The organism is Stutzerimonas decontaminans (genome assembly GCF_000661915.1).
GTDB lineage: Bacteria > Pseudomonadota > Gammaproteobacteria > Pseudomonadales > Pseudomonadaceae > Stutzerimonas > Stutzerimonas decontaminans.
Genome location: NZ_CP007509.1, coordinates 1,471,646 through 1,584,126, shown reverse-complemented (window position 1 = coordinate 1,584,126; position 112,481 = coordinate 1,471,646). Strand labels below are relative to the sequence as shown.

General features: G+C 61.9%; 107 protein-coding genes, 4 tRNA genes and 1 pseudogene (2 of these 112 running past the window's edge). 48 read left to right on the top strand and 64 right to left on the bottom strand.

The genetic code is table 11. The features are described 5' to 3' along the window. The 3 genes from blaOXA to UIB01_RS07405 all read left to right on the top strand — a co-directional run. Nucleotides 1-570, top strand: partial view of a class D beta-lactamase gene (blaOXA, locus tag UIB01_RS07415; protein ID WP_038658339.1) — the 3' portion only. It extends 213 nt beyond the left edge of the window; the window shows 570 of its 783 coding nt (coding positions 214-783); its start codon lies beyond the left edge, outside the window; the stop codon is at nt 568-570. Nucleotides 571-637: 67 nt separating this feature from the next. Further along, on the top strand, nt 638-1,348 hold the full coding sequence (locus UIB01_RS07410) for a class I SAM-dependent methyltransferase (protein WP_038658336.1): 711 nt from the start codon (nt 638-640) through the stop codon (nt 1,346-1,348). A 34-nt stretch (nt 1,349-1,382) separates the two neighbouring features. Next, complete coding sequence (locus UIB01_RS07405) at nt 1,383-1,757, top strand: hypothetical protein (RefSeq protein ID WP_180983556.1); 375 nt, start codon at nt 1,383-1,385, stop codon at nt 1,755-1,757. A gap of 17 nt (nt 1,758-1,774) precedes the next feature. Here the strand turns inward: UIB01_RS07405 and katG are convergent, their stop codons facing one another. After that, a complete protein-coding gene (gene katG / locus UIB01_RS07400; protein ID WP_038658330.1) occupies nt 1,775-4,006 on the bottom strand; it encodes a catalase/peroxidase HPI in 2,232 nt (743 codons plus the stop codon). Nucleotides 4,007-4,453: 447 nt separating this feature from the next. Between katG and plsB the strand changes: the two genes are divergently transcribed. Further along, nucleotides 4,454-6,955, top strand: a complete 2,502-nt coding sequence (gene plsB, locus UIB01_RS07395; protein WP_038658327.1) for a glycerol-3-phosphate 1-O-acyltransferase PlsB — start codon at nt 4,454-4,456, stop codon at nt 6,953-6,955. On the opposite strand, the gene UIB01_RS07390 is transcribed toward plsB, so the two are convergent. After that, entirely contained in the window at nt 6,913-7,377 is a 465-nt protein-coding gene (locus UIB01_RS07390) for an N-acetyltransferase (protein ID WP_038658324.1), read from the bottom strand. The genes plsB and UIB01_RS07390 overlap by 43 nt on opposite strands. A gap of 149 nt (nt 7,378-7,526) precedes the next feature. Here UIB01_RS07390 and UIB01_RS07385 point away from each other — a divergent pair, with 149 nt between their 5' ends. Continuing rightward, nucleotides 7,527-8,198 carry a DUF4197 domain-containing protein gene (locus UIB01_RS07385; RefSeq protein ID WP_038658320.1) on the top strand — a complete coding sequence of 224 codons (672 nt, stop codon included), beginning with the start codon at nt 7,527-7,529 and terminating at the stop codon, nt 8,196-8,198. Between the two features lie 98 nt (nt 8,199-8,296). Here the strand turns inward: UIB01_RS07385 and dsbG are convergent, their stop codons facing one another. Genes dsbG through dsbD form a run of 3 tightly spaced genes read right to left on the bottom strand, consistent with a single transcriptional unit; the run spans nt 8,297 to nt 11,618 of the window. Next, complete coding sequence (dsbG, locus tag UIB01_RS07380; RefSeq protein WP_038658317.1) at nt 8,297-9,064, bottom strand: thiol:disulfide interchange protein DsbG; 768 nt, start codon at nt 9,062-9,064, stop codon at nt 8,297-8,299. Next, the gene (locus UIB01_RS07375; protein WP_038658314.1) at nt 9,061-9,876 is read right to left on the bottom strand and encodes a TlpA family protein disulfide reductase; all 816 of its coding nucleotides are present in this window, start codon (nt 9,874-9,876) and stop codon (nt 9,061-9,063) included. The genes dsbG and UIB01_RS07375 overlap by 4 nt, the downstream gene beginning before the upstream one ends. After that, entirely contained in the window at nt 9,876-11,618 is a 1,743-nt protein-coding gene (dsbD, locus tag UIB01_RS07370) for a protein-disulfide reductase DsbD (protein WP_038658311.1), read from the bottom strand. The genes UIB01_RS07375 and dsbD overlap by 1 nt, the downstream gene beginning before the upstream one ends. 138 nt (nt 11,619-11,756) lie before the next feature. Between dsbD and UIB01_RS07365 the strand changes: the two genes are divergently transcribed. Together UIB01_RS07365 and UIB01_RS07360 are read left to right on the top strand one after the other, a co-directional pair. After that, nucleotides 11,757-12,434, top strand: a complete 678-nt coding sequence (locus UIB01_RS07365) for a response regulator (protein WP_038658309.1) — start codon at nt 11,757-11,759, stop codon at nt 12,432-12,434. Beyond that, the gene (locus UIB01_RS07360) at nt 12,431-13,753 is read left to right on the top strand and encodes a sensor histidine kinase (protein ID WP_038658307.1); all 1,323 of its coding nucleotides are present in this window, start codon (nt 12,431-12,433) and stop codon (nt 13,751-13,753) included. Before UIB01_RS07365 ends, UIB01_RS07360 begins: the two co-directional genes overlap by 4 nt. An 8-nt stretch (nt 13,754-13,761) precedes the next feature. Here the strand turns inward: UIB01_RS07360 and UIB01_RS07355 are convergent, their stop codons facing one another. Next, nucleotides 13,762-15,126: a heavy metal sensor histidine kinase gene (locus tag UIB01_RS07355; RefSeq protein ID WP_038658305.1), complete on the bottom strand. Its 1,365-nt coding sequence runs from the start codon at nt 15,124-15,126 to the stop codon at nt 13,762-13,764. After that, entirely contained in the window at nt 15,123-15,806 is a 684-nt protein-coding gene (locus tag UIB01_RS07350; protein ID WP_038658303.1) for a heavy metal response regulator transcription factor, read from the bottom strand. The genes UIB01_RS07355 and UIB01_RS07350 overlap by 4 nt, the downstream gene beginning before the upstream one ends. Before the next feature lie 213 nt (nt 15,807-16,019). Here UIB01_RS07350 and UIB01_RS07345 point away from each other — a divergent pair, with 213 nt between their 5' ends. From UIB01_RS07345 to UIB01_RS07325, 5 genes are all read left to right on the top strand, one after another. After that, nucleotides 16,020-16,277 carry a heavy-metal-associated domain-containing protein gene (locus UIB01_RS07345; RefSeq protein WP_038658298.1) on the top strand — a complete coding sequence of 86 codons (258 nt, stop codon included), beginning with the start codon at nt 16,020-16,022 and terminating at the stop codon, nt 16,275-16,277. 20 nt (nt 16,278-16,297) lie between these two features. Continuing rightward, entirely contained in the window at nt 16,298-16,744 is a 447-nt protein-coding gene (locus UIB01_RS07340) for a DUF411 domain-containing protein (protein ID WP_038665496.1), read from the top strand. A 209-nt stretch (nt 16,745-16,953) separates the two neighbouring features. Continuing rightward, nucleotides 16,954-18,753, top strand: coding sequence for a copper resistance system multicopper oxidase (locus tag UIB01_RS07335; protein WP_038658295.1), 1,800 nt, complete (start codon nt 16,954-16,956; stop codon nt 18,751-18,753). Nucleotides 18,754-18,764: 11 nt separating this feature from the next. After that, nucleotides 18,765-19,085, top strand: coding sequence for a hypothetical protein (locus UIB01_RS07330; protein WP_038658292.1), 321 nt, complete (start codon nt 18,765-18,767; stop codon nt 19,083-19,085). Continuing rightward, the gene (locus tag UIB01_RS07325; protein ID WP_038658289.1) at nt 19,075-20,049 is read left to right on the top strand and encodes a copper resistance protein B; all 975 of its coding nucleotides are present in this window, start codon (nt 19,075-19,077) and stop codon (nt 20,047-20,049) included. Before UIB01_RS07330 ends, UIB01_RS07325 begins: the two co-directional genes overlap by 11 nt. An 18-nt stretch (nt 20,050-20,067) precedes the next feature. On the opposite strand, the gene UIB01_RS07320 is transcribed toward UIB01_RS07325, so the two are convergent. After that, entirely contained in the window at nt 20,068-20,607 is a 540-nt protein-coding gene (locus UIB01_RS07320) for a DUF3087 domain-containing protein (protein WP_038658286.1), read from the bottom strand. A gap of 132 nt (nt 20,608-20,739) precedes the next feature. Between UIB01_RS07320 and UIB01_RS07315 the strand changes: the two genes are divergently transcribed. Beyond that, the gene (locus UIB01_RS07315; protein WP_038658283.1) at nt 20,740-21,240 is read left to right on the top strand and encodes a GNAT family N-acetyltransferase; all 501 of its coding nucleotides are present in this window, start codon (nt 20,740-20,742) and stop codon (nt 21,238-21,240) included. Between the two features lie 15 nt (nt 21,241-21,255). Here UIB01_RS07315 and wrbA read toward each other — a convergent pair whose 3' ends face one another. Continuing rightward, nucleotides 21,256-21,855, bottom strand: coding sequence for an NAD(P)H:quinone oxidoreductase (wrbA, locus tag UIB01_RS07310; protein WP_038658280.1), 600 nt, complete (start codon nt 21,853-21,855; stop codon nt 21,256-21,258). An 83-nt stretch (nt 21,856-21,938) separates the two neighbouring features. Further along, a complete protein-coding gene (locus UIB01_RS07305) occupies nt 21,939-22,637 on the bottom strand; it encodes a pirin family protein (protein WP_038658277.1) in 699 nt (232 codons plus the stop codon). Between the two features lie 227 nt (nt 22,638-22,864). Between UIB01_RS07305 and UIB01_RS07300 the strand changes: the two genes are divergently transcribed. Further along, nucleotides 22,865-23,206, top strand: a complete 342-nt coding sequence (locus UIB01_RS07300) for an FKBP-type peptidyl-prolyl cis-trans isomerase (protein ID WP_038658274.1) — start codon at nt 22,865-22,867, stop codon at nt 23,204-23,206. A 46-nt stretch (nt 23,207-23,252) separates the two neighbouring features. On the opposite strand, the gene mdoH is transcribed toward UIB01_RS07300, so the two are convergent. The 6 genes from mdoH to UIB01_RS07270 form a co-directional block, all read right to left on the bottom strand. Continuing rightward, nucleotides 23,253-25,811 (bottom strand): glucans biosynthesis glucosyltransferase MdoH, encoded by a 2,559-nt coding sequence (gene mdoH / locus UIB01_RS07295; RefSeq protein ID WP_038658270.1) that lies wholly within the window; start codon nt 25,809-25,811, stop codon nt 23,253-23,255. Between the two features lie 13 nt (nt 25,812-25,824). Continuing rightward, nucleotides 25,825-27,351: a glucan biosynthesis protein G gene (locus UIB01_RS07290; RefSeq protein WP_038658267.1), complete on the bottom strand. Its 1,527-nt coding sequence runs from the start codon at nt 27,349-27,351 to the stop codon at nt 25,825-25,827. A 174-nt stretch (nt 27,352-27,525) separates the two neighbouring features. Then, complete coding sequence (bglX, locus tag UIB01_RS07285) at nt 27,526-29,817, bottom strand: beta-glucosidase BglX (RefSeq protein ID WP_038665492.1); 2,292 nt, start codon at nt 29,815-29,817, stop codon at nt 27,526-27,528. A gap of 100 nt (nt 29,818-29,917) precedes the next feature. Next, nucleotides 29,918-30,697: a PhzF family phenazine biosynthesis protein gene (locus tag UIB01_RS07280; RefSeq protein WP_080695057.1), complete on the bottom strand. Its 780-nt coding sequence runs from the start codon at nt 30,695-30,697 to the stop codon at nt 29,918-29,920. 144 nt (nt 30,698-30,841) lie between these two features. Then, nucleotides 30,842-31,552, bottom strand: coding sequence for an LrgB family protein (locus tag UIB01_RS07275; protein ID WP_038658261.1), 711 nt, complete (start codon nt 31,550-31,552; stop codon nt 30,842-30,844). Next, nucleotides 31,549-31,914: a CidA/LrgA family protein gene (locus tag UIB01_RS07270; RefSeq protein ID WP_038658259.1), complete on the bottom strand. Its 366-nt coding sequence runs from the start codon at nt 31,912-31,914 to the stop codon at nt 31,549-31,551. The genes UIB01_RS07275 and UIB01_RS07270 overlap by 4 nt, the downstream gene beginning before the upstream one ends. A gap of 300 nt (nt 31,915-32,214) precedes the next feature. Here UIB01_RS07270 and ccoG point away from each other — a divergent pair, with 300 nt between their 5' ends. After that, nucleotides 32,215-33,633 (top strand): cytochrome c oxidase accessory protein CcoG, encoded by a 1,419-nt coding sequence (gene ccoG, locus UIB01_RS07265; protein ID WP_038658257.1) that lies wholly within the window; start codon nt 32,215-32,217, stop codon nt 33,631-33,633. A gap of 34 nt (nt 33,634-33,667) precedes the next feature. Continuing rightward, the gene (gene mapR, locus UIB01_RS07260) at nt 33,668-35,077 is read left to right on the top strand and encodes a GntR family transcriptional regulator MpaR (RefSeq protein ID WP_038665490.1); all 1,410 of its coding nucleotides are present in this window, start codon (nt 33,668-33,670) and stop codon (nt 35,075-35,077) included. 28 nt (nt 35,078-35,105) lie between these two features. Here the strand turns inward: mapR and UIB01_RS07255 are convergent, their stop codons facing one another. The 3 genes from UIB01_RS07255 to UIB01_RS07245 all read right to left on the bottom strand — a co-directional run bounded on the left by UIB01_RS07255 (nt 35,106) and on the right by UIB01_RS07245 (nt 37,993). Continuing rightward, on the bottom strand, nt 35,106-36,440 hold the full coding sequence (locus tag UIB01_RS07255; RefSeq protein WP_038658255.1) for a GGDEF domain-containing protein: 1,335 nt from the start codon (nt 36,438-36,440) through the stop codon (nt 35,106-35,108). Nucleotides 36,441-36,581: 141 nt separating this feature from the next. Then, nucleotides 36,582-37,382, bottom strand: coding sequence for an MBL fold metallo-hydrolase (locus tag UIB01_RS07250; protein ID WP_038665487.1), 801 nt, complete (start codon nt 37,380-37,382; stop codon nt 36,582-36,584). A 17-nt stretch (nt 37,383-37,399) separates the two neighbouring features. Beyond that, complete coding sequence (locus UIB01_RS07245; protein ID WP_038658252.1) at nt 37,400-37,993, bottom strand: glutathione S-transferase family protein; 594 nt, start codon at nt 37,991-37,993, stop codon at nt 37,400-37,402. Between the two features lie 134 nt (nt 37,994-38,127). Here UIB01_RS07245 and UIB01_RS07240 point away from each other — a divergent pair, with 134 nt between their 5' ends. Continuing rightward, complete coding sequence (locus tag UIB01_RS07240; protein WP_038658250.1) at nt 38,128-38,688, top strand: TetR/AcrR family transcriptional regulator; 561 nt, start codon at nt 38,128-38,130, stop codon at nt 38,686-38,688. Between the two features lie 30 nt (nt 38,689-38,718). Here the strand turns inward: UIB01_RS07240 and UIB01_RS07235 are convergent, their stop codons facing one another. Then, a complete protein-coding gene (locus UIB01_RS07235; protein ID WP_038658247.1) occupies nt 38,719-41,799 on the bottom strand; it encodes an efflux RND transporter permease subunit in 3,081 nt (1,026 codons plus the stop codon). 5 nt (nt 41,800-41,804) lie between these two features. Continuing rightward, nucleotides 41,805-42,905 carry an efflux RND transporter periplasmic adaptor subunit gene (locus UIB01_RS07230; RefSeq protein ID WP_038658244.1) on the bottom strand — a complete coding sequence of 367 codons (1,101 nt, stop codon included), beginning with the start codon at nt 42,903-42,905 and terminating at the stop codon, nt 41,805-41,807. Between the two features lie 93 nt (nt 42,906-42,998). Here UIB01_RS07230 and UIB01_RS07225 point away from each other — a divergent pair, with 93 nt between their 5' ends. Further along, on the top strand, nt 42,999-43,634 hold the full coding sequence (locus tag UIB01_RS07225; RefSeq protein ID WP_038658241.1) for a TetR/AcrR family transcriptional regulator: 636 nt from the start codon (nt 42,999-43,001) through the stop codon (nt 43,632-43,634). A gap of 33 nt (nt 43,635-43,667) precedes the next feature. Here UIB01_RS07225 and UIB01_RS07220 read toward each other — a convergent pair whose 3' ends face one another. The 7 genes from UIB01_RS07220 to ppc all read right to left on the bottom strand — a co-directional run bounded on the left by UIB01_RS07220 (nt 43,668) and on the right by ppc (nt 50,907). Further along, on the bottom strand, nt 43,668-44,444 hold the full coding sequence (locus UIB01_RS07220) for a class I SAM-dependent methyltransferase (RefSeq protein ID WP_038658238.1): 777 nt from the start codon (nt 44,442-44,444) through the stop codon (nt 43,668-43,670). 63 nt (nt 44,445-44,507) lie between these two features. Next, nucleotides 44,508-45,200 (bottom strand): extensin-like domain-containing protein, encoded by a 693-nt coding sequence (locus UIB01_RS07215; RefSeq protein ID WP_038658236.1) that lies wholly within the window; start codon nt 45,198-45,200, stop codon nt 44,508-44,510. Between the two features lie 73 nt (nt 45,201-45,273). Further along, nucleotides 45,274-46,134, bottom strand: coding sequence for a DUF72 domain-containing protein (locus UIB01_RS07210; protein WP_500812329.1), 861 nt, complete (start codon nt 46,132-46,134; stop codon nt 45,274-45,276). An 11-nt stretch (nt 46,135-46,145) separates the two neighbouring features. Beyond that, nucleotides 46,146-46,490: a hypothetical protein gene (locus UIB01_RS07205; protein WP_038658231.1), complete on the bottom strand. Its 345-nt coding sequence runs from the start codon at nt 46,488-46,490 to the stop codon at nt 46,146-46,148. A gap of 64 nt (nt 46,491-46,554) precedes the next feature. Continuing rightward, on the bottom strand, nt 46,555-47,232 hold the full coding sequence (tsaB, locus tag UIB01_RS07200; protein WP_038658229.1) for a tRNA (adenosine(37)-N6)-threonylcarbamoyltransferase complex dimerization subunit type 1 TsaB: 678 nt from the start codon (nt 47,230-47,232) through the stop codon (nt 46,555-46,557). A 143-nt stretch (nt 47,233-47,375) separates the two neighbouring features. Further along, nucleotides 47,376-48,023 carry an adenylate kinase gene (gene adk / locus UIB01_RS07195; protein ID WP_038658226.1) on the bottom strand — a complete coding sequence of 216 codons (648 nt, stop codon included), beginning with the start codon at nt 48,021-48,023 and terminating at the stop codon, nt 47,376-47,378. 244 nt (nt 48,024-48,267) lie between these two features. Beyond that, nucleotides 48,268-50,907, bottom strand: coding sequence for a phosphoenolpyruvate carboxylase (gene ppc, locus UIB01_RS07190; protein ID WP_038658223.1), 2,640 nt, complete (start codon nt 50,905-50,907; stop codon nt 48,268-48,270). A 251-nt stretch (nt 50,908-51,158) separates the two neighbouring features. Here ppc and UIB01_RS07185 point away from each other — a divergent pair, with 251 nt between their 5' ends. From UIB01_RS07185 to lptF, 3 genes are all read left to right on the top strand, one after another. Then, nucleotides 51,159-51,509 carry a hypothetical protein gene (locus UIB01_RS07185; RefSeq protein WP_038658221.1) on the top strand — a complete coding sequence of 117 codons (351 nt, stop codon included), beginning with the start codon at nt 51,159-51,161 and terminating at the stop codon, nt 51,507-51,509. A gap of 276 nt (nt 51,510-51,785) precedes the next feature. Then, nucleotides 51,786-52,178 (top strand): DUF4398 domain-containing protein, encoded by a 393-nt coding sequence (locus UIB01_RS07180; RefSeq protein WP_080695056.1) that lies wholly within the window; start codon nt 51,786-51,788, stop codon nt 52,176-52,178. Between the two features lie 46 nt (nt 52,179-52,224). After that, a complete protein-coding gene (gene lptF / locus UIB01_RS07175) occupies nt 52,225-53,007 on the top strand; it encodes a lipotoxin F family OmpA-related lipoprotein LptF (protein ID WP_038658215.1) in 783 nt (260 codons plus the stop codon). Between the two features lie 104 nt (nt 53,008-53,111). Here the strand turns inward: lptF and UIB01_RS07170 are convergent, their stop codons facing one another. The 11 genes from UIB01_RS07170 to UIB01_RS07115 all read right to left on the bottom strand — a co-directional run bounded on the left by UIB01_RS07170 (nt 53,112) and on the right by UIB01_RS07115 (nt 65,620). Further along, nucleotides 53,112-53,438: a PA3694 family proteiin gene (locus UIB01_RS07170; protein WP_015276411.1), complete on the bottom strand. Its 327-nt coding sequence runs from the start codon at nt 53,436-53,438 to the stop codon at nt 53,112-53,114. Between the two features lie 59 nt (nt 53,439-53,497). Next, entirely contained in the window at nt 53,498-54,244 is a 747-nt protein-coding gene (locus UIB01_RS07165; RefSeq protein WP_015276410.1) for a TIGR00266 family protein, read from the bottom strand. A gap of 57 nt (nt 54,245-54,301) precedes the next feature. After that, nucleotides 54,302-54,961: a Bax inhibitor-1 family protein gene (locus UIB01_RS07160; RefSeq protein ID WP_038658212.1), complete on the bottom strand. Its 660-nt coding sequence runs from the start codon at nt 54,959-54,961 to the stop codon at nt 54,302-54,304. Nucleotides 54,962-55,003: 42 nt separating this feature from the next. Next, entirely contained in the window at nt 55,004-56,299 is a 1,296-nt protein-coding gene (locus UIB01_RS07155) for a flavohemoglobin expression-modulating QEGLA motif protein (protein WP_038658209.1), read from the bottom strand. 88 nt (nt 56,300-56,387) lie between these two features. After that, nucleotides 56,388-57,890 carry a lysine--tRNA ligase gene (lysS, locus tag UIB01_RS07150; protein WP_038658206.1) on the bottom strand — a complete coding sequence of 501 codons (1,503 nt, stop codon included), beginning with the start codon at nt 57,888-57,890 and terminating at the stop codon, nt 56,388-56,390. 64 nt (nt 57,891-57,954) lie between these two features. After that, a protein-coding gene (gene prfB / locus UIB01_RS23060) for a peptide chain release factor 2 (RefSeq protein ID WP_096780450.1) occupies nt 57,955-59,050 on the bottom strand; the annotation gives its coding sequence in 2 pieces (ribosomal slippage) (nt 57,955-58,977 and nt 58,979-59,050; 1,095 coding nt in all). Between the two features lie 125 nt (nt 59,051-59,175). Then, nucleotides 59,176-59,892, bottom strand: coding sequence for a tellurite resistance TerB family protein (locus UIB01_RS07135; RefSeq protein ID WP_015276405.1), 717 nt, complete (start codon nt 59,890-59,892; stop codon nt 59,176-59,178). A gap of 32 nt (nt 59,893-59,924) precedes the next feature. Next, on the bottom strand, nt 59,925-61,034 hold the full coding sequence (locus tag UIB01_RS07130) for an NADH:flavin oxidoreductase/NADH oxidase (RefSeq protein ID WP_038658198.1): 1,110 nt from the start codon (nt 61,032-61,034) through the stop codon (nt 59,925-59,927). A gap of 95 nt (nt 61,035-61,129) precedes the next feature. Further along, the gene (locus tag UIB01_RS07125; protein ID WP_038658195.1) at nt 61,130-63,223 is read right to left on the bottom strand and encodes a molybdopterin-dependent oxidoreductase; all 2,094 of its coding nucleotides are present in this window, start codon (nt 63,221-63,223) and stop codon (nt 61,130-61,132) included. A 127-nt stretch (nt 63,224-63,350) separates the two neighbouring features. Further along, the gene (gene recJ, locus UIB01_RS07120; protein WP_038658192.1) at nt 63,351-65,066 is read right to left on the bottom strand and encodes a single-stranded-DNA-specific exonuclease RecJ; all 1,716 of its coding nucleotides are present in this window, start codon (nt 65,064-65,066) and stop codon (nt 63,351-63,353) included. A gap of 26 nt (nt 65,067-65,092) precedes the next feature. After that, nucleotides 65,093-65,620 (bottom strand): winged helix DNA-binding protein, encoded by a 528-nt coding sequence (locus UIB01_RS07115; protein ID WP_038658189.1) that lies wholly within the window; start codon nt 65,618-65,620, stop codon nt 65,093-65,095. A 179-nt stretch (nt 65,621-65,799) separates the two neighbouring features. On the opposite strand from UIB01_RS07115, the gene UIB01_RS07110 reads away from it, so the two are divergent. The 4 genes from UIB01_RS07110 (at nt 65,800) to UIB01_RS07095 (ending at nt 69,499) form a co-directional block, all read left to right on the top strand. Continuing rightward, a complete protein-coding gene (locus UIB01_RS07110; RefSeq protein WP_038658186.1) occupies nt 65,800-66,549 on the top strand; it encodes a 5-oxoprolinase subunit PxpA in 750 nt (249 codons plus the stop codon). Further along, complete coding sequence (gene pxpB, locus UIB01_RS07105) at nt 66,546-67,253, top strand: 5-oxoprolinase subunit PxpB (protein ID WP_038658183.1); 708 nt, start codon at nt 66,546-66,548, stop codon at nt 67,251-67,253. Before UIB01_RS07110 ends, pxpB begins: the two co-directional genes overlap by 4 nt. Beyond that, the gene (locus tag UIB01_RS07100; protein WP_038658180.1) at nt 67,250-68,164 is read left to right on the top strand and encodes a 5-oxoprolinase subunit C family protein; all 915 of its coding nucleotides are present in this window, start codon (nt 67,250-67,252) and stop codon (nt 68,162-68,164) included. Before pxpB ends, UIB01_RS07100 begins: the two co-directional genes overlap by 4 nt. Before the next feature lie 114 nt (nt 68,165-68,278). Continuing rightward, nucleotides 68,279-69,499: an NRAMP family divalent metal transporter gene (locus UIB01_RS07095; protein ID WP_038658177.1), complete on the top strand. Its 1,221-nt coding sequence runs from the start codon at nt 68,279-68,281 to the stop codon at nt 69,497-69,499. 18 nt (nt 69,500-69,517) lie between these two features. Here the strand turns inward: UIB01_RS07095 and UIB01_RS07090 are convergent, their stop codons facing one another. Then, nucleotides 69,518-70,057 carry a YaeQ family protein gene (locus UIB01_RS07090; RefSeq protein WP_003300734.1) on the bottom strand — a complete coding sequence of 180 codons (540 nt, stop codon included), beginning with the start codon at nt 70,055-70,057 and terminating at the stop codon, nt 69,518-69,520. Nucleotides 70,058-70,260: 203 nt separating this feature from the next. Here UIB01_RS07090 and UIB01_RS07085 point away from each other — a divergent pair, with 203 nt between their 5' ends. Then, entirely contained in the window at nt 70,261-70,479 is a 219-nt protein-coding gene (locus tag UIB01_RS07085) for a bacterioferritin-associated ferredoxin (protein ID WP_003284540.1), read from the top strand. A gap of 192 nt (nt 70,480-70,671) precedes the next feature. Next, the gene (gene bfr / locus UIB01_RS07080; protein WP_003300730.1) at nt 70,672-71,142 is read left to right on the top strand and encodes a bacterioferritin; all 471 of its coding nucleotides are present in this window, start codon (nt 70,672-70,674) and stop codon (nt 71,140-71,142) included. A gap of 71 nt (nt 71,143-71,213) precedes the next feature. Here the strand turns inward: bfr and bamJ are convergent, their stop codons facing one another. From bamJ to UIB01_RS07065, 3 genes are all read right to left on the bottom strand, one after another. Beyond that, nucleotides 71,214-71,963 (bottom strand): BamJ family beta-barrel-assembly machinery protein, encoded by a 750-nt coding sequence (gene bamJ / locus UIB01_RS07075; protein ID WP_038658173.1) that lies wholly within the window; start codon nt 71,961-71,963, stop codon nt 71,214-71,216. Between the two features lie 256 nt (nt 71,964-72,219). After that, nucleotides 72,220-72,296: transfer RNA gene (locus tag UIB01_RS07070), tRNA-Asp, on the bottom strand. A gap of 13 nt (nt 72,297-72,309) precedes the next feature. Next, nucleotides 72,310-72,385, bottom strand: a tRNA-Val gene (locus tag UIB01_RS07065). A 215-nt stretch (nt 72,386-72,600) separates the two neighbouring features. Between UIB01_RS07065 and rdgC the strand changes: the two genes are divergently transcribed. Then, nucleotides 72,601-73,521: a recombination-associated protein RdgC gene (gene rdgC / locus UIB01_RS07060; protein ID WP_038658170.1), complete on the top strand. Its 921-nt coding sequence runs from the start codon at nt 72,601-72,603 to the stop codon at nt 73,519-73,521. A gap of 38 nt (nt 73,522-73,559) precedes the next feature. On the opposite strand, the gene UIB01_RS07055 is transcribed toward rdgC, so the two are convergent. From UIB01_RS07055 to UIB01_RS07040, 4 genes are all read right to left on the bottom strand, one after another. Beyond that, nucleotides 73,560-74,972 (bottom strand): MFS transporter, encoded by a 1,413-nt coding sequence (locus UIB01_RS07055; protein ID WP_038658167.1) that lies wholly within the window; start codon nt 74,970-74,972, stop codon nt 73,560-73,562. Beyond that, entirely contained in the window at nt 74,969-75,295 is a 327-nt protein-coding gene (locus UIB01_RS07050) for an AzlD domain-containing protein (RefSeq protein ID WP_038658164.1), read from the bottom strand. The genes UIB01_RS07055 and UIB01_RS07050 overlap by 4 nt, the downstream gene beginning before the upstream one ends. Next, nucleotides 75,292-76,008, bottom strand: a complete 717-nt coding sequence (locus UIB01_RS07045; RefSeq protein ID WP_038658161.1) for an AzlC family ABC transporter permease — start codon at nt 76,006-76,008, stop codon at nt 75,292-75,294. Before UIB01_RS07045 ends, UIB01_RS07050 begins: the two co-directional genes overlap by 4 nt. A gap of 136 nt (nt 76,009-76,144) precedes the next feature. Next, nucleotides 76,145-76,705, bottom strand: a complete 561-nt coding sequence (locus tag UIB01_RS07040; RefSeq protein ID WP_038658158.1) for a GNAT family N-acetyltransferase — start codon at nt 76,703-76,705, stop codon at nt 76,145-76,147. 279 nt (nt 76,706-76,984) lie between these two features. Between UIB01_RS07040 and UIB01_RS07035 the strand changes: the two genes are divergently transcribed. Together UIB01_RS07035 and UIB01_RS07030 are read left to right on the top strand one after the other, a co-directional pair. Further along, on the top strand, nt 76,985-80,452 hold the full coding sequence (locus UIB01_RS07035) for a hybrid sensor histidine kinase/response regulator (RefSeq protein ID WP_038658156.1): 3,468 nt from the start codon (nt 76,985-76,987) through the stop codon (nt 80,450-80,452). Between the two features lie 108 nt (nt 80,453-80,560). Further along, a complete protein-coding gene (locus UIB01_RS07030) occupies nt 80,561-81,808 on the top strand; it encodes an MgtC/SapB family protein (RefSeq protein ID WP_038658153.1) in 1,248 nt (415 codons plus the stop codon). A gap of 6 nt (nt 81,809-81,814) precedes the next feature. On the opposite strand, the gene UIB01_RS07025 is transcribed toward UIB01_RS07030, so the two are convergent. Together UIB01_RS07025 and UIB01_RS07020 are read right to left on the bottom strand one after the other, a co-directional pair. Continuing rightward, nucleotides 81,815-83,287, bottom strand: coding sequence for a DNA recombination protein RmuC (locus UIB01_RS07025; RefSeq protein WP_038658151.1), 1,473 nt, complete (start codon nt 83,285-83,287; stop codon nt 81,815-81,817). Between the two features lie 62 nt (nt 83,288-83,349). Continuing rightward, nucleotides 83,350-83,697 (bottom strand): tetratricopeptide repeat protein, encoded by a 348-nt coding sequence (locus UIB01_RS07020; protein ID WP_038658149.1) that lies wholly within the window; start codon nt 83,695-83,697, stop codon nt 83,350-83,352. Nucleotides 83,698-84,241: 544 nt separating this feature from the next. Here UIB01_RS07020 and UIB01_RS07015 point away from each other — a divergent pair. Genes UIB01_RS07015 through UIB01_RS07005 form a run of 3 tightly spaced genes read left to right on the top strand, consistent with a single transcriptional unit; the run spans nt 84,242 to nt 87,388 of the window. Further along, a complete protein-coding gene (locus tag UIB01_RS07015) occupies nt 84,242-86,806 on the top strand; it encodes an intermembrane phospholipid transport YdbH family protein (protein ID WP_038658146.1) in 2,565 nt (854 codons plus the stop codon). A gap of 37 nt (nt 86,807-86,843) precedes the next feature. Further along, nucleotides 86,844-87,035: a YnbE family lipoprotein gene (locus UIB01_RS07010; protein ID WP_038658144.1), complete on the top strand. Its 192-nt coding sequence runs from the start codon at nt 86,844-86,846 to the stop codon at nt 87,033-87,035. A gap of 8 nt (nt 87,036-87,043) precedes the next feature. Next, nucleotides 87,044-87,388, top strand: coding sequence for a YdbL family probable chaperone protein (locus UIB01_RS07005; RefSeq protein WP_038658141.1), 345 nt, complete (start codon nt 87,044-87,046; stop codon nt 87,386-87,388). A 53-nt stretch (nt 87,389-87,441) separates the two neighbouring features. Here the strand turns inward: UIB01_RS07005 and UIB01_RS07000 are convergent, their stop codons facing one another. Together UIB01_RS07000 and UIB01_RS06995 are read right to left on the bottom strand one after the other, a co-directional pair. Then, nucleotides 87,442-87,750: a hypothetical protein gene (locus UIB01_RS07000; protein WP_038658138.1), complete on the bottom strand. Its 309-nt coding sequence runs from the start codon at nt 87,748-87,750 to the stop codon at nt 87,442-87,444. Nucleotides 87,751-87,820: 70 nt separating this feature from the next. After that, nucleotides 87,821-90,187 (bottom strand): DNA polymerase II, encoded by a 2,367-nt coding sequence (locus UIB01_RS06995; protein WP_038658135.1) that lies wholly within the window; start codon nt 90,185-90,187, stop codon nt 87,821-87,823. A 265-nt stretch (nt 90,188-90,452) separates the two neighbouring features. Here UIB01_RS06995 and UIB01_RS06990 point away from each other — a divergent pair, with 265 nt between their 5' ends. From UIB01_RS06990 to UIB01_RS06950, 12 genes are all read left to right on the top strand, one after another. Further along, nucleotides 90,453-92,021, top strand: a complete 1,569-nt coding sequence (locus UIB01_RS06990; RefSeq protein ID WP_230585292.1) for a DUF6538 domain-containing protein — start codon at nt 90,453-90,455, stop codon at nt 92,019-92,021. 689 nt (nt 92,022-92,710) lie between these two features. Next, nucleotides 92,711-93,040 (top strand): hypothetical protein, encoded by a 330-nt coding sequence (locus tag UIB01_RS23055; protein ID WP_155268701.1) that lies wholly within the window; start codon nt 92,711-92,713, stop codon nt 93,038-93,040. A gap of 128 nt (nt 93,041-93,168) precedes the next feature. After that, on the top strand, nt 93,169-93,387 hold the full coding sequence (locus UIB01_RS06985; RefSeq protein ID WP_038658133.1) for a hypothetical protein: 219 nt from the start codon (nt 93,169-93,171) through the stop codon (nt 93,385-93,387). Between the two features lie 153 nt (nt 93,388-93,540). Beyond that, a complete protein-coding gene (locus tag UIB01_RS23050) occupies nt 93,541-93,711 on the top strand; it encodes a hypothetical protein (RefSeq protein WP_155268700.1) in 171 nt (56 codons plus the stop codon). Nucleotides 93,712-93,783: 72 nt separating this feature from the next. Further along, nucleotides 93,784-93,987, top strand: a complete 204-nt coding sequence (locus UIB01_RS23235; protein ID WP_196247251.1) for a hypothetical protein — start codon at nt 93,784-93,786, stop codon at nt 93,985-93,987. Next, the gene (locus tag UIB01_RS22470) at nt 93,947-95,317 is read left to right on the top strand and encodes a hypothetical protein (RefSeq protein ID WP_155268699.1); all 1,371 of its coding nucleotides are present in this window, start codon (nt 93,947-93,949) and stop codon (nt 95,315-95,317) included. Before UIB01_RS23235 ends, UIB01_RS22470 begins: the two co-directional genes overlap by 41 nt. A gap of 204 nt (nt 95,318-95,521) precedes the next feature. Further along, nucleotides 95,522-95,983: a hypothetical protein gene (locus tag UIB01_RS06975; protein ID WP_038658130.1), complete on the top strand. Its 462-nt coding sequence runs from the start codon at nt 95,522-95,524 to the stop codon at nt 95,981-95,983. Further along, a complete protein-coding gene (locus UIB01_RS06970) occupies nt 95,983-96,207 on the top strand; it encodes a hypothetical protein (RefSeq protein ID WP_038658127.1) in 225 nt (74 codons plus the stop codon). Before UIB01_RS06975 ends, UIB01_RS06970 begins: the two co-directional genes overlap by 1 nt. Nucleotides 96,208-96,256: 49 nt before the next feature. Continuing rightward, complete coding sequence (locus UIB01_RS22655; protein ID WP_080695055.1) at nt 96,257-97,945, top strand: tape measure protein; 1,689 nt, start codon at nt 96,257-96,259, stop codon at nt 97,943-97,945. A 170-nt stretch (nt 97,946-98,115) separates the two neighbouring features. Continuing rightward, on the top strand, nt 98,116-98,331 hold the full coding sequence (locus UIB01_RS06960; protein ID WP_038658121.1) for a hypothetical protein: 216 nt from the start codon (nt 98,116-98,118) through the stop codon (nt 98,329-98,331). Then, nucleotides 98,328-98,660, top strand: coding sequence for a hypothetical protein (locus UIB01_RS06955; protein WP_038658118.1), 333 nt, complete (start codon nt 98,328-98,330; stop codon nt 98,658-98,660). The genes UIB01_RS06960 and UIB01_RS06955 overlap by 4 nt, the downstream gene beginning before the upstream one ends. Nucleotides 98,661-98,806: 146 nt before the next feature. Then, nucleotides 98,807-99,349 (top strand): recombinase family protein, encoded by a 543-nt coding sequence (locus tag UIB01_RS06950; RefSeq protein WP_038658116.1) that lies wholly within the window; start codon nt 98,807-98,809, stop codon nt 99,347-99,349. Between the two features lie 227 nt (nt 99,350-99,576). Here the strand turns inward: UIB01_RS06950 and UIB01_RS06945 are convergent, their stop codons facing one another. The 7 genes and pseudogenes from UIB01_RS06945 to dapA all read right to left on the bottom strand — a co-directional run bounded on the left by UIB01_RS06945 (nt 99,577) and on the right by dapA (nt 104,861). Beyond that, complete coding sequence (locus tag UIB01_RS06945; RefSeq protein ID WP_439900404.1) at nt 99,577-100,005, bottom strand: hypothetical protein; 429 nt, start codon at nt 100,003-100,005, stop codon at nt 99,577-99,579. A gap of 75 nt (nt 100,006-100,080) precedes the next feature. Next, nucleotides 100,081-100,161 (bottom strand): annotated as a pseudogene (locus tag UIB01_RS23595) (zinc-ribbon domain-containing protein); the annotation flags it as partial. 250 nt (nt 100,162-100,411) lie between these two features. Next, complete coding sequence (locus tag UIB01_RS06940) at nt 100,412-100,603, bottom strand: hypothetical protein (RefSeq protein ID WP_038658110.1); 192 nt, start codon at nt 100,601-100,603, stop codon at nt 100,412-100,414. Nucleotides 100,604-101,691: 1,088 nt separating this feature from the next. Next, nucleotides 101,692-101,781 (bottom strand) — tRNA-Ser (locus UIB01_RS06930). Nucleotides 101,782-101,903: 122 nt separating this feature from the next. Next, nucleotides 101,904-102,773: a phosphoribosylaminoimidazolesuccinocarboxamide synthase gene (locus tag UIB01_RS06925; protein WP_038658106.1), complete on the bottom strand. Its 870-nt coding sequence runs from the start codon at nt 102,771-102,773 to the stop codon at nt 101,904-101,906. Between the two features lie 95 nt (nt 102,774-102,868). After that, the gene (gene bamC, locus UIB01_RS06920; RefSeq protein ID WP_038658104.1) at nt 102,869-103,966 is read right to left on the bottom strand and encodes an NlpB/DapX family lipoprotein; all 1,098 of its coding nucleotides are present in this window, start codon (nt 103,964-103,966) and stop codon (nt 102,869-102,871) included. A 16-nt stretch (nt 103,967-103,982) separates the two neighbouring features. Beyond that, nucleotides 103,983-104,861, bottom strand: coding sequence for a 4-hydroxy-tetrahydrodipicolinate synthase (dapA, locus tag UIB01_RS06915; RefSeq protein ID WP_038658102.1), 879 nt, complete (start codon nt 104,859-104,861; stop codon nt 103,983-103,985). 227 nt (nt 104,862-105,088) lie between these two features. On the opposite strand from dapA, the gene UIB01_RS06910 reads away from it, so the two are divergent. Further along, nucleotides 105,089-105,649 (top strand): glycine cleavage system transcriptional repressor, encoded by a 561-nt coding sequence (locus UIB01_RS06910; protein ID WP_038658100.1) that lies wholly within the window; start codon nt 105,089-105,091, stop codon nt 105,647-105,649. 21 nt (nt 105,650-105,670) lie between these two features. Then, nucleotides 105,671-106,144: a peroxiredoxin gene (locus UIB01_RS06905; protein WP_038658097.1), complete on the top strand. Its 474-nt coding sequence runs from the start codon at nt 105,671-105,673 to the stop codon at nt 106,142-106,144. Nucleotides 106,145-106,178: 34 nt separating this feature from the next. Here the strand turns inward: UIB01_RS06905 and UIB01_RS06900 are convergent, their stop codons facing one another. Continuing rightward, nucleotides 106,179-107,255: an AI-2E family transporter gene (locus tag UIB01_RS06900; protein ID WP_038658095.1), complete on the bottom strand. Its 1,077-nt coding sequence runs from the start codon at nt 107,253-107,255 to the stop codon at nt 106,179-106,181. Nucleotides 107,256-107,276: 21 nt separating this feature from the next. Further along, nucleotides 107,277-107,528: a sulfurtransferase TusA family protein gene (locus UIB01_RS06895; protein ID WP_038658093.1), complete on the bottom strand. Its 252-nt coding sequence runs from the start codon at nt 107,526-107,528 to the stop codon at nt 107,277-107,279. A gap of 110 nt (nt 107,529-107,638) precedes the next feature. Here UIB01_RS06895 and UIB01_RS06890 point away from each other — a divergent pair, with 110 nt between their 5' ends. Next, nucleotides 107,639-109,069 (top strand): M48 family metalloprotease, encoded by a 1,431-nt coding sequence (locus UIB01_RS06890; RefSeq protein ID WP_038658091.1) that lies wholly within the window; start codon nt 107,639-107,641, stop codon nt 109,067-109,069. Between the two features lie 7 nt (nt 109,070-109,076). Here the strand turns inward: UIB01_RS06890 and nadA are convergent, their stop codons facing one another. The 4 genes from nadA to queC all read right to left on the bottom strand — a co-directional run. Continuing rightward, on the bottom strand, nt 109,077-110,135 hold the full coding sequence (nadA, locus tag UIB01_RS06885; protein ID WP_038658089.1) for a quinolinate synthase NadA: 1,059 nt from the start codon (nt 110,133-110,135) through the stop codon (nt 109,077-109,079). A 244-nt stretch (nt 110,136-110,379) separates the two neighbouring features. Then, nucleotides 110,380-111,876 carry a succinyl-CoA:acetate CoA-transferase ScpC gene (scpC, locus tag UIB01_RS06880; protein ID WP_038658087.1) on the bottom strand — a complete coding sequence of 499 codons (1,497 nt, stop codon included), beginning with the start codon at nt 111,874-111,876 and terminating at the stop codon, nt 110,380-110,382. 201 nt (nt 111,877-112,077) lie between these two features. Beyond that, nucleotides 112,078-112,153: transfer RNA gene (locus tag UIB01_RS06875), tRNA-Lys, on the bottom strand. A gap of 95 nt (nt 112,154-112,248) precedes the next feature. Beyond that, on the bottom strand, nt 112,249-112,481 hold the 3' portion of the coding sequence (queC, locus tag UIB01_RS06870; protein WP_038658086.1) for a 7-cyano-7-deazaguanine synthase QueC. It continues 442 nt past the right edge of the window; the window shows 233 of its 675 coding nt (coding positions 443-675); the start codon falls outside the window, past its right edge; the stop codon is at nt 112,249-112,251.

The window sequence follows — 112,481 nt, the reverse complement described above, 5'->3', positions numbered from 1 at the left end:
ATCGCGCTCGAGGAAGGCGCCATCGCCGGGGCTGACGAGATCATCCCGTGGGACAACACGCGTTACGAGATCGAGGACTGGAACCGCGACCAGACGCTGAAGAGCGCCTTCCAGGTCAGTTGCGTCTGGTGCTATCAGTGGCTGGCGCGACGGGTGGGTGCGGCAGACTATCCGCCATACATCCGCCAGGCGCATTACGGGCAGCTGCGCGAGCCCTTCAACGGTACCGAGTTCTGGCTGGATGGCTCACTGACCATCAGCGCCGAGCAGCAGATAGCCCTGCTCAAGCGTGTGACCGCGCGCAGCCTGCCCTACCGGAAGAGCAGCTACGACACCCTGAAGACGGTCATGCTCACCGAGGCCAGCGAGCACTATCGCCTTTATGCCAAGACCGGCTGGGCTGCCCGCAGCACGCCCGGCACTGGCTGGTACATCGGCTACGTGGAGGTCGACGAGGATACGTGGCTGTTCGCCTTGAACCTCGACACCAAAGCCGTTACGGACCTGCCGCTGCGCCAGCAGATCGCGCTGGGCGCGTTGCGAGAGAAAGGCATTCTGCCGGCCGAGTGAGGCCACACGGCAACTCTGACGGTGCGCCCAGGCGCACCATCGTGAACACAGCATTGGGGCAGCCGCCATGCGTAGCGATGAAATCAAGGCCATCTTCGACCAGCAAGCAACCTGCTACGACGAGCGCTGGGCCAGAACCGCACCGATCCGAGAGGCCCTGCATTTCCTTCTCGAAGCCGTGTTTGCGGGCCTTCCGGCCGATGCCCGGGTTCTGTGCGTCGGTGCCGGCACCGGCGAGGAAATCGCCTATCTGGCCAGGCGCTTCCCGCGCTGGAGCTTCACCGCCGTCGAGCCCTCCGGCGCGATGCTCGAAGTGTGTCGCAACAAGGCGATCGAAGGCGGCTATGCCGAGCGCTGTCAGTTCCATGAGGGCTATCTGCAATCACTGCCCGAGCAGAATGCCTTCGATGCCGCGACGTGCTTTCTGGTGTCGCAATTCATTCTCGAGCCTGACGCCCGCGCGGAATTTTTCCGCGCCATCGCTAGCCGGCTTCGCCCAGGTGCACGCCTGGCAAGCTCCGACCTGGCATCGGATGTCACCTCGGTGGAATATACGGCCCTGCTCGAAACCTGGATGAACATGATGACCGTGGCCGGCATCCCTGCCGCCGGTGTGGAGCAGATGCGCACCGCCTACTCCCGCGATGTGGCAGTGCTGCCTCCGGAGCGGGTCGCAAGCATCATTGAGTCCGGCGGCTTTGCCGACCCCGTTCTGTTCTACCAGGCCGGGCTGATTCACGCCTGGTACTCGACGCGGCCACCGGCCGATGCGCAATAAGGTGGCGGTACAGCGGCTGAGACCAACCGACCGCATGAAGCAACCCGTGTTGCGCTCGTTCCTTATCGCCGCGTTGGCCGGTGCGGCGATCTGGATCCTGTCGCCTTCGATGACAGGCCATGTCGAGCCCTGGGATGCAGGTGGTCTGTATTACACCGCAGCGCTGGCCTTGGGTGGCTGCTTGTGTGGCTCTATCGCGCCGAAATCCTTGTGGCCGCTCTATGTTGGCTGTGTGGCCGGGCAAACTCTGTATCTGCTCGGATGGTTGCCAACCGGGCCATTGCTCCCCGTCGGATTTGTATTCGTGCTGCTGTGGTCGCTGGTCTTCCTCGCCGGAGCCTATGCTGGCTCGCGAGCCCGCACCAGGTGGCGGGCTCGAGACGCACAGCCGCCACATGGCGGCGCCTGATGGCGCCGCCGCGAGCGTTACGCTGAGAGCTTCTGGCTGAAATTATCGGCAGGTTTGCCAACGTCGAGCCGGTCCACGTTCATCACCTTGTCCCAGGCTTTGACGAAGTCGTGCACGAACTTCTCGTTGCCGTCCGCCATGCCGTATACCTCGGCCTGGGCACGCAGTTCCGATTGCGCACCGAAGATCAGGTCCACGCGGGTGGCGGTCCATGTTGGCTGGCGAGTCTTGCGGTCGAGGCCCTGGAAGCGGTTCTTGTGCTCGGTGGCGACCCACTCGTTCTTCATGTCCAGCAGGTTGACGAAGAAGTCGTTTGAAAGCGTGCCGACTCGATTGGTGAAGACGCCTTCCTTGCCGCCGTCCGCATTGGTACCAAGCACGCGCATGCCGCCAAGCAACACGGTCATTTCCGGTGCGCTCAAGCGCAGCAGATGCGCCTTGTCGACCAACGCCTCCTCGGGCGCCATGAAGTGCGACTCGTGGTAGTAGTTGCGGAAGCCATCGGCGACCGGACGCAGCGCTTCGAACGACTGCACATCGGTCCACTCCTCCAGCGCATCCATCCGGCCGGGTGTGAAAGGCACCGTGACGTCCACGCCGCCATCCTTCGCGGCCTTCTCGATAGCCGCGCAGCCGGCGAGTACGATCAGGTCGGCCATGGAGACCTTCTTGCCACCGGTTACCGAAGCGTTGAACGCGCCCTGGATCTCGCCGAGCTTCTGCAACACCTTCTCCAGCAGCGGCGGGTTGTTGATCTCCCAATCCTTCTGCGGCGCGAAGCGAATGCGTGCGCCATTGGCGCCGCCGCGCTTGTCCGATCCGCGATAGGTGGCGGCCGATGCCCAGGCTACCGACACCAGCTCGGACACGGAAAAGCCCATGCCCAGCAGCTGCTGCTTCAGCGCGGCGATGTCCGCCTCGTCGATCACCGGGTGGTCACGTTCGGGAATCGGGTCCTGCCAGATCAGCTGCTCCTTCGGCACCAGAGGCCCGAGGTAACGGCCGATAGGGCCCATGTCGCGGTGGGTCAGCTTGAACCAGGCCTTGGCGAACGCATCGGCGAACTCATCCGGGTTCTCCAGGAAATGCCGGGAGATTTTCTCGTAGATCGGATCGAAGCGCAGCGACAAGTCGGTCGTCAGCATGGTCGGCTTGCGTTTTTTGTTCGGATCAAAGGGGTCCGGCATGATTTCCGGCGCGTCCTTGGCTTCCCACTGGTGCGCGCCGGCCGGGCTCTTGGTCAGCTCCCATTCGAAGTTGAAAAGGTTCTCGAAGAAGTAGTTGGACCAATGCGTCGGCGTCTGGCTCCAGATGACTTCCAGGCCAGAGGTGATCGCATCGGCGCCGATTCCGCTCTTGTAGCGGCTGCGCCAGCCGAGGCCCTGATCTTCGATGACCGCGCCTTCCGGTTCCGGCCCCATCAGCGAGGGGTCGCCGGCGCCGTGAGTCTTGCCGAAGGTATGGCCGCCAGCAATCAGCGCCACGGTTTCGTAGTCATTCATGGCCATGCGCGCGAAGGTCTCGCGGATATCGATGGCTGCTGCTTTCGGGTCCGGGTTACCGTTTGGACCTTCCGGGTTCACGTAGATCAGGCCCATCTGCACGGCGCCCAGGCCCGGGTGCAGTTGCCGCTCGCCGCTGTAGCGCTCATCGCCCAGCCAGGTGCCTTCCGGTCCCCAGTAAAGTTCTTCCGGCTCCCAGGTATCGGCACGGCCGCCGCCGAAACCGAAGGTCTTGAAGCCCATGGATTCAAGCGCCACGTTGCCGGTGAGCACGAACAGGTCTGCCCACGAGAGCTTGCGCCCATACTTTTGCTTGATCGGCCACAGCAGACGTCGGGCCTTGTCCAGCGCGGCGTTGTCCGGCCAGCTGTTGAGCGGCGCGAAGCGTTGCTGGCCGCCACCGGCGCCGCCGCGACCATCGGTGATGCGATAGGTCCCGGCGCTGTGCCAGGCCATCCGGATGAACAACCCGCCGTAATGGCCGAAGTCCGCCGGCCACCACTCTTGCGAATCGGTCATCACGGCGTGCAGGTCGGCGATGACCGCGTCGAGATCGAGCGAGTTGAATGCCGCCGCGTAGTCGAAATCGCCACCGTACGGATTGGAACGCGGCGAATGCTGGTTGAGCGCTGTCAAGCTCAGCGCTTCAGGCCACCAGTCCCGATTGCCGGGGCGTCTGCGGGGTGCGCCAGCGCCATGGCCGAATGGGCAAGTGCCACCCGCCTTTCCTCCAGTCTCTTCGTTCATGTTCTGCTCCTCACGGTTGCCGATGACGCGGTCAGGCGTCGCTTAAATCAACCTAGCACCGAGCTCATGATCGAACAAAAACCCCGAAGCCACCTTCATGGCCTCCGCAAGCAGCTCTTCAACGACTCCAGCGCAGTAAACATGCGGTTTGCCGCGGCTCGACGCGACTGAAAATGCCCTGCATGGAATTTCGCTATTGGCTCGATAGACAGAGCTTCAACTGCCGCGCCATTAGCTGCACTTCAGCGTGCCGGCAGATAGCAGCCCACTAACGCCTTCTTGGCAGCAACCGCCGTTCACGGCTGGTGCAGATGGTTGAGTCAACGCCGAGAGAAACCCAGCCAAGCGGGAGCGGTTCGGCAGCAGAGAGTTTTGCCCGCCCTCCCTGCTTGCGGCACACTTGCCGCCTTCGGGGGCACAGCCCCCTTCCATAGCCGAATCTGCCGTATGACTCGCTCTCCCATTCGCCGCCTGATCTTCTCCGTACTGCGCCGCGTGCTGTATTTCTGGGTACGCTCGGAGACCATCAACCAGTCCGCCTTTACCCTCAAGCTGGACCGCAGCAAACCAGTGTTCTACGTGCTGCAACAGGCCTCACTGAGTGATCTCGCGGTGCTGGACGTCGAGTGCAGCAAGGCTGGATTGCCACGCCCGGTGGCCGATGTCGCGGTGGGCGAACTCGTGGAGCCAGCCGCGTTCTTCTTTCTGAACCCGGCGGCGAGCTGGTTTGGTCGGCGCACGCGGTTGGTGGCGCCACCTGCACTGGTTCGGCTGGTCGGCGCGCTGGAACACAACGCCGTGGAGAACGCGCAGATCATCCCGGTCAGCGTGTTCTGGGGGCAGTCGCCCAATCGCGAAACAAGCGCCTGGAAGCTGCTGTTCGCCGACAGCTGGGCCGTCACCGGGCGCCTGCGCAAACTGCTCAGCATCCTGGTGCTGGGCCGCAAGACCCGTGTGCAATTCTCGCCGCCGATCCAGCTCAACGAGCTGATCGCCCTGAACAAAGGCCAAGAACGCACGCTGCGCATGGTCCACCGCATGCTGAGGGTGCATTTCCGCAACCAGAAGACCGCCGTGATCGGCCCTGACCTGTCGCACCGACGCAACCTGGTAAAGGGCCTGGTGCATGCGCCACAGGTCCGTCAGGCGATTCGCGACGAGGCCGAGCGCGAAAACATCTCCATCGAGCGAGCCGAAGCCAGGGCGCTGCGCTACGGCAACGAGGTGGCCTCGGACTACGCCTACACCGCGGTGCGCTTCCTCGAGGTGGTGCTGTCCTGGTTCTGGAACAAGATCTACGACGGCATTCGCGTCAACCATATCGAGCCGCTGCAGGAAGCCGTGCGTGGCTACGAGGTGATTTACGTCCCCTGCCATCGCAGCCATATCGACTACCTGCTGCTGTCCTACCTGCTGTTCCGCAATGGCCTGACACCGCCGCACATCGCCGCTGGCATCAACCTCAACATGCCGGTCATCGGCAGTCTGCTGCGCCGCGGCGGCGCCTTCTTCATGCGGCGCTCGTTCAAGGGCAACCCGCTGTACACCTCGGTGTTCAACGAATACCTGCACACCTTGTTCATCCGTGGTTTTCCGGTCGAATACTTCGTCGAGGGCGGCCGCTCGCGTACCGGTCGCATGCTGCAGCCCAAGACCGGCATGCTGGCATTGACCCTGCGCAGTTACGTGCGCTCGTCGCGCCTGCCGATCCTCTTCGTACCGGTGTACATCGGCTATGAGCGCGTGCTGGAAGGCCGCACCTACCTGGGCGAACTGCGCGGCGCGACGAAGAAGAAGGAGTCCATCTTCGACATCTTCAAGGTTATCGGCGCGCTCAAGCAGCGCTTCGGTCAGGTCTGGGTCAACTTCGGCGAACCACTCAAGCTCAACGAATTCCTCGACCAGGAACAGCCCGGCTGGCGCCAGCAGACCTACGCCCCTGACTACCGCCCGGAATGGCTCAACGATGCCACCAACCGCTTGGCCGAGCGCATCGCCCAGCGCCTCAACGAGGCGGCTGCGGTCAATCCGGTCAATCTGGTGGCGCTGGCGATGCTCTCCACCAGCCGTCAGGCGCTGGACCAGCAGTCCCTGGCGCGGATTCTCGATCTCTATCAGGCGCTCTTGCGTGCGGTGCCCTACTCGCCGCACACCACGCTGCCGGACGGCGACGGCAATGCGCTGATCGCTTACGTGAAGAGCCTCGACCTGCTCGCCGAACAGAAGGACGCACTGGGCAACATCCTCTATCTGGATGAGCAGAACGCCGTCCTGATGACCTACTACCGCAACAACGTGATGCACATCTTCGCGCTGCCGGCACTGCTGGCGAGCTTCTTCCAGAGCAGCTCGCGCATCAGCCGCGAGCAGATCCAGCGCTTCACCGAGGCGCTGTACCCCTACCTGCGTGCCGAGCTGTTCATGCGCTGGGAAGTCGAGGAGCTGGAAGCCGTGGTCGATCAGTGGCTGGCTGCCTTCGTCGAGCGTGGTCTGCTCAAGGTGGACGGCAACCACTACGTGCGGCCAGCGCCCAGCTCACGGCAGTTCGTCCTGTTGACGCTGCTCGCACGGGTGGTCGTGCAGACTCTGCAGCGCTTCTACATGGCGACCTCGCTGCTGCTCAACAGCGGGCAGAACAGCCTGACGGCCGGCGAACTGGAAGAGCTCTGCACGGTGATGGCCCAGCGCCTGTCGATCCTGCATGGGCTCAACGCGCCGGAGTTCTTCGACAAGACACTGTTCCGCCATTTCATTCAGAGCATGCAGGAACAGGGTGTGGTCAGCCCGGATGACGACGGTCGACTCGGTTACCACGAAAAGCTCACCGAACTCGCCGAGGGGGCAGCCAAGCGCGTGCTGCCGGCGGAGATTCGCCTGTCGATCCGTCAGGTGGCGCTGGAGCGCAATCAGGACGAGGTGGAGGCGCGCCCGCCAGCGCCCGGCGCCTGAGCCTGCCAGCTCATCGCCAGCTCCGGGTAACCGGTGTGTTCGTCCAACTGTTCGCCAACCACTTCGAAACCATGGCGGCGGTAGAAGGCGATGCTGGCCTCGTTAGCGGCGTAGACCGTCAGGCTCAGCTGCTCGCGAGACTGCTTCGCGTGCTGGAGCAGTGCGGAGCCGACGCCGCGGCCCTGCTCCGTCGGTGCCACGAAGATTGCGGCCAGGATGTCATCTAGCAGCGAAACGAAGCCGACCACCGTCCCGTCCCACTCGTGAACCCAGGTTTGCGCAGCCGGCAGATAGAGCTCGCGCATATCAGCCAGGCGCGCCTCCCAGAAGCTGCGGTCAACAAAGGCGTGGGCACGGCTGGATGCCTCAAGCCAGATTTTCAGCACCGTTTCTACATCAGCGGGGCGACACGGGCGAATCATGCGAAAAAACCTCCAGACGACGAAGGGCGGGACCGTAACGCATCAGCGTTGGGATGTCGCGCCGGCCGTAATCCACTAGCATCACAGAACGAAGCCAACCGGCGTTCATTCGCCCGGCTGTCGCCCAACCGCACTTGAAGGTAACCGCCATGTATCGCATCACCACGCTCGTCGCCGGCCTGCTCCTGTCCGCCAGCGCATTCGCCCTCTCGCTTTCCGACCTGACCCAGAGCGATGCCAGCGCCGGCCTCAAGGATGCCTTGAGCCAGGGCGCCAAGGTCGCGGTACAGCAGCTCGGCCGTCCGGGGGGGTTCAGCAGCGATCCAGACGTACGCATCGAACTGCCGGGCAACATCGGCAAGGCCTCGCGTATGCTGAAGATGCTCGGTATGGGCGCCCAGGTCGAGCAGCTGGAGAACAGCATGAACCTGGCCGCCGAGAAGGCTGTGCCGGAAGCCCAGCAACTGCTGCTGGATGCCGTGCGCAAGATGACCGTGCAGGACGCCAAGGCAATTCTCGCTGGTGGCGATGACTCCGCGACGCAGTACCTGAACCAATCCAGCCGCGAGCAGATTCGCGCCAAGTTCCTGCCCATCGTCAAGCAGGCCACCGACCAGGTCGGACTGGCGCAGCAGTACAACACCGTCGCGGCCAAGGTCCCGGCCGGGCTGAACGGCAATTACGCCAATATCGAGAGCTATGTCACCGAGCAGGCGCTCGACGGACTATTCAAGGTGATTGCCGAACAGGAAGCGGGCATTCGCAAGAACCCTGCAGCCGCAGCCACCAGCCTGGCGAAAAAGGTATTCGGCGCGCTCTGACGCGCCTTCCTCCTACTTGTAGGAGCATGTAGGAGCGAGCTGGCTCGCCAACCGCCTCCAAGAGAGGCACCAGCTGGCCCCTACTGACGGACCGCGGCTCAGCGTGGCCCCATGATCTCAGCCAGCGCCTCAGGCCGTGGTGCGCCCTGGTGCTGCTGCAAGCGGTCGTTGTCGTCGAGGTAGAAGATCGCCGGAGTCGCCTGGGCGCCCAGTTCGCTCATCAGCATCAGATTGTTGGTGAGCTGTTCTTCCAGTTCTGCCGGGATCTTATCCAGCGCCTTGAGCTTGCTCGCCTTGCCGGCCGCTTCGTGCTCATTGAGCGCTGCCTGCGGATCCTTGGCGCTGAGCAATGCGGCGGACTTGCCCGCGCTGTCGGCGCGCAGCATGCCCACCATGATGTGCCGAACCTGCACCTTGCCGGCCTCGACCCAGGGCCGCGCCTGCTTCCAGAACATGTTGCAGTACGGGCAGTTCGGGTCACTGAACATGTAGACGATGCGCGGTGCGTCGGCCTTGCCGTCAGCGATCCAGCTGCTGTCTTGCATGCGCGTCCACATCTCCTTGCCCAGCGGTTCATAGACCAGCTTTTCCAGCTGCCCGCGAGTCAGGTCCTCGCCCTTTGCGTCGAGCAGGCTACCGATCAGCACATGTTCGCCGTCCGGGGTGAGATACAGCGCCATGCCCTGCCCGTTATAGCGCGCGGCATAGCCCTGGAGCCCGCCGGGTGCCTCGAAGCGGCCAACGACCTCGGCACCGCGGGCCTCGACGGCCTTGATCGCCTCTGGCAGTTCTTCGGCCTTGACCATGGGCAGGGCCAGCAGGCTGACGCCGGCGAGCAGGTAGGGTAACGGCTTGAATCGAATCACTGCGCAGCTTCCTCTTTCAGTTTTTTCAACGCGCGCGCCAGGCTGGCGTGCGAGAGTTCGCCGAGATGGCTGCTGACCTGGCGACCATCGGCGTTGTAGAACAGCGTGGTCGGCAGCGCCGTGGAGCCAACGTGCTGGCCGAGGCGCCCGCCGCTGTCGAGCAGGACGTTTTCGAGACTCAGCCCCGCGGTTTCCAGGAAACGGTTGATCTCCCCCTCCCCCTCGCCCTGATTGACGAAGAGAAACAGGGTGTCGCTTTCCCTCGCCTGCGCGTCGGCCAGCACCGGCATTTCGCGGCGGCACGGCGGGCACCAGGTCGCCCACAGATTGATCACCAGTGGCTGACCTGAATAATCCTCCAGCGCCACCGGACGCCCCTGGTTGTCACGCAGGGCCATTTCCGGCAGCCGCGTGCCCTGCTCGAAGGAGTGCCAGGCCAGGTTACTGAAGCCCCAGCTGAGGATTCCCACCGTCAGCGCGATACCCAGCGGCTTGCGCAGTTCGCGGTCACGCCAGCCCCACCAGATACCCAACGCCAGCGCAGCAACCAGACCTGGCCAGGCGATAAAACCACCGTCGCGGATATCAATGACGCTCAGCCAGTCGTCCTGGTAGTACGCCCAGTACATTGCGACAAAGGCCAGACGTGCGATCAGCAGCGCCACGAGTAGCAGGCGAAACAGCTGCCGCTCGGGGTTACGTTCGCTGCGACGGCCGACCCACCAGCCGGTCAGGGTCGCCAGCAGCAGGCTGCCCAGCAGAATCACATGGGGCACCGCCAGGGCAAGCGGCCCGATATTCACAGTCAGCATCAACCTCGCTCCCGGGTCTGGTTCCAGTTCTGCAGAAAGTCCTTGGCACCGACTTCACCGGTGATGCGACGTTCGCGGCGCTCCTCGCCATCCGGGCCGATCCACACCAATGTCGGCGGACCGAGCACCTGATAGCGCGTCAGCAACTCGCGGCTGGCGGCGTCGCTACGGGTCACATCGGGGCGCAGCACCCGCACGCCGTCCAGGCTCGCCTGCACCTCGGCGTTGCCGAAGACCTCTTTCTCCATGACCTTACAGGAGACACACCAGTCGGCGTAGTAATCGATCAGCACCCACTGGCCCTGCGCCTTTGCTGCTGCCAGCTCACGGTCGAGCACTGCCGGATCGCTGAAGCCAAGCGCATGGGTCTCCACAACCGTGGTACTCGCCGCACCGCCGGCATAGATCGCCAGCGGCCGGCGCGGATCGTCCGCACCACCCGCGGCGCCCAGCAGCATCGCTATGCCCCACAGACCCAGCAGAATACCGGCGGCCTGACACGGCGCCCGTTGCTGTTGCAGTGCGTGCGCCGCATGCAGCAGGGCGGTGGCAAGCACCACCAGCAGCGCGCCCCACAGGCCCAGCCACAACCAGTCGGCTAGCAACGGCCGCGCAACGAACAGCGCCGCCGCCAGGAACAGGAAGCCGAACACCACCTTGACCCTATCCATCCATGCGCCTGGTTTGGGAAGGAAACGGTTGCCAACCGTCACCAGCAATAGCAGCGGCGTGCCAATGCCCAAGCCCAGTGCGAACAGCACCAGACCGCCCTGCAGCACACTGCCGCTTTGTGCAATGAACAGCAGCGCGGCGGCCAATGGTGCGGTCATGCAAGGCCCGACCAGCAGGCCGGACAGCACGCCCAGCGCGCCGGCACCGGCCAGGCTGCCACCGCGTTGCTGGCGCCCGGCACGCTCCAGTCGATCCCGTAGCGCCGCTGGCAACTGCAGCTCGAACAAACCGAACATCGGCAGCGCCAGCAGCACGAACAATACGGCGAAACTGGTCAGCAACCACGGCTGCTGCAGAGCCGCCTGCAGGTTGGCGCCGAGTAACGCCGCGAGCACCCCAAGTCCGGCATAGACCAGTGCCATGCTGACCACATAGGTCGCCGCCAGGGCGAAACCACGGCGTGAAGTGGCGCCGCTGCCCACCACGATGCCCGCCAGAATCGGCAGCATCGGCAACGAACAGGGGGTGAAGGCCAACAGCAGACCGAGGCCGAAAAACACCAGCAGGCTCCAGGCCAGTGCCTGATTTTCGAGGCCGCTGACCAGCGCCTGATCCTCGGCCTGAACAGCGGTCGGCGCCGCGGTACCGTTGCCGTTGCCGCTCAACGACACCTCACGGGTCTGCGGCGGATAGCAGAGCCCGGCATCGGCGCAGCCCTGCCAGCCGAGGCGCACGTTGTCCTCCGAGCCTGGCGGAATGGTCAGCTCGAGGCTGTCGCGGTAGATCTGCGAATCGCCGAAGAACTCGTCGCTGTAGGGCTCGCCCTCGGGCAGCTGCGGCTGACGTTCGGGCGGCAGGCCGTCGAACTGCAGGCGCTGCTGATAGAGGTAGTAACCCGGCGCGATCCGCCAGTGCAGCAGCGTCGCGCCGTTCTCCTGCGGGCTGACCGTCAGAGCGAACGCCTTGTCCACCGGCAGGAAATCCCCCTGCGAGCCGCCGCCGAACAGGCCACCAGCCGGCAGCGCCAGCCCGGGCGCCAGCAGAAAAAGCAGAAGAACCAATGTACGCATGAGAGTCCTGGCCGAGAATTGACTGCCACGCAGCATGCCGCGACGGGATTAACGCGCCATTAACACAGTGGTACGGGCTGCATAACGCTGCCTTAATCGCTAAGGTCCACCCTTGAGATTTTCCTGCGGACCCTCCCCATGCACGTGCTGCTTGCCGAAGACGACGCGCTGATCGCCAGCGGTATCGTCGCCGGGCTCAATGCCCAGGGCCTGATCGTCGACCATGCCGCGACCGCGGCGGATGCCGAAGCGTTGCTGCGCGCGGCGCACTTCGATGTGCTGATCCTCGACCTTGGCCTGCCGGACGAAGACGGCATCGCCCTGCTGCGACGCCTGCGCCAACAGGGGCTGGAGCTACCGGTGCTAGTGCTTACCGCGCGCGATGCGGTCAGCGACCGGGTCACCGGCCTGCAGGCGGGCGCCGACGACTACCTGCTCAAGCCCTTCGATCTGCGCGAGCTGGCCGCGCGCCTGCACACGCTGATGCGGCGCATGTCCGGGCGCAGCGTCAACCTCATCGAGCATGGCCGACTGAGCTACGACCCGAGCCGCTGCGAGGCGCGCCTGGACGGCCAGCCGGTCGACCTGTCACGCCGTGAACAGGCCCTGCTGCAGGCACTGCTCAACAATCAGGGCCGGGTGCTCAGCGGCGAGCAGCTCAAGGACGCGGTTTACGGTTTCGCCGATGACGTCGAGAGCAATGCGCTCAACGTGCACATCCACCACCTGCGCCGCAAACTCGGCAACGGCATCGTCGAAACCGTGCGCGGCCTGGGCTACCGTCTCGGCCCGGCAGGCGATGAGGACGCGCCATGAGCCTGCGCCTGCGCCTGACCCTGATGCTCGGCTCGGCCTTCGTGCTGCTCTGGGCACTGGCGGCGACCTGGATGCTGGTCGATCTGCGTAGCCAGATGATGCTCTCGCTCGACCAGCGCCTGGCCGCCTCGGCGCGCATGGTCGCCGGTCTGCTGGTGCAGTTGCCGCAACCGCTGCCCCGCGACGGCCCGCCGCAACGTCTGAGCGCCGAACAGCTGGGCATCCCCAACGGGCTGGCCTGCCAGGTCAGCTCGTTACGTGGCGAGGTGCTGGCGCGCAGCCACACTGCGCCCGACCAGCAGCTGGACGCCGAGCAGAACGGCTTTCGCGACCAGTTGATCGACGGCGTGCCCTGGCGCAGTTTCACCTTGGTGCAAGGCGAGCTGCGCATCACTACAGCCGATCGCCTGGATGAGCGCGCCGCGCTGAAACGCTCGGTGTTGCTGGCGGCGGCTCTGCCCGTGGCGGTCGCCCTGCTCGGCAGCCTGGGTCTGCTCTGGCTCGGCCTGGGCCGTGGGCTGGCGCCCCTGCGCAGGATTCGCGAGGCACTGACCCGACGCAGCGCCGACTCCCTCGAACCCTTGCCGGTCGAAGGCCTGCCGCCGGAGCTGCTGCCGCTGGTGCAGACGCAGAACCAACTGTTCCAGCGCATCGCCCAGGCCATCGAACGCGAACGCCGGCTGACCGGCGATGCCGCCCACGAATTGCGCAGCCCGCTGACGGCGATCAAGACTCACCTGCAGGTGGCGCGCATGACCGAAGGCGCCGCCGCCGAGCAGGCACTGGCCAACGCCGAGGCCGGTGCCGATCGGCTGCAACGCACGCTTGAGCAGCTGCTGTTGCTGGCGCGAGTGGAAGGCAGTCTGGATTTCGACGATGGCCTGCAGTGCTCGGCCGCCGAGGTCGCACGGCTGGCGATACAGGACGCCAGTGGCGGTGACGGCGCGCAAATCCTGTTGCAGGTCCCGGCAGAGCTGCCCGATGCGCCACTGGCGATGCCGCCGGTGCTGGCCATCGCCGCGCTGCGCAACCTGCTGGAGAATGCCCAGCGCCACACCGCGCCGGGCAGCGCCGTCACCCTGACCCTGCACGGTGAAGCCGAGCGCGTGCGCTTCGAAGTACGCGACCAGGGCCCGGGCATCGCCGCCGAGCACGTCGAGCACCTGACTCGGCGCTTCTGGCGACACGCCGCCAGCAGTGGCAGCGGCCTGGGCCTGGCCATCGTCCAGGCGATCGCCCAACGCAGCGATTGCACCCTCGCCTTCGACAGCCAAGCCGACGGTCTGCGCGTATCGCTGACGGTGCCGTTGCAGCGCTGAGCAGGCGTTTAGCCAGGGAATTCCAGGCGGAAGGTCGTCCAGCCCTGCTCGGAACTGCACTGGATACGGCCCTGATGGGCCTGAACGATCGAACGGGTGATCGCCAGCCCCAAACCGGCATTGCTCGGGCTGCCTTCGCGGCGCGCGGGGTCGACCCGGTAGAAGCGGTCGAACAGTCGCTCCAGATGCTCGGGCGCGATGGTCGCGCCGGGATTGCTCACCTCAAGCGTCACCTGGCCAGCGCCGCGCACGATGGCCACTCGGATCAGCTCGCCGTCGGGCGTGTAGCGCAGCGCATTGGACAGCAGGTTCGACAGCGCCCGGCGCAGCATCAACAAATCGCCCTGAATGGTGCCAGCACCGGACAGCTCGAAGCGCACCCCGCGCTCATCGGCGGAGAGCTGGTAATAGTCCAGCAACTGCGCGCACAACGCCTCCAGCGCGACGGGCTTGGCGTCCGGCACGATCAACCCGTTATCCGCCTTGGCCAGGAACAGCATGTCGTCGATCATCCGCGACATGCGCTGCAGTTCCTCCAGGTTGGAATGCAGGTTGTCCTGATACTGGTCCAGCGTACGCGCGCGGGTCAGCGCCACCTCGGTGTGGGTCATCAGGTTGCTCAGCGGCGTGCGCAGCTCGTGGGCGATGTCGGCGGAGAAGTTCGACAACCGCACAAAGGCGTCCTCCAGCCGCGCCAGCATGGCGTTGAACGCCTGCACCAGCTGCTGCAGTTCTGCCGGTGTCGACTCGTCGGGGATGCGCTCGCGTAGCGACTTGGCCGAGACCGAAGCGGCCACTTGGGTAACCTCGCGCAACGGGCGCAAGCCGCTGCGTACCAACAGCCAGCCGAGCAACCCGCTGAGCAAGGCGCAGAGCACCAGCGCGCCCCATAGCCAGCCACTGAAGGTGTGGAAGAAGGCCTTGTGCACAGTGACGTCGAGCAGAATCAGCAGGGTCAGCCGCTGCGCGCCGATCACGACGTGCCCGGCCTCTCCGCGCCAGACGCGCCCGTCCAGTGTCAGCTCCCCCGCCTCCCGGCCGATCAGCTCGAGCAACACCGGTTCCGCCTCATCAACGCCCGGTTGAGGAAACAGCTGGGCACCGCGCCCATCGAAAATGAAGCCGCGCATCTCACTGTGGCCGCCGAGCAACGCCTGCAGCTGTGGGCGGACGCGCTCGAAGCCCTGCAGATCATCCAGCTCCCCCAGCAGGTGCCGGCTTGCCTCGAGCTTTTCGTGCAGCGTGTGGCGGTCCAGTTCTTCGAAGTGATGTTCGCTGAGCTGGCTGAAGAAATAACCGGCCGCCGCCAGCACGCCGGTCACCGCGAGCATGAACATCAGGCTCAGCCGCGCGGTCAGCGACAGCCGCTTCATGGCGCGTCCGGCTCGTCGAGCATGTAACCCATGCCTCGTGCGGTGTGGATCAGCTTGGGCTCGAAGCCATCGTCGATCTTCACCCGCAAGCGACGGATCGCCACCTCGATGACGTTGGTGTCGCTGTCGAAATTCATGTCCCACACCTGGGAAGCGATCAGCGACTTGGGCAGCACCTCGCCGCGCCGGCGCAGGAGCAACTCCAGCAGGGCGAATTCCTTGGCAGTCAGGTCGATACGCTGACCAGCCCGCATCGCGCGGCGCTTGAGCAGATCGACCTCCAGATCGGCGATCTTCAACTGAGTCTGCAATGCTGCTGCGTTGCCACGCCGGAGCAAGGTGCGCACACGCGCCAGCAGCTCGGAAAAGGCGAACGGCTTGACCAGATAGTCGTCGGCGCCAAGCTCCAGCCCCTTCACGCGATCCTCGACGCGGTCGCGCGCGGTGAGAAACAGCACCGGCACCTCGTTGCCGGACGCCCGCACCAGCCGCAGCACTTCCCAGCCATCCAGGCCGGGCATCATCACGTCGAGAATCAGTAGGTCATAAGGCATACTCAGTACATGCTGCAGCGCATCGGTGCCGCTGGTGACGCGGTCGACGGTGAAGCCGGCCTCGCTCAGGCCCTGCTGCAGGTACATGCCGGTTTTCGGTTCGTCTTCGGCGACCAGCAATTTCATGGCGGCGAGTTCCTTCGGTGGCGACGCCGCAAGTGTGGCAGTGCCCGCAGCTGGGACGCCACGAAGCTGACAAAAAAGTAATCTTACGATCAGCCTCTTGTCAGGCCGCCGGGGTTAGCGTGGTACCCAGAAAAATGAGGCTTGACCTTGCCATCGCGTCAAGGTTGAGCATCAAGCCAGTGCTACCAAAACTGGCTAACCGAGGACCATCCCATGACCGGCATTCAACTCAAGGTATCCGGCATGACCTGCGGCGCGTGCGTCCGGCATGTAACCGCGGCACTACAGCCCTTGGCGGGTGTCGAGCGCGTCGAGGTCGATCTGGCCGCCGGGCTCGCCCGGATAGACGGCACGGCCGATAGCGCGGAGCTGATCGCCGCACTCGACGAAGCCGGTTACCCTGCCGAGGTCACCACCGACTCGCCTGCCCCGACGCCCCGCAAAACCGGATGCGGTCGCGGCTGCAACTGAACATCGCTCTGGAGAAGCCCATGAAACTCTACCTCACCGCCCTCGCCGCTCTGCTGATGTCCAGCATGGCCCACGCCGCGGATGTCATCGATGTGCACCGCGATGCCAACTGCGGCTGCTGCAAGGACTGGATCAAGTACCTGGAGGCCAATGGTTTCGAAGTACGTGATCACGTTGAGAGCAACATGTCGGCGGTCAAGCAGAAGCTGGGGGTCGCGCCGCGCCTGGGCTCGTGCCACACCGGTGTGATCGACGGCAAGTTCGTCGAAGGCCACGTGCCGGTTGCGGCAATTCATGAACTGCAGAAGCGCGACGATCTGGCCGGTGTTGCCGTACCGGGTATGCCTGCGGGCTCCCCAGGCATGGATTACGGCCAGCCGCACCAGCAGTACCAGGTGATCGGCCTGACCACCAGGGGCCGCGATCTGGTGCTGGGCGACTACCTCGGCGCGCAGCCGGTGCGCTAAGCCGCGCTGCCATCAGAAAACACGATGCCGTTCGGCATCTCCGGCAGGGCCAGCCCGATTGGGGCTGGCCACGCTGCCAGCTGACAAAATCGTAATTTTCGCTTCAGGTCGCTGACAGATGCACCGCGCTATGGTGCTTGTCATAAGCGTTGCAACGTCGCGCCTGCGCGGCGGCAAACCAACAATTCGATCGACCGAACAGGACCCGCATGCAATTGACCAGTTCTCGGCGCACCTTCGTCAAAAGCCTGGCTGCCGGCGGCGCCTTCGCTGGCCTCGGGCTGTGGCGCGAGCCCGTCTGGGCGCTGACCAGCCCAGGTCAGCCGACGGTGCTCAGCGGCAGCGAGTTCGACCTCACCATTGATTCCATGAGCGTGGACTTCACCGGCAAGCGCCGCACCGCCATGGCCATCAACGGCAGCATCCCCGGCCCGCTGCTGCGCTGGCGCGAGGGCGACACCGTGACCCTGCGCGTGCGCAACCGGCTGCCGCAGGACACCTCGATCCACTGGCACGGCATCCTGCTGCCGGCCAACATGGACGGCGTGCCCGGCTTCAGCTTCGCCGGCATCGCCCCGGACGGCATGTACCAGTACCGCTTCAAGGTCAAACAGAGCGGCACCTACTGGTATCACAGCCATTCCGGTTTCCAGGAACAGCTGGGCGTCTATGGCCCGCTGATCATCGATCCCCGGGAGCCGGAGCCTTTCAGCTACGAGCGCGACTACGTCGTGTTCCTCTCCGACTGGACCGACGAAAGCCCGGCACGGGTGCTGGCCAAGCTGAAGAAGCGCTCGGACTACTACAACCAGGGCCGGCGCACGCTTGGCGATTTCATCAATGATGTCGCCGACAACGGCTGGCGTGACACCGTCAGCGAGCGCTGGGCCTGGGCGAAGATGAATATGTCTCCGACCGATCTGGCCGACATCAGCGGCGCCACCTACACCTTTCTGCTCAACGGTCAGGCACCAGACGGCAACTGGACCGGGCTGTTCCAGCCAGGCGAGCGTATCCGCCTGCGCCTGATCAACGGCTCGGCGATGAGCTACTTCGACTTCCGCATCCCTGGTCTCAAGCTCACCGTGGTCGCCGCAGATGGGCAGAACGTCGAACCGGTGCAGGTGGACGAAGTGCGCCTGGCCGTGGCGGAAACCCTCGATGTGATCGTCGAGCCGGACGGCAGCCAGGATGCCTACACCCTGTTCGCCCAAGCCATGGACCGCAGCGGCTACGCACGCGGCACCCTGGCCGTGCGCGATGGCCTGCAGGCGCCGGTGCCCAAGCCGGACCCGCGCCCAGAACTGAGCATGGAGGACATGGGCCACGGTGATCATGCCGCCCACGGCCAGGCTGCTGCGCCCGCGCCGAGCGACGATCCTCAAGCCGGGCATGGCGACATGAATCACGGCGCGATGAATCAGAATGAGATGAATGGCCAGATGGACCACGCCACCATGGGCCACGGCTCGTCCGGCGGCGGCATGCAGGCGCATCCGGCCAGCGAAACCGACAATCCGCTGGTGGACATGCAGACCATGATGCCGGTGCCCAAGCTGGGCGACCCCGGCATCGGCCTGCGCGACAACGGCCGGCGCGTGCTGACCTATGCCGACCTGCACAGCACCTTCACCGATCCGGACGGCCGCGAACCTTCGCGCACCATCGAACTGCACCTGACCGGCCATATGGAGCGTTTCGCCTGGTCGTTCGACGGCATCCCCTTCGCCGACGCCGAGCCAATCCGCCTGAAATATGGCGAGCGGGTGCGCTTCGTCCTGGTCAACGACACCATGATGCACCACCCCATCCACCTGCACGGGCTGTGGAGCGACCTGGAAGACGAACACGGCAATTTCCAGGTGCGCAAGCACACCATCGACATGCCTCCGGGCTCGAAACGCAGCTATCGCGTCACCGCCGACGCCCTCGGGCGCTGGGCCTATCACTGCCACATGCTGATGCACATGGACCTCGGGATGTTCCGCGAAGTCCGCGTAGAGGAATGACGGAGAAAACCATGAAAACAATCAAGCGCACCGCCCTGCTCGCCTTCTGCCTGGCCGCAACGTTCGGCCTCAACACTGCCTACGCGCAGAGTGAGCACGATGGTCATCATCCCGCCAACGCGCCAGCCGAACAGGCCGCGCCGCAGGCCAACCAGCCCAAGCCCGGGCAAAAGCAGGGCGACATGATGCAGGGCATGGACCACGACAAGATGCAGGACATGCACGACCAGCACATGGGTTCCGGCCATATGGATCACGGCAGCATGGGCAACGGAAAGATGCAAAAGGACATGCCAAAAGGTCCCGAACAGGGCAAGCCGAATGATCAATAAGACACTGCCCGTCGCCATCGCCCTCGCCCTGGCTGCGACGGCGAGCCAGGCGCAGCAGGCCATGGATCATTCCGGGCACGCCGGGCACGCAGCGCCAGCGGACCACAGCCAGATGGATCATGGGCAGATGGATCACAGCCAGATGAACCATGAGCCCGTGAACCAAGGCGGCATGGATCATCGCGATCACAGCAGCATGGATCACAGTTCAATGGCTCACCCACCGGTCACCGGCGTTGGGACCGGACAGGAGCCGCGCACGCCAATCCCTACGATCAGCGATGCTGACCGCGCCGCGGCATTTCCCGACCTGCCGCCTCATTCTATGCACCAGGGCGGCAGCAATTTTCTGTTCCTCGCCAACCAGCTGGAATGGCAGGACGCCGATGAAGGCAGCACGCTGGCCTGGGACATTTCCGGCTGGTATGGCGGCGATATCGACCGCCTCGTCTTCCGCTCCGAGGGTGAGCGCACCAAAGGCCACACCGAGGAGGCCGAACTGCAGCTGCTCTGGAGCCACGCCATCGGCCCCTGGTGGGAAACCGTCGCCGGCGTTCGCCAGGACTTCAAGCCTAGTTCGCCACAGACATGGGCCGCCTTCGGCGTGCAGGGCATGCCGCTGTTCGGTCTGGAAACCGAAGCCACAGCTTTCCTTGGCGAGGGCGGCCAGACGGCGCTGCGCCTGGAGGCTGAATACGACATCCTGCTGACCCAGCGCTGGGTACTGCAGCCGACCGCGGAGCTGAACCTGCACGGGCGCAACGACGAAGCGCGCGGCGTCGGTTCCGGCCTCAGCGACGCCAGTGTCGGTCTGCGCCTGCGTTACGAGATAAGTCGTCAGTTCGCGCCTTATGTCGGCGTCAGCTGGGGCCGTGCCTACGGCAATACCGCTGACCTGCTGCGTGCCGATGGCGAAGACGTCAGCGAGGCGAAGTTGGTGGCCGGTATTCGATTCTGGTTCTGAGCGGCCACTCCAGACACGTCAGCGCTTCGCCTCGATACGAGCGACCCGCTCTAGCCAGTCAGATTCCAGGCGGGGCTGGTCGGTATCCATGTTCCGCGCCTCCATCGCCTCGCGGTGACGATCAATTTCGGCAACCGAATCGCTGAGGCCGCTGGAATTACCGTCGAGCCGATGCATCTGCGTCAGCCCCACGTGGTAGAAGCGCAGCAGCTTCATCGCCTCTGGATCGCCCGCACTTACGCCTGCCTTGACCTGGTGCATCATGTTGGTCACACGCATCAGGCTGCGCTTGAGCTGCCAGCCGTACACCGCCGCCGCCATCCACGGCTGCTGCCAGTACAGCCACCGGACGACTCCGATCGTCAGCACCAGTCCGGCCACGACGCCAATGATGTTCAGCCGCAGGTTGTCGCCACCGGGCTCACCGAACAGCGCCACGGCCAGGGTAGCCAGGCCCATGGCAAGAGCGGCGAAGGTCACGGCGACGATCAGCGTGCTGCGCCGGGTCTGCTGGCGATAGGTTTCGGGGCTGAGCGGAACGATCTCGAATAGCACCACGGGGCGATGTCCTTGGCTGAGGCAAAAGATGAGCGGCGGCCATTATCACCTCAATCGCCGCGCGGTGACTGATGCAGGGCAGTTTCTTCCGCAACCCGGCTATGCTGGGCCCGCCCCAAACCGGAGAATCCCATGCGCCGCCTAGCCAGGCCCGCCGATCAGCAGCGGGTCTACGACATCTACATGCACCCGGACGTGGTGCCCTATCTGGGCTTCGACCCCATGCCGCGCGAGGCTTTCGGCAAGGTATTCGAGCCGCTGTTCGAAAGCGCCAGCTTCTATGTCTTTGAAGAGCACGGCGTGGTCCAGGGCTTCTACAAGGTGCAGCGCCATCTGGGCCGCGCTGCCCATGTGGCCTACCTCGGCACCCTTGCCGTCGCGCCCGAGGTCAAGGGCAGCGGCCTGGCACGGCGGATGATGCAGGAAGCCATCGACAAGCTGGCGGCCAGCGGCATTCGGCGTGTGGAGTTGACTGTGGAAGCGGACAACCCGCGGGCAATCGCCTTTTACGAGTGCTTCGGTTTCGTCTACGAAGGCACGCAGCGCGCCGCCTACAAGCGCAGCAGTGACGAAGGCTTCGTCGACGAACTGATGTATGCCCTGCTGCTGGGACCCGAGCGGGCCCCAGCGTAGGTATTGCGTCGTTCGTCAGCCCTTGAGCTTGCTGGTGATCTTCGCCACGTGCTCGCCCTGGTAGCGCGCGATGGCCAGTTCCTTTTCCGAAGGCTGACGCGAGCCGTCGCCGCCGGCGATGGTCGTGGCGCCGTAGGGCGTGCCGCCGTTGGTTTCGGAAATGTCGAAGAACTCGCTGATGCCATAACCGGTCGGCACGATAACCATGCCGTGGTGTGCCAGGGTGGTCCAGGTCGAGGTGATGGTCATCTCCTGGCCGCCGCCGGTGCCTGTCGAGGCGAACACGCTGGCGACCTTGCCATGCAGCGCGCCCTTGGCCCACAGGCCGCCGGTGCGGTCGAGAAAATTGCGCATCTGCCCGGACATGTTGCCGAAGCGGGTGGGCGTGCCAAAGATGATTCCGTCGTAGTCCGGCAGCTCGTTCGGATCAGCGATGTCGGCCGGCTGATCGACCTTGCCGCCGGCATTGCGGAAGGCGTCTTCGGGCATTGTTTCCGGCACACGCTTGATGGTCACCTCGACGCCTGGCACGCGACGCACACCTTCAGCCACGGCATTGGCCATCGTTTCGATGTGGCCGTACATGGAGTGATAGAGCACGAGAATCTTCGCCATCTTGCTTTCCTCTTTCGGTGGGTGAGTTTGAATAAAGTTTTGGATGGGATAACGCGCCAGACGGGTCGTTCCGACAGCAGGCGTCAGAGCGACTCGACCAGGACAACTTCGCTGTCTGCCACGGCCCTGATGCTCAGCCGTGTCTCATCACGCACGGCCACGCCATCGCCGGCAGCGACCGCGAGTCCGTTAACCTCGATCTGGCCGCTGGCCGGCACCAGGTACACCCGGTGCCCCGCGGCAATTTCGTAATCGGCGCTCTGCCCTGCTGCAAGCGTAGCCGCCGCCAGCCTGGCTTCAGCACGAATCGGCAGCGCTTCGTCATCGCCAGGCATGCCACTGGCGAGCGTGACGAAGGCACCGGCGCGCTCGCCAGTGGGGAACTGGCGAGTACCCCAGGCCGGCGGCAGGCCGGTCTGCTGCGGGTGAATCCATATCTGGAAAATGCGCGTTTCCACATCCTCCAAGTTGTACTCGCTGTGCACGATGCCGGTGCCGGCGCTCATTACCTGCACATCGCCGGCGACGGTACGGCCGCGGTTGCCGAGGCTGTCTTCGTGGGTGATGGCGCCTTGGCGGACATAGGTGATGATTTCCATGTCCCGGTGCGAGTGCGGCTCGAAGCCCGACTGCGGCGCGATGCTGTCATCGTTCCATACGCGCAGACGACCCCAGCGCATGCGCTCTACGTCGTGATATTCGGCGAAGGAAAAGTGGTGGCGCGCGTTCAGCCAGCCGTGCTGCGCATGGCCAAGCTGGGCGTAGGGTCGTAGTTCGATCATCTCGCTCTCCGCATTCGGGTCACCGGGGCGCTCCCGGTCAACGAGCGAAATGATCCATTCAATCAGATCTAGAATGTTTGCAATTTTCAGCCAATAACTATCGATTAGATCGATATCTACATAAATGAACTGGCTTCAGCGAAGTGACGTTACGGCTAATCTCTTGCCCGTAGCGCTTTTACCTGCCACAAAACGCTCCCCTCTCTCAGCTTTCAGGAAGCGCATGAATGAACGATGAATTGCTGGTCGAAGACATCCAGCCCGGCGACGGCAAAGCGGTGGTCAAGGGCGCGCTGATCACCACCCAGTACCGCGGCACGCTGAGCGATGGCACGCTGTTCGACAGTTCCTATGAGCGCGGCAAGCCATTCCAGTGCGTGATCGGCACCGGCCGAGTTATCAAGGGCTGGGACATCGGATTGATGGGAATGAAGGTCGGCGGCAAGCGCAAGCTTTTCGTCCCGGCTCATTTGGGCTACGGCGAGCGCCAGGTTGGCGCGCATATCCCACCCAATTCGGATCTGCACTTCGAGATCGAGCTGCTGGAAGTGCTAACGCGAGACGACTGATCAGCCTTTCTGGCGACCCCTGCGGGCCGCCAGAAAGTCGCGCGTATCAGGCCTCGCCGGCGAGGTTCGGGCGGGCCACACCGTGGGGATACTGTTCCCGATAGCGAGCCAGCCAGTCGGCACCGGCTGGATCTTCCCAGGCATGACGATGCAACAGCGCCATGCCATCCGGATCGTTCAGCAGCCGCCAGCGCGCCGCCTCGGCATCCGCGCCGTCCGGGCCGGCTGCCAACACCTGACCGAGACGCTGCTCGCGCAAGTGTTCGGCGCCGCTGACCACCTTGGCATGCCGCGCACGCGCCATGGCACAGACCAACGCGTTGTACAGCGGATCGACCACCGCTACGAGAAAGCCTTGGCGCAAGGCAACCGCCTGGTTCTGCTGCTGGTACAGATCGGTATTGGCCAGCTCGGTGGGCGGTGCGTATTCCTCAGGGATCAGGAACAGCTTGCTGCGCCGTGCGGCCAGACCGAGGCCGGTACGGCTGGTGATCACCGACACCGGCGCTGACAGGATCAGCGACACCACGATCGGCGCCAGCCACCAGAGAAAGGCCGCATCCAGCCAGGCGACCAGGGCCGTCCACAGCACACCGATGACGATCTGCGAGCCATGCCGGCGCAGGGCTTCCCCCCAAGGGGTTGCGTTATCGCCGCGCTGCGGCGAGTTCCACTGCACCGACCAGCCGAGGAAGGCCGCAGTGACGAACACGCTATGGAAGAGCATGCGCACCGGCGCCAGCAGCACCGAGAACAGCGTTTCGATCAGCATCGACAGCACCAACCGCAGCCGCCCGCCATAGGCCTGGGCGCCCTGGATGCAGACCAGCAGCACACTGAGCAGCTTGGGCAGGAACAGCAGCGTCATGGTCGCCGAGAACAGCGCGATGGCCTCTTGCGGATGCCAGCGCGGCCACAACGGGTAGAGCTGGTTGGGCTGCAGGAAGTACTCCGGCTCCATCAGCGTATGAATCGCCAGCAGGCCGGTGGACAGCAGCAGGAAGAGGAACCACAGCGGCGCCGACAGGTAGGACATCACCCCGGTGAGGAACACCAGGCGATGCACCGTGTGCACACCGCGCACCATGAACAGGCGGAAGTTCATCAGGTTGCCGTGGCACCAGCGACGATCGCGTTTGAGCTCGTCGAGCAGGTTGGGCGGCAGCTCCTCGTAACTGCCCGGCAGGTCATAGGCGATCCACACGCCCCAGCCGGCACGGCGCATCAGCGCCGCTTCGACGAAGTCGTGGGAGAGGATCGCCCCGGCGAACGAACCGGTGCCGGGCAACGGCGCCAATGCGCAGTGCTCGATGAACGGCTTAACGCGAATGATCGCGTTGTGACCCCAGTAATGCGATTCGCCGAGCTGCCAGAAGTTGAGCCCGGCAGTGAACAGCGGGCCGTAGACACGCGTGGCGAACTGCTGCAACCGCGCATAGAGCGTATCCATGCCCGAGGCCTTGGGCGCGGTCTGGATGATGCCGGCATTGGGGTTGGCCTCCATCAGTCGGACCAGGCTGGTCAGGCATTCGCCGCTCATCACGCTGTCGGCATCCAGCACCACCATGTAGCGGTAGCTGCTGCCCCAGCGGCGGCAGAAATCATCGATGTTGCCGCTCTTGCGCTTCACCCGCCGCCGCCGGCGCCGGTAGAAGATATGGCCGAAGCCATCCACCGCGCGGCACAGCTCGACCCAGGCCTTCTGCTCGGCAACGCAGGTATCCGGGTCGTTACTGTCGCTGAGCACGAAGATGTCGAAGTGCTCGAGGTCACCGGTCGCCTTGAGCGACTCGTAAGTCGCGCGCAGGCCGGCGAACACCCGCGGCACGTCCTCGTTGGCGATTGGCATCACCAGCGCCGTACGCGCCTCGGCGGGGATCGGTTCGTTGCCCGGACTGCTGGCCGAGATGCTGTAGCGGTCCTTGCCGCGCAGCAGCTGGAAGAAGCCCATCAGCGCGGTCCAGAAACCCACCGAGACCCAGCAGAACAGCAATGCGAAGAGCAGCAGGATGCTCGTCTGCACTACATAGGGAAGGATCTGCCGGGCCGACTCGGACAGCGGCTGGACGAAGACTTCCTGCATGTCCACCAGAAACCAGCCCTGATACGGCAGCACCGCCTTCATCTGCCAGGTGGCGAATGCCGTCTGCCCGAGCATCAGCAACAGCAGGGCCGCACGGCGCAGGGCCGCGACCCGACGCCAGCGTGCCTCATCGAGCGGCTGCGGGCTGGGCTCGAAGTGCCGCCGCGGGGGCGTGCGACCCAGCATCCGTCGCCAGCCGCGGCGCAGGATATTGGTGTGCCAGGGCTCCGGCACCATGCGCGTGCGCACGATCGGCGGAGTCGACTGCACATAGGCGCGCCCCTGGTGATCCTCGGCGATCACCCCAGCGCGGTCGAACAGATCGCCCCAACCCAGGCGCAGTCGGGCCACCACCGAATCCAGCAGACGGCGCGACACGCTGCGCTGCGCGGCGGTCTCGCCAGACAACTGGTCATGCAGCGCGAGCAGGCCACCCTGCTCCGCCACCTGCCGGTATCTGGCCGGCTCCTCGGCGTCATTCAGCGCCAGGCCATCGCAATAGCCATCGGCAACGCCGTTCATTGCATCCTGCTGTTCATTCATGGGGCGGGATCTGATAGGTCCAGGTTTCGGAAAGGGTCTTGTCACCATCGACCAGCGCGGCACGCATCTCGACCGGTCGCGCCGGGTCTCGCACTTTCAGCCGCAGCGTCAGACGCCAGCCCTTGGTGACGGTGTTGTAGCGCAGATTGTTTTCCACCAGCTCGGCGTTGTCGTCGATGCTTACGCGAGTGGTCACTGGCGCATCCTCGGCGAGCTGCTCAAGCACCGGGCCGACGAAGTCCACGATCAGCGCGGTGCTGCCGTCCGGCTGGCGGATCAGGTTGGCTTGCTTGACGTCACCTGCCGAAACGCGGGTCTGCTGCACCCAGGCCAACTGCGGGTCGTGCAGGCTGGGTTCGTCCATGGAGAAGTGCAGGCGATATTCCAGATCCAGCGGTTGGCCGGGCTCCGGCTGCTTCTCGGGTGACCAGAACGCGACGATATTGTCGTTGGTTTCGTCAGGCGTCGGGATTTCCACCAGCTCGACGTGGCCCTTGCCCCAGTCGCCACGGGTCTCGACCCAGCCGCTCGGGCGCAGCTCGTAACGGTCGTCCAGATCCTCGTAGCGGTTGAACTCGCGGGTGCGCTGCATCAGCCCGAAACCACGCGGGTTTTCCACGCTGAAGGCACTCACCGCCAGACGCTTCGGATTGTTCAGCGGGCGCCAGAGCCATTCGCCATTGCCGGCATGGATCGCCAGCCCCTCGGAATCATGCAGTTGTGGCCGGAAGTTAAGCGAATCGCTGGGCTGATTGGCACCGAACAGGAACATGCTGGTCAGCGGCGCAATACCGAGCTTGCCGACTGGCTCGCGGAGAAACACCTTGGCCTGCACATCCAGCGTGCTGTCCTTGCCTGGCGTCAGCACCATGCGATAAGCGCCGGTGGCGCGCGGCGAGTCGAGCAGCGCGTAGATCACCAGGTTGCGCCGATCAGCCTGCGGCCGCTCGACCCAGAACTCACGAAAGCGCGGGAATTCCTCGCCAACCGGCAGTGCCGTGTCGATCGCCAACCCGCGCGCGGAAAGCCCGTACCACTGGCCCTTACCGACTATGCGGAAGTAGCTGGCGCCAAGCAGGGTCATCACCTCGTCCTGCTTGTCCTTCTTGTTCAGCGGATAGAGCACCTTGAAGCCGGCGAAACCGAGCCCTTCCAGGGCGGCAGGATCAATCTCGACGCCATCGAACTGGAACATCGCCGGGTCGTAGCGGATCTCGCGAACGTCCGTGGCAGTGATTTCGTTGATCCGCACCGGCGTGTCGAAATGCATGCCCTGGTGATAGAACTGCAGGTGGAATGGCGTCTCAGCATCCTTCCAGTAGGCATGCTCGGGGTTGAAGCGCAGCCGCTGGTAATCGGCGAAGGCCATCTTGCGCAGCTCCGCGGGCAGGTTGCTGGCTGGCTCCTCATAACCGCTGGCGGCCAGGGTTTTCGCCCGTTCGGCCACATCATCGAGCCCGAATGCCAGCGCGTTGCCGGCCAGCAGCATGCACAACCCGCCGGCCAGCCCCGCCAGCATGCGTGCCGACTCAGATCCCGTCTTCCACTGAAAAATGCGTAACACACCGCCTCCGAATTACAGGTTTGTGCAGAGTCCGCTCTGCTTCGCTGTGGTTTGGCTGCATACAGCCTAGCCGGTCACACCGCTGCGCCAACAAACGCACCGGCAGGCACGCTGCATACAGGATATTTCTTACAACAACTCGAAACGCTCGCTGAGCACCGACCGCGAATCGAGGCCCAGCTGGACCTCGAACTCGCCAGGTTCCGCCACATGGTCGAGCCGAGCGTCATAGAATTTGAGATCGGCTTCGCTCAGCACGAAGCGCACCACCTGCGTCTCGCCAGCCTCCAGCATCAGTTTCTTGAAGCCCTTGAGCTCTTTGACCGGGCGTACGCTGGAGCCAACCAGATCCTGCAGATAAAGCTGCACGACCGTTGCGCCGGCACGCGCGCCGATGTTCTTCACCGTTACGCTGACCTCCAGATTCTGATCGCGTTTCAGCGCACGCCGTGAAAGCTGCGGTTTTGACAGCTCGAAATCGGTGTAGCTGAGGCCATAGCCGAATGGGTACAGCGCGCCGTTGGGCTCTTCGAAATATTGCGAGGTGTAGTTGCCCGGACGTCCTTCGACGTAGGGCCGCCCCAGCCGCGGGTGGTTGTAATAGGTCGGGATCTGGCCGACTGAGCGCGGGAAGGAGATCGGCAGCTTGCCGGACGGGTTGTGCGCGCCGAACAGCACATCGGCTATCGCATGGCCGCCCTCGGTGCCGGCGAACCAGGTTTCCAACACCGCATCGGCGTGCTCCTTGACCCAGCCAAGCTGCAACGGCCGTCCGTTCATCAGCACCACCACCAACGGTTTGCCGGTGGCGACCAGTGCTTCGAGCAGCGCCTGCTGGCTGGCTGGCAGCGCAAGGCTGGTGCGGCTGGACGATTCGTGGGACATGCCTCGCGCCTCGCCCAGTGCGGCAACGATGACATCGGCCTCGCGCGCGGCGCGTACCGCCTCGTCGATCATCGCCTGCGGCGGCCGCGGGTCCAGCGAGACTTCCGGGCGGTCCCAGTTGAGGAAGTTCAGGTACTTGATCATGCCGGTATCGTCGGTGACGTTCGCACCGCGGGCATGGATGATCTGGCCGCCCTTGCCGACAGCCGCTTCCAGCCCCTGACGCAGCGTCACCGTCTGGGCTGCCACACCGGCTGCCGACCAGCTGCCGAGCATGTCGACGTGGGAATCGGCCAGCGGCCCAACCAGCGCAATGGTCGCGTCCTTGCGCAATGGCAGCGTCTGCTCGCGGTTCTCCAGCAGCACCAGCGAGTCGCGTGCCACTTGCCTCGCCGCCTGGCGATGCAGGCGGCTTTCGGCATTGACCTCGACCGGGTCGTCCGCTGCCTGGCCGATGCGGCGATAGGGATCATGGAACAGCCCGAGGTCGTACTTGGCGCCGAGCACGCGACCGACTGCCTGGTCGATCAGTTCGACCGGCACCTCGCCGCGCTCGACCAGCCCGGGCAGTTCCTGCAGGTAGAGCGAGTCGTGCATGCTCAGGTCGATGCCCGCCTCGATCGCCAGGCGCGCGGCCTCGCGGCCATCGCGAGCGACGCCGTGGCGCAGCAGTTCGTCGATGGCGCCGTGATCGCTGATGTTCAGCCCGCGGAAGCCCCAGTCGTCCCGCAGCAGATCACGCAACAGCCAGCGGTTGGCACTGGCCGGCATTCCGTTGACGGTGTTCAGCGCCACCATCACGCCGCCAGCGCCGGCGTCCACAGCCGCACGGTATGGCGGCAGGTAATCCTGATGCATGCGCTGCGGGCTCATATCGACCACGTTGTAATCGCGCCCGCCTTCCACCGCGCCATACAGGGCGAAGTGCTTGACGCTGGCCATCACGCTGTCTGCAGCGGAGAGACGCTCACCCTGATAGGCGCGCACCAGCGTGCCGGCGATCTGCGAAACCAGGTAGGGATCTTCGCCGAAGCCTTCCGAGGTGCGCCCCCAGCGTGGGTCACGGGTGATGTCGACCATCGGCGCAAAGGTCAGGTCCAGGCCGTCGGCGCTGGCTTCGATGGCCGACACGCGACCGCTCAGGGCAATCGCCTCGAGGTCCCAGCTGGAGGCCAGGGCCAGGCTGATGGGGAAGATGGTGCGGTGGCCGTGAATGACGTCATAGGCGAAGAAGATCGGGATGCCCAGACGGCTGCGCAGCGCAGCATCCTGCATCGGCCGGTTATCGGTTCGGGTCACCGAATTGAATGTCGCGCCGATGCGCCCGGCGGCGATTTCTTCGGCGATCCGCTCGCGCGGCATGTCGCCACCGATGCTGATCAGGCGCAACTGGCCGATCTTCTCCGCCAGCGTCATGCGCTCGAGCAGGGTTTCGATCAGCGCCTGGCGGTCATCCAGCGGCAATGCCGGCGGCGCCGCAAAGGCGAACGAACTCATCGCACCGGCAAGCAGGACAAACGGCAGCAGCCCTTTCATCATCACGTTTCGCAACCCCGTTGGTTTGAATCGATCAGCCACACACAGGCACACCCATCGCGCCGGCCGAGGGCCGCCCGCAATGCATGAAGATAGTTATTTAAAGTTCGATGGTGCCGTCGAGAAAAAGTACGGCCTGCCCGGCCACCATCACACGATCTGCCTCGACCCGACAGTGCAGGATGCCGGTACGAGCCGAGGCCTGCAGCGCCACCAGTTCGTTGCGCCCCAGCTGCCCTGCCCAGTACGGCGCGAGTCCGGCGTGAATGGAACCGGTCACCGGATCTTCGTCGCCACCATTGGCTGGCCAGAAGTAGCGGGAGACGAAATCCTGCTCGCGCCCCGGTGCGGTCACCACCACATCCAAAGGCGCCAGTCCGCGCAGTGCATCGAGGTCGGGTGACAATGCACGAACCTGCTGCTCGTCTCGATAGACGGCGAACCAGGCCTGCTGGCTGCGCAGCACCGCTTCCGGTTCGCATCCAAGTCCCTGCAACAATGCCGCCGGCGGTTCGGCAACCGGCTCCGGCGCGCGGTTGGGGAAGCTCATTTCCAGCAGGCCGTCGGCCCGACGCTGCACGGTCAGATCGCCCACGGCCGCAGCGCGGAAAACCAGCGGCGCCTGGGCCAGGCCCTGCTCCAGCAGTACGAAGGCGCTGGCCAGGGTGGCGTGGCCACAGAAATCAATCTCGGTAAGCGGCGAAAACCAGCGGATATGAAACGCCCCGTCCGCTTCACGTACGAAGAAGGCGGTTTCGGAAAGGTTGTTTTCGGCGGCGATGGCTTGCATCAACTCGTCCGACAGCCAGGCTTGCAAGGGGATCACCGCTGCGGGATTGCCCCGGAAACGTTCAGCGGTGAAAGCATCGACCTGGAACATCCGCAATTTCATGGTTTGCACCCTGTGCACGGTCAAGCGACCGCCGCCTACTCTAACCGGGCTGACGGGGTGCTAGCCAGTGGTGCGTGAGGGTCGCAACACCGCCACAGCAGCGGCCTGCACGGGAATGCCGGGCAGGCGACCTCAGCCGAGGGCGAACGGCAGGAGCAATGCGATCAGAATGCCCAGCAGGCTCATCCCCAGTGCCGCGAAAGCGCCGCATTCGTCGCCCTCCTCCAACGCCCGTGCCGTACCGATGGCATGCGCGTTGATGCCATAGCTCAGACCGCGAGCGGCGGGATGATCGACGCCAGCCCAGCGCAGCAACAGCGGCCCCAGCGCCGTGCCGATGACACCGGTAAGCATGACGAATACCGCCGCCAGCGATGCCAGGCCGCCGAGCTGCTCGGCCACCAGCATGGCAATCGGCATGGTCGCCGACTTCGGCGCTAGGCTCATCAGCACCGGCATCTGTGCACCCAGCGCCCAGGCGATCGCCAACGTCAGCACCACGCTGAGCACGCCGCCCACGGCCAGGGTAATGACAATCGGCCAGAACAATTGCTGAATCCGCTTGAGGTGACGATGCAGCGGCACCGCCAGCGCCACGGTCGCCGGACCGAGCAGCATGGCAACCAGCGAAGCGCCCTCGCGGTAGCGGGCATAGTCCAGGTCCACCAGAGTCAGCGTGCCGACCACCAGCAGCATGCCGACCATCACCGGCTGCAGCACCAGCCAGCCGCTGCGCCGGTAGAGCATCAGCGCCAGCTGGAACGCGATCAGGGTCAGCGCCACGGAGAACAGCGGGTGCACCACGACGGCCGCCCAGGCCGTGCGCCAGTCGAGAACCGTCATGCCTGATCCTCCCGCTTGAGGTCGAGCCGGCGAATCAGCCGCTGCATCAGCCAGCCGCAGAACGGCACAGTGATCAGCAACGACATCACCAGCCCGGCGGCAATCGCCGGCAGATCATCCAATAGTGCGGAGCCACTGGTCATGATTCCGGCTGCGGGCACGATCAGCAGCAACGGCAGGTACTGCAGCAACAGCGCCGCGGTTTTCTCCAGCGACTCGGGAATGCTGCGGCGCAGCAGCAACAAGCCGAACAGCAACAGCATGCCGATGATCGGCCCAGGCAATGCCGGCAGCAGCACCAGATTGATCAGGTTGCCGAGCAGTTGCAGCAGCACCAACCAGGTCAGGCCCTTGAGAATCATCGGCGGCGCTCCATCGGCGGCAGGTCAGACATCATGGCGCTAGCTCCTCATTGCTCGGCAAAAGGCCTCGACTATGGCCGCTCAAGCCGCGGCAGAACAGGTGCAGATAGGCCCAAAAAAAGCGGATCAGCCGATTGCGACACGGTCCACTGATACAGGTCAAGCGATGGCCGCACAAGGCCTGGAGGCGTACGCACGGCATTCATCTGATCCGTATTTCCTCGGTTCATCTGAGTCTGTTATGCGTTCCCCTTCGCCCGGATCATCGCCTCGCCTGAAAAGCCTATGGGGCGAAGCCTAATGACCGACCGCATACCCGCGCAGATCATCGATACCGTTGATCCCAGCCAACCGATCCGCCTGACGCCCGCGCAGAGCGGCGGGCCCATTCATACGCGCAGTTTCAGCGGCCGCTTCCGCAACCTGCGCCTGTTAGGCGGCGCTCTGCTGATGCTGCTCTACTTCGGCACCGTCTGGCTGAACTGGAACGACCGCCAGGCGGTACTCTGGGATCTGGACCGACAGCAGTTCCACATCTTCGGCGCCACCTTCTGGCCGCAGGATTTCATCCTGCTTTCGGCGATTCTGATCATCGCCGCGTTCGGCCTGTTCTTCATCACCGTGCTGGCCGGGCGCATCTGGTGCGGCTACGCCTGCCCGCAGAGCACCTGGACCTGGATGTTCATGTGGGTGGAAAAGATCACCGAGGGTGATCGCCTGCAGCGCATCAAGCTCGACGCCGCGCCCTGGTCGCCCGCCAAGCTGCTGCGCCGTGCCGCCAAGCACACGCTGTGGCTGGCGATCAGCCTGGCCACGGCGCTGGCCTTCGTCGGCTATTTCACCCCGGTACGCGAACTGGTGGCCGACCTCGCCCGCTTCGACCTCGGCGCGACCACCGGTTTCTGGCTGCTGTTCTTCACTGCTGCGACCTACATCAACGCCGGCTGGCTGCGCGAGCAGGTGTGCCTGCACATGTGCCCCTACTCGCGCTTCCAGAGCGTAATGTTCGACGCCGATACCCTGCTCGTCTCCTACGACACAGCCCGTGGCGAGAACCGCGGCGCCCGGCGCAAGGGCAGCGACCCGCGCGCGCAGGGCCTCGGTGACTGCGTCGACTGCACGCTGTGCGTGCAGGTCTGCCCCACCGGCATCGACATTCGCGACGGCCTGCAGCTGGATTGCATCAGCTGCGGCGCCTGCATCGACGTCTGCGACAGCGTCATGGACCGGATGGGCTACGCCCGCGGCCTGCTGCGCTACACCTCCGAGCGCGCACTCAAGGGCGGCACCACCCGCCTCTTGCGCCCTCGGCTGATCGGTTATGCCGTGGCGATGACGGCGATGATCGCGGCCTTCATCTGGGCACTGGACGCGCGGCCACAGCTGCAGCTGGACGTCACCCGCGACCGCACGCTGTACCGCGAGAACATGCAGGGCCAGATCGAGAACATGTATCGCCTCAAGCTGATCAACAAGACCCAGCAGCCGCGCCGCTACGCGCTGGCATTGGAAGACGGGCCGTTCGCGCTGCAGGGACCGCGGGAGATCGCCCTGGCCCCGGGCGAGATAGCCGACCTGCCGGTCAGCGTTACGCTGCTCGACAACGCCCGCGACTTCAGCCGCGAGCTGCGCTTCGAGGTCAGCGACATCGCCGAGCCGAGCAGCCGGGTGAGCACACCGAGCACCTTCGTCGCCCCCATCGCGGCGCTACGCCAGTAGACTGGCCATGCTCAACCGCCATGGCCCGGACACGATGAAGCGCTACGAGAAATTCGCCGACGAGATTGCCGAACTGATCCGCAGCAGCGTGCTCGCCCCAGGGGAAAAGGTGCCCTCGGTGCGCCACGCCAGCCGCACCTACGGCGTCAGCCCGTCCACCGTGTTCCAGGCCTACTACCTGCTGGAAGACCGCGGGCTGATCCAGGCGCGGGCGCGTTCGGGCTATTTCGTCCGCGAACATGCCAAGCGCCCGTTGCACGAACCGGACATCAGCCTGCGTCCGGCGGAAACCACCGATGTCGGTGTCAGCGAGCTGGTGTTCTCGGTGCTCGCCTCGCTGCGCGACCCGGCCACGGTGCCCTTCGGTTCGGCCTTTCCCAGTCCCGAGCTGTTTCCCCTGCAACGCCTGGCGCGCTCGATGGCGCAAAGCGTGCGCGACATGCCGGCACGCGAAGTGATCGCCGAGATGACCGCGGGCAACCCGGACCTGCGCCGACAGATCGCCCTGCGTTACATGGTCAGCGGCGTGATGCTGCCGATGGACGAACTGGTGATCACCACCGGTGCGATGGAGGCGCTGAACCTCTGCCTGCAGGTGGTGACCGAACCGGGCGATCTGGTAGCCATTGAGGCGCCAGCGTTCTACGCCACACTGCAGGTGCTGGAGCGGCTCAAGCTCAAGGCGGTGGAGATTCCGGTGCACCCGCGTGAAGGCATCGACCTCGACATCCTCGCCGACCGCCTTGCGCACCTGCCGATCAAGGCCTGCTGGTTCATGAGCAGCCTGCAGAACCCACTGGGCGCGAGCATGGGCGAGGCGAAGAAGCAGCAGCTCTATGAGCTGTTACAGCGCCATCAGGTGCCGCTGATCGAGGACGACGTCTACGCCGAGCTGTACTTCACCCGCGAGCCGCCCAAGCCGGTGAAGAGCCATGATCGTGAAGGCCTGGTGATGCACTGCGGTTCGTTCTCCAAGAGCCTGGCGCCCGGCTACCGGGTCGGCTGGGTCGCCGGCGGTCGCTATGCCGAACAGATCGCCCGGCTCAAGCTGATGACCACCATCTCGCCATCCGTGCCGGCCCAGGCCGCCATTGCCGATTACCTGCAACATGGCGGCTACGACCGTCACCTGCGCAAGCTGCGTCACGCGCTGGAGATGCAGCAGGGTGCGATGCTCGCCTCCGCCGCCCGGCATTTCCCGGCCAGCACACGGGTCACCCGCCCCAGCGGTGGGTATTTTCTCTGGTTCGAATTTCCCGAGCAGGTGGATTCGCTGCAGCTGCTGCAACTGGCGCTGGCCCAGGGCATCAGCCTGGCACCGGGACCGATCTTTTCGGCGACCCAGCGCTTTCGCAACTGCGCGCGGCTGAATCACGGCCACCCATGGGACACGCGCAGCGAGCAGGCGATGGAGTTGCTGGGCAGGATGCTGAAGTCGTTCTGAAGCACTGTATGCCCAAATGCCCTAGCCTTCACTCGCAGTCCAGTGACTGTCCGCCGCGGGCCTTCATCAGGTACATGCGGTCATCGGCCTGCTTGAGCAGCTGCGCCTCCGCATCGCCGTCTTCCGGATAGATCGCAGTGCCGATGCTCAGGCCAATCGCGAGGCTTTGCTCGGCAATGAGCATTGGCTGCGTGAAGGCGCCGCGGATCTTTTCGACCACATGGCTTGCATCCTCCGGCTCAGCAATGTTTTCCAGCAACACGACGAACTCATCGCCACCCAACCGTGCCACGGTATCGGTGTCGCGCACGCAATGCGTGAGGCGGTCGGCCACTGCGCGCAGGAGCTGATCGCCACCACTATGACCGTAGGTATCGTTGACCTGCTTGAAACGGTCCAGATCGACGTAGAGCAAGGCGATTCGCCCGCCGTTGCGGCGCACCCGGGCCAGGGCCGTTTCCAGCCGGTCACGGAAGCACGCGCGGTTCGGCAGACCGGTAAGCTCGTCGTACTGCGCCATACGATGCAGCCGTGCATACAGCTGCCGGCGTTCGATCGCCGTGACCACCTGGGTCGAGACGAATTGCAGCAGCTCCTGATCCTTCTCGGTGTAGGGCGCCGCCACGCTCTTGAGCAACAACACACCGATGACGCCCTCGCTCGAGCTGAGCGGAACACCCAGCCACCAGGCGGAATCAGCGGCTTGCAGCGGCAGCGTCAACGCCGCCAGCGAGTCGGCACTGAAGCGCAACGGTTGGCGGCCATGCAAAACGGAGAAGCAGAGGGATGTCACCGGCTCCGCCGGCGGCGCACGCGAATCGAGCGCCAGCGCCTGATAGGGATAGGTCAGCTCGCCGCTGGCCAGGTCGCGGATGGCAACGATGAAATCGTCCACCGGCAGCAGCTGCGCGATGGTCAGATGGATCTGCTGATACAGGGCGGCGAGATCTTTCGCCCCGTGCGCCGCTTCAGAAATGGAATACAGCGCAGCCTGCATCGCTTCGGACTGCTTGCGCTGGGTGATATCGCGCGCCACGCCAATACGCAACTTCCTGTCCGCCGACCAGCAGGCTGACCACATGATGTGTGCGACGCTGCCGTCCTTGCGCACATAGCGGTTCTCGAAGTGCAGCAGCGGCTGATCGGCCATGACCGCCCCCGCGGCAGCCATGGTTCTGGCGCGATCTTCGGGAAGGACCATCTCGATCATCCGCTTGCCGAGCATTTCCTCCGGGGTATAGCCGAAGATGCGCTTGCAGGCGGCGCTGACGTAAACGAAGTTACCCTGCGCATCGACAACGCAGATGGCATCCAGCAGCAGATCAATGACACTCGCCAAGGGCGCGCAGCTATCCGTCTTCACAGCGGCAGACCTACTTCGGCCAGAGGGCTCGGGCCGGGCAATCGACACCGGCGCCTACGCGCAGTGTGGCCTGTCCAGCCCATGTTTCTAAGCATCGCCTATATCCCAACTCGCCGCGCGGTTTTTTTAGGCTTTGCCAGTTCACTGAACCCAGCGTGGATAGAAGCCCAGCGCCTTCTGCTGGCGGCCATCCTGCAGCGCCACCACATGCCCCGGCACGCCATCTGACTCATGCTCTAACCGGTCACCGCGAAAGAAGAAGCGACGCCCATCGGCCAGCGTCAGGAACAACCCGACGGCTCCGTGACCGGCAAGCGGGACAAGCACCAGCTGACCATCGCCGTAGAGGTCGAGGCTTTGCGCATAGCTCAGATAAGGCCTTGCCTGGAACTGAAGCGACTGCCAGCGGACCCGGTGGCGAAACTGGCTGGGTAACACCGCAGGGGGCGTGGCGGCCTTCAGATAGCTCAGGCTTTGCGCGCTGGCCAACACCGGCACCTCGGGAAAGTCTGCCAGCCCCGAGGCGTGCTCCCAGCGCACGCAACCCAGCACGATACGGTCGACCTTCAATCCATCCCCGTCCAGCTGATCGCGCACCGGCCGCACCGGCCCGTAGCGCTTGATCCGCCAGGGCAGCTCGGCGTCCAGCTGCGCGTCGATCTGCCGACCGAGTCCGGTACCAAACAGCAACCGGCTGCCGCGATGCTCGATCAAAACTGCTACGTGCTGGACCGGCTGCGGCTGCTGCCAACCGCCCCGGCGCAGCAAGAAGTCGCTACTTTCGCTTTGCGCAGTCTTCACCAGACTGAAGCGCAATCCATCTGCGGCTTGAGCTTCGTCAGCGGAGCCGGACAGCGGCAGAACCAGAGCGACGGCCAGCAACAGCCACGCTCCGATCCGCTTGTTCGGCAACCGGACATCCCCTGCCAGGATACTGCCCATCTTCGCGACCATGACGGCTACAACCCCGGCATGCCGACATAGCCCGGCAGCTCGCGAATACGACCGAACCAGGCCTGCAGCGCCGGATATGCCGCCAGATCGAGTCCGCCATCACCACCCAGCGCGACATTGGGATAGACGGCGATATCGGCGATGGTCGGCTCGCTGGTCTGCGCCAGCCAGACATGCTGGGAGAGGTGCCGTTCCAATGTACGCAGGGCGCTGGCGGCACGTGCCTGCGCCAGTGGCTCGTCGATCGGCCGGCCGAACAGCTTGCCCAGGCGCGCGGTAGCCGGGCCATGCTGCACCTCGTTGGCAGCGAAGCTCAGCCAATTGGCGATGTGGCCCTGAGTCTGCGCGTCCTGCGGGTACCAGTCTTTAGCATAGCGCTGGGCCAGATAGACCAGGATCGCTTGGGAGTCCCCCAATCGAAACTCGCCGTCCTCAAGCACCGGAATTTGCCCACGCGGGTTTATTTCACGAAATGCCGGCTGCTTGTGCTCGCCCGCCAGCAGATTCACCGGCACCCGCTCGACCGGCTGGCCGATCAGGCTGAGGAACAGGCGGACCTTGTGACAGTTGCCGGATAGCGTCAGGTCGTAAAGCTTCATGGTGTTGCCCTCGTGATTGGCTGTGACTGGATAATAGACAGACCTGTCTGTACACTGCAAGCACCAACGCAGTTCCACCCAACTGGAGCAAGCCGCGAGCGCTCCCGCATAATGTCGAACCACAGGAGGTATCCATGGCATCGAACAAGCGCGACCAGTTGCTCAACACCGCAGAGAATCTGTTCTATCGCGAGGGTTATCACGCTACCGGCATCGACCGCATCCTGGCCGAATCCGGTGTGGCCAAGATGACGCTGTACAAGCATTTCAAGTCCAAGGACGAGCTGATCCTTGCCGTGCTGGAGGCGCGCCACGAGCTGATGCTGACGCGCCTGCGCGAACGGGCCGGCAGGCTGCCACCACGCGAGGCGCTACTGAGTGTTTTCGATGGGTTGCACGGGATGATCCACGGTGGCGATAAGTTCTGCGGCTGCCTGTTCATCAACGCAGCGGCTGAATATCACGACCGAGACCATCCGATTCATCGCCGCTCATCCGCGTACAAGGCCGAGCTGCAAGCCTACCTGCGTGAATTGCTGGAACACATGGATGCGCCCAACGCGACGCAGCTGGCGCGCCAGCTGCAGTACCTACTCGAAGGCGCGCTGAGCATGGCGCATATCGAAGGGCCGGGCGAGCAGGCACGGGACGCCAAGGCCGCCGCGGAATGCCTGCTTAACGCCGCGGACATCTGAGCGCTTATCAGGCGCGCCTGATAAGCGCCGTCAGCTGGCGCTGGCCTCCCCTTCGCGGACTTTGAACCAGGCGGCATACAAGGCTGGCAGGAACAACAGCGTCAGCGCGGTTGCGACGATCAGACCACCCATGATCGCCACCGCCATCGGCCCGAAGAAGATGCTGCGCGACAGTGGAATCATCGCCAGCACCGATGCCAGCGCAGTGAGCACGATCGGTCGGAAGCGGCGCACGGTGGCTTCGACGATCGCAGTGAAACGCGCCTGACCGGCACCGATGTCCTGCTCGATCTGGTCCACCAGTATCACCGAGTTGCGCATGATCATCCCCGACAAGGCGATGGTGCCGAGCATGGCGACGAAGCCGAACGGCTGGCCGAACAACAGCAGGAACAGCGCCACACCGATGATGCCCAGCGGCGCGGTGAGGAACACCATGGCCGAGCGAGAGAAACTCTTGAGCTGCGCCATCAACAGGGTCAGCACGACGATGACGAACAGCGGCATGCCGGCATTCACCGAGCGCTGACCGCGCTCGGAATCCTCGACCGTGCCGCCCACCTCTAGCAGGTAGCCACCGGGCAATTGCGCGCGAATATCCGCCAGCGTCGGCTCGATCTCCCGCACCAGTGCGGCTGGCTGCTGCTCTCCGTACACGTCGGCGCGCATGGTGACCGTCGGCAGGCGGTTGCGATGCCAGATCACGCCCTCCTCGAAGCCGTACTCGAGCGTTGCTACCTGCGACAGCGGCACGCTGCGCCCGCTCTCAGTGGGGATCGCCAGACTCGGCAGCATCGACAGTTCAAGCCGCTCACGTTCGGTGCCACGCAGAAGGATCTCGATCAGCTCGTTGTCTTCGCGGAACTGGCTGACGCTGCTGCCGGTGAAGGTGCGCCGCAAGAAGCCGGACAGCTCGGCGGTGGTCACGCCCAGTGCACGGGCGCGGTCCTGATCGACGTTGAGCCGGACCATCTTGCTCGGCTCCTGCCAGTCCAGATGGACGTTGGCCACGTGCGGGTTCTCGTTCACTTTGGCAGCCACCTGACGGGCCAGCCTACGTACCACGTCGATGTGTTCGCCGGTGACGCGGAACTGCACCGGATAGCCCACCGGCGGGCCATTCTCCAGCCGGGTCACGCGGCCGCGCAGGCTGGGGAAATCTTCGCGCATGCGCTCGATCAGCCAGCTGCGCAGAGCCTCGCGGGATTCGATGCTATCCGCCAGCACGACGAACTGGGCGAAGCTGGTCGCCGGCAGCTGCTGATCCAGCGGCAGGTAGAAACGCGGCGAGCCGGTACCGACGTAGGCCACGTAGTTGTCGATGCCGGCACGTTCCTTGAGCAGCTGCTCCAGCCGCGCGACCTCCGCTTCTGTCGCCTTCAACGAAGCGCCTTCGGCCAGTTTGAGGTCGACCATCAGTTCGAGGCGGCCCGAGGCGGGGAAGAACTGTTGCGGCACCAGGCGGAACAGCACCACCGCTGCGGCGAAGATCGCCAGAGTGAGCAGGATGACGGTCTTGCGCCGGCGCACACAGAAGGTCACCACGCGACGCACGCGCTGGTAGAACGGTGTGGCATAGGGATCGTGGCTTGCACTGCTTGCGCCGTGCTTATGGGCCGATTTCTTGGCCAGATCGGGCAGCAGCTTTTCGCCGATCAGCGGCACGAACATCACCGCGGCGATCCAGGAAGCGATCAGGGAGATGGTCACCACCTGGAAGATCGAACGGGTGTATTCGCCGGTGCTGGAATTGGCGGTGGCAATCGGCAGGAAACCCGCCGCGGTGATCAGTGTGCCGGTCAGCATCGGGAACGCCGTGCTGGTCCAGGCGAAGCTGGCGGCCTTGAGGCGGTCGTAGCCCTGCTCCATCTTGATCGCCATCATCTCCACCGCAATGATCGCGTCGTCCACCATCAGCCCGAGAGCCAGGACCAGGGCGCCAAGGGAGATCTTGTGCAGGCCGATGTCCAGATAGCTCATGGCGGCAAAGGTCATGGCCAGCACCAGCGGAATCGACAGCGCGACCACCAGCCCGGTACGCACGCCGAGCGAGAAGAAGCTCACCAGCAACACGATCACCAGCGCCTCGATCAGCACCTTGACGAACTCGCCGACGCTGGTCTTCACCGCGGCCGGTTGATCGGAGACCTTGCGCAGCTGCATCCCGGCGGGCAGCTCCTGCTGCAGGCGGGCGAACTCCTGCTCCAGTGCCTGGCCCAGCACCAGGATGTCGCCACCGCTTTTCATTGATACCGCCAGCCCCAGCGCTGGCTCGCCCATGAAGCGCATGCGCGGCGCGGGCGGGTCGTTGAAGCCGCGATGCACCTCGGCCACGTCGCCGATGCGGAAGGTGCGACCGGCCACGCGGATGGGGAAATCGCGAATCTCCTTGACCGTCTCGAAGCTGCCGGTAACACGCAGTTGTACCCGATCGCTGATGGTCTCGACGAAACCGGCGGCGGTCACCGCGTTCTGCGCCTCCAGTGCCTGGCGCACGGCTTCCAGCGGCACGCCGAGCGTGGCCAGCTTGACGTTGGACAGCTCGATCCAGATTTTCTCGTCCTGCAGGCCGATCAGCTCGACCTTGCCGACGCTCTTCACCCGCTGCAGTTGCAGCTGGATGCGGTCGGCGTAGTCCTTGAGGATCGCGTAGTCGAAACCGCTGCCGGTCAGGGCGTAGATGTTGCCGAAGGTGGTGCCGAATTCGTCATTGAAGAACGGTCCGCGCACTCCCGGCGGAAAGGTGTGCTGGATGTCGCCGATCTTCTTGCGGATCTGGTACCAGAGGTCGGGAATATCCTTCGAGCGCATCGAGTCACGCGCCATGAAGGTGACGTTGGATTCGCCCGGCCGGGAGAACGAGACGATGCGCTCGTACTCGCCGGTTTCCATCAGCTTCTTCTCGATGCGCTCGGTGACCTGGCGCGACATCTCCTCGGCGGTGGCGCCCGGCCATTGCGTCTGGATGACCATCGCCTTGAAGGTGAACGGCGGGTCCTCACTCTGGCCGAGCTTGCTGTACGACAGCGCGCCGACAATCGCCAGCAGGAGCATCAGGTAGACGACGATCTGGCGGTTCTGCAGCGCCCAGGCGGAAAGGTTGAAGCGCATCGCGGTTACTCCTGGGCGGCCAGCTCGACGGGGCGATTGTGGCGATCCACCGGGCGAACCGGCTGGTTATCGCTGAGCATCTGCACCCCTGCCAGGACGATCCAGTCGTCGGCCTCCAACCCATCGAGGATCGGTACCAGCTGTTCGCCAAACGGCCCGGTTCGGACTTCCACCCGTTCCACGGTGGAATCGGCCTTCAGCCGCCAGACATGCGCCTTGCCCTGTTCGGCACTGAGCGCGGAGAGCGGTACCGCCAGCGAAACCTCGCCATCACGGCGAATGCTGACCAGCGCGCTCTGACCCAACTCGGCGGGTACCTCCTGCTCGCTGAAGGCGACACGCGCCGAATAGGTCCGGGACTGCGCATCGGCAGCCGGAGAGAGTTCGCGGATCTTGCCGAGATAGTGGCGCCCCGGCTGCGACCAGAGTTCGACCTCGACGTCCTGGCCAACCCGGTAGCGCTCCAGCGACTGTTCCGGCAGATCGATAGCGACCTCGCGCTCACCATCGGCCGCCAGCACGAACGCGGTCTGCCCGGCGGCGACCACCTGCCCTACCTCGACTCGCCGCTGCGCGATCAGGCCATCGCTGGTCGCACGCAGCACGGCGTAATCGACCTGATTGCTGGCCACATCGAACTCAGCCCGCGCCTGCTGCAAACGGGCTGCCGCAGCACGATAGGCGTTGTCGGCATTGTCGAACTGCGACTGGCTGACCAGCTGACGACCGAGCAGCGCCTGGTAGCGGTCATGCTCGGCCTTGGCCACGCGCAGATTGGCTTCCGCCGCCGCCACCTGCGCACGCATGCCGTCCAGCTGCAGCCGCACGTCCTGTGGATCGAGACGCGCCAGGGGCTGGTCCTTGCGTACGCGGTCGCCCGCTTCGACCAGGCGCTCGACGACCTTGCCGCCGATGCGGAACGCCAGCTCAGGTTCGTAGCGCGCGTGCACCTCGCCGGGATAGCTTTCGCGTGCCTCGCTGGCAGGCTGCGGCTGCACCACCATGACCGGACGAGGCAGCTGCTGCGGCGTCTCGCCGTTGCCACAGGCAACCAGAACAAGGGCACAGCCGAGCGTAGAGGCAAGGGACAAGGCATGTCGGAACACGATGAAGTCTCTCTGTCGCGAAGCGGATTGGAATACTTATACTGCCGGGTATAGTAAAAATACCGTACCAGCCAGTCCACTATTAAAACACCCATGATAGAAAACCATTCCGCATCCCCCGGCCCCGGCCGCCCGAAGGACCCCGTCAAGCGCGAGGCGATCCTTGCCGCCGCGCAGGTGCTGTTTCTCGGCAACGGCTACGAAGGCAGCAGCATGGAAGCCATCGCCGCCGAAGCCGGCGTTTCCAAGCTGACGCTGTACAGCCACTTCAAGGACAAGGAGGCGCTGTTCAGTGCAGCGGTGAAGGCGACCTGCGAAACGCGGCTACCGAGGCGCCTGTTTCAACTGGATGCAGATTGCGACATCGAGGAGGTGCTGCTAGCGATCGGCAGGGCCTTCAATGAACTGGTCAATAGCCCCGAGTCCATCGGCCTGCATCGGGTGATGGTGGCGATGGCGACGCAGAATCCGAGTCTGGTGAAGATGTTCTTCGATGCCGGCCCGCAGCAGCTGCTGAGCGATCTGCAACAGCTGTTCAGCAGCGCCAACACGCTGCGCCTGCTGGACATCGACGACCCGCTGCGGGCCGCCGAGCATTTCTGCTCGCTGATCAAGGGTGCACAGCACTTCCGCATGCTGGTCGGCTATGCCGAGGCGCCAACGGAGGAGGAAAGCAACCTGCACGTGCGCGATGTGGTGACGGTATTCCTGCGCGCCTATCGCGGCTGAGCCGAGCCATGGCGAAGCGGCAGGCTGCCGGCGTCAGGCCTGCAGCTTCTTTTTCGGATAGATGTCGTAGCGGCTGGATTTGCCTTCCAGACTGTAGCCGGGCTTGCTGCCTTCGATTGCCGGCGCCTTGCGCGGGCGCTTGACCACCACCCGATGGCTGGCCAGCTCCAGCGCCGCGGCCAGCAGCGCCGGCGCATCCATATCGTCACCGACGAAGGGTCGGAACAGGCGCATCTCCTTCTTCACCAGCGCACTCTTGTCGCGATGGGGAAACATCGGATCGAGGTAGATGACCTGCGGCGTTTCGCCCTGCCACTGCTGCATCAACTCGATGGCATTGCCCTTGAGCAAGGTCATCCGCGCGGCGATCGCAGCCACGTCAGCGTCGCCTGAGGCGCGACTCAGACCATCCTCCAACAGCGCGGCAATCAGCGGCTGACGTTCGATCAGGCTGACTTCACAGCCCAGCGTCGCCAGCACGAAGGCATCGCGCCCCAGACCGGCGGTGGCGTCCAGCACCCGAGGGCGAATACCCGGCTGGATGCCCACGGCTTTGGCGATCATCTGCCCGCTGCCACCACCGAACTGCCGCCGGTGCGCCGCTGCGCCTTCGACGAAATCAACCCGCACCGGCCCCGGCGCCTGCGCTTCGAGCAACTGCAGTTGCAGGCCGGATTCGCCAATCTGTAGAGCAAACTCGGCCTCGCCCTGCCCTTCCGGCAAGCCCAGACGCAGCGCCCACTCATGGGCTACTGCGGAAAATTGCGGAGCGAGCGGTTCAATCCGAACTAGAGGATGGCTTGCAGACATGGAACACCGGCAACAATGAAAGCAGCGCATTGTGCCAGAGCATTCCGGGATGCGCCCCAATCGTCAGCGGCACATGCCGAAACCACCCATATCGACGTGAAAGTGGTCGTGATGGGCCGCGTTGTACTCGGGCCCAAGCGTGACGTTGAACGCATCGCAGGCAGCATCGCGGACTAGGCGCAGAAAGCGCGCCTTGTCGCCGTCGCCCTGCCAGTCCCGCGCCACGGTGATGCGGGTGCCATCCTGCAGGCGGAAACCGGCCAGATCCAGTGCATTGGCGCTGGCGTGCTGGCTGCGCCGATTGCTACGCGCGATGTTGCGACAGGCGAAGCTGCCGAAGTGATCGATGCGTACTACCGGCTGGCCGAAGACCGTCTGCGCCGCCGGCTGAAGTCCGTGCAACTCGAACATCGCATAAGCTGCCGCCAGCGGGCAGGTGGCGAGAAACGGCCCGCTGAAGCGCACGTCCGAGCCCTGCACGCGCACGCTGTTCTCGACCGGGCAGCCCGGCTCCGGTGTGCTGTCCGGCACGGCAGCGTAACGCAGCGGCGCCGTGGCGAGCGCCTGTTCGCAGAGCGTTCGGTCCTGCTGCAGGCGCCGTAGCTTGAGCGGTGTCAACAGGTTCGGCGGCTCACGGATGTCCAACGGTGCCCAGGGGTTCCAGCGCGGCGGGATGTCGATCAGTTCCTGCCGCACCGCCAGGGTGAAGCCTGCTAACAGCAGCAACAGCAGAAGGAAGAAGCGGCCAAAGGTCATTCCTTATGGGCAACGCCGAGCGCGCGAAGTTGGGGGCGATGTTTTACAAAAGTGGTCGGGCCGCAGACCTGACTCAATCGGCGAGCAGGGACAGTTGCGGCGCAGCCTGCAACGTAGGCAGGGCCGGCAGTCCGGACAGGCGCTCACTCAGCAGCGCGTGGAAGCGCATCGCCAACTCGGGCGCACGGTGATTGTCCGGGGTGTGCAGATAGACGTGCGGCGTCTTGCCGGCCTCGATCCAACCAGCCACCTTGTCCAGCCAGGGCGCCATGAATGCGTCGTTCGCCTCCAGCTCGGGGTGACCGACGAAGCGCAGCTGCGGCGAATCGCTGAATGCCACCGGGCGCACCGGCAGCCGAGGCTTCTTGCTTTGCGCATGCAACAGCGCCGGATCGCGGGACTGGCAGCTGAACAACGCACGGGTATCGAGGCAGATGCGCTCGATGCCGCGATCACGCAGCAATCGGTTCAATGCGCGCTCACCATCCCCTCGGTCGAAGTACCCGGGATGCCGCACCTCGACCGCCAGCGCTGCGTCGAAGCCATCGATGAACGCCGCAAGCTCGCTCAGTCTAGATGGCCCAACGCTGGCGGGCAGTTGCAGCCAGAACGGCGTTACCCTTCGCCCCAATGGCAGCAACAGCCGCTGGAAGGCATGCGCCTGCTCCAGCGCCGCAGGCAGATCGCCGGCCTGGCTGACATCGCGGGGAAATTTGGCACAGAAGCGGAAGCCCTCGGGCATCTCGCAGGCCCAGCGCTGGACCTTTTGCTCCGATGGCCAGGCGTAGAGCGTGGTGTTGCCTTCGACCGTATTGAAGGCCGAACAATAGCTGGCTAGGAAATCGGACGCTGGCGTACCCGCCGGATACAACGATCCGAGCCAGGCACTCTCGTTCCAGGAGGGACAACCGAGGTAATAGGGAAGCTCTGGCAGATCGGACCGCCTCAGGCGTAGAGGTCGAGTCCGAGCACTTCGGTGCCGTCGAAATCGACACGGAAACTCGCCGTACTGGTATAGCTGGCCAGCGCCTGAGCCACGCGGCTGGGCAATGGGCGCTCCGGCTGCGGCTCGTCATAGCGGAATGCGGAGTAGCGCTCGACCAACGCGCTGGAGTTGACCCGCTGCTGCGGACGATCGGCCTGAGGCTGGTAGTCCTGCCCGGAGCGGCTGTCGACCCCACGCTGCGCCTGCGCCGCCCGCTGCGTTTCCCCATAGCTATCCGCCGCCCTGCCGGTACGGGCAGAACGATCCGTTGAATAGGGAACAGGAAAGGAGCTTTCGACGCGCATTATTCGACTCGATCAGAGGCCCGGCGACTCTAACGGGCAGCCAGGACTTTGGCAACGCTCCTCGTCATTTGATCCCTTTCGGTGTTGCGACGTTGTCGCGCAAGTAGACCGGCTGGGCCTGATCGGCCTCCAGCGCCTCGCCTCGCTGCCAGGCGAAAGTCGCCAGACGCAGCAGATCCTCGGCATGCGGCAGCATGCCCGCGTCGCTTGCTCGTACGGCGGCCGGTATCCGCTCGGCGTAGCACCAGCCGGTACCGGCACCGAACCAGTCGTCACCCGCATCACGCGGCAGCACGGCCTGCTCGGGCGGCAGCACAGCTTCGCTACCGACCAGCTGCATCTCCCCACCGTGCTCGCGGTAGCAGCCCCAATAAACCTCGTCCATGCGTGCATCGATGGCCGCCGCGACCTGCGCCGCGCCGTGCTCGCGCCAGGCTCGCTGAGCGATGGTCGCCAGGGTCGAAACGGGTAGCACCGGACGCTGCAACGCATACGCCAGACCCTGCACCACACCGATCGCAATCCGCACACCGGTAAACGCACCCGGTCCCCGTCCGAACGCGATGGCATCTACTGCGGAAAGCGCCACTCCAGCCTCGCCGAGCAGCGCTTGTACCATCGGCAGCAATCGCTGGGCATGCAGACGTGGAATCACCTCGTAGTGGCTCAGCACCTTGCCGTCATGCAGCAGGGCGACTGAGCAGGCTTCGGTGGCGGTATCCAGGGCCAGCAGAGTGGTCATCGGGTTGGTCCGGTCGGTGAAAAGGCGCCGATTCTAGCGTATTCGCAGTGCCGGTTCTTTCGTTGTGCCCAGAGCGTCGGGCAAAAAAATGCCCGTATCGTTGGATACGGGCATTTTCATCGATCCGTGCAGCGCGGGTTCGATCAGCTCAGTGCGGCGAACACCTTGGCGGTGATCTCGTCCACCGAACCGACACCCTCGATACGGCTGTACTTCGGCGTGCCTTCGGCAGCGGCCAGGCTCTGGTAGAAATCCACCAGCGGCTTGGTCTGCGCATGGTAGACCGACAGGCGATGACGCACGGTCTCTTCCTTGTCGTCGTCGCGCTGGATCAGCTCCTCACCGGTTTCGTCGTCCTGACCGGCAACCTTCGGCGGGTTGTGCTCGGTGTGGTAAACGCGACCCGAGGCCGGGTGCACGCGGCGACCGGCGATACGGCCGACGATTTCCTCGTCGTCCACGGCGATCTCGATCACGTTGTCGATACGCACGCCGGCTTCCTTCAGCGCTTCAGCCTGAGGAATGGTGCGTGGAAAGCCGTCAAACAGGAAGCCGTTGGCGCAATCGGGCTGAGCAATACGCTCCTTGACCAGGTTGATGATCAGATCATCGGACACCAGGCCACCGGCATCCATCACACTCTTGGCTTTCAGACCCAGCTCGGTGCCAGCCTTGACTGCCGCACGCAGCATGTCGCCCGTGGAGATCTGCGGAATACCGAATTTTTTGGTAATGAAGCCAGCCTGGGTACCTTTTCCGGCACCGGGCGCTCCCAGCAGAATCACACGCATGATGAGTCCTCGAGTTTCTTAGAAGGGGGTGACCCTGCCAGCGGGCCGACGCGGCTCTTCGCTGACGAATCAAAAAATCTGGTTTGCCGCCATGCGACAAAAGGTTGAACACGATACACAGCGCACCGGGACGGCACAAGCCGTCCCGAAAACGTCTATCGAACCTCATAAATGTCACGATTCGACGCAAATGCTGACCAGCGACGGCGCCACATGACGCCGCCGCCCGGAGTGTCGCGCGGGCTTAGCCGGTGTTGCGCAACCCCGCCGCAATGCCGGCGACACTGACCAGCAGAGCCTGCTCGAGCGGGCTGTCTGCTGGGTTCTGCTGCTGCCTTGAACGGGCCAGCAGTTCGATCTGCAGCAGGTGCAACGGATCGAGATAGGTGTTGCGCAGGCTGAACGCTTCCTGGGTCTTCGGGCTGTGATCGAGCAGGTCGACCTGGCCAGTCACGCTCAGTACGGCGCCCACCACCTGCGACAATCGGTCACGCAAATCGCTGCCGAGTGAAAGCAGTTCCGGCTGTACCAGGCGCTCGTCGTAACGCCGCGCGATGTCAGCATCGGCCTTGGCCAGCACCATTTCCAGCATATCGATGCGCGTGCTGAAGAATGGCCAACGCGCACGCATCTCAGCCAGGCAGCCACCCTCCCCACGCTGCAGCGCGTTGTGCAATGCCTGTTCCCAGCCGAGCCAGGCGGGCAGCATCAGCCGCGTCTGCGTCCAGGCGAAAATCCAGGGTATCGCCCGCAGGCTCTCCACCCCACCTTCGCGACGCTTGGAAGGCCGACTGCCCAGCGGCAGACGCCCCAGTTCCAGCTCCGGTGTCGCCTGGCGGAAGTAGTCGACGAACAGCGGATGCTCGCGCACCACACCCCGATAGGCAGCCACACCTTCGGCGGCGAGGCGATCCATGGTTTCGCGCCAGCCAGGTTCGGGCATCGGCGGTGGCAGTAGCGTCGCTTCGAGCACTGCCGCGAGATAGAGGTTGAGGTTCTGCTCGGCGATGTCCGGCAGGCCGAACTTGAAGCGGATCATCTCGCCCTGTTCGGTGGTGCGGAAACGGCCGGCCACCGACCCCGGCGGCTGCGAGAGGATCGCCGCATGCGCAGGGCCGCCGCCACGTCCCACCGTACCGCCACGGCCATGGAACAGCAGCAGCTCGACGCCGTGCTTACGGCATACATCCACCAGCTGTTCCTGTGCACGATACTGGGCCCAGGCGGCGGCCGTGGTGCCGGCATCCTTGGCCGAGTCGGAGTAGCCGATCATCACCTCCTGCGGCCCCTGTAGACGCTGGCGATAACCTGGCAGGGCAAGCAGGCGGTCGATGATCGGCGCGGCGTTATTGAGGTCATCGAGGGTTTCGAACAGCGGTACCACACGCATTGGCCGCTGCAGACCAGCCTCCTTGAGCAGCAGCTGCACGGCGAGCACATCGGACGCTGCATGGGCCATGGAAATGACGTAGGAACCCAGCGAGGTGGCAGGCGCTTCGGCGATCACCGCGCAGGTAGCCAGCACCTCGGCAGTATCGGCGGACGGATGATAGTGAGCCGGCAGCAACGGGCGGCGACTGCTCAACTCGAGCTGCAGCCAATCCAGCCGGCGCTGCTCATCCCACTGCTGGTAATCGCCCAGCCCGAGGTAATCGGTGATTTCTGCCAGTGCGGCGGCATGCCGTGCGGCATCCTGGCGAATGTCCAGCCGTACCAGGAACAGCCCGAACACGGCCAGCCGCCGCAGGCAGTCGAGCAGCGCGCCATCGGCGATCATGCCCATGCCACAAGCATGCAGCGAGCGGTAGCACAACTCCAGGGGCCGGCGCAGTTCGGCGCAATCGTGCAGCACCTCGGACGGAGCCGGCTGGCCGTGCTCGATAGCAGCACGCGCCCAATCCCGGGTTGCCCGCAGTCGATGGCGCAGGGGCTTGAGCAGCACCCGATAGGGTTCGGCCGAGTCGCCGCTCTGACGCCGCAGCTCTTCGCTGGCTTCGCTCATCGACAGCGCGGTGATCAGCCCCTCGATCTCCCGCAGGTAAAGGTCGGCAGCCATCCAGCGTGCCGTCAGCAGGACCTCACGAGACACCATGGCGGTCACGTTGGGGTTGCCATCACGGTCGCCACCCATCCAGGACGCGAAACGGATCGGCGCGGCCTCCAGCGGCAAGTGCAGGCCGGTCGCACGCCGGAGGGTCGCATCGGTCTGACGCAACACGTTGGGCACGGCCTTCCACAGCGAGTTTTCGATCGCCGCGAAGCCCCATCGAGCTTCTTCGACCGGGGTGGGCCGGTTACGCCGGATCTCCTCGGTGTGCCAGACCTCGGCGATCAGACGCTGCAACTGCAGCTCGATCTTCGCCTGCTCGGCGTCGGAGAGGTCGGTGTGGTCGCGAGCCGCCAGTTGCTCGGCGATGGCGTCGTACTTCTGGATCAACGTGCGACGAGAAACTTCGGTGGGATGCGCCGTCAGCACCAGCTCGATCTCCAGCCGGCTGACCTGCCGCGCGATGAACTCGTCGCCATGCCCTGCTGCCTTGAGGCGTTCGATCAGATCGGCAAACACGCTGGTTTCGAAGGGTACCGGCTCGCCTGCCGTGCGGCGGCGGACCTGGTGGTACTGTTCGGCGATGTTGGCCAGGTTGAGGAACTGGTTGAACGCCCGGGTCATTGGCAGGAGCTCGCTTTCGTCGAGACTATCGAGCGTCTCGGTCAACAGCTGCGCGCCCTCGGCAGACCCCTTGCGTGCTGCCTTGGCGCCCTTGCGGATGCGTTCGATCTTGTCGAAGAACTGGTCGCCGTGCTGCACACGGATGGTGTTGCCGAGCAGCTCGCCAAGCAGATGTACGTTGTCGCGCAGACGTGCATCGATGATTTTCGCCATGACCTTCTTGCTCCTCCCGCCAATACGGCCAAATGAGTTTCGCGAGCCTCGCTCGGCTGATGCGACCGGTTCGCCGCATTGCATCAGACGCTCTGCTGGGAAAACGATCCTGAACGGCTACGCTGAAATTATCTCCAACCAGAGTGCCCACCGCGCCAGGCGCTGACAAGACATCAGTGCTGGCAGCCACGTGGCACGAGCACCAAAGCTACACGTCATTACCGCTCGTATGCGCGGGCAAAGGAGTAATCATGAGAATTTCCGAGCTTGTCAGCCATTGGGAACGGGACGCCAAGGGCCACATGAGCCAGACCACCTACAGCATCCCATTGGATGTCGAAAGCGCAGCACGGCTCGCGGCGCTCGCCGAGATGTATCCCAAGCGCAGCACCGAGGCGCTGCTCGGCGAACTGGTCGGCGCCGCTCTGGAGGCTGTCGAAACCAGCCTGCCTTACGTCCGGGGCACTCAAGTGATCGCCACCGATGAACAGGGCGATCCGGTCTACGAGGACGCCGGCCCCACCCCGCGCTTTCTCGAACTGTCGCGCAAACATCTCAAGCGCATGCTCGACGAAGAGAAGACTCCCGCACCGTCTAACTGAGCGGCAAAACGCAGCCCTTGCATGCCGCGCAGGCGCCCTACCCGGGCGCCTGCTTTTCCACCGTCGCGCAACCACTCCAGCCGCCCGTACGGCAGTCCTCGCGTGCTCATCGATACGGACGTCGTTCGTGACAGCCGCTCTAGCTCGCCAATTTTGACTGAACGATTAGCGCCGCCAGGCCTCACAAAAATATGTCCCGATATCGGTAGTGACCTAATCAGCACTGCCCAGCCAGGGACGGTAGCTATTCGTATGCAATCGAACTGGAGACTGACCATGAACAAAGCTGTCGCAACCCACGCTTCGAGATTTCAGCTACCCAAGCTGGCGGCCATTGCCCTTGGCGGCCTGCTGCTGACCGCATGCGCGGGCAACCCACCGACCGAGCAGTTCGCCGTGACTGAATCGGCAGTGCGCAGCGCCGTCAGTGCCGGCGGCCCTGAGTACGCTGCGGTCGAAATGCGCGCCGCGCAGGAAAAATGGAAGCAGGCCGAAATGGCCATGCAGAAGGAAAACTACGAAGAAGCCCGCAAGCTGGCCGAACAGGCCGAATGGGATGCCCGCGTAGCCGAACGCAAGGCTGAAGCGGCCAAGGCTCAGAAAGCCGTGGACGACGCGCAGAAGGGAATTCAGGAACTACGCGAAGAAGGCATGCGCAACGTTCGCTGATCCCCCAACGCCGCCATTCCATTTATAGCCATAGGATGAACTCGTCATGCATAAGCTCGTAACTCTGCCTACCATGCTAGCCCTGAGCATCGGCCTGGTGGCCTGCGCCAGTCAGCCCAACGAAAACCTCGAAGATGCGCGCAGCAGCTTCTCCGCGCTGCAAAGCGACTCGCGTGCCAGCAAGGTCGCCGCACTGGAAACCCAGGACGCCAGCAACATGCTGGACAAGGCGAATAAGGCCTACCTTAACGATGCAGATAAAGAGACGGTCGACCAGCTGGCCTACCTGACCAAACGCCGCATCGAACTCGCCGAGCAAACCATCGCACTGCGTGCGGCCGAGGAGAACCTAGGCAAGGCCTCGGCTCAGCGTGCCGAAGCACGCCTGGAAGCCCGCGACGCGCAGATCCGCAAACTGCAGGAAGACATGCAGGCCAAGCAGACCGAACGCGGCACGCTGGTGACCTTCGGTGACGTGCTGTTCGACTACGACCGCGCCGAGCTCAAGCCAGGCGGCATGCGCAGCGTGCAAAAACTGGCTGACTTCCTCAATGAGAACCCTGAGCGCAAGGTGATCGTCGAGGGCTACACCGACAGCACTGGTTCCGCTGAATACAATCAGCGCCTCTCAGAGCGCCGCGCCAACTCGGTGCGCACCGCGCTGGTGAAGATGGGCGTCGACCCCCAGCGCATCGTGTCGCAGGGTTATGGCAAGGAATACCCGGTGGCAAGCAACAGCGATTCGGCCGGCCGCGCCATGAATCGTCGTGTGGAAGTAACGATTTCCGACGACAACAAGCCGGTGGCACCACGCTCGTCGATGCGCTGATCCAGCACCTCAGGAGCTGAGCGAACGCTCCCGACGCCATCAACGCGTCGGGAGCGTTTCTGTTTCAAGCGGCCGCGTTTATGCACGGCAGCGTCGCCATACGATCAACGCAGCAGGCCAGCCGGCACCTGTTCTTCCATGCAGCGCACGGCGCGCTTCTTGTTGTCCACCAGCACACCGGTCAGGCCCTTCTGCTCGGTATCGAACAGCACCAGCACGCCATCGATGCACTGCGCCACCTGCGAGGCCGGCTTCAGCGATACCCGGTAGTCTTCGCCGGGAACGGTCTTGAGCATGGTGTAGTCGGCCAACAACAGTGCGTCTTCAGGCTTGGCGATATGCACATAGCCGTAGTAGGTCAGCACGGCGACGGTGCCAACCACGCTGCCAATTGCGGTGAGGATCAGCGGAATGGGATTGCGTTCGGACATGGACGATCTCAGCGGGCCAAAGCGCGCATTGTGGCAAATTCGAGTGCTCCGGCGTCAGCTCATTTGCCGCCGGCACGGGTTTCGCCACGCGCCTGATAGGTGGCCTCGTAGACCCGCTCGGCCAGGCGCGAAAACGGCAGGCTCTGAATCCAGACACTCCCGGTGCCCTTGAGCGTAGTCAGCAGCAGCCCTTCACCACCGAACAGCATGCTGCGCAGCCCACCAGCCAGCTGGATGTCGTAGTCGATGCCCGGCGTGAAAGCCACCAGACAACCCGTATCCAGGCGCAGGGTTTCGTTGTTCAGCTCCTTGCGGATCACCGTACCGCCGGCGTGAACGAAGGCCAGCCCGTCGCCATCCAGGCGCTGCAGAATGAAGCCCTCGCCGCCGAAGAAGCCGGCACCGATACGCTTGCTGAAGCTGATGCCGATCCGCGTGCCATAGGCCGCACAAAGAAAAGCGTCCTTCTGGCAGATCAATTGACCACCAAGCGCCGCAAGGTCTACCGGCACCACCGTACCCGGATACGGCGCTGCGAAGGCAACCCGTGCCTGTCCCTTGCCCTGGTTGGTGAAATGGGTGAGGAACAGCGACTCGCCGGTGATCATCCGCTTGCCCATGCCCCACAGCTTGCCGAGCACACCGCTCGCCGAGCCATCGCCCATGCGTGCCTCGAAGCGCACGCCATCGGTCATGTAGTTCATCGCGCCGGCCTCGGCGATCACCGTCTCGCCGGGATCGAGGATGATTTCCACGCTCTGCGCGGACTGTCCGAGGATTTCGTATTCGAGTTCGTGACTGGCCACGGCGAGCTCCTGATCCTGTGATTGCAGCGCAGCGACAGCGGCCTCGGCTGCCCTCGCCTATTTGCGCCCGAGAATGCGCAGGATACGCAGGAACAGGTTGATGATGTCCATATAGAGCGCCGCGGCGCTGTCGATGGCGTTGTCCAGCGTCTTGGGAATCTGGTTTGCCCGCCCCCAGTCAACGCCGACATAGCCGCAGAAGATCAGCACCACGATCCAGTCGATCACACCATGGTGGATGCCGAGGATGAACAGCTCGACCAGCTCGACGACGATCACCAGCAGCAGCGCCACTGTCAGCGCACGGGCGATGCTGGCAAAGAACCTCGGAAACAGCGTGCCCAGCAGCATCATGCCCAGGGTTACCAGTGCCGTGATGCGGATCGCCTCATGCACCAGCGCGCTGTCGTAGCGGCTGACTACCAGGTTGACGACCAACCCGAACGGCACCACCACCAGGTTGTAACCAAGGAAGCTCACCCAGGGCTTGTTCGAGCGATGGAACAGCCAGGCGCCGGCCAGGCAGCTGACGAAGTAGCCGCCAACGAACAACCAGGGATGGATGCTGCGAATGGACTCGACGGGGATGTTGCCCACCATCCACCAGTTGACCCAGAAGCCCCAGCAAAGGGTCAGGCCAATGACGAGGTTGTATGCGCCAGCCGAGAGGGTGCGGTCCAGCGGACTGGACCGACGGGCAAAGACGGGGTTTTCCATGTCGTTACGCTTCCTTGCGTGAGGTGTATCCGGTTGTTCGGGTCAGAGAATGTTGGCGTAGTCGGCTTCGATACGATCCAGACTCAGGTGATTGAGGAAGTTGGAGAAACACATCCAGGCCGATAGTGCGTTGAGATCCTGAAACTGCTGCGGCAGATACTTGGGCGGCACCACCATGCCTTCGTCCACCAGCTGGCGCAGCGTGCGCATGTCCTCCAGCGTGGTCTTGCCGCAGAACAGCAACGGGATCTGCTCGAGCTGGCCCTTGCGCACGGCGAGCTGGATGTAGTTGTAGATCATGATGAAGCCCTTCAGGTAGGACAGGTCCTTGGTGAAGGGCAAGCCATCCGGCGTCGAGCCACGGAACACGCGGCTGGCGTTGCTGTAGCTCTCGTCGTCGCCATAGCCCTGCTCGCGGAAGAAGGCGAACACGTCGAGAAAGTCGGCACCTTCCTCGGCCATGTGAATGGCGCGGGTGCGGTTGGTCAGCTTGCGCAGGCGCGTCGGGTAGGAGGCGAAGGCGATCACCTCCATCAGGATTGCCAGACCTTCCTGAGTCACCGTGGAAGACGGCGGCCCCTTGGCGAGAAAGGTGCAGATCGGCTGGTTCTGCCCGTTTAGCGTGGTGCCGACGTGCACCAGGCCTTCGTGAACCTCCAGCGCGCGCACGTCACGCTCGTTGAACAGCGCGTCGCTGCGGATCTTGATGTAGTCGGCGCCCGCTGCCGCATCGGCGAGGATGCCATCGGACTCGAAAACACGGATCACGCCCTCGCCTTCGCCGAATACCACATCCAGCCGCTTCTGCAGCAGCTCGACGGCCTGCGGCGCGGTGAGATTCTTCGGCTCGTCACGCAGGTCGCCACGGTCGGCGATGTTGTTCAGATAGTCGGAGAGCATAAGGCCGAGGTCGGCCAGGGTTGGATCGCCCGCGTGAAAGGCGTCGGATGCCGCGCCGTAGAGCTCCTGGGAGATCATGCCGAAGTCCGGTGTGCCACGCGCCTCGAGCATGCGGATGACCATGCGGTATTCCTTGCACATGCGCCGCATGATCTGCCCGACCGGGTTGAACTGGCCTAGCTGGCGGGTGATGTCGCGCTCGATGTCCTGGAATTCCTGCTTCTTCGCGCTGGAATCGAAAGCCAGTGGCCGACCCTCGTAGTAACCGCGATCGATCTTTGGCAGCTCACGGCCCTTGGCGGCGAAAAAGCCCTGGCGGGTGTTCTCGTCCCACTTGACCGCGTCCAGCACGCGCACTGGGGTTTGCGCCTCGACGATGCGGTCTGACAGCGCGCGCACGATGCTCTGGTATTCGTCCAGGTTGTTACGGGTATTCATCGCTACCTCTTCACGGATGATCCGTACCGTTGAGGTTACACCCGCAGATGCCTGCGCCAGCACACTGCGGGTTGGTGCGTTCAGTGGATCAGAGTTCCGGACGCATGTGCGGGAAGAGGATCACGTCGCGGATCGACGGCGAGTTGGTCAGCAGCATCACCAGGCGGTCAATGCCGATACCCTCGCCGGCGGTCGGCGGCATGCCGTATTCCAGCGCACGCACGAAGTCGGCGTCGAAGTGCATGGCCTCGTCGTCGCCGGCGTCCTTGTCCGCCACCTGCGCGTGAAAGCGCTCGGCCTGATCCTCGGCGTCGTTGAGCTCGGAATAGGCGTTGGCGATTTCACGACCACCGATGAACAGCTCGAAGCGATCGGTGACATTGGGGTTGCGGTCGTTGCGGCGCGCCAGCGGCGAGACCTCGAACGGATACTCGGTGATGAAGGTCGGCTGTTCCAGCTTGTGCTCGACCAGCTCCTCGAAAATCATCACCTGCAGCTTGCCCAGGCCTTCGTGACCGAGCAGCTTGGCGCCCGCCTTCTTGGCGATGGCACGGGCCTTCTCCAGATCATTGAGATCGGAGGCCGAGATTTCCGGGTTGAACTTGAGGATCGAGTCGAACACCGACAGCCGCGCGAACGGCTCGCCGAAATGGAACACCTTGTCGCCATAGGGCACGTCAGTGCTGCCGAGCACCGCCAGGGCCAGCTCGCGGAACAGCTCCTCGGTAAGGTCCATGTTGTCTTCGTAGTCGGCGTAGGCCTGGTAGAACTCGAGCATGGTGAACTCGGGGTTGTGCCGGGTTGAGACGCCTTCGTTACGGAAGTTGCGGTTGATCTCGAACACGCGCTCGAAGCCACCCACTACCAGACGCTTCAGATAGAGCTCCGGCGCGATACGCAGGAACATCGGCATGTCCAGCGCATTGTGATGGGTCTCGAACGGTTTGGCCGCAGCGCCGCCGGGGATGGTCTGCAGCATCGGCGTTTCGACTTCGAGGAAGTCACGCTCGGCGAGGAATTTGCGGATATGCGAGATGACCTGGGAGCGCACGCGGAATGTTTCGCGGACTTCCTCATTGACCATCAGATCGACGTAGCGCTGGCGATAGCGCTGCTCGGTGTCGGTCAGGCCGTGGAACTTGTCAGGGAGCGGACGCAGCGACTTGGTCAACAGACGCACGCTGCTCATGTAGACGTACAGGTCGCCCTTGCCCGAGCGCGCCAGCGTGCCTTCGGCGGCGATGATGTCGCCCAGGTCGAAGTGCTTGACCGCCTCGACTTGCTCGGCCGGCAGCGTCTTGCGATCGACATAGACCTGGATGCGCCCGCTCATATCCTGCAGCACCATGAACGGCCCGCGGTTGAGCATGATGCGTCCGGCGACCTTGACCGGAATGGCCTCCGCTTCCAGCTCCTCCTTGGTCTTCTCGGCGTACTGTTTCTGCAGGTCGCCTGCATAGCGGTCACGACGGAAGTCATTGGGGAAGGCATTGCCCTGCTCGCGCACGGCAGCAAGCTTTTCCTTGCGCTGGGCGATCAGCTTGTTTTCTTCCTCTTGGATAGCGTGCTGGTTCAGCGGTTGTTCACTCATTGCGGGTCGTCCCGGTCAAATCGTTTCAATGGGGGTGCTTGCGGCTTGAGGCTTGCAGCTGCTCTCAGAGCCCCTGTTTCAGGCTGGCTTCGAGGTATCCGTCGAGGTCGCCGTCGAGCACCTTCTGGCAATCGCTGCGCTCCACACCGGTACGCAGATCCTTGATGCGCGAGTCGTCGAGCACGTAGGAACGGATCTGGTGCCCCCAGCCAATGTCCGACTTGCTGTCTTCCAGCGCCTGAGAGGCGGCGTTGCGCTTCTGCATTTCCAGTTCGTACAACTTGGCCCGCAGCATCTTCATGGCGGTGTCCTTGTTGGCGTGCTGGGAACGTTCGTTCTGGCAGGCCACCACGGTATTGGTCGGCACGTGGGTGATACGCACGGCCGAATCGGTGGTGTTTACGTGCTGACCACCGGCGCCGGAGGAACGGTAGGTGTCGATGCGCAGGTCGGCCGGGTTGATTTCGATCTCCACCCTGTCGTCGATCTCGGGCGAGACGAATACCGCCGAGAACGAGGTGTGGCGACGGGCGCCGGAGTCGAACGGGCTCTTGCGCACCAGGCGGTGCACGCCGATCTCGGTGCGCAACCAGCCAAAAGCATATTCACCCTTGATGTGAACGGTAGCGCCCTTGATACCGGCGACTTCGCCCTCGGACAGCTCGACGATCTCAGCAGTGAAGCCGCGCTTGTCGGCCCAGCGCAGGTACATGCGCAGCAGGATGTTCGCCCAGTCCTGCGCCTCGGTGCCGCCGGAACCGGCCTGGATGTCCAGGTAGCAGTTATTCGGGTCCATCTCGTGGCTGAACATGCGGCGGAATTCGAGCTTTTCGAGGATTCCGCGCAGACGGTCCAGCTCGGCGGCCACATCATCAACGGCGCCTTGATCATCTTCTTCGACCGCCATGTCGAGCAGGTCGCGAGAGTCGGCAAGTCCGCCATCGAGGTCATCGATGGTTTCGACAATCTGCGCCAGGGTGGCGCGTTCACGGCCCAGGCTCTGGGCGTATTCGGGCTTGTTCCAGACGTTGGGGTCTTCGAGTTCGCGGTTTACTTCGACGAGACGATCATGCTTCTGATCGTAGTCAAAGATACCCCCGAATTGACAGGGTGCGCTCGGACAGGTCCTTGATGCTGTTAAGGATCGGGTTGATTTCCATAGGTAGGCAGCTCTCAATCGGACGGTGCAAAAGCTGGCGATTATAACTCAGCCAACCCGTGCTGACAGCCCGCCGGGCGTGCCGGCAGACGGTCAGGGAAACGGGTTTGCACTCGCAATGCCTGATCAGGCGCTCACGCCGCGTACCTGGCTTTCCAGTTCGGCTTTGAGGTCTGGGTCGAGTTGCAGGCAGCGCGCCAGTTCGTCGAGGTAGGCGCGCTCCATGAAATGCTCCTCGTCGACCATCAGCACGCTGGCCAAGTACATCTCCGCAGCCAGCTCCGGCGTACTGGCGCTACTGGCCACATCGGCCGGGTCCAGCGGCTTGTTCAGCTCAGCCTCCAGCCAGTGCTGCAGATCAGCATCAGCCAGCTTGCCCAGCTCTGCCTCGATCAGCTGGCGCTCACGGGCGTCGACATGGCCGTCGGCCTTGGCCGCTGCCACCAGTGCCTTGAGAATGCCCTGACTGTGCACCTCGACCTCTGCCGGCGGCAGGCGATCGATTGTCTGTGGCGTCTGCTGCTGCGTCCCGCCCTGCTGCGCCTGCCAGTTGCTGTAGGCCTTGTAGGCGAGCACGCCGAGCGCCGCCAAACCGCCATAGGTCACTGCCTTGCCGCCCATCTTGCGCACCTTGCGGTTGCCCAGCAGCAGGCCCATGGCACCGGCGGCCAGCGCGCTGTTGCCACTGCCGGAAAGCACCTTGCCGAGAGAACCACCACCGACACCGGAGAGCAGGTCGCTCAAACCACCACCGCCGGGTTTGCCGCCCATGCCGGATTGCTGCTTCTGCAACAGGTCCTGCCCGGACTTGAGCAGTTGATCGAGAAGGCCACTGGTTTTCATCGGATTCTCCGCGTGAATGACGTAAAGGATTGCTAGTCGAACGATTCGGGCACCTGCCGAATCGGCGTGTCGCGATGGGCGGCGCGCACGTATTGCGCCGGCCAGGCCACGGAACTGTCGCGCAGGTCCTCGGCGGCATGCAGTGGCCAGTAGGGATCGCGCAGCAGTTCGCGGGCGAGCAGAATCAGATCGGCCTGGCCGGTGCGCAGGATGTGCTCGGCCTGCACCGCCTCGGTAATCATGCCGACCGTGCCGGTGGCGATGCTCGCCTCCTTGCGAACGCGCTCGGCGAACTGGGTCTGGTAGCCCGGCCCGACTGGAATATCGGCGTTGGCCGCGGTGCCGCCAGACGACACATCGATCAGGTCGACGCCAATTTCCCTGAGCCGCCGCGCAAGCTCGACCGTTTCCTCGGCATTCCAGCCATCATCGACCCAGTCGGTCGCCGACAGCCGGACGAACAGCGGCAATTCCTCGGGCCAGACCTGGCGCACCGCAGCGGTGACCTCCAGCAGCAGGCGGATACGGTTGTCGAACGAGCCGCCATAACGATCCTGGCGCTGATTGGATAGCGGTGAAAGGAACTGATGCAGCAGGTAGCCGTGGGCCGCATGTACCTCAGCAACCTTGAAGCCGGCAGCCAATGAGCGCTCGGCCGCCTCGACGAAGGCCTGCACGACGCCCGCGATGCCGGCGGCGTCCAGCGCCGTCGGCACGGCATGTTCAGGCGAGAAAGCAATGGTCGAAGGACCGACCGGGGTCCAGCCGCCAGCGGCGACCGGCACGCTGCCGTGCTTGCCGAGCCAGGGCCGCCAGGTGCTCGCCTTGCGCCCGGCATGGGCCAACTGCACGCCAGCGAACGCGCCCTGCGCCTCGATGAAGCGAGTGATACGGCGCAGCGGCTCGACATGCTCGTCGGACCAGATACCCAGGTCGTCCGGCGAAATCCGCCCTTCAGGGCTGACCGCAGTCGCTTCGACGATTACCAGGCCGGCGCCACCTACGGCCCGGCTGCCAAGGTGCACCAGATGCCAGTCGTTGGCCATCCCGGCCTTCGCCGAGTACTGGCACATGGGCGATACGGCAATCCGGTTGGGCAGTTTGAGCTGGCGCAGGGTAAGCGGCTGGAAAAGCTGGGACATGTCGGCCTCTACTGTCGGGAATGCGGATTTGACACCCGTCAGTAGAGACCGTTTCGCCGGTCATGCCCAGCCCGACATCGGTGGAACTGCCCGCCTCAGGCAGCGCTGACCTGCACCGGCACACCGTTGAGCGCGGCATTGCCGGATACATCCAACTGGCGCTCGTCAGTCAGGTCGTTACTGCTGGCGCCCGGTTGCTGCCGGGCGATATCCATTTGCACGCCAGGACGGGCGTGGCCCCAGCCATGCGGCAGGCTGACCACGCCGAGCATCATCTCCTCGCTGGCCAGCGCCTCCACCTCGACCACGCCGACCCGCGAATGCACGCGCACACGCTGGCCATCCTGCAAAGTCCGAGCAGCCATGTCCGCAGGGTGCATCAGCAGCTGATGACGCGGTTTGCCCTTCACCAGGCGCTGGTAGTTGTGCATCCAGGAATTGTTGCTGCGTACATGCCGGCGGCCGATCAGCAGCAGCTCGTCGCTCTTGGTCTGCGGCTCGGCGGCGAAGCGCTGCAGATCGTCCAGCATCAGCGCCGGCGCGGCCTGGATGCGCTGGTTCGGCGTTTTCAGGCGCCGCGCCAGATTCGGCTTGAGCGGCCCTAGATCCAGGCCGTGGGGATAATCCTCCAGCGCTGCCAGGCTCAGCTTGCGCTCGGACTTGTCACCGTACGGCCCATGGCGCAGCGCCAGGTCCATCATCTGCTGCGGCGGCATGGTGGGCTTCAGCTCGACGCCGACCCGTGCTGCGTAGGCCCTGGCAAGCCCGATGAAGATTTCCCAGTCGTGCAGCGCACCCTCGGGCTTGGGCAGCACCGGCTGGTTGAAGCGGGTGACGTTGCGCACGGCGAGCAGATTGAATGTCGCGTCGTAATGGTCGTGCTCCAGCGGCGCGGTCGGCGGCAGGATCACGTCGGCATAGCGAGTGGTTTCGTTGATGTAGAAATCCACACTGAGCATGAACTCCAGCCCGTCCAGCGCCTGCTCCAACTTGCGTCCGTTGGGCGTGGAGAGCACCGGGTTGCCGGCCACGGTGACCAGCGCACGTACCTGCCCATCCCCCGGCTCGAGCATCTCCTCGGCCAGTGCCGCTACCGGCAGTTCGCCGCCGTACTCGGGCAACTGCGAAACCCGGCTGTGCCAGGCAGCGAAATGGCCGCCGGAGGTGGTTTCCACCAGATCCACCGCGGGCTCGGTGCACAGCGCGCCGCCGACCCGATCGAGATTGCCGGTGACCAGGTTGATCAGTTGTACCAGCCACTGGCAGAGCGTACCGAAGGCCTGGGTCGAAACGCCCATGCGCCCGTAGCAGACCGCTTTGTCCGCCGCTGCGAAATCCCGCGCCAGCTGGCGGATCTGCTCGGCCGGAACCCCGCAACGAGCGCTCATCGCCTCGGCGGTAAACTTGGCGATCGCCGTGCGCACCTCCTCGTTGCCGTCCAGCGGGAGCTCGCTGGCGCGCGTCAGGCCTTCCTCGAACAGGGTATTGAGCAGGCCAAACAGCAGCGCCGCGTCTTGTCCCGGCCGCACGAACAGATGTTGATCGGCGATCGCTGCGGTCTCGCTGCGGCGCGGGTCGACCACCACCAGCTTGCCGCCGCGGGCGCGGATCGCTTTCAACCGCTTCTCTACGTCGGGCACGGTCATGATGCTGCCATTGGAGGCCAGTGGGTTGCCGCCGAGGATCAGCATGAAATCGGTGTGATCGATGTCCGGCACCGGCAATAGCAGGCCGTGGCCGTACATCAGATGGCTGGTCAGGTGATGCGGCAGCTGATCGACCGAGGTCGCGGAAAAACGGTTGCGCGTCTTCAACAGACCGAGGAAATAGTTGCTGTGGGTCATCAGCCCGTAGTTGTGCACGCTCGGGTTGCCCTGGTAGATGGCCACGGCATTGGCGCCGTGGCGCTCGCGGATCTCAGCAAGGCGCTCGGCGATCAGTTCGTACGCCTCGTCCCAGCCAATCGCCTGCCATTCGTCGCCGCAACGACGCATCGGGTGGCGCAGGCGATCCGGGTCGTTCTGGATGTCCTGCAGGGCGACAGCCTTGGGACAGATATGGCCGCGGCTGAAGCTGTCGAGGGGGTCGCCCTTGATCGAAAGGATGCGCTCGCCTTCGGTCTGGATGGTCAGGCCGCAGATGGCTTCGCACAGGTGACAGGCACGGTGATGGACGCTGATGTCGCTCATTTCGGATTCCCGCATGGCGCTGTTGTTGTCCAGCCACTCTAGGCGCCACGGCCATGGGCAACAATCAGACGTCTTGACGGGGAATGCCGATGGATTCAGCCGGCCTATCATCGGCCGGCATGCTTCGTCAGCGCGGGGCGATATGCGCCACCATCAGTTGCACGCTTTCCTGGCCGCGATACTCGTTGACGTCCAGCTTGTAGGCCACTTCCGCCCAGCGCACCGTCGGGTTCGGCCAGATCTCACGGGCGACGTTGAAGGCGATGCCATCGAGGGTCAGCGAACCACATTCGCTCTTCAGCACAAGCTTCAAATGGCGCTCGCCGACGATACGCTGCTGCACCAGCTGGAACACCCCATGGAACATCGGCTCGGGAAAATGCTGGCCCCAGGGCCCGGCGTTGCGTAGTGCGCGGGCCAGCTCCAGGTGAAACTCCTCGACGCTGAGCTGGCCGTCGGTGAGCAACCGGCCGGTGAGATCGTCCTCGCACAGCTGGCGCCGCACCTCGGCATCGAAGGCGGCGGCGAAGGCGCCGAAGTTGGCTTGCGGCAGCGAAAGCCCGGCCGCCATGGCGTGCCCGCCGAACTTGCTGATCAGGCCGGGATGCTTGGCGGCAACCGCATCCAGCGCATCGCGAATATGAAAGCCTGGCACCGAGCGCGCCGAGCCCTTGAGCAGCCCATCGCCAGCATCCGCGAAGGCAATGGTCGGGCGGTGGTAGCGCTCCTTCAGGCGCGAGGCGAGGATGCCGATCACGCCCTGGTGCCAGTCCGCCTCGAACAGGCACAGGCCGAACGGCAGGTCTTCCAGCGGCAGCTCCTTGAGCTGCGCCAGCGCCTCGCGCTGCATGCCCTGCTCGATGCTCTTGCGGTCCTTGTTCAGCTCATCGAGCTGGACCGCCATATCGCGCGCCAGCGCCTCGTCCTCGCAGAGCAGGCATTCGATGCCCAGCGACATGTCGTCCAGCCGCCCGGCCGCGTTGAGTCGCGGTCCGAGAATGAAGCCCAGATCGGTGGAAGTGATGCGTCGATGATCGCGCCCGGCCACTTCGAGAATCGCCCGCAGGCCCGCCCTTGCCCGCCCGGCGCGGATCCGCGCCAGACCCTGATGGACCAGAATGCGGTTGTTGGCATCCAGCGGCACCACGTCGGCGACGCTGCCCAGCGCCACCAGGTCGAGCAGCTCGGCGAGGTTCGGCTCGACCCAGCCCTGACGGACGAACCAGTCCAGCTCACGCAGACGCGCGCGCAACGCCAGCAGCACATAGAAGATGACCCCGACCCCGGCGATGCACTTGCTGGGGAAGGCACACCCAGGCTGGTTGGGATTGACGATGGCATCCGCCTCCGGCAGTTCGTGACCCGGCAGGTGATGGTCCGTGACCAGCACCTTGAGCCCTGCGGCCTTGGCCGCCGCCACGCCGTCGACACTGGAGATGCCGTTGTCCACCGTCACCAGCAGATCGGGCTCGCGCTGCAAGGCGACCGCAACGATTTCCGGGGTCAGGCCATAGCCATATTCGAAGCGATTGGGCACCAGGTAATCGACATGCGCCGCACCCAGCTGGCGCAGTCCGAGCACGCCGACGGTACTGGCCGTGGCGCCATCGGCATCGAAATCGCCGACGAACAGGATGCGCTGGCGCTTTTCCAGCGCCTCGACCAGCAGCTCCACCGCCGCATCGATGCCCTTGAGCTGCTTATAAGGAATCAACCGCGCCAGCCCCTTGTCCAGCTCCTCTGCGCAGGTCACGCCACGGGCCGCGTAGAGGCGCTGCAGCAGCGGCGGCAGCTCGCCGAGGTCGGGTAGCTGCTCGGGCAGGGGGCGGGGTTCGATACGCATGGAATTTTGGGCTCGGTGCAGGTCGTTTACAGGGAGGTGGCCGCACGTGCGGCCTGGTCGTACAGGCCCGACATGGCGCGCAGCATGCCCGCCAGGCGGTGGATCTCATCGGGGTCGATATTGAGGTTCTCGAACGAGGCGATCAGGCATTCACGGCGGATATCGGCATATTCCTGGCAGAGCGCGCGTCCCTTGTCGGTGGTCCGATAGAACATCTCCTTGCCCTGCTTCGCCCCTTCCACCAGCCCGAGCTTGCTCAGCTTCTTCAGCGCGTAAGTCACGGTGTGGGTGTCTTCCACATTGAGCAGCAGGCAGATGTCCGCCTGTCGCTTGGCGCGTCCGCGGCTGGTGAGGTTGTGCAGCACCATGACGTCCAGCGCGTTCATCTCCACCGTACCGCAAGCCTGCATGCAGCGCTCCATCCAGCGCATCAGCGCAGCGCTGGCGACGATGATGCCGTACTCGAGCTCGGACAATTCCTGGGACTGCTCGGCGAGGTGCGCCGAAGCGACGATCGAAGATCGCAACGGACGGGGGCTTTTGGCGTCAACCATTCTGAGTTCCTGATTGAAGAAGCGGCGGTCGATCGTATCGAGGTGGCCGGAAAGGATACAGCAATGTCAGCGAGGCTAATACTTTCGACAAAGAACACCACAAACATATTGATAATTTATCATCGATTTATCATTGTCTAACCGCCGGGTTCGACCAACCACCCCTCGAGGACAAGAAAATGGGTCGCTTGCTACTCAACTGCGACATCGGCGAAAGCTTCGGCGCCTGGACCATGGGTCTGGATGCCGAGGTGATGCCCTTCATCGACTGCGCCAACATTGCCTGTGGCTTCCACGCCTCCGACCCGCAGATCATGCGTCGCACCGTCGCACTGGCGCGGCAGCATGATGTGCTTATCGGTGCGCACCCGGCCTATCCGGATCTGGTCGGCTTCGGCCGCCGCTCCATGGCCTGCAGCCCGGCCGAAGTGGAGAACATGCTGCTCTACCAGATTGGCGCACTCGACGGCCTCTGCCGCGCCGAAGGCACGCAGGTCCGCTACGTCAAACCTCACGGCGCGCTGTACAACGACATGATGCGCCAGCCCGACCTACTGCGCGCAGTGATGAGCGCCATCAAGGCCTACAGCGCCAACCTGCCGCTGATGCTGATGTCCACCCGCGACAACAGCACGAGCCAGGCACTGGCAGAGGAAATGGGCATTACCCTGTGGTTCGAGGTGTTCGCCGACCGCGCCTACGACGCCGCCGGCATGCTGGTTTCGCGCAACCTGCCAGGCGCCGTCCACCACGATGCAGACACCGTTGCCGACCAGGCCCTGCGCCTGGCCAAGGGCGAACCCCTGGCAGCGAGCGATGGCAGCGCGCTGATTCTGCAGGCCGACACCCTCTGCGTACACGGCGACAACGCCGGCTCCATTGCCGCCGTGCAGCGCATTCGTCAGGCACTGCAGGCGCTCCCCGCATGACGCCGCGGATCGAAGTGGTCGGTATCGATAGCCTGCTGCTGCGCCTGTTCGACCAGATCGACGAAGACAATATGCCGTGGATGCTGGCCGCCACCCAGCGTGTGCGGGATGCGTTGGGCGGTGCACTCATCGATCTGGTGCCCTCCTACACCACGCTGCTGGTGCATTACGACCTGACCCAGCTGAACGACCTGAAGGCCCGCCAGCTACTCCATCAGGCACTTGAAGGTCTGCAGCCGGCTGCTGCCGAAAGTGCTCGCCTGCACGATATACCGGTGTGGTACAACGCCAGTGTCGGCCCCGAGCTGCAAGCGCTGGGCAAGCGCAGCGGGCTCGGTGTAACCGGCGTAATCGAGCAGCACAGCGCGCACATCTATCAGGTATTCGCCTTGGGCTTTGCACCGGGCTTCGCCTTTCTCGGACTGGTTGATGAGCGTCTGGCCAGCCCACGCCTGGCCACACCACGCAAGCAGGTCCCGGCGGGAAGTCTGGGCATCGCCGATCGGCAGACAGCGATCTACCCGCTGGTTTCGCCGGGCGGCTGGAACCTGATCGGGCGCAGCCCGGCTCGCCTGTTCGACCGCGAGCTCGACGGCTACAGCCTCTGGCAACCAGGGGACCGGGTGCGTTTTGTGCCCATCGAGCGCGCCGAATTCATCCGTCTGGGCGGTGACGACAGCCCTTTCGAGGAGACAGCTGCATGAGCCTGCTTATCGAACGCGCCGGCGCACTGGCCAGCCTGCAGGACGGCGGCCGTATGGGCGTACGCCATCTCGGTGTGACCCAGGGCGGCCCGGTGGACTGGGTGTCCCACAGATGGGCCAACTGGCTGCTTGGCAATCCGGCGCAGGCCGCGACGGTGGAAATCACACTGGGAAACTTCAGCCTGCGCGCCGAAAGCGATACCTGCCTGGCGATCTGCGGCGCCGACCTTGGCGCAACGCTCGATGACGAGGACATCGTGCCGGGGCGCAGCTTTAAGATTCGTCGCAGCCAGCTGCTTATCTTCAAGCAGCCGCAGCGAGGCGTTCGCGCCTATCTCGCCGCGCCGGGCGGCTTCCAGGCGGCACCGGTGCTGGGCAGCTGCGCCACGGTCCGGCGCGAGCAGCTCGGCGGCCTGGACGGTAGCGGGCAAGCGCTGACCGAGGGCGACCGCTTGCACTGGCTAGGCAATGCTTCTGCCGCCTCCCGGGAACTGCCGTCGCATTCCGTCACGCCGCCATCGAGCTCGACGCTTTCAGTCGTACTCGGTGCGCAGATTGGTGATTTCAGCGGCCAGAGCCTGTTCGACGCCTTCAACAGCGACTGGACCGTCGATCAACGAGCCGACCGCATGGGCGTCCGCCTGCGCGGTCCCGTACTTCACAGCGCACGTTCATCAATGATTTCCGAGGGCGTTTCGCTCGGCGCGATCCAGGTTCCAGCCGATGGACAGCCGATCATCCTGCTCAACGACCGCCAGACAATCGGCGGCTATCCACGCCTCGGCGCGCTGACACCTGCAGCTGTGGCCCAGCTGGCCCAGTGCCTGCCCGGCACCTCGCTCAGGCTCAAACCGATTGCACTGGAGGCCGCGCAACGGGCGCACCGCGAATTGCTCGCCCAGTGGCGGTAGTCGCTCAGAGGAAACCGCTGACCAGCAGCCAATTATTTTTACAAGAACAACATTGCCGGGCATGACCCGGACGCATTCCTACCTGCCCTAACGCCAAGAAAAAGAAGGTATCCAATGCAAGCCACGCAAGCCGAACGCGGCACTCCCGCCCAGCGCAACATACTGCGGGGCGCCATTTTCATCATGGCGACCTCGTCCATCGGACCCGCGTTTCTGACTCAAACGTCGCTGTTTACCGAGAAATATCTGGCGAGTTTCGCCTTCGCGATTCTGATCTCTTTGCTCATCGACATTGGTGCCCAGCTCAATATCTGGCGGGTGATCACCGTGGCCAACCTGCGCGGTCAGGACGTCGCCAACCGGGTGATACCCGGCGTCGGCCATCTGATATCCGCCTTCATCGTGCTTGGCGGCATCGCCTTCAACATTGGCAACATCGGTGGCGCCGGCCTGGCAATGAATGTGATTTTCGGAGTGCCTCCGGTGATCGGCTCGTTGATCGCCGCCGTGCTGATCATCGGCATCTTCCTGCTACGCAACGCCAAGGGCGTGATGGACTCGGTGATGCAGGTGCTCGGACTGGTGATGCTGTGCATGATCGGCTACGCCATGCTGCAGTCGAACCCGCCGTTGCTAGAGGCCATGAGTCGCAGCCTCAACCCGGACGACCCGCTGATCCTGCTACTGCCGATCGTGACATTGGTAGGCGGCACGGTCGGCGGCTATATCTCGTTCTCCGGTGGCCATCGATTGGTCGAAGCCGGCATCACCGGCGTAGAGAATGTCAGGCTGGTGACTCGCGCGGCCGTGATCGGCATCGCCACCACCGGCGTCGTGCGCATCTGCCTGTTCCTCGCAGCCCTCGGTGTCGTCAGCCAGGGCCTGAGTCTCGACCCGAGCAACCCCGCTGCGTCGGTGTTCTCCCATTCGATGGGCACCATCGGCTACAAGATCTTTGGCGTGGTGCTGCTGGCCGCCTCGGTGTCATCGGTGATCGGCGCCGCTTATACCAGCGTGACCTTCATGTACTCGCTGCATGAGAGCATCCGCCGGCATAACCAGCGAGTGGTGATCGCCTTTATTGCCTGCTCGACGCTCATCTACAGCCTGGTCGGCCAGCCCGTGAAGGTTCTGGTGGTAGCGGGCACGCTGAATGCCCTGGTGCTGCCGCTGGCACTGGGCTGCATACTGCTCGCCTCGCGCAAATCGAACATCGTAGGCGACGTCTACCGTCACCCAACCTGGATGCTGGTATTCGGCATATTGGCCATGCTGGCCACGGCGGTTGGAGTGGTGATGTCGTTCAATGCGTTCGTGCAGTTCTGGCAGAACTGACCGGTCCGGCGAGTGCTCTCAGCGCTCGCCAAGCAACCAACCCAGCTTTACTTCGAATTGGCCACGCTCATCGGTGATGAACAGCGTACCGTCGCTGATCATCACGCCCCATTGCAGACTCCGTGGCAGGTCCTTGACCAAAGCCGCGAGCGACTCGGAATCGATAGTGGCGATGGACAGGTTCTTCAGCCCCTTTACGGCATCAATCACCTTGCCCTGCCACACGCGAAGGTTTCCATACGCCACCAGGCTGACGCGTTCCGCGCGGCGCGAGCACCAGGTCAGCCGCTCGGCATCCGGCTGGCCGACTTCGATCCAGTGAAGCACCCTGCCGTCCAGGCTCTTTTCCCAGAGTGCAGGCTCGTCTACATCTGACAAGCCACGGCCGAATGCTAGCTGCTCGCTGTACCAGAGCGCATAAGCGATCAAGCGCACACCAAGGCGCTCTTCGGTTTCCGAGGGATGCTTGGCAACGGTGAAGCGCAGGTTCTCGTAGACCCCACGATCCAGGTCAGTGAGGTTGAGCTCGACTTTATAAGGCGTGGCTTGCAGGGCCATGAGCGGCCTCCAATTCAAAAAGGCGCGCAGTTTACCGTAAAGGCAGCGCGTTCAACCCGGCTACGCCGATCAGCAACTAGCGAAAAACACTCGCTGCCTAGAAAAATCGCACAGTTTCTTGCAGATCCCGACAGGTGAGCTTTGACAATTATTCTCATTCTGATTAGCATCTCAGCCGTCAACGAAATCTACGGGTAGTGCTTATGTACGTCTGTCTTTGCCAAGGTGTCACCGACGGCCAGATTCGCGATGCCATCTACGAAGGCTGCTGCAGCTACCGCGAGGTACGCGAATCTACGGGTGTCGCCAGCCAGTGCGGCAAGTGCGCTTGCGTTGCCAAGCAGGTCGTTCGTGAGACGCTTAGCAATGTACAAAATGCCCAGGCGTCCCTCGCCTACCCTGCGAGTTTCGTTCAGGCTTGAACAGACTGAAGCCGTGAAGCCGGGCCATGCCCGGCTTTTTTTTGCCCGCCAATCAGACAGCTGCCTATCAGAATACGGAACGTAACCATTCTCGCTAGGTTTTAGCTTTTGCATTCAAGGGCTTAGGTTTGACAGGCCACCATAGCGTGGCCAGACTGGTCCTATTCCCACCGCTCCAGGCAGGCTAATTACATGAAAGGCGACAAGCTGGTCATTCAGCACCTCAACAAGATCCTCGGCAATGAGCTGGTAGCCATCAACCAGTACTTCCTGCACGCGCGCATGTATGAGGACTGGGGTCTCGGCAAGCTCGGCAAGCATGAGTACGAAGAATCCATCGACGAGATGAAGCATGCGGACAAGCTGATAAAGCGCATCCTGTTCCTGGAAGGCCTGCCGAATCTGCAGGATTTGGGCAAGTTGCTGATCGGTGAGAACACTCGCGAGATGCTCGAGTGCGACCTCAGGCTCGAGCAAGGCGGAGTACAGGACCTGAAGGTCGCCATCGCTTACTGCGAAAGCGTCGGCGACTACGGCAGTCGCGAGCTGCTGGAAGACATCCTCGAGTCCGAGGAGGAACACATCGACTGGCTGGAGACGCAGCTGAGCCTGATCGACAAGGTGGGCATGGAAAACTATCTGCAATCGCAGATGGACGACTGATTTAGTAGCGAGCCCATATAAAAACGCCCCGACTAGATCGGGGCGTTTTCGTTTGCAGCGAAGAGAACCGCTTATTCCTGCTCGACTGCTTCAGCAGGCTGCTCGGCTGCGGACTGCTCGGTCTCGTCGCCCTTGATATCCAGCAGCTCGAGATCGAATACCAGCACCGAATTGGCCGGGATCAGCGGGCTCGGGCTCTGCTCGCCATAAGCCAGCTCGCTGGGGATGTAGAGCTTGAACTTCTCGCCGACGTGCATCAGCTGCAGGCCCTCGACCCAGCCAGGGATCACGCCGCCGACCGGCAGATCGATAGGACTGCCGCGCTTGATTGAGCTGTCGAAGACAGTGCCATCGGTCAGACTGCCCTCGTAGTGCACAGTCACCACGTCGCTCTCGGTCGGCTGGCGACCTTCGGCGGATTTGACGACTTCATACTGCAGCCCAGACTCTGTGGTCTTCACCCCGTCACGCTTGGCGTTGTCTTCGAGGAACTTCTTGCCGGCCTCAACCGCCTTGGCATTCATCTCAGCCATGCGCTCTTCGGCGCGAGTCTGCAGGAAGGTGAATGCTTCCATCAGCTGCTCATCGGTGAGCTTCTGCTCTTTGTTGCCGATGGCGTCTTCGATGCCCTGCGCCACAGCCTGGGAATCGAGATCGTCCATACCCTCCTGCGCGAGGCTCTTGCCCATGTTCAGGCCGATGCCATAGGACGCCTTTTGCGCCGGAGTGTCGAGCTTGGCACTGGTCTGCGAATCGCAGCCGGCCAATACCAGGCCAACCAGCGCAACCGCAGGTGCCAAACGATGGTGTCTCAGTCTCATGCTGTTTCCTTAATTACGCTGTGGGCATATCGAAAAATCAGTGCCCGAGCTTAGCAGCGCACACCAGCAGTGGCTACCGCGCGCCCCGTCAGGGACCGTAAAGAGATGGCAAAGAAAGGACGCAAGTAACATTTCTGCCACAGGAAGGGCTCGACAGTGCCAGCAATCGCCACGCAGAAAACGGGCAAAAAAAAACGGCCTTGATGGCCGTTTTTTCTGTTGCTTCAGGGCGTTCAGTGGTCCCATGAAGCGAATATGGCGCAGCGGACGGGACTCGAACCCGCGACCCCCGGCGTGACAGGCCGGTATTCTAACCGACTGAACTACCGCTGCGCTAAACCTCGAGTGGTGGGTGATGACGGGATCGAACCGCCGACCCTCTGCTTGTAAGGCAGATGCTCTCCCAGCTGAGCTAATCACCCGTTTGCTCTCGAAGTGGGGCGCATTCTAGAGAGGGTTCCGCACCTTGGCAACCCCCTTTCGAAAAAAAAAATTGCAGAACTTCCAAAGACTTAGGAAAACCCTCGTTGAGCCGGCGTTTTTCCCAGCCCGCAGCCCGTTCACTTCATCAAGGGTTGGCCTTATGTAGCCAGGCGGGAATAATGCACCCCTTTGCTTTCCGGAGATTTACCTCGCCATGTGGTTTCGTAACTTGCTCGTTTACCGTCTCACCCAAAATGTCGCTCTGGATGCCGAGACACTCGAAGCTGCACTGGCCGCCAAACCCGCCCGCCCGTGCGCCAGCCAGGAGCTGAGCACTTACGGCTTCGTCGCGCCCTTCGGCAAGGGAGAAGATGCACCACTGGTACACGTCAGCCAGGGCTTTCTGCTGATCGCTACGCGCAAGGAAGAACGCATCCTTCCCGGCAGCGTGGTCAAAGACGCAGTAAAGGAAAAGATCGACGAGATCGAAGCCGAGCAGATGCGCAAGGTCTACAAGAAGGAACGCGATCAGATCAAGGACGAGATCATTCAGGCCTTCCTGCCGCGCGCCTTCATTCGCAAGTCCGGCACCTTCGCCGCGATCGACGCCGAGCGCGGGCTGATTCTGGTGAATTCGGCCAGCACGAAGAAAGCCGAAGACCTGCTCTCCACCCTGCGCGAAGCCATCGGCTCGCTACCCGTTCGCCCGCTGACGGTAAAGATCGCGCCAAGCGCCACACTCACCGACTGGGTGAAGACGCAGAAAGCCGCGGACGACTTCTTTGTGCTGGACGAATGCGAACTGCGCGACACTCACGAAGACGGCGGCGTAGTGCGCTGCAAGCGCCAGGACCTGACCAGCGATGAGATCCAGCAGCACATGGAAGCCGGCAAGCAGGTCACTCAGCTGTCGCTGGCCTGGCAGGACAAGCTGTCCTTCGTACTGGACGACAAGCTGATCATCAAGCGCCTGCGCTTCGAGGAACTGCTGCAGGACCAGGCCGAACAGGATGGCGGTGACGATGCACTCGCCCAACAGGACGCCAGCTTCCTGCTCATGATGATGACCTTCCGCGAGTTTCTGCCGGCGCTGTTCGAAGCGTTCGGCGGCGAGGAGATCCCTCAGGGCGTCTGATACCGTTCGGGGCGCTATTCAGCGCCCCTCCCCCCTCCTCAGCGCAACCTCAGTTGCGCCAACAGCACCCCGCCCAGCCGCTCCCCCAGCGACCAAAGCAGAAACCGCTCGATGAACTCCGGCACATCGATGAACAGCGCGCCACAGACCAGCACGCTGAGCAGCGAGACCATCAGAAAAAGCTGCGGTATCGATAGTTTGAGCAACACCAGCAGGACGATAGCGATGACCGCCGACGCGACCATGAACAGCGCATTGAGAATGTTGTTCGCCGCCACCACCCGCGAGCGCTCGTGAACCACGCTGCGCGACTGGATCAGCGCATACAGCGGCACGATGTACAGTCCGCCAAAAATGCCAAGCCCGAGAATGTCCCCCAGCACCCACCAGGTCGAGCTCTCGCCAAGCAACACCAGCCAGCTCACGGTCTCCACCGGCGTCATATGGCTGCCCGCGTGCCACCACAGCAGGATTCCGCACAGGCTCAGGCCGATCGCCCCGAAGGGCACCAGCCCTATCTCGACGTGGTGTCGCGACAGCCGTTCGCACAGCAGCGAACCCAGCGCGATGCCGACTGAAAACAGCGTAAGGATCAGCGTCACGACGCTTTCATCGCCGCCCAGATGCTCCTTGGCGAATGCCGGGATTTGCGTCAGATAGGTCGCGCCGAGAAACCAGAACCACGAGTTGCCAAGCATCGCCCGCGACACCGCGCGCTGCTGACCGAACCCGAGCCGCAAGATTCGCCATGACTGACGCAGCACGTGCCAATCCATATGCAGGGTCGGCAGAGCAGCCGTTCCGCCAGGAATAGCGAGGCTTGCCAGATACCCGGCTAACGCGATCAGCACCACGCTGACCGCCACCAGCTCGGCGTAGGCTTCGTTCGCCATCAGCACGCCGGCGCCGATTGTGCCACCGAGAATCGCCAGAAAGGTACCCATTTCCACCAGCGCGTTGCCACCGACTAGCTCGTCTTCGGCGAGCTGCTGCGGCAGGATCGAGTACTTCACCGGCCCGAATAACGCCGATTGTGTGCCCATGCAAAACAGCACTACCAGCAACAGCGGGAGGTTGCCCAACAGCATGCCGAGCGCACCGGCAAGCATGATCAGGATCTCCGCGAACTTGATCCGACGAATCAGCCAGGCCTTTTCGAAGCGCTCGCCGAACTGCCCTCCCAATGCGGAGAACAGGAAGAACGGCAGAATGAACAACAACGCGCAGAGATTGATCAGCAAACTCGTATCCGCAGCCGTGCCGAGCTTGAACAGAATCGCCAGGATCAATGCCTGCTTGAACACGTTGTCATTGAATGCGCCGAGCAGCTGCGTGCAGAAGTACGGCAAGAAACGCCGCTTGCCCAGCAGGCGGAACTGCGAATGCGTGGCAGCCGGACTGTCAGTCGATGACGATCGCGGCGAACCGGTGTCGGGCGAGATCCGGCTCATATCGGCAACTGCCCGAGCGCCCAGCGCAGCAGGAAGAAACTCAGCAGTCCGCCGGCGATTGTCGCCAGCAAATTGCTAGTGAAGGCGGCGATGGCGATAGCCAGCAAGCCGGCCAGCAGATAGGCATTGTCCCAGTGCAGCGCCCAAGCCCCTTCCGGCATCAGCATGCCCGGCACCACGATGGCCGTGAGTACCGCCACCGGCACGTAATGCAGCCCCTGTTCGATGGCTCGAGGGAAGCGCAGATTGGGCCAGGCAAAGAAGCTGTAGCGAGTCACGAAGGTGATCGCCAGCATGCCGAAGATAAGCAACCAGATACTCATAGCACTCCATCCAGGCGAGCTGCGACCTCGGCACGGCGCTCCAGCCAGACGCCGACGACGATACCGGCCATGGCGGCGGCGAGCAGCCCGAGCTTGTAAGGCAAGCCCCAGGTCAGCAATGCGACGGCGCCAGCCACCAGTGCGGAGGCAACCTGCGGGCGAGTGCGCATCATTGGCACAGCGATGCCGATGAAGGTGGCGATCATGGCGAAGTCCAGCCCCCAGCTGGCGAGATCCGGAACAGCCCGACCAAAGGCGACACCTACAAGTGTCGACAGCTGCCAACTGGTGTACATGGTCAGCGCAGCACCGAGGAAGAACCAGTGCTTGTAGGGCGAGGCGTCATCACGGGCGTAGCGATTCTGCACCACAGCGAAGGCCTCATCTGTCAGCCAGAAGGCCAGCGGTGCGCGCCAGCGACCTGGCAGATGACGAACAAATGGCTGCAACGCGGCGCTATACAGCGCATGTCGCAAGTTGACAACGAAGGTCGTCAGCAACACCACCGCCGCCCCTACCCCACCCGTGATCAGCGTAACGGCAATAAACTGTGCAGAACCGGCGAACACCAGCACGGACATGCCCATGGTTTGCCAGCCAGACAAGCCTGCGCCCACCGCCAGCGTGCCGAAGATCACCCCGAACGGGATCGCGCCAAGAATCAACGGCAGAATGTCACGGCAACCGTGGACAAATTCATGCGAGCGGGACATTGAAACTCCTTGTAATCATCACCGTGATGCTTGCCCTGGAAGGGCCATCGTTTGATCGACCAGGCTGTGCGGCAAAGCACCGCACGATAACCGAACCGGTTGCATCAGGCGATGCGTCGCGGCGCTTCACCGAAGGTCAATCAGCCGCGATCCGTTGTCGCAGCTGCGGCCAGTCGCTGTCAGTGATGCTGTAAAGAACGGTATCGTCGAGCCTGCCGTCCGCCAGACGGCGATGATTACGCAGCACACCCTCGCGCAGCGCGCCGAGCTTCTCGATGGCCCGCTGTGAGCGCAGGTTGCTGGCCGCGGTCTTCAGCTGCAGCCGCACCAGCTTCCACTCCTCGAATGCGTGGCGCAGCAGCAGGAACTTGATCGAGGCATTGAGCCCGGTGCCGTGTTCTGCCTGATCCAGCCATGTCCAGCCCAGTTCGGCCGCCGGCAGGCTGCCGACGAAGTCGGCGAAGCGCGTGGTACCGACCAACCGCTCCGCCATGCGCACGCTGAACACCACAGCGCGGCCCTCACGCTGCTCTGTCAGCGCGTGCCGATACCAGTCGGGGCGCAGCGGCCCGTTCATGTAAACGAGCTCCGCGCGGTTCCGCTCCGCCAACGCCACCAGCTCCGATATGTCCGCCTCCATCAGCGGGGCCAGGCGCAGCGCCCCGCGCTGCAGGGTTACCGGATGCGGGCTGAGCATGACATTCTCCTGATATGGGCGACGTTTGAGCGGGCGGATGCCGAGACAGTAACCCATCGTGAAGCTGTCAGACCATTGCACAGACGACTGGTGTCGTTGCTGGCGGGCCCGTGCTAGACACATGCGACCTTGGTCGCAACCCAGCACACGAGGCACGGCAATGCTGCGAAACTTCGCGGATCGAGCCTATTAATGAGTCGTCAGGGCTGATTGAATGCGGGGCGCCCACGGGCCCGCCGCTGCCGACCTGTCGCCTATCCCTCGCTTTCTGGAGTTTGCATGACGCTGTCAGGCGGGCTGATCGCTGCGGTCGCCCTCGTCTATATGGCCATCCTGTTTGCCATCGCCTTCTACGGTGACCGCAACCGCGATTCCATGTCGCCGCGCTTGCGGCCCTGGGTATACAGCCTTTCGCTGGCGGTGTACTGCACCAGCTGGACCTTCTTTGGGGCCGTTGGACAGTCCACCGAACAGCTGTGGGCATTCCTGCCGATCTATCTGGGTCCGATACTGCTGATGCTGTTCGCGCCGCATGTGATCCAGAAGATGATCATGATCAGCAAGCAGGAGAACATCACCTCCATCGCCGACTTCATCGCCGCACGCTACGGCAAGTCGCAGGTGCTGGCAGTAGTGGTCACCCTGATCTGCCTGGTGGGCGTGCTGCCCTATATTGCGCTGCAACTCAAAGGCATCGTGCTCGGCGTCAACGTGCTGAGCGGCATCAATATCGAGGCAGCCGGAACCGGCACGCGCGACACGGCGTTGATCGTATCCATCGTCCTGGCGCTGTTCACCATCCTCTTCGGTACGCGCAACCTCGACGTCACCGAGCACCACCGCGGCATGGTCCTGGCGATTGCCTTCGAGTCGCTGGTCAAGCTCCTCGCCTTCCTGGCCGTCGGCGCCTTCGTCACCTTCGGCTTGTTCAACGGCTTCGGCGACCTGTTCAACCAGGCCCATGACGCGCCCGAGCTCGCCGATTTCTGGAGCGAGAACGTCAACTGGGCGGCGATGCTGGTACAAACCACCGTAGCGATGATGGCGATCGTCTGCCTGCCGCGACAGTTCCACGTTTCGGTGGTAGAGAACATCGAACCACGCGACTTCCGCCTGGCCCGCTGGGTATTTCCACTTTATCTCGTGCTCGCCGCCGTGTTCGTCGTGCCGATTGCCTTGGCTGGGCAGATGCTGCTCCCGGCCGGAGTCACGCCAGACTCGTTCGTAATCAGCCTGCCACTCGCCGAACTGCATCCATGGCTTGCCCTGCTCGCCTTCATCGGTGGTGCTTCGGCGGCGACCGGCATGGTGATCGTCGCCAGCGTGGCGCTTTCGACCATGGTCTCCAATGACATGCTGCTGCCCTGGCTGCTGCGCCGCCAGGAAGCTGAACGCCCATTCGAGGCCTTCCGCCACTGGATGCTCTCGGTACGCCGCATCACCATCGTGGCGATCCTGCTGCTGGCTTACGTCAGTTACCGTCTGCTTGGCTCAACGGCATCCCTGGCCACCATCGGCCAGATCGCATTTGCCGCCATCACCCAGCTGGCGCCGGCGATGGTCGGCGCGCTGTACTGGAAGCAGGCCAACCGCCGCGGCGTGTTCGCCGGACTGACCGCCGGCGCGGCGATCTGGTTCTATACGCTGATCCTGCCGCTGCTGGGCTGGCCGTTGGACATGTTCCCGGGCTTGACCTGGATGTACAACGGCGGCCTCGGTTTCGGCCTCAGCGGGCTGACCCTGGGGGTCACCCTGTCGCTGATCGGCAACGCCACGCTGTTCTTCTGGGTGTCCATTCTCACCCAGACCCATGTGGCCGAACATTGGCAGGCGAGCCGCTTCATCGGCCAGGAAATCAGCTCACCGACTGGCGCCCGCCGCCTGCTCGCGGTAAGGGTCGAAGACCTGCTGACCCTGGCGTCGCGTTTCGTCGGTGCCGAACGTGCCGAACAGAGTTTCCAGCGTTTCGCCCGCCGCCATGGGCAGGACTTCTCGCCCAAGCTGCAGGCCGACGGCCAATGGATCGCGCATACCGAGCGGCTGCTCGCTGGCGTGCTCGGTGCATCCTCCACTCGCGCGGTGGTCAAGGCGGCGCTGGAAGGGCGTGACATGCAGGTCGACGACGTAGTGCGCATCGTCGGTGAAGCCTCGGAAGTGCTGCAGTTCAACCGCGCGCTGCTGCAGGGCGCGATCGAGAACATCACCCAGGGCATCAGTGTGGTCGACCAGTCGCTACGACTGGTAGCCTGGAACCATCGCTACCTCGAGCTGTTCGAGTACCCGGACGGGCTGGTCTATATCGGCCGGCCGATCGCTGACATCATCCGCTACAACGCCGAGCGCGGCCTGTGCGGTCCCGGCGATCCCGACACGCATGTGGCCAAGCGGCTGTACTGGATGCGCCAGGGCCGCGCACATACCTCCGAGCGCCTGTTCCCCAACGGCCGAGTGGTCGAATTGATCGGCAATCCGATGCCGGGCGGCGGCTTCGTCATGAGCTTCAGTGACATCACCGCCTATCGCGAGGCCGAGCGTGCCCTGAAGGACGCCAACGAAGGCCTCGAGCAACGGGTCAGCGAGCGAACCCAGGAGCTGTCGCAGCTCAACCAGGCACTGATCGAAGCCAAGAGCACGGCAGAAGCGGCCAACCAGTCGAAGACGCGCTTCCTCGCCGCGGTCAGCCACGACCTGATGCAGCCGCTCAACGCCGCCCGGCTGTTCTCCGCCGCGCTGTCGCACCAGCAAAGCGCGCTACCCAAGGAAGCCCAGGAACTGGTGCAGCATCTGGATAGCTCGCTGCGTTCAGCCGAGGATCTGATCACCGATCTGCTGGACATCTCGCGACTGGAAAGTGGCCGAGTGACACCGGACCGCAATCCCTTCCCACTGGCCACGCTGTTCGACACCCTGAATACCGAGTTCACTGCCCTGGCACGCGAACAGGGCGTCACCTTCCGCGTGCATGGCAGCAAGCTGCGCGTCGATAGTGACATCCGCCTGTTGCGGCGGGTGCTGCAGAACTTCCTTACCAATGCCTTCCGCTATGCCAAGGGCCGGGTTGTGCTCGGGGTTCGCCGGCAAGGTGCATCGCTACGGCTCGAGGTATGGGATCGCGGCCCAGGCATCCCGCAGGACAAGCTGAAGGTGATCTTCGAGGAGTTCAAACGCCTGGACAGCCACCAGACGCGTGCTGAGAAGGGCCTTGGCCTGGGCCTGGCGATCGCCGATGGCCTCTGTCACGTGCTCGAGCATCCACTGGAAGTGCGCTCCTGGCCCGGCAAGGGCAGCGTGTTCAGCGTCACCGTACCCATCGCCCGCGCGCTCAGCCAGCCCCGACCGGTGGTAAAACGCGGCGAACCGCAACACACCGCACTGACCGGCACTCAAGTGCTGTGCATCGACAACGAAGACAGCATTCTGGTTGGCATGAACAGCCTGCTCTCGCGCTGGGGCTGCCAGGTATGGACCGCCAGCAACCGCGCCGATTGCGAAGCGCTTCTTGCCGAGGATATTCGCCCGCAGCTGGTGTTGGTCGACTATCACCTGGACGAGGGCCAGACCGGCACCGAGCTGATGGCCTGGCTGCGCACTCGCCTCGGCGAGCCGGTCCCAGGTGTGGTGATCAGTGCCGACGGCCGCCCGGAACTGGTGGCGGCGATTCATGCCAGCGGCCTGGATTATCTCGCCAAGCCGGTCAAACCAGCTGCGCTTCGCGCACTGATGAGCCGACATCTGACGCTGCGATAGGCTCGCGCAACGGGGCGTCTGCACAGTAGCTACGCCCCGCACTGCAATACTGCGGTCCATGGCCGGTTACACTGATGGCCATTTGCACACCCTGCAGCGAGGCGGACAATGACACTCGAGTTGTTTCTCAACCTCGCCACGGCACTGGCCGTAGGATTGCTGATAGGCACCGAACGCACCTGGAGCGGCCGTGACAATGGCGGCCAGGAGCTGGTCGCCGGCATCCGCACATTTGGCCTGGCCGGCCTGTTCGGCGGGCTGGCAGCGGTCAGCATCAACCAATTGGGCTCGCTTGCCTGGGTCGCGATGTTCGGCATGCTCGCGCTCCTGGTAATCGTCGGCTACTTGATCGATGCACAGCGCAGCGGCGACTACGGCATGACCACCGAAGTCGCTCTCCTGCTGACCTTCGTCCTCGGCAGCCTGGCGGTCGCTGAGAGCCGGGAGCTGGCAGCCGCCTGCGCGATTGTGGTGGCCTTGCTGCTGAGCCTCAAAGCACGCCTGCACCAGGCGCTAAAACGGCTCAGCGAGGCCGAACTGGCCGGCGCACTGAAAATGCTGTTCATCTCTGTTGTCTTGTTGCCCGCCCTGCCAAACCAGGGCTACGGCCCTTGGCAGGCACTCAACCCCTATACCACCTGGTTGATGGTTGTGCTGATCGCCGGAATCGGCTTCGCCGCCTATGTGGCCATCCGCTTTTTCGGTGCCCGCCACGGCCTGCTGATGACCGCACTGCTCGGCGGCATTGTCTCGTCCACCGCAATGACCATCACGCTGGCCCGGCTCAACGCACCGCAGCTACGCGCGGCACTGGCTGCCGGCCTCCTGGCGACGTCGGCATTGATGTTCCCCCGGATTTTGCTGGAGGTGGGCCTGGTCAATCCTGCCCTGCTGCCTAGCCTGACCTTGCCCTTGGCTTGCGCTGGCGCCATCTATGCGGCCGGCGCGCTCTTCTTCTATCTACGCGCCGCCGAGACACCCGATGACAACGCCGAACCACTGCTGAAGAACCCGTTCGAGCTGGGGCCCGCATTGCGCTTTGCCGCCCTCCTGGTGCTGATTCTGTTGCTGATCGAAGGCGCGCGACACTGGCTGGGCGATGCCGGAATCTATCTGGTATCGCTGCTGGCAGGCTTGACCGACGTCGACGCAATTACCCTGTCGCTGGCGAGCAAGGCAGGCGACGGGCTGAGCCACGAGGTTGCGATACGCGGCATCGTGTTCGCGGCACTGAGCAACAGCCTGGTCAAGGCGATGCTGATCGTCCTGATCGGTGGCCGTGCGCTGGCGATGCGCACCTTACCGATCATGTTCGCCGGCTTGGTGATCGCCCTTGCGGTCCTGCTCTTGCGCTGAAGGCGCCTAGTCGCCAGCCTCGCTGAGCTCTTCAGCGCCGGCACGCTCCAGCCAATCCCCCGGCAGTCGCTTGCTGGCCCTCGCCCCGAGTGACTTCAGCTGCTCGGCGCGGCCGACCAAGTTGCCGCGGCCATCGCTGAGCTTGTTGCGTGCAGCAAGGTAGGCGCGATCCACCTGCTGCAACCGGCTGCCGATCTCGTCAAGATCCTGGATGAAGGCGACAAACTTGTCGTATAGCCCGCCAGCCTTCTCGGCAATCTCGCGGGCGTTCTGACTTTGCCGTTCCTGCCGCCACAGGCTGTCGATAACCCGCAGGGTGGCCAGCAACGTGGTCGGGCTGACGATCACGATATGCCGGCCGTATGCCTCCTGAAACAGATCGGGGTCGGCCTGCAGCGCTGCGGCGAAAGCCGCTTCGATCGGGACGAAGAGCAATACGAAGTCGAGGCTCTGCAGTCCGTCCAAGCGCTGATAGTCCTTGAGCGAGAGGCCCTTGAGGTGGCTGCGCAGCGACTGTACGTGCTGCTTGAGCGCCAGCGCCCGGCTGCTATCGTCCTCGGCGCAGGTTAGCGCCTGATAAGCGGTCAGACTGACCTTGGCATCCACCACCACCTGCTTGTCACCTGGCAGATGGATCAGCACATCCGGCTGGAAACGCTCGCCATCCGGGCTCTTCAGGTTGACCTGCGTATGGTATTCGCGGCCCTTTTCCAGCCCGGCGTGCTCCAGCACCTTTTCCAGCACCAGCTCGCCCCAGTTGCCCTGCGTCTTCTGGCCTTGCAACGCGCGGGTCAGGTTGGTGGCTTCATCGCCTAGGCGCTGGTTCAGCTGCTGCAGCCGTTCCAGCTCACGGGCCAGGGAAAAACGCTCACGCGCCTCGTTCTGGTAGCTTTCCTCGACACGCTTCTCGAACGACTGGATGCGCTCTTTAAGCGGTTCGAGCAGTTGCCCAAGACGTTCATGGCTGGACTCGCTGAAGCGCTGTTCGCGCTCATCGAAGATCTTCCCGGCAAGCTCGGCGAACTGCGCGCGCAGCTCATCACGCGCAGCCTGCAGATCCGCCAGCCGCTGCTGATGCGCGCTGTGCTGTTCACGCAGCTCGGCCTCCAGCGCCGCATGCGTCGCACTCAGCCGGCGCAACTCCCCAAGCTGCCCGTCACGCTCGGCTTGCAGATCGGCGATGGTTTCCACGTTGCCGTCACGCTGAATGCGCAGCAGCTCGGTCTCGCGACGCAGCGCGGCCAGTGCCGCCTGCTGCTCGGACTTGATGCCATTCACTTCGGCGAGCTCGATCCGGCAGCCATCCAACTGCGCAGTCAGCCCTTCCTGAGCCAACGCGGCTTGCCTCAGCCGTTCGTCGAGCATCGCCTGTTCGGCTTCGCTGGACGACAGACGGCGCTGCAGATAAACACTCAGCGCGGCCAAAGCGACCACGCCGAGCGCCAGAGCGATCAATAGATGAAGAGGATCAAAGGACATGAAAGGCTCCGGCGAAATTGCCGGGCAGTATAGCGATCCACAAGTAGACGGGGCGCGCCCGCTTAGGCTTTGACCCGCTGGAGGAAGCGCACCGCCTCCTGAGAGCCCTGCGCCGCGGCCTGCTCGAGCCAAAGTCGCGCTTTGGCAGGCTCGGGGTGATCCGGCTCGCTATACAGGCGCCCGAGTTCCAGCTGTGCCTGGCAGTCGCCAGCACGCGCCGCCTGACGCAGCAGTTCGAAACCGATGCGGCGATCACGCTGACTTTCGCACTCGCGGCACAGCAGGCGGCCGAGGCGGCTCTGTGCTTCTACTACGCCCTCACGCGCGGGCTGCTTGAGCAGACGCCCGGCGATTCGCTTGACGCCCTGGTTAGTGCCCAGGTGCTGGCTGTCGAGCAACCACAGCGCCATACGCAACGGCAGACGCGCCGATGGAGTGGAAGTGGCAAAGGAGGCGGAAACGGAGGTACGCGTTCTCATGCACATCGAGGGCTGGATGGATAAGGTCGCGCACTCTACTCCTTTTTTCCGAGAGTTAAAGTCTTGTCAAAAACGAAAAAAGTAGATCCGGATCACATCAGTTTTTAATCCACAGAACCTGTGGATAACTCAGTGGACAAACAGCAGACAAATCCTCGAACACCACGTCCCATGGGGGCTGCGCTTAAACTGGCGTTTTTTTCGCCAACGAAAAAAATGCTTATTTTTCAATTGGTTATTAACGATCTATGGATTCCACTGCTTTGCGACAGTTTGTCATAAGCCCTTGACAGAGCCGCTGCGCAAATGTGCACAAGTTCGGCGCACCTGTCTTGGAGCCCCTTGGCACAAGGGTTGGAGCGACCTCTAGGTGAACTTTCAATACTTCGTGCTGTCGCGCATTGCACCTCGCTAGGGCACGGTCGCTGCGCCGGTTCTGCAGCTATGCTGTATCCCTCGCCTACTGGACGTGCCGATGACAAAACCGTCGAAAATGCTGCTCTGGGTGCTTCTGGGGTTACTGATGCTTGCGCTGCTTGCAGGTGGTTTCGCCTGGCATCAATGGAGTTCATTCAAGCATGACCAAGGCATCCAACGACTTGAATGGCAAGGCTTGCGGATTTCTGCCCAAGGCCTGTTCATCAACCGGCTGAGCTATGTTCAAAGCACCGATAACGGTCTGGATCTTGCTCTGGAAGTCGATGGCATCAACCTCGGCATTTCCAGTCTTTTCAAGCCTTTTCCGGCACGATCGCTACACGTTGACCGCCTCCGACTCGAGCTGCTTTCGCTGCCCAGCGAGCAGGAAGACAGCGCTTCAACCACTTCCCTGGAGCAATATGAACAGTGGGCTGCCTGGCTACCGGAGCGATTGACCGTAGCTGATCTGCAGCTGGACCTACCCTGCGCCAAGGGCCGTTGCGACGAACGGGGCGCGTTGCAGCTACATCATGCCGGCGAATCGTTGCTGCCCCTCGACGCCCGTCTGGAAATGCAGCGCAACGGGCGCCAGCTTTCGCTGACCATCGGTGCACAGCATTCCGATGAAATGCACAGCCTGATCGAGGCGAAGCTGCTGATCGATGAGCAACCGCGCCTGGAAACCCGCCAGCAACTGAACCGTACCGGTGAGCTGCTGCTTTGGAACGGCACGCTGTCGATGGGCAGCCTGCCGGAGGCGCCCTGGCTGCTCGACTGGCTGGGCGAATGGACGAGCTACGAACCTATCGCGCTACCGGACATGCCTACCGACATGCGCCTCGGCGCAGGCTGGGCATTGGCGTTGCCGCAACTGCCGGGCGCTGTGCTTGATTGGCACGATGCGGCCGGTGACCTGCGTCTCTCTGCTCACCTGCCCGCCTTCTGGCCTGTCATCGGCCTCGGCGAGCTGCAGGGTGAAATCGACCTGGCGGCCAATGGACAGAACGGCCTATGGCTGCCTACAGAATTGAAAGCTAACTTCAGACTGCGCCCCGAACCGGCGTTGGTCGCCGAACTGCCGAAGAGCCTGCGCCCCACCCTGCTGAACGTCGATATCGCCCCCGTCGATACCGGGGCAATCCAAGGCCGGTTACCACTGCAGCTTCGACTGGAGGCACAAGGCAGCTCCCCAGCAACGCTACAGGCTAGCGTGCAGTTGGCGACCGCGCCGCCTTACGCGTTGGATGTCGAACAGGCACGCCTGCAACTGCGCAGCAGCAACCTGCAGCTGGAGGAGCTTTCGCTGCAAGGGCTGGACGCAGCACTCAGCTTCTCGGGACGAGCCGACCTCGAGCAGGTTGTTCTGCAGCTGCACAAGGCATCGCGTGTGACGCTCGCCCGGCTGAACAGCGGCGAGCTTGCGGCCAGCCAATTGCGAGCCGAGCTGCCCCAACCGCTCAGCCTGCAAATCGAGCGCAACGAAGCCGGATCGACTGCCTGGCACGCACGCGGCCCCATGGAGCTGCGCCTGGGCGCTCTGGAGCAGCCACAGCTAATCACTCAAGGTTGGCGCTGGAGCGGCCAGCTGGACGTTGACGCGACGCGCCTGAATGCGTCCGGCCCACTGACCAATGACGCCGGGCTCACACTGGCAACCAATCTGAACAAAGCTTGGGATGGCTCGCTGCAAGTTAGCGGCAAACTGCAAGAAGTCTTCCTGCGGGCCGGCAACCCACTGGCCCGCAGTTTCGCTGCCTGGCCAGCGGCGATTGAGTTGAACAGCGGGCGACTGCTGGGCGACGGCAAGATCGCATTGCCAACGGGTAGCGGCACTCCGTCGGGCAGTCTCACGCTGGAGGCCAGGGGATTGGCCGGCATCTTCGACCGCACCGAGATATCCGGACTTGATGCGCGCTTAGCTGGCACCCTGCGGCGCAATCACTTGCAGATGGACATCACCGAGCTGCGCCTGGCCCAGTTGAACCCGGGTTTCACCTTCGGCCCGCTGCTGCTGCGCGGCGCATACAGCGCGAGCGTCGATCAGCCGGAACAGGGGCGCTTGAGCTGGCAAACCGCCGAGACGCAGATCCTCGGCGGCCGATTCTGGCTGGAGCCCGCGACGCTCGACCTGGCGAAGGCCAATCAACAGCTCAACGCCCAGCTGCAGGGTGTGCAGCTGAGCGAGGTGCTGGCAGCCTATCCGACCGAAGGGCTTACTGGGAGCGGGATCATTGATGGCAGCTTCGAGGTTCATCGTAGCGCCACGGGGCTAAGCGTGCAGCAGGGGCAGCTCGCGGCACGCGCACCGGGCGGCGTGCTGCGTTTTCGTTCGGCAAAAATCGAGGCGCTCGGGCAGGCGAACCCGGCCATGCGAATCGTCGCAGAGGCGCTGCACGATTTTCATTATGATCTGCTGAGCAGCGACGTCCGCTATGATGAGACCGGCAAGCTGAACCTCGGACTACGTCTGAACGGCCGCAACCCGGCTCTGGAGGGCGGCAGGCCGATCAACTTCGCGATCAACCTTGAAGAGGATATTCCGGCGCTGCTGACCAGCCTGCAGCTGAGCGACCGGGTAAGCGAAACCATTCAACGGCGGGTGCAGGAACGGCTTCGTTGAAGCCATGCAACCGCAAGCCGACACAGGAGAGACCGCCATGCGGTTGCGCCAATCGCTGACCATTCTGCTGCTGGCACTGTTTGCCAGCGGCTGTACGCCGAGGGTGGAACTGGCCGTGCCGAACGAGCCGATCAACATCAACCTGAACGTGAAAATCGAACACGAGATTTACATCCGGGTGGACAAGCAGCTCGACTCGATCATCAACCAAGACAGCGGACTGTTCTGAGGACGACGATGAAAACCTATCTGAAATTGGCGAGCCTGCTGTTTGCACTGATGCTCGCCCTGCCCGCAGCAGCCATGACCCTCAACGAAGCCATGTCGGCACTGGGCGATGCCAAGGCCAGCGGCCTGCTCGGCGAAAAGCCCGACGGCTATCTTGGCGTGGTTCGCTCCAGCAATAATGCCGAGGAGATTGCCAGCCAGATCAATCAAGCTCGCCGCGCGGAATACCACCGCGTCGCCAAGCAGAACGGCATCAGCGTCAGCGACGTCGAAGCTATTGCCGGCAAGAAGGCGATCGAGAAGACGCCGTCCGGCCAGATCATCCAGCTCAACGGCAACTGGGTCCGCAAGTGACCCAGCAGCGATGGCCGGTCAGCCGGTCATCGTTTACCCAACGAACAAAGAGCTTATAGCAGCGTCAGGCTGTGCGCCCTGACCACCAGTGCTTTTTGCCTGAACCTGCGCTCCAGCTCAGTGCGATAACCGGCCCACCACTCCCGATCCAGTTCGTCGACCATGACCTCATAGACCACCGATTCGTCGTGGACGGTATTGTCATCATCCTCCAGCCAATAACCGCTCGCCGGAGCTCGCGAATAGGTGGTCAAGCCGCCGAAGCGCTCGATGAGTTCATCGCTCACAGTACGGAACAGTGATTTCGGCAGTGCCTGCCGATCATTGTCGTAGAGCGGTAGCAACAGCTGAATCAGATACATGTCGGAGCTCCGTCGATTGTGGCTTCACATACGACTGCCCCGCACGCAATAAGCGCTACACCGGACGAAATCAGAACAACCCGAGCTGTCCATCGACCAGCGAAGAGAAGTCGTCGCCCACGAACGGCAGGATCGCATCCGCCACCGGCTGCAGCTGCCGCGTCACGTAATGGTCGTAGTCGATGGCTGATGACCGCGTCTCCAGCGGCTCCGGACCCGCAACCGTCATCAGGTAACTGATCCAACCGCCGTTCTGATACTGCCGCGGCCGACCCTGGCGGTCGTTGTAGTCATCCGCAAGGCGCGCCGCCCGCACGTGCGGCGGAACGTTGCGCTGGTAATCGTCCAGCCTACGACGCAAGCGCTTGCGATAGATCAGCAAGTCATCCAGCTCGCCAGCCAGCGTGCGCCGCACGTAGTCACGAACGTAATCCTGGTGCGGCTGACGGTGGAAGATGCGTTGGTACAGCTCCTGCTGAAAGCGCTGCGCCAACGGTGACCAGTCCGTGCGTACTGTCTCCAGGCCCTTGAAGACCATGCCATCACTGCCGTCCGGACGAGTAACCAGGCCTGCATAACGTTTCTTGCTGCCCTCCTCCGCACCGCGAATGGTCGGCATCAGAAAACGCCGGAAATGCGTTTCGTATTGCAGCTCCAGCGCACTGGCAAGGCCGTACTCGGCCTGCAGATGCACGCGCCACCAATCATTGATGTGCTGCACCAGTTCCCGACCGATGCGCGCCGCCTCCTCATCCGAGTGCGCCTTGCGCAGCCAGACGAAGGTGGAGTCGGTATCGCCATAGATCACGGCGTGGCCTTGCGCCTCGATCAGCTCCCGCGTACGCCGCATGATTTCGTGGCCACGCAAGGTGATCGACGAGGCCAGCCGCGTATCGAAGAATCGACAGCCGCTGGAGCCCAGTACGCCGTAAAAGGCATTCATGATGATTTTCAACGCTTGTGATAGCGGCTTGTTGTGCTCGCGCTTCGCTGTCTCGCGCCCTTCCCAGACACGTTCCACGATCGCCGGCAGGCAGTGCCGGGTGCGCGAGAAACGCGCGCCGCGAAAGCCGGGAATCGACGCCTCATCGTTGGGGTGACGCAGCCCCTCAATCAGCCCCACAGGGTCGATGAGAAAGGTGCGGATGATCGACGGATACAGGCTCTTGTAATCGAGCACCAGCACCGACTCGTACAACCCCGGCTGCGAATTCATCACGAAGCCACCCGGGCTGGCCTCGGCCTGACGCTCGCCCAGGTTGGGAGCGACGAAACCCTGGCGATGCATCAACGGCATATACAGATGCTCGAACGCAGCGACCGATCCGCCACTTCGATCAGCCGCGAGGCCCGTCACCGTGGCGCGCTCCAGCAGGAAGGTCAGCAGTTCGGTATGGGCAAAGATCCGCGTGACCAGCTCGCAGTCCTTGAGGTTGTAGCGCGCCAGGGCCGGCTTGTCCTGGGCGAACATGCGGTCGATTTCCGCCATGCGCTGGTACGGATTGTCGATCGCCTTGCCTTCGCCCAACAGAGTCTGGGCGACGTTCTCCAGACTGAAAGAGGGGAAGCTCCACGTAGCCGAGCGAAGCGCCTCGATACCGTCGATGATCAGCCGTCCGGTGGCCGCCGCGAAATAGTGATTGCCGCGACCGCCGTGCTCGCGCCACTCCATCTCCGAGCCATCGCGCCCAAGACGCAACGGCACCTGCAGGCGCTGCGAATGATCGTGCAACACACGCAAATCGAACTGAACCAGATTCCAGCCAATGATTGCGTCAGGATCGTGCTCGGCAAACCACGCGTTCAAGCGTTCGAGCAACCCGCTTCGACTCTCGCAATATGCCAGGGAAAAATCGACAGAGGCGCCCTGTCCGTTCTCCGGGCCGAGCATATAGACCTGGCGCTGGCCGCAGCCCTCGAGGGCAATGGAATAGAGATCACCGCGGGAAGTGGTTTCGATATCCAGAGACACCAGCCTGAGCGTCGGCCGATAGCCTGGCGCCGGCTTGAGCTGCGTCTCGACCGGATCACCACCATCGACAGGCGCGTCGGCGAAGGACACTGGCGCGGTGATGAAACGCTCCATGAGGTAACGCTCAGGCGGACGAATATCCGCCTCGTAAACGTCCACCCTGGCATCCCGCAGCAATCGCGCACAATCCAGCAAGCGTCGATACGACCGGCAGTACAGCCCCATCACAGAGCGATGGCGGAAATCGCGCAGCACCAGGGGCCGCAGTTCCGCATCACGCTCGCGACGCAACAGGGACTCTGCGAGTGTGCGCTGCTCCTCCGGAATGAAAGCAACAGAATGCTGCTGCGGCCCCCGTACCTGCCGCGGCCCCTGGTCGGTGGCCAGCCAGAAACTGATCTCGGTGCCGCCTGGCAAATCGCGCCAGTGCCGGGTCAGGATGAAGCCCTGCTGCAGCTGCGACATCCCCCTCCCCTTCGCTTCGCGCAATGCCATAGTCGCCTTAACCTCTAAACCAGGTAGCCAGCGCGCTCCTTTCGAAGGTAGTCATCATGAGGAAAGCGCGGCCCTGGTCGGCGATTGACGACCCTTAAAGCAAAAACCCCCGAGCTCTGGCGAGCTCGGGGGTTTAGGCTACATGTAATGGCGGAGAGATAGGGACTCTAAATTCTCTCACCCACAAGCCAGAAACCCCGTAGCTTCGGGCCTTTCAGCGCCACGAGTAGTAGAATTGAGTAGTAGAATTCAGTCTATCACTCATGTTCTGGTGCAGATTATGGCAGACCACATTTTCCAGAAGAAAGGCGAAAGCACATGGTATGTGCGACTAGATGTGCCCAAGGACGTTCGCCACGCCTTCGGTGGTCGCCGTGTTCTCGTGCAATCTCTGAAGACCGGGCTTCGCTCAGAAGCGATGGAGCGTCGCCTTCCGTGGCTGGCGAAATGGAAATCTGAGATTCGAGACGCTAGGGAGCGGAAGTCAGAGCTAGGGGACGCATGGCGGGAAGACTTGGCAAAGCAAAGCACCCGGTACACCAAGAGTCTGAATCATCAGGTTATGCGTGCAGTCAGTGGCCCTGACTACAAACACAAGTTAACCCCCGAGCTGATCCAAGAGCTTTGGCCGATCCTTCAGGAAACCGTCGCAGATATGAAAGCTGCCGGGGTTCCTACCGAGCAAGCAGAACAACTGCCCACGCTACTCCTACAAAAATCCCAAGCATCCGGCATAGATCGTATCGGTCCCACCAAAGCACTGAACGAGCTGCTTCGTGGAGCATCAGCGCTTGCGGCTGTTACTAACCACTCCTTGAGCCAAGACGAAGCGCTTGAAGCTCAGCAGATCATGGTTGACCACACGACATACAAGCCCCGCTCCCCCATCACACAGAAGCGTCTGGAAGCCTTCCGTATCTCCCTCGAACGCAAGGGCAACGAAGCCAAGACCATCGACCAGATGTGCCGCCGTGTGAAACAGTTTTCAGACTACCTCACGGCGACAGGCAAGCCGGTGAGCTTCGACACAGTGTCGGCCTACCTTGACCAGCTCACAGACAAAGCCGGAAATCCGCTTAGCTCCAAAACCAAGAAGCAGCACACGTGGTCCGCGAGTGCGTATTGGAAGTGGGCCTGCAAGCACGATGTCGAATGGCGTGAGCAGTACAAGGGCCAGCCCAACCCATTTGCCGACCATGATTTCCCCGTAATCAAAGGCGAGGCTATTAGCTGGGAAGCATTCTCTAAAAAGGACGTTGAACGGCTACACGCTCTGGCAGTTGAGAAGAAGGATCAACCCTTAGCTGACCTGATTGCTATTGGTGCCTACTCTGGTGCCCGCCTCGAAGAAATCGGCAGGATTCACCGCGACACCATCACTATTAAGAACGGTGTGCCCGTCTCTTTCTCAATCACAGAAGCCAAGAGTGCCGCTGGTATCCGAGAGGTGCCATTCCATCCCAAGATTGCAGCGCTAGTGTCATCACTGCTTGAAGCTTCTAAAGATGGCTTTCTTCTGCCTGGAGGCCACAACAAATATGGCAATCGTCTTGATGCTCTCAGCAAGCGTTTCGGAAGACTCAAGACACAAGCAGGCTTCGATAAGCAGCACGTGTTCCACAGCATCAGGAAAACGACAATCACACTGGTGCATCAGGCAGGTGCAGACGTAGCCGTTATGCCGGGCCTGTTCGGGCACGAAACAGGGTTAATAACCTTCGACCTCTACTCCAAAGGTCCAAGCCTTGAGCAAAAGGCTAAGGTGATCGCCCTACTCGACTTCAAATTCGATTGTTTCCCGTAGTTTTGCGGGCGTAAATCGTCGTTCTCGTTTTTAGCTTTATGCCGATGCAGGTAGAAGACAGCGAAGATTTAACACCCTACTTTTCCCTATATACATTTATTTAACTACTACTATTGCAAAATAGGAAAAGTAGTGTATTATCCTTCCTTCACCTTTGAATTTTACGAGTAGCCTCCTCTTGGAGATAGCTGCTCTTTCGTGCGTCTTCTATTTGGCAAGTACCAGCTGCACTGCCGTTCGTCGGGAATGAATGTCATACAAAGTTATTTTATTTAGCTGAACCCCGCTGTATATGCGGGCTTGGCAAGTAAGTTAGCAACTAACTCAAATTAGAATGATAAATTAATACTTGACAAACAGCAACTTTCGTGGGAGAATGAGAATGAAGGTGGAGCTTTAAGTGGCGGGGAGAAAAAATTACCTGCAAGACTTCTCCACTCTCCCGAAACACCCTAAGATTGTGCAACGCAATCTTGCAGATTTCCTCCAATCATCACAGCTTTGTTTCTCCTCTTCTTGTAGCTGTGGTGTTTATAAAAAGCTCGATGGGCTTCTAACCTAAATCAATTGTGCACACTCAAATAGAGTGTTGGTCAGGTTAGTTTCTTTTATTCCTGAAAGGCGTTCTCGAAAGAGCTACGCCTTTTTTATTGGTTTTTTTATGAATCTATTACTTAGGAGATTCGACTATGGCAATCACTCGTCAGTGTGTTTGGTGTTCAGCACCATTCACCGCAAACAGACAGCACGCAAAATTATGTGGCAACACGTGCACGGTCTCTTGGCATCGATACAAGAAAGCAAACTTATACTGGCTCTCGTCTAAAGAGGCGTTTGAGGTGTTGAGTAATATGGCACAGGAAGGGCGGCATCCTAATCCGCTGTTTGCGCCAGAACAAAGAGCGTTTAAAGAATTTGAGGCTGAGGTATATGCAAAGGCTTCAGAGGCACTATCCACCTACAACGGCCTCTTAGAAAAGGTTATCGAATACGGACAAGAGGAGGAGCGACCCAATTAAACGAGTGAAACACCAACTTTTACTAAGGGTTTTCACCCCTTAGATCGTTCATCAAAACAATCCATACCCATTACAGGCTTTAGTCTGTTTTGCGTATTACTATTGCCAAATATAAGGAAAACAATCATATGAGACAGTGCATCATCTGCAACAAAGAATTCGAACCGGCTCGTAGCAATCACAGAAAATGCAGCAACCTCTGTTGCGTTAGACATTACCAACAACGCTTGAAAGCTAAAGAAAAGTTTTCAGCAATTCTGAAACAGCTAAAGAGCCCAGAAGCCTTGGATATGCTGAATCAGGAATTGGAGCGAATGCTGGAGGCGACCCCAGATGCCGCGATCTGAAATCTATATAGGATCGCTTGCCTACTCCAAAGAATTGCTGCTGATTGAGCTTGAGCTGCTGAACAAGCTACAGCGACTGAGTCTGAAAGAAGGCACATCGGTATCAGAAACAATTAACAAGCTACTCACTCGACAGCTAAAGGAGCACCAACAATGACTATCCTCCGTCTACCGCATAAAACTTGGCATTGGTTTATGGAGCACTCCAATGCACGACAGCGATCTGTAAAAAATGACATTGCCAACCTTGCAGACCGTGTTCGTAAGCTGAGAGAGGGTGAGATTACAGAAGACGATCTTCTTTTGTTTATCTACAGCCTGTAATCATTAGAGTTAACGACACATCAGCCTCCATCCTTAGTGCCACGTAGCTTCCAGCCATTAAAGAGGTGAACAATGAAACTGAAACTATCAGAGAGAGCGGAGCGAGAGCTTGTTGCATTGCACGAAAGTGTAGACGGACAAGTAAGCCTCACGCACTTTCTAAACACTCTCATCAGCAAAGAGTATGCAGCGATGCAAGCTATAAATAACATCCCGCCAATAGAGGATTTTAATAATGGTTCAACGAAACAAAGTATGCCAACACTGCAACACTGAATTCAGCACCAGCCAATATGCTGCCAAGTACTGCACTGTCTCCTGTCGCACCAAAGCCCGAAACACAAAGACAGCATCCAAGCGAATTGCCAATCTTCCGTGCTCCGATGAATGGTTGTGGGTGGGTCGTGAATGCAAGCGCGCTGGCACAGTAGAGATTTTAACGGATGTTGATCTGGTAGAACTGTTCTCGGTCTATCGTCGTAGGTTCAAATGCTATGGTTGGAACGAAGACAAACAGAAGTCCAAGTTCCACCTCTGCCACATTAGTCCCGCTCAAGGTAAAGACACCGTAGGTCTTCTACACCATCAGAATCTGTTCATTGGTGGCAGTCTTGCCAATCAAGTGCATGGTGCTACAGCGGTAGAGGGTGCAGGTCTTTGTATTAAGCGTAGTAGCTTGAAGAACAAGTGGCTTGTAGATGAGAAAGCTACAGATAAAGCCGTGCTGAGCAAGGTTAAATCGTTTCTGGGTAAAAAGTTGGTTGAGTATGCCAAGACGCACCCTATTCGTAAGAGTCAGCGGTTTGGGTTGGCAAAGAAGATCAAGACGGAATTTCCCAAATGTGAGGTTCCTCTGGCTGAGCTGGAACGTATGGGCATGACCGCCCTGCGGAAGCTGTATGCCTCGCTACAAGAGCAGGAGCTGTACACGCTGAGTCTCACCCCACGCCGTACCCTTTGCGTCTATGTGGAGGAGCTGGTGCGCTTCGCAGAGCAATGCTCAGACCCTACCAAGAGCAGTGATTATGCCTTCACGGCTGCTGCTGTTCGGTGTGTGGCTCTATGGGTGATGAATCAACGTGGTGAAGAGGGTTTCGGTGCTATCGGTGGTGAAGCATACGGGTGCTGGTTCAACCCTGTACGCCTGAAGCCGGGACAAGATGGCAGCAACCTGCGCGACTTCGCGGCCTTCACTGCATTCAGTGTCCTGCAAGGTGCCAAGCCTGATCGGAAGCTCATCAGCAATACGCTTCGTAAGTACCTGGAGCTTGTCAGCTTGGATCATCACGATTCGAGAAACGATCACGGTGATGACTGGCTGGTTCACGCCTCTTGGGTCGTTGAAGACATTGAACTGTTTATTCAGCAGACAGAGAAGAATAAAGACGCTCTGAACACTGTTGGCCTGATTGACGGTGAGTTTTTGTATTGGTGGCTTGAGAGTCGCAAAGAAGCTCTACAGATTGCCAGCTTCTACGAAGAACGAGAGTTAACAGAGTGCCGATCAGAGTTCGATTACCCAGACGATTACTTTCAGGTTGAGGATGACTATGTGCCAAGCCCGCCTGTTGAGCCTTGGTATGATCCAGAGTTAGTACCGTTCTAAACTAAAACTTAACACCGCATATAGTCATTACAGTTAACAACACATCGTGCTCTAAGCCCCGTCTTTAGTGGCTCTCAGCCTACTGACCCTAAGAACACAAACTAAATACTAAAGCTTTTGCTCTTCACACGAAGTGCAGATAACGGGCTTCTATGCCCACAACAATGCCAAATGGCACCAACTTAAAATTGAGGAAACAATATTATGAAGACCAACGTAGTTAAACTGAACACTTTCACTTTCAACCAAGAAGAGCTTGATCGCCGCACTAATCGGGCAGTCGAGAACTTTAAGACCACGCTTCACGCGCTTGACGTAATCCAGTTGCCATTTTCCGTTGCAATCGACGCCATTGTCGAAGCAGCTCTAAGTGGTAAGAAGCTTTCTAAATATCGAAAGCCCCAGCTCCACGGTTCCATCGTTTTCTGCTACTTCGAAAAAGAGAACATCGAACACTTGTTGGAAGAAGTTGCGGAACAAGAGAAGGAGAAATACCTGGCTGAGTTGGAATCTGAGAAACGGCGAAACATTGAACTCCTCGCCTCTCAGCTCTTCGAGCAGGAAAAAGCTAAAAAGCTAAAAGCTGAACAAGAGAAAGAACAGAAAGCACGAGATCAAGCAAAGCGCGATGCTATCGAATACTTCCAAAGCCTGGAGGCTCAATAATGAATGGTAAACGCCTGATGGCAGTGCTTGAGAAGAAAGCGAAAGAATCCAAAAAAGCTCCTGCTTCTACAACTCTGACGCCCTCTCCTAAACAGGAAAAGAAATATTCCTTCGCTGAATTGCAGTGGGCGATTGATTTGGTGATGGAGGCGCATTTAGAAAGTTTAAAGCCGAAGCTGACGACAACAGATCGCATTATCCAACAAAGACTCGGGTTGATCTAAACAACACAGGGGAGCTTCGGCTCCCTTTGTTTTACAAGGATAAGAAACAATGATTGTATCTAAATACACAATTTCCGTTGGATTCAACTTCCCTAAGTCTGAAATCAGGAAAATAGATTTCCAACTGAAAGCGCTTGAGAAACGGTTTCAAGCCTTCGGCAAGGGGCTGGCCAGTAGCTTTGCCAAAACGCTAACACTGCCCGAGCTGAAAGTTAAAAAGCTCACACTTGATAGCTTAGGCGCTCAGCGCACCCTTCAAACTGACTTGAACAGAATTGGTCGCCTCCTCACTGTGCCAATCGGCAATGTCCACATTGACCAAGCGCGTATTAATCGTCAGCTTCAAGGTGTTATGACACGTGCAGCTTCAGCAGCTCGCCTGAACATCAAAAGCATTCAGGGAAGCAGCGGTGGTGCAAACCCACACTATCCATCACATCTTGGTGTGCCACGGGGCTTTGACGCTTTCAGTGGGGGTTTTGGTGGAGCTGGCGCTGCCGGATTTCTCCCTCGCCTTGGCCCTATTGGTGGTGCAGTAGCTGGCGTTGCTGCTGGCGCTGCTTATGGTGTTAGTAAGATCAACGATGCAAGAAAGGAGACAGCGACTCGTGAAGGTCAACGTCTACAACTTGAAACGGCGGTTGGTGGTAGTCGGGAGCGCAGAGAAAGCTTTACTAAAGGATTCTTTGATCTGTCCAATGATCTTGGCATCTCTGCTGAAAGCCAGATCACCGCGTATTCGAGATTTATGAAACAATCTCAATCATCAGGTATGACCGCCCAGGAAGGCTTTGATCTGTTCAAGAACGTCGCCACTGCTACACGTGGTAATGGGGGCGATCAGCAAAGCATTGAGCGCCAAGCATACGCGCTACAGCAGATGCTCGGTGTTGGCTATTTGCGGGGCGAAGAATTAAATCAGCAGTTGGCGGACTCGAACCCAGCAATCAAGAAATTTATTATGCAAGCCTTTGCGGAGCGCACAGGTAAGAAAGGAACAGAAGCATTCCTCGATGCCCTGTCCAATCGGGAAGTGTCTGTACAGGACGTTCTCAAAGGTTATGAGAAATCAGCCAAGGAAGCCTCTGATCGTGTTCGTGAACTGTCAGGAAGTATTCAGGGTGCTGAAGCTCGTTTGGAAAACCTCAAGCTTGCAGAGGAGCTACAACGAACTGTAGACGGGCCTTTGACAGAGGCGGCTAAACAATGGACAGAAGCACAGACAGAATTGCACGGCGCAATGGAGCCTCTACGCGACAGTTTTTACAGCGTAGCCGCTTCAGCCACAAGCCTCGCTGCAAGTCTCATCAGTTGGGGAGTTAAGCAGTCTGAGAGCGCCCCGGCCGTAAACGGCGAGGCAAGCAACGAGCAGCGATCTGAAAACCCTTGGTCGAGTTCTACAGGACGTGGAATGCTTTCAATACCAGATGCAAGAGCCATCAAGCAGCCGTCATACCCGCAATTCGTATCCCCTTTGATCCCTCACACCAAAGACTGGGAAACCGAGGCTCAGAAGTATTCCGGCCCTGCTCTGGATTCTCTCAAAGGAAACACCAATACGTCCGTCTCCTCTCAAGTGACGTTCGCTCCGGGCAGTATTGTATTGAACGACACAGCCATTTCTGATCCTGAAGAATTTGTTCGCAGCGTGGAGTATCCACTTATCGAGCTTCAAAAGCGTGTTATGACCGATCTATTCAGGGAAACGGCTACCAACTTCCCTGAATCAACATACTAATTGTTATCTTGTAACACGTTGTCAATCACACGAGTTTGGCATAGCTGGCAAGGACGCTGGCACCTCCCTATCCGCTACATCCCGCATATCCGCTATTCAAACAGTTGTTTGAGTTAAGCCGTTTTGTCCTCCAATCCTCAATAAATTTCAATTCGAAGGAGAGAATCCCAATGATTCGCCTGATAACGGCTGTTCTGCTTACAGCCATCACGTTTCACCTATTCGCCCTGGACCGCCACGTAAGCCAATCTGTGGTCACGGTGCAGCATCAAAGCCAAGAGATTGATGAACGCCTGTCCAAACAGAACGAACGGATCGACACGCTCAGCAATGAGATACGCAGTCGTCTAAACGTCATCGAAGCCCGTCAGAGGGCCACGCGATGAGTGATCTTTCGTATATGTGGATTCTGGTGAAGCCAGCTTCGGGCCTTACGCCAACGCTACTAATGGAAGGTTGGGAACCTGTCTCGATTGACGTACAAGAAATGTCAGAGCCGGACACGTACAGCGTCCTGTTCAGCACACAGAAGCAAGGACAGTTCTTCTACACGTGGCAAGAGTCGATCCGTGGCCAATGGCTGCGCCTTGGGTGGGCTAACGAAGCTATGTTCTTCCCAAGCCAACTTACCTATCTGAACACCCGCGATGGCTTGAACCAGTTCGTCACCGCCTATCGCAAGGGTATGAAGCATCACCAGCTCACCGAGGCCTAGACGTATTCAACAGACCATAGGCAGACGAACACAGGACAGTGAACACGTTTCGCTTGATTATCTGTGTTCAAATAGGTTGTGTTCATCGCTTTTGCCCTCTACACTGCAAACATCTAAGACGTAGATGAATACAGCGAGGACAGATTATGGCAACGGTCGGGTACATCCGAGTTAGCACAGTGGACCAGAACACAGAGCGTCAGCTTGACGGCCTCACCCTGGACAAAGTGTTTGAAGATAAGTGTTCGGGCAAGGATGCCAACCGTCCCGCCTTGAATGCTCTGATTGAGTACGTGCGTGAGGGTGACACAGTAGTCGTCCACGACATAAGCCGTATGGCCCGTAACCTTGAAGACCTCTTACAGCTCGTTAAGGCGTTCAACAAGCGCGGTGTAGCGGTACGCTTCAATAAGGAAGGCTTGAGCTTCACAGGCGAAGCCAACCCCATGCAGGAACTCATGCTCTCGATGCTTGGTGCGGTGTACCAGTTTGAGCGCTCTATGATGCTTGAGCGTCAGCGTGAGGGTATCCAGCAAGCCAAGGCAGCAGGTAAGTACAAGGGTGGTAAGGCGCGGATTGACTCTGAGTCGATCAAGGAAGCACTCATCAGCGGCCTATCTATCCGTAAGGCGGCAGAGTCCTTGGGTGTTGGTATCAGTACAGTACAGCGGGTGAAGGCAACGATGTAATGCTACCTTCTGCCTGCCAAGACAAGCCCCTTCGGGGGCTTCTTTCGTTCTGTTGTACACAGCGTGACGATATTTTGGATATTGGTCACTAGTGCTGTACTCAGACTCTACCCCGACTAAGCGCTACTCCCCTAGCGACGGGGTTTCAGAATTGGCCCAGAGGATATTTCCCATAGCAGTGATCTTGGCCTGTTCGTGCAAGGGCTGCCCCGTCAGACGGGGTGGTGTTATCGGAGCGTTGCTCTTTCCCCTGAGTACGGAAGGAAGCACCCTCCAGCGCTCTTCATCAAAAAGCGCACAGTGATTACCTGTCCCTTCTGCAAATCATAGCCAGCTCGCTTGTCTTGAAAATCTACGGATAGGTCTTGAAGACCCTGACCATCGATGTTTAGCGAAGCGCTATCAGCCTCAACCAATTCAATGCGGCCAGACCAAGTCATCCATCGATTACGGAAACGGTCATTGAATATGTCGTCTTTCTTGTCGTCACTGAAGGTGCTGGCGCAGCCCACCAGTCGATCTACCTCATCGTAGCTGGCATGGCTATCGATGTAGCTAGGCTCTGACTGTGAAGAAGCGGAAGCGGGCGCTGAGCTGCTTGTTCTGTCATTGGCAAGCCAACCAAGCACAGTGAGGCCTACAAATCCCCAAAACACGATAATCGCCAGCTTTTTAAATGGTCCCACCCGTTTCTTTGCAGGCGCTCGTTCCAGATCAGCCTGTCCGTGCTTCGCAGGTGCCCCACAGTGAGGACATGCGGCAGCGATAGAGCTGATTTGCTTTCCACATTCATAACATTCAATTAGAGCCATCTCCGCCCTCCTTGCGCTGGTACGCCTTAGCCTACCTTCACTGATGGCATTTTGTAATCGCAAGAAGCATACGCACAAAAGAAAGGGGCGGTTGCCCGCCCCTCAGAAGGTTAGAAAAGAGTCAGTTGCCCTGGATGGCTCCTCCAGTGGGCACATACGTCCTCCCACTGACCAAACCTGAACCTCCGGTATGCCCTAACATGAACGCTACGGAATCGGCGTCCATATTGCCTGCGCCTCCTTGGGGGCCTCATTTGCCATCCCCCTTCTTGCGACGTACCCGCAAGCGCCACGCCTTAAGCCCATAAGCGTGAGCGTCCAGCGTTTTGTTGCCACTACGGCGGTAGCGGCGATAGATGTATTCGTAATCATCATTCGGTGGAACGTCTTTCATGTCTATTTCTCCAGACACGATCACCGTCACCAAAACGAAGCCGTTCATCGAGCACACCTCTTGACCCAACCGCCCTGACGGACGTACAAAAGGCTTGAGGGGCGTTACTCATATTTGTATGATTCGCGGCCTCGCTGGCTCCGATGGAGTTAGCAAATGCTTGGTTTGGGACGGCCTGAGAAACTGAACCCGTACCGAGCGTTAGTGATGTTGCTCAAGCTCCAGCCTTTCCCAGAAGGGTTGGGGCTTTTGCTTGTCCACAAAAATGTGGCTGCTGCTGTTGCTTTATCTCGTCTGCAATAGTGATACCTCCTTCGTCTACGTCTTATGTTTCCTTTCCTCCTTCTTCCGTCCCTGGTGTCGCCACGATAGGCGAATTCGACAGGCGGCGTACATGATGCTTATCAAAGCAGAAAAGCCGCACGACGACCGGGTTAAGCGGTTCGGGGGCTAGGATAGTCAGGCTCAAAAAACTGTCAACACAATATGTTGTGTTTTGTCTTAACTTTACCTCGTGGAAAACATAGATGTAGTGTTCTGATGGCCCAATGTTACTACAGCGCTTCCTGACAACCAACCAAGCCGCGTCAGACCTAGCACCGATGCTAGTTTTCTCCCTCTACTTGCTGACAATCCTACCTCAGCCACCCCTGACGGCCGACCGATCCGTTTCTTGATCGTCCTTCGGAATCCCTTCGTGGTGCCCATAGTGGAACGGATACGCAATACTGTTCTGAAGCTGCACAAGCTCAACATGGCTTCGGTTCGCCTCTCGCTGCGCCTTCCTGGCTCTACCGTTCGCTTCGCTTAGCTCCTGTTGGCTTTGAGCGTATAGCTGCACCAGCTTTCGCCGTTCAGCCTTTAAAGCCCTCACCTCCTCCCTTAGCTCGTGGCATTCCTCTTCTAGAAGGCGAGCGTGCTGCTGCCACACCTCAGCGAGAGTGGGCACACCAAGGAGAAATTCGAAATCGTCAGGGCACGACATAACAGCCCCTCACCAAATACTGTATGAACGTACAGTATAGCGATAGACCGCAAACAGAGGGGAACCGCTTAGGCGGAGTAGTAGAAGGGAGTAGTAGAAGCAGAAAAGAAAAAGCCCCGTAACTCATTGAATTACAGGGCTTTTTTAATAGTGGCGGAGAGATAGGGATTTGAACCCTAGGTACCCGCGAAGGTACAACGGATTTCGAATCCGTCCCGTTCGGCCACTCCGGCATCTCTCCAGCGGCGCGCATCATAGCAGCTGGAGCAGGATTGTCGAACCCCAACTGCACAGATTTTTACCGTTTTTCAGCCTCTTGCAGCTTCCTCGACCAGACTCCGCGGGTCTGGTCGCGTGAGCGGGTCAGGCTGTCAGGCGGGTAAGTGCCTCGCGGTACTTGTCGGCGGTTTTCTGCGCGACATCTGCCGGAACGGCGGGCGCTGGCGGCTGCTTGTTCCAGCCGGTGGATTCCAGCCAGTCGCGCACGAACTGCTTGTCAAAGCTCGGCGGGCTCTTGCCTTCCTCGTAGCTGTCGGCCGGCCAGAAGCGGCTGGAGTCGGGGGTCAATACTTCATCCATCAGCGTCAGCGTGCCATTTTCGTCCAGCCCGAACTCGAATTTGGTGTCAGCGATGATGATGCCGCGCGTGGCTGCATATTCGACCGCAGCGCTGTAGAGGGCGATGGAAACGTCGCGCACCTGGGCCGCCAGCTCTTTGCCGATGATCGCTTCACACTGCTCGAACGAGATGTTCTCGTCGTGGTCGCCAACCGCGGCCTTGGTCGAGGGGGTGAAGATCGGCTGCGGCAGCTTGGTAGCCTCCTTCAGACCGGCCGGCAGCTGAATACCGCAAACGGTGCCGCTCTTCTGATATTCCTTCCAACCGGAGCCGACGATATAGCCGCGCACGATGGCCTCTACCGCCACCGGCTTGAGGCGCTTGGCGACGACCGCGCGCCCCTCCACCAGCGGCAGCTCGTCAGCCGGCACCACGTCCTCGACCCTGTCACCGGTGAAGTGATTGGGGATCAGGCCCTTGAGTTTGTCGAACCAGAAGTTGGAGATGGCGGTAAGGATCTTGCCCTTCTCCGGAATCGGTTCGGCAAGGATCACGTCGAAGGCCGAAAGGCGGTCGGTGGCGACCATGAGCATGCGTTTGTCGTCGATCTCGTAGAGATCACGTACCTTGCCCGAATAGATCTTCTTCAGGCTGAGTGCGGTGGGAGTGGTCATACGAAAACTTCCGCGGTTGGCAGGTCGGCAGAAACGAAACAGGCGAAACCTTGAGGTTTCGCCCATCCGTGTCGTGTTGCAGGGCGGCTTTTCGCTCAGCCCAGATTGTCCTTGATCAGACTAAGCACTCGGCGAGCAACGTCAGCTGGCGCGACGGTGTCGATGCTCTTGTCCAGCGTCACCTGGACACCATTACCGGCACGTGTCAGGCGCACCTGATAACGCTCGGCCCGCGCTTCAATATCATCCTTATCGGCGCCGCCAAACAGGCGACTGAAGAATCCGGGCTTGTCAGCCGGGTCATTGGCGCGCTCGCTGAGGTCCACGTAGTAAACACCGAGGCTTCGATCCAGATCGTCGACCCGGACGTCCGCCGCTTGAAGCGCTCTACCAATGCTGGCCCAGGCACGGTCGAAATCGCTATCGAGCTGCAGCAGCGGATTGCCACTGCCGTCCTCGGTCAGGTTCACGCGGCTCGGCGCATCGAAGTCGCGCTCAGCCAGCAGCGATACGGAGCCGCCCTGGCGAGCGCTGCGGTTCAGGCTGGCCTGCAGCTCGTCGAGCAGTACTCGGTCAAGTTCCTTGTTGCTGGAGGTTTCCGGCCATGCCACATCGGCAGTGCTCCCGGTAGGACGCTTGGCGCTGACCACGAAGATTTCGCTGGTGTTGCGCTGCACGCCGGGTTCGACACGAACTCGCACGCGCGTTTCACCATCCTGAATACCAAGATTACGCACCAGCGCTTCGTCCAGCCCCGACGCTGTCTGCCAGGCGGTAGCGAACTCGCCGGTCTGCCGGCGCTCGTCAGCGATGCTGAAGCCCTTGTCGGTGAAGAACTGTCGCGCGGCGATCCACACCTGGGCAGGTGCGTACTGCGCTACCAGCCAACGGGAATCACCAGAGGACTGCACGCTGAAATCACTGACGTCGGCGGCCACCTGCAGGCGCTGGGGACGCGGCACTTCGTATTTGCCGGAGTGGCTGCTGTCAGCAACCTGCCGCGGGACCGGCAACAGCGGATCAAGCGGGCGAATCTCGCCATCAACGGCAACCTGCATTGGCGCGGTTTGGCGCGCCGAAAGGTAGTCACTGCCGCGGTCGCGAAAATATCCATCGTCGCCCCACAGCCAACCGCAGCCACTGGTTGCAGAGATCATCAGGGCAAGGGTCGAGAATCCGGCCAGTCGCTTCATGCGTATTCCTTTGTTATTAAGCCAGCACGCCGGTTTGGCGCATCGCCTGGCGTAGCGGTTCCTGGAAGCTCTGGCTCAGCCAGGTCAGCGGCAGGCGAATGCCGTCACCCATCAGGCCCATCTCGTGCAACGCCCACTTGACCGGGATCGGGTTGGCTTCCAGGAACAGAGCGCGATGCAGCGGCATCAAACGCTCGTTGATCGCACGGGCAGTGACGGCATCGCCCGCCATTGCCGCGGCGCAGAGGTCGCTCATGGCGCGCGGCGCCACGTTCGCCGTGACGGAAATGTTGCCTTTTCCGCCCATCAGCATCAGCTCGACGGCAGTCGGGTCATCACCTGAATAGACGAGGAAATCCTTGCTGACGCGATCCAGGACTTCCTGGCCGCGCTTGAGGTCGCCCGTAGCCTCCTTGATACCAATGATGTTGGCTATCTTGGACAGTCGCTCGACCGTATCCGGCAGCATGTCGCACACAGTGCGGCCGGGCACGTTATAGAGGATCTGCGGGATCGCCACAGCCTCGGCGATGTGTTTGAAGTGCAGGTACAGGCCTTCCTGGGTCGGCTTGTTGTAGTACGGGGTCACCAGCAGGCAGGCGTCTGCGCCAGCAGTCTTGGCGTTTTCGGTCAGCTCGACGGCTTCGCTGGTGGAGTTGGCACCCGTGCCAGCGATGACCGGAATACGGCCATTGACCTGATCGACGACGCGGCGGATCACTTCGATGTGCTCGGCGACGCTCAGCGTGGCCGATTCACCCGTAGTCCCGACAGCAACGATTGCATTGGTGCCTTCCTGTAAATGGAAATCCACCAGTTTGCTCAGGCTGTCCCAGTCCAGACCGCCTTGCGCATCCATGGGCGTGACCAGCGCCACCATACTGCCCGCAATCATGCAACCACTCCTGCCGGAATAAATAAAAGAAGCGTAATGGTACAAGGCTCCCCAGCGCTTTGCGAGTAGCGTGAAGCAAGCCGCAAGAAGCATAACGACGACGCCCGGGACCTACCCAACAATAGCCTCCATTGGGCAGTGCGCATTCCCACTGACCTCGCTTTTCGCTACCCTTAGCCGTTTTCGGCTTGGCTGGCCGACCGACTCACCACTGCCAGGAATGCTGCATGTCCACCCCCCCTGTACCCCGCGAACAATTTCTCGTCATCAGCGCGCTCGGCGCCAACCCGATGGAGCTGACCAATGTGCTCTGCCGGGCTGCCAACGAGAACCGCTGCGCCGTCGTCAGCACGCGACTGACCCGTCACGGCGAGTGCAGCGCGCTGGTGCTGGAAGTCACGGGCAGTTGGGACGCCCTGGCCCGGATGGAGACTACCTTGCCTGGACTGGCAAAGAAGCACGCCTTCACCGCCAACGTGGTACGCAGCGAGGCGCTGGAAACTCGGCCGCAAGCGCTCCCCTACGTGGCCTATGTAAGCGCCGCCTTCCGCCCTGACATCCTCAATGAGCTGTGTCAGTTCTTCATTGACCACCGCGTCGAATTGGAAAGCCTGACCTGCGACACCTATCAGGCCCCTCAGACCGGCGGAACCATGCTGAACGCCACGCTGACCGTCACGCTGCCGGCGGGCACCCAGATCAGCTGGCTACGCGACCAGTTCCTCGACTTTGCTGACGCACTGAACCTCGATGCGCTGATCGAGCCCTGGCGTCCGCAGAACCCTTGAGATCCCGTATCAGGAGTCAACATGGCGATTGAAATCGACCGACCCGTTCCGTCCTTCCAGGCGCAGGCCACCAGCGGCCAAGTGATCGATCTCGCATCGCTGGCTGGCCGGCAGGTCGTGCTGTACTTCTACCCGAAGGACAACACGCCCGGCTGCACGACCGAGGGGCAAGGTTTTCGCGATTTCCACCAGGCGTTTCTGGGGGCCAATACGCTGGTGTTCGGCGTCTCGCGTGACAGCCTGAAGACCCATGAAAATTTCCGCGCCAAACAGGGCTTCCCCTTCGAGCTGATCAGCGACAAGGACGAGCAGCTGTGCCAGCTGTTCGACGTGATCAAGCTGAAGAAGCTGTATGGCAAGGAGTATCTCGGCGTGGACCGCAGCACCTTTCTCATCGACCGCAACGGTGTATTGCGCCAGGAATGGCGGGGCGTGAAGGTGCCGGGCCACGTGGAAGCGGTACTTCAAGCGGCACGGGCATTGAACGAGGCATAAATAGGGGCTGGCGCTCAGCCAGCCTTCAGCCAGCTCATTCGCTTGGGGCAACCACCACCGCGGCAGGCTCCCGCGGCCAGGCATAAAGAACAGCCTTAAACAGCGTGGCAAGCGGAATAGCGAAGAACACCCCCCAGAATCCCCATAGCCCACCGAACAACAGCACCGCGCAGATGATCGCGACCGGATGCAGGTTCACCGCCTCGGAGAACAGCAGGGGCACCAGCACGTTGCCATCCAGTGTCTGGATGATCGCGTAGGCCACCATCAGATAGAAGAACTGGTCACCCAATCCCCATTGGAATATTCCGATCAGCGCGATAGGGATGGTGACAACGGTAGCACCGATATAGGGCACCACGACCGAAATGCCCACCAGCATCGCCATCAAAGCCGCATAGTTGAGCCCCAATGCGGCGAAGACTGCGTAGGACACGGCGGCTACGATCAGGATCTCAATCACCTTGCCACGGATGTAGTTGGCGATCTGCAGATTCATTTCCTGGGAAACCTGGGTGATCAGGCCACGCTCGCGTGGCAGGTAGCCCTTGATCCAGTCGCTGATCTGCTGCCGATCCTTGAGGAAGAAGAACACCAGAATGGGCACCAGCACCAGATAGATCATCAGCCCGATCAGCAACGGAAGACTGGACAGCGATGACGTCAGCACCAGCTGACCATAACGCCCAATTTCACCGCGCATGAAGTCGATGCCTCGCAGTACCTGCTCTTCGGTTACCAGTTGCGGATAGCGCTCTGGCAACAACAACAGCAAGGACTGCCATTCGACCAGCATGCGCGGCAGCTCATTGAACAAGGTCAACAGCTGCTGCCAGAGCAGCGGCACAATGAACAGCAGGCAAACCACCAGCACGCCGATGAACATCAGGAACACCAGCCAAACCGCCAGCGAATGTGGCACCCGTAGGCGCTCCAGGGCAGCGACGAGCCCCTGCATAAGAAAGGCCAGCACCAGCCCCGCCAAGACCGGCGCGAGCATCTTGCCAAGGGTCAGAACGGCCGCAAATGCAAGAAACAGCAGAACCGCGAGAACCACCGCCTCCTCATCGGAGAAGTAACGCTGCATCCAACCGCGTAATACCTTGATCATGTAATCCCTCGAAGCAAATCGTCAGGCCTTGCGCAGCCAATAACGGTACAGGCCGTTTTCGACTTCCTCATGCAACAGCGCATGGCCGGCCAGCTTGGCAAAACTGCGAAAATCCCTTTGCGAACCCGGATCGCTGGCAATTACCTTCAACACAGCGCCGCTGGCCAAGCGGTTCAATTCCAGCTTGGCCTTGAGCAGCGGCATCGGGCAGTCGAGGCCGACCGCATCCACTTCAGCATCGAATACGAGCGACTGCGATTGTTCGTCAGTCATGGTTCGCCTCCACAGAAAAGCCTCGCAGCATACCTAGCCCACCAGGGCTCTGGCCAGCCGGCCAAGGTCAAGGCTACAGTAGCCGTTCTCACTTCAACGAGCCTGTCTGGATGAAACTGCTGCGCCCCGCCCTGCTCACGCTCACCTGCCTGCTGGCCCAACCGGCATTGGCCAACGATCTGCCCTCGCTCGGCGACGCCAGCTCGGGCATCGTTTCACCGGAACAGGAACATCTACTCGGCCGCGCCTGGCTCAGCCTCCTCCGCGGACAGGTCAAGCAGCTTTCCGATCCACAGCTCAAGGACTACGTCGAAAACAGTGTTTATCGGCTGGCCGAGACCAGTCAGCTGCAGGACCGCCGGCTAGAATTCGTCCTGCTCGACAGCCCTCAACTGAACGCCTTTGCCGCACCGGGAGGAATCATTGGGGTCAACGGCGGCCTGTTCATCCACGCCCAGACTGAAGCCGAATACGCTTCGGTAATGGCACACGAACTCGCGCACCTTTCGCAGCGCCACTTCGCTCGCGGCCTGGAAGCCCAGCAGCGCATGCAGCTGCCGCTTATGGCTGCAATGCTCGCCGGTGTCGTGGCCGCGGCAGCAGGCGCAGGCGATGCCGGTATAGCCGCCATCGTGTCCACCCAGGCCGCGGCGATTCAGGCACAACGTCGCTTCTCCCGCCAGAACGAACAGGAAGCGGACCGCATCGGCATCGTTAATCTCGAGCGGGCCGGCTACGACCCACGCGCGATGCCATCCATGTTCGGCCGGCTGATGCGCCAGTATCGCTACGATCAAAAGCCGCCGGAGTTCCTGTTGACCCACCCGGTCAGTGAGTCGCGCATTGCCGACACCACCAACCGTGCCGAGCAATATCCGCAGGGCGGCGCTCAGGACAGCCTGCGCTACCAGCTAATGCGTGCTCGCACGCAGCTGAAGTTCGAAACCACCCCTGGCGTTGAAGCGAAACGCTTTCGCGCAATGCTCAACGAGAACCCGGAGATGGACGCAGCCCGCTATGGCCTGGCGCTGGCGCAGCTCAAGGCGGGCCAACTGGCCGACGCCAGCAGCAGCCTTGCCCCCCTGCTGGCCAAGGCACCGGACGACCTCACCTATAACCTCGCACAGGTCGAGCTGGACATTACCTCCAATCGCCTGCAGCAGGCACAGACGCGCTTGCTACGGCTGTTGCAGCTATATCCAGGCAACTACCCGGTGCGCCAGATGCACATTGATCTATTGATGGAGCAAGGCGAAACGCAGCAGGCGGAACGCGAGTTGGACAGGCTCGCAGAACAGCGTCGCCGCGACCCCGATATCTGGTATCAGGTTGCAGAGGTGCGCGGGCTGAGTGGCAATATCGTCGGCCTGCACCAAGCCCGGGCCGAATACTTCGCGCTGGTCGGTGATTACGATCAGGGCATCGAGCAGCTCAACCTGGCCAAACGTCGCGCCAGCAATTTCCAGATCTCCGCACGAATAGACGCAAGGCAGAAGCAGCTGATCGACGAGAAGCGCATGGTCGAGGAGATGCTGCGCTGAATCGACGTCAGGCGTTGCCAGCCTGCTTGAGTCGAGCAGCCTGAGTGAAATCAAGCATCCGCTTGAGCGGCTTGACGGCACGCGGAATGAGCGCCGGATCGACGAAGATTTCATTACTCCCGGCGCGCAGGCACTCCAGCGTTCGCTCGAGCGTATTCATCGCCATCCACGGACAATGCGCGCAGCTTCGGCAGCTCGCACCCTGCCCGGCGGTCGGCGCCTCGATGAAGGTCTTCTCCGGGCATAGCTGCTGCATCTTGTAGAAGATGCCGCGGTCCGTCGCGACGATGAGCGTTTGCTGCGGCAATGTTTGCGCCGCTTTGATGAGCTGACTTGTCGAGCCCACTGCATCGGCAAGCTCAACTACAGCTTGCGGTGACTCGGGATGCACGAGTATCGCCGCATCGGGATATAACGCCTTCATGTCCGCGAGCTGCTTGGCCTTGAATTCCTCATGGACGATGCAGGCGCCATCCCAGAGCAGGATGTCAGCGCCGGTTTCGCGCTGCACATAGCTGCCCAGATGCTTGTCCGGGGCCCAGATGATCTTCTCGCCGTTATCCATCAGGCTTTCGACGATCTCCAGCGCGCAACTGGATGTCACCACCCAATCAGCACGCGCCTTCACAGCCGCCGAGGTGTTGGCGTAGACCACCACTGTGCGCTCAGGATGCTGATCGCAGAAGGCCGAGAACTCATCGACCGGGCAGCCCAGATCGAGCGAACAGGTGGCTTCGAGCGTCGGCATTAGCACGCGCTTCTCAGGGTTGAGGATTTTCGCCGTCTCCCCCATGAACTTCACACCGGCGACCAGCACTGTCTGCGCCGGATGCTCATTGCCGAAGCGCGCCATTTCCAGGGAGTCGGAGACGCAGCCGCCGGTTTCCTCGGCCAGCGCCTGGATCACTGGGTCGGTGTAGTAATGAGCGACCAGAACGGCATTCTGGCGCTTCAACTCCGCAGCGATTTCACTGCGCAACTGCGCTTCCTGCTCTGGCGTGAGGGGCTTGGGCTGCTTGGCCGCAAGGTGAGCCTGCACGAGGATGCGTTCGGGTATCTGCGTCATGGTCGCGGGTCCTGCCAGCACGGAATTGCACGACACGCCGAGCATAGCGGCATGGGCCTGCCTGTTCGGGCTAGTCGTCAAGGACGGGAGGAGCAGGATTCAGACACGCCTCCTGCCGTTCAACGGGGCAGGAATACTAGCCGAAGCCTCTGCAAAAGGGAAAGCGTGGCCGCGATTGCGAGCCAAGCAAGGCGTTGCACCCTGCAAAAAAAACCGCCGGCTCGAGGCCGGCGGTTTCTGTGGATCACTCGCCCTTGAGCATGTGTCCACGTTCTTCCAGGTTGATGTGCCACTGCATGGCTTGACCCAGCAGGTGCGGTGTCTGACCACCCTTCTTGCAGGCGTCCTCGAAGTACTTGTTCAGTACGTCGCGGTAGGACGGATGCACGCAGTTGTCGATGATGGCGCGAGCACGTTCGCGCGGAGCCAGACCACGCAGATCGGCCAGACCCTGCTCGGTTACCAGGATTTCGACGTCATGCTCGGTGTGGTCGACGTGAGCGACCATCGGTACGACGCTGGAGATATTGCCGCCCTTGGCAATCGACTTGGTCACGAAGATGGCCAGGTGAGCGTTACGCGCGAAGTCGCCCGAACCACCGATACCATTCATCATCTTGGTGCCGCCCACGTGGGTGGAGTTCACGTTACCGTAGATGTCGAACTCCAGCGCGGTGTTGATGCCGATAATGCCGAGACGGCGCACCAGCTCGGGATGGTTGGAGATTTCCTGCGGACGCAGTACCAGCTTGTCCTTGTATTTCTCCAGGTTGCCGAACACACGATCGTTGCAACGCTCGGAAAGCGTGATGGAGCAACCGGAAGCGAAGGTCATCTTGCCGGCGTCGATCAGCTCGAAGGTGCAGTCCTGCAGTACTTCGGAATACATCACCAGGTCTTCGAACGGCGAGTCGATCAGACCACACATAACAGCATTGGCGATGTTGCCGATGCCGACCTGCATCGGGCCGAGGTTCTTCGCCATACGCCCGGCAGCCACTTCACTCTTGAAGAACTCAACCAGATGGTTGGCGATGGCCTGGGTTTCTTCGTCCGGCGGAGTAACGGTGGAATAGGAATCCGGCTGGTTGGTGATGACGATCGCAGCGATCTTGGCCGGGTCGACCGGAATCGCCGCAGAACCGATACGGTCATCGACCTGGGTCAGCGGGATCGGACCACGGTTCGGACGCTCGCCCGGGAAGTAGATGTCGTGCAGACCTTCCAGATTCAGGTTGTGAGCCAGGTTCAACTCGATGATCACCTGGTCGGCAAACATGGCCAGGTTGGCCGAGTTGCCCACAGAAGTGGTCGGCACGATGTGGCCCTGCTCGGTAATGCACAGCGCCTCGATGATGGTGACATCCGGACGCTTGATCTGATGGTTGCGCATCTGCTCGACGGTATGCGACAGGTGCTGGTCGATGAACATGACCTCACCCGCGTTGATCGCCTTGCGCAGTACCGGATCTGCCTGGAACGGCATGCGGCGCGCCAGCAAACCGGCCGAAGCCATTTTGCCGTCGAGATCGTTGCCCAGGCTGGCCCCCGTCACCAGGCTGATCTGCAGCTTCTCGTCCTTGGCGCGATCGATCAGCGCAAGAGGCACGGCTTTGGCTTCGCCAGCGCGGGTGAAGCCGCTCATGCCAACGGTCATGCCATCACGAATAAGGGAAGCGGCCTCGTGGGCGCTCATGACCTTGTTCTGCAGAGAGGACAAGCGGATGCGATCAGAATACATTTGAGCCTCGAACCAACGGAAAATCAGGAGGGCCGCAGTCTATTACGTTTAAAAACGCTTAAGCCACCTACTAAGGTCGTAGAAAAAAACGCTTCTTTTGACCGAACGTAGCAGCCAGCGACAACGCGAAACTGCGGCCATTAAAAAAGCCGGACAACCCTGGCAGGTCTCCGGCTTCTTGAACTCCCCAAGGGAGCAATATGGTGGGTCGTGTAGGATTCGAACCTACGACCAATTGGTTAAAAGCCAACTGCTCTACCAACTGAGCTAACGACCCAATGCGGGGCGCATGATACTGATTTGATTGATGAAAACAAACTTTTTTTTAAAAAAGTTTCACCCGATCCTGCGCGCACCCATCAGTCTGTCGCGTTAGAAATAGCGCGTGGGATCAGCCAGTCCGGCCTCAGCAAAACCGGCCGCACGCAGCCGACAGCTGTCGCACTTCCCGCAGGCACGCCCGTCGGCATCAGCCTGATAGCACGAAACCGTCATTGCGTAATCCACACCCAGACGCGCGCCTTGCTGAACGATTTGCGCCTTGCTCAGTTGTTGCAACGGAGCCTGAATGCGGAAGCCTTTTCCTTCGACGCCGGCCTTGGTCG

Excerpts from the sequence above, each read along its gene's own strand:
- UIB01_RS07410 (WP_038658336.1), top strand. The coding sequence starts at position 638 with ATGCGTAGCGATGAAATCAAGGCCATCTTCGACCAGCAAGCAACCTGC.
- UIB01_RS07405 (WP_180983556.1), top strand. The coding sequence starts at position 1,383 with ATGAAGCAACCCGTGTTGCGCTCGTTCCTTATCGCCGCGTTGGCCGGT.
- katG (WP_038658330.1), bottom strand. The coding sequence starts at position 4,006 with ATGAACGAAGAGACTGGAGGAAAGGCGGGTGGCACTTGCCCATTCGGC.
- plsB (WP_038658327.1), top strand. The coding sequence starts at position 4,454 with ATGACTCGCTCTCCCATTCGCCGCCTGATCTTCTCCGTACTGCGCCGC.
- UIB01_RS07390 (WP_038658324.1), bottom strand. The coding sequence starts at position 7,377 with ATGATTCGCCCGTGTCGCCCCGCTGATGTAGAAACGGTGCTGAAAATC.
- UIB01_RS07385 (WP_038658320.1), top strand. The coding sequence starts at position 7,527 with ATGTATCGCATCACCACGCTCGTCGCCGGCCTGCTCCTGTCCGCCAGC.
- UIB01_RS07375 (WP_038658314.1), bottom strand. The coding sequence starts at position 9,876 with ATGCTGACTGTGAATATCGGGCCGCTTGCCCTGGCGGTGCCCCATGTG.
- dsbD (WP_038658311.1), bottom strand. The coding sequence starts at position 11,618 with ATGCGTACATTGGTTCTTCTGCTTTTTCTGCTGGCGCCCGGGCTGGCG.
- UIB01_RS07365 (WP_038658309.1), top strand. The coding sequence starts at position 11,757 with ATGCACGTGCTGCTTGCCGAAGACGACGCGCTGATCGCCAGCGGTATC.
- UIB01_RS07360 (WP_038658307.1), top strand. The coding sequence starts at position 12,431 with ATGAGCCTGCGCCTGCGCCTGACCCTGATGCTCGGCTCGGCCTTCGTG.
- UIB01_RS07355 (WP_038658305.1), bottom strand. The coding sequence starts at position 15,126 with ATGAAGCGGCTGTCGCTGACCGCGCGGCTGAGCCTGATGTTCATGCTC.
- UIB01_RS07350 (WP_038658303.1), bottom strand. The coding sequence starts at position 15,806 with ATGAAATTGCTGGTCGCCGAAGACGAACCGAAAACCGGCATGTACCTG.
- UIB01_RS07345 (WP_038658298.1), top strand. The coding sequence starts at position 16,020 with ATGACCGGCATTCAACTCAAGGTATCCGGCATGACCTGCGGCGCGTGC.
- UIB01_RS07340 (WP_038665496.1), top strand. The coding sequence starts at position 16,298 with ATGAAACTCTACCTCACCGCCCTCGCCGCTCTGCTGATGTCCAGCATG.
- UIB01_RS07335 (WP_038658295.1), top strand. The coding sequence starts at position 16,954 with ATGCAATTGACCAGTTCTCGGCGCACCTTCGTCAAAAGCCTGGCTGCC.
- UIB01_RS07330 (WP_038658292.1), top strand. The coding sequence starts at position 18,765 with ATGAAAACAATCAAGCGCACCGCCCTGCTCGCCTTCTGCCTGGCCGCA.
- UIB01_RS07325 (WP_038658289.1), top strand. The coding sequence starts at position 19,075 with ATGATCAATAAGACACTGCCCGTCGCCATCGCCCTCGCCCTGGCTGCG.
- UIB01_RS07315 (WP_038658283.1), top strand. The coding sequence starts at position 20,740 with ATGCGCCGCCTAGCCAGGCCCGCCGATCAGCAGCGGGTCTACGACATC.
- wrbA (WP_038658280.1), bottom strand. The coding sequence starts at position 21,855 with ATGGCGAAGATTCTCGTGCTCTATCACTCCATGTACGGCCACATCGAA.
- UIB01_RS07305 (WP_038658277.1), bottom strand. The coding sequence starts at position 22,637 with ATGATCGAACTACGACCCTACGCCCAGCTTGGCCATGCGCAGCACGGC.
- UIB01_RS07300 (WP_038658274.1), top strand. The coding sequence starts at position 22,865 with ATGAACGATGAATTGCTGGTCGAAGACATCCAGCCCGGCGACGGCAAA.
- mdoH (WP_038658270.1), bottom strand. The coding sequence starts at position 25,811 with ATGAACGGCGTTGCCGATGGCTATTGCGATGGCCTGGCGCTGAATGAC.
- UIB01_RS07290 (WP_038658267.1), bottom strand. The coding sequence starts at position 27,351 with ATGCTGGCGGGGCTGGCCGGCGGGTTGTGCATGCTGCTGGCCGGCAAC.
- bglX (WP_038665492.1), bottom strand. The coding sequence starts at position 29,817 with ATGAAAGGGCTGCTGCCGTTTGTCCTGCTTGCCGGTGCGATGAGTTCG.
- UIB01_RS07280 (WP_080695057.1), bottom strand. The coding sequence starts at position 30,697 with ATGTTCCAGGTCGATGCTTTCACCGCTGAACGTTTCCGGGGCAATCCC.
- UIB01_RS07275 (WP_038658261.1), bottom strand. The coding sequence starts at position 31,552 with ATGACGGTTCTCGACTGGCGCACGGCCTGGGCGGCCGTCGTGGTGCAC.
- UIB01_RS07270 (WP_038658259.1), bottom strand. The coding sequence starts at position 31,914 with ATGATTCTCAAGGGCCTGACCTGGTTGGTGCTGCTGCAACTGCTCGGC.
- ccoG (WP_038658257.1), top strand. The coding sequence starts at position 32,215 with ATGACCGACCGCATACCCGCGCAGATCATCGATACCGTTGATCCCAGC.
- mapR (WP_038665490.1), top strand. The coding sequence starts at position 33,668 with ATGAAGCGCTACGAGAAATTCGCCGACGAGATTGCCGAACTGATCCGC.
- UIB01_RS07250 (WP_038665487.1), bottom strand. The coding sequence starts at position 37,382 with ATGGGCAGTATCCTGGCAGGGGATGTCCGGTTGCCGAACAAGCGGATC.
- UIB01_RS07245 (WP_038658252.1), bottom strand. The coding sequence starts at position 37,993 with ATGAAGCTTTACGACCTGACGCTATCCGGCAACTGTCACAAGGTCCGC.
- UIB01_RS07240 (WP_038658250.1), top strand. The coding sequence starts at position 38,128 with ATGGCATCGAACAAGCGCGACCAGTTGCTCAACACCGCAGAGAATCTG.
- UIB01_RS07235 (WP_038658247.1), bottom strand. The coding sequence starts at position 41,799 with ATGCGCTTCAACCTTTCCGCCTGGGCGCTGCAGAACCGCCAGATCGTC.
- UIB01_RS07225 (WP_038658241.1), top strand. The coding sequence starts at position 42,999 with ATGATAGAAAACCATTCCGCATCCCCCGGCCCCGGCCGCCCGAAGGAC.
- UIB01_RS07220 (WP_038658238.1), bottom strand. The coding sequence starts at position 44,444 with ATGTCTGCAAGCCATCCTCTAGTTCGGATTGAACCGCTCGCTCCGCAA.
- UIB01_RS07215 (WP_038658236.1), bottom strand. The coding sequence starts at position 45,200 with ATGACCTTTGGCCGCTTCTTCCTTCTGCTGTTGCTGCTGTTAGCAGGC.
- UIB01_RS07205 (WP_038658231.1), bottom strand. The coding sequence starts at position 46,490 with ATGCGCGTCGAAAGCTCCTTTCCTGTTCCCTATTCAACGGATCGTTCT.
- tsaB (WP_038658229.1), bottom strand. The coding sequence starts at position 47,232 with ATGACCACTCTGCTGGCCCTGGATACCGCCACCGAAGCCTGCTCAGTC.
- adk (WP_038658226.1), bottom strand. The coding sequence starts at position 48,023 with ATGCGTGTGATTCTGCTGGGAGCGCCCGGTGCCGGAAAAGGTACCCAG.
- ppc (WP_038658223.1), bottom strand. The coding sequence starts at position 50,907 with ATGGCGAAAATCATCGATGCACGTCTGCGCGACAACGTACATCTGCTT.
- UIB01_RS07185 (WP_038658221.1), top strand. The coding sequence starts at position 51,159 with ATGAGAATTTCCGAGCTTGTCAGCCATTGGGAACGGGACGCCAAGGGC.
- UIB01_RS07180 (WP_080695056.1), top strand. The coding sequence starts at position 51,786 with ATGAACAAAGCTGTCGCAACCCACGCTTCGAGATTTCAGCTACCCAAG.
- lptF (WP_038658215.1), top strand. The coding sequence starts at position 52,225 with ATGCATAAGCTCGTAACTCTGCCTACCATGCTAGCCCTGAGCATCGGC.
- UIB01_RS07170 (WP_015276411.1), bottom strand. The coding sequence starts at position 53,438 with ATGTCCGAACGCAATCCCATTCCGCTGATCCTCACCGCAATTGGCAGC.
- UIB01_RS07160 (WP_038658212.1), bottom strand. The coding sequence starts at position 54,961 with ATGGAAAACCCCGTCTTTGCCCGTCGGTCCAGTCCGCTGGACCGCACC.
- UIB01_RS07155 (WP_038658209.1), bottom strand. The coding sequence starts at position 56,299 with ATGAATACCCGTAACAACCTGGACGAATACCAGAGCATCGTGCGCGCG.
- lysS (WP_038658206.1), bottom strand. The coding sequence starts at position 57,890 with ATGAGTGAACAACCGCTGAACCAGCACGCTATCCAAGAGGAAGAAAAC.
- UIB01_RS07135 (WP_015276405.1), bottom strand. The coding sequence starts at position 59,892 with ATGAAAACCAGTGGCCTTCTCGATCAACTGCTCAAGTCCGGGCAGGAC.
- UIB01_RS07130 (WP_038658198.1), bottom strand. The coding sequence starts at position 61,034 with ATGTCCCAGCTTTTCCAGCCGCTTACCCTGCGCCAGCTCAAACTGCCC.
- UIB01_RS07125 (WP_038658195.1), bottom strand. The coding sequence starts at position 63,223 with ATGAGCGACATCAGCGTCCATCACCGTGCCTGTCACCTGTGCGAAGCC.
- recJ (WP_038658192.1), bottom strand. The coding sequence starts at position 65,066 with ATGCGTATCGAACCCCGCCCCCTGCCCGAGCAGCTACCCGACCTCGGC.
- UIB01_RS07115 (WP_038658189.1), bottom strand. The coding sequence starts at position 65,620 with ATGGTTGACGCCAAAAGCCCCCGTCCGTTGCGATCTTCGATCGTCGCT.
- UIB01_RS07110 (WP_038658186.1), top strand. The coding sequence starts at position 65,800 with ATGGGTCGCTTGCTACTCAACTGCGACATCGGCGAAAGCTTCGGCGCC.
- pxpB (WP_038658183.1), top strand. The coding sequence starts at position 66,546 with ATGACGCCGCGGATCGAAGTGGTCGGTATCGATAGCCTGCTGCTGCGC.
- UIB01_RS07100 (WP_038658180.1), top strand. The coding sequence starts at position 67,250 with ATGAGCCTGCTTATCGAACGCGCCGGCGCACTGGCCAGCCTGCAGGAC.
- UIB01_RS07095 (WP_038658177.1), top strand. The coding sequence starts at position 68,279 with ATGCAAGCCACGCAAGCCGAACGCGGCACTCCCGCCCAGCGCAACATA.
- UIB01_RS07090 (WP_003300734.1), bottom strand. The coding sequence starts at position 70,057 with ATGGCCCTGCAAGCCACGCCTTATAAAGTCGAGCTCAACCTCACTGAC.
- UIB01_RS07085 (WP_003284540.1), top strand. The coding sequence starts at position 70,261 with ATGTACGTCTGTCTTTGCCAAGGTGTCACCGACGGCCAGATTCGCGAT.
- bfr (WP_003300730.1), top strand. The coding sequence starts at position 70,672 with ATGAAAGGCGACAAGCTGGTCATTCAGCACCTCAACAAGATCCTCGGC.
- bamJ (WP_038658173.1), bottom strand. The coding sequence starts at position 71,963 with ATGAGACTGAGACACCATCGTTTGGCACCTGCGGTTGCGCTGGTTGGC.
- rdgC (WP_038658170.1), top strand. The coding sequence starts at position 72,601 with ATGTGGTTTCGTAACTTGCTCGTTTACCGTCTCACCCAAAATGTCGCT.
- UIB01_RS07055 (WP_038658167.1), bottom strand. The coding sequence starts at position 74,972 with ATGAGCCGGATCTCGCCCGACACCGGTTCGCCGCGATCGTCATCGACT.
- UIB01_RS07050 (WP_038658164.1), bottom strand. The coding sequence starts at position 75,295 with ATGAGTATCTGGTTGCTTATCTTCGGCATGCTGGCGATCACCTTCGTG.
- UIB01_RS07045 (WP_038658161.1), bottom strand. The coding sequence starts at position 76,008 with ATGTCCCGCTCGCATGAATTTGTCCACGGTTGCCGTGACATTCTGCCG.
- UIB01_RS07040 (WP_038658158.1), bottom strand. The coding sequence starts at position 76,705 with ATGCTCAGCCCGCATCCGGTAACCCTGCAGCGCGGGGCGCTGCGCCTG.
- UIB01_RS07035 (WP_038658156.1), top strand. The coding sequence starts at position 76,985 with ATGACGCTGTCAGGCGGGCTGATCGCTGCGGTCGCCCTCGTCTATATG.
- UIB01_RS07030 (WP_038658153.1), top strand. The coding sequence starts at position 80,561 with ATGACACTCGAGTTGTTTCTCAACCTCGCCACGGCACTGGCCGTAGGA.
- UIB01_RS07025 (WP_038658151.1), bottom strand. The coding sequence starts at position 83,287 with ATGTCCTTTGATCCTCTTCATCTATTGATCGCTCTGGCGCTCGGCGTG.
- UIB01_RS07020 (WP_038658149.1), bottom strand. The coding sequence starts at position 83,697 with ATGGCGCTGTGGTTGCTCGACAGCCAGCACCTGGGCACTAACCAGGGC.
- UIB01_RS07015 (WP_038658146.1), top strand. The coding sequence starts at position 84,242 with ATGACAAAACCGTCGAAAATGCTGCTCTGGGTGCTTCTGGGGTTACTG.
- UIB01_RS07010 (WP_038658144.1), top strand. The coding sequence starts at position 86,844 with ATGCGGTTGCGCCAATCGCTGACCATTCTGCTGCTGGCACTGTTTGCC.
- UIB01_RS07005 (WP_038658141.1), top strand. The coding sequence starts at position 87,044 with ATGAAAACCTATCTGAAATTGGCGAGCCTGCTGTTTGCACTGATGCTC.
- UIB01_RS07000 (WP_038658138.1), bottom strand. The coding sequence starts at position 87,750 with ATGTATCTGATTCAGCTGTTGCTACCGCTCTACGACAATGATCGGCAG.
- UIB01_RS06995 (WP_038658135.1), bottom strand. The coding sequence starts at position 90,187 with ATGTCGCAGCTGCAGCAGGGCTTCATCCTGACCCGGCACTGGCGCGAT.
- UIB01_RS23055 (WP_155268701.1), top strand. The coding sequence starts at position 92,711 with ATGGCAATCACTCGTCAGTGTGTTTGGTGTTCAGCACCATTCACCGCA.
- UIB01_RS06985 (WP_038658133.1), top strand. The coding sequence starts at position 93,169 with ATGAGACAGTGCATCATCTGCAACAAAGAATTCGAACCGGCTCGTAGC.
- UIB01_RS23050 (WP_155268700.1), top strand. The coding sequence starts at position 93,541 with ATGACTATCCTCCGTCTACCGCATAAAACTTGGCATTGGTTTATGGAG.
- UIB01_RS23235 (WP_196247251.1), top strand. The coding sequence starts at position 93,784 with ATGAAACTGAAACTATCAGAGAGAGCGGAGCGAGAGCTTGTTGCATTG.
- UIB01_RS22470 (WP_155268699.1), top strand. The coding sequence starts at position 93,947 with ATGGTTCAACGAAACAAAGTATGCCAACACTGCAACACTGAATTCAGC.
- UIB01_RS06975 (WP_038658130.1), top strand. The coding sequence starts at position 95,522 with ATGAAGACCAACGTAGTTAAACTGAACACTTTCACTTTCAACCAAGAA.
- UIB01_RS06970 (WP_038658127.1), top strand. The coding sequence starts at position 95,983 with ATGAATGGTAAACGCCTGATGGCAGTGCTTGAGAAGAAAGCGAAAGAA.
- UIB01_RS22655 (WP_080695055.1), top strand. The coding sequence starts at position 96,257 with ATGATTGTATCTAAATACACAATTTCCGTTGGATTCAACTTCCCTAAG.
- UIB01_RS06960 (WP_038658121.1), top strand. The coding sequence starts at position 98,116 with ATGATTCGCCTGATAACGGCTGTTCTGCTTACAGCCATCACGTTTCAC.
- UIB01_RS06955 (WP_038658118.1), top strand. The coding sequence starts at position 98,328 with ATGAGTGATCTTTCGTATATGTGGATTCTGGTGAAGCCAGCTTCGGGC.
- UIB01_RS06950 (WP_038658116.1), top strand. The coding sequence starts at position 98,807 with ATGGCAACGGTCGGGTACATCCGAGTTAGCACAGTGGACCAGAACACA.
- UIB01_RS06940 (WP_038658110.1), bottom strand. The coding sequence starts at position 100,603 with ATGAACGGCTTCGTTTTGGTGACGGTGATCGTGTCTGGAGAAATAGAC.
- UIB01_RS06925 (WP_038658106.1), bottom strand. The coding sequence starts at position 102,773 with ATGACCACTCCCACCGCACTCAGCCTGAAGAAGATCTATTCGGGCAAG.
- bamC (WP_038658104.1), bottom strand. The coding sequence starts at position 103,966 with ATGAAGCGACTGGCCGGATTCTCGACCCTTGCCCTGATGATCTCTGCA.
- dapA (WP_038658102.1), bottom strand. The coding sequence starts at position 104,861 with ATGATTGCGGGCAGTATGGTGGCGCTGGTCACGCCCATGGATGCGCAA.
- UIB01_RS06910 (WP_038658100.1), top strand. The coding sequence starts at position 105,089 with ATGTCCACCCCCCCTGTACCCCGCGAACAATTTCTCGTCATCAGCGCG.
- UIB01_RS06905 (WP_038658097.1), top strand. The coding sequence starts at position 105,671 with ATGGCGATTGAAATCGACCGACCCGTTCCGTCCTTCCAGGCGCAGGCC.
- UIB01_RS06900 (WP_038658095.1), bottom strand. The coding sequence starts at position 107,255 with ATGATCAAGGTATTACGCGGTTGGATGCAGCGTTACTTCTCCGATGAG.
- UIB01_RS06895 (WP_038658093.1), bottom strand. The coding sequence starts at position 107,528 with ATGACTGACGAACAATCGCAGTCGCTCGTATTCGATGCTGAAGTGGAT.
- UIB01_RS06890 (WP_038658091.1), top strand. The coding sequence starts at position 107,639 with ATGAAACTGCTGCGCCCCGCCCTGCTCACGCTCACCTGCCTGCTGGCC.
- nadA (WP_038658089.1), bottom strand. The coding sequence starts at position 110,135 with ATGACGCAGATACCCGAACGCATCCTCGTGCAGGCTCACCTTGCGGCC.
- scpC (WP_038658087.1), bottom strand. The coding sequence starts at position 111,876 with ATGTATTCTGATCGCATCCGCTTGTCCTCTCTGCAGAACAAGGTCATG.